Annotated in this window: 79 protein-coding genes, 1 tRNA gene and 1 pseudogene (1 of these 81 only partly in view); 50 read left to right on the top strand and 31 right to left on the bottom strand. The window is 68.2% G+C overall.

Annotation, left to right across the window (positions count from 1 at the left end):
- Positions 1-115: 115 nt before the first annotated feature.
- Positions 116-421 (bottom strand): urease subunit gamma, encoded by a 306-nt coding sequence (gene ureA, locus ABH937_RS19730; RefSeq protein ID WP_280691365.1) that lies wholly within the window; start codon positions 419-421, stop codon positions 116-118.
- Between the two features lie 190 nt (positions 422-611).
- On the opposite strand from ureA, the pseudogene ABH937_RS19725 reads away from it, so the two are divergent.
- A pseudogene (locus ABH937_RS19725) lies at positions 612-986 on the top strand (RNA-guided endonuclease InsQ/TnpB family protein); the annotation flags it as partial.
- A gap of 1,224 nt (positions 987-2,210) precedes the next feature.
- Here ABH937_RS19725 and ABH937_RS19720 read toward each other — a convergent pair.
- The 4 genes from ABH937_RS19720 to ABH937_RS19705 all read right to left on the bottom strand — a co-directional run bounded on the left by ABH937_RS19720 (position 2,211) and on the right by ABH937_RS19705 (position 10,968).
- The gene (locus tag ABH937_RS19720) at positions 2,211-3,518 is read right to left on the bottom strand and encodes a hypothetical protein (protein WP_370218964.1); all 1,308 of its coding nucleotides are present in this window, start codon (positions 3,516-3,518) and stop codon (positions 2,211-2,213) included.
- A gap of 726 nt (positions 3,519-4,244) precedes the next feature.
- Positions 4,245-6,797 (bottom strand): hypothetical protein, encoded by a 2,553-nt coding sequence (locus tag ABH937_RS19715; RefSeq protein ID WP_370218963.1) that lies wholly within the window; start codon positions 6,795-6,797, stop codon positions 4,245-4,247.
- An 807-nt stretch (positions 6,798-7,604) separates the two neighbouring features.
- Entirely contained in the window at positions 7,605-10,115 is a 2,511-nt protein-coding gene (locus ABH937_RS19710; RefSeq protein ID WP_370218962.1) for an FtsX-like permease family protein, read from the bottom strand.
- A 49-nt stretch (positions 10,116-10,164) separates the two neighbouring features.
- Positions 10,165-10,968: an ABC transporter ATP-binding protein gene (locus ABH937_RS19705; protein WP_370218961.1), complete on the bottom strand. Its 804-nt coding sequence runs from the start codon at positions 10,966-10,968 to the stop codon at positions 10,165-10,167.
- 368 nt (positions 10,969-11,336) lie between these two features.
- Between ABH937_RS19705 and ABH937_RS19700 the strand changes: the two genes are divergently transcribed.
- The gene (locus ABH937_RS19700) at positions 11,337-12,176 is read left to right on the top strand and encodes an N-acetylmuramoyl-L-alanine amidase (RefSeq protein ID WP_280691370.1); all 840 of its coding nucleotides are present in this window, start codon (positions 11,337-11,339) and stop codon (positions 12,174-12,176) included.
- Positions 12,177-12,996: 820 nt separating this feature from the next.
- Positions 12,997-13,416 carry an NfeD family protein gene (locus ABH937_RS19695; protein ID WP_280691371.1) on the top strand — a complete coding sequence of 140 codons (420 nt, stop codon included), beginning with the start codon at positions 12,997-12,999 and terminating at the stop codon, positions 13,414-13,416.
- A gap of 80 nt (positions 13,417-13,496) precedes the next feature.
- Here ABH937_RS19695 and ABH937_RS19690 read toward each other — a convergent pair whose 3' ends face one another.
- The gene (locus ABH937_RS19690) at positions 13,497-14,480 is read right to left on the bottom strand and encodes an aldo/keto reductase (RefSeq protein ID WP_280691372.1); all 984 of its coding nucleotides are present in this window, start codon (positions 14,478-14,480) and stop codon (positions 13,497-13,499) included.
- Between the two features lie 496 nt (positions 14,481-14,976).
- Between ABH937_RS19690 and ABH937_RS19685 the strand changes: the two genes are divergently transcribed.
- Positions 14,977-15,570 (top strand): hypothetical protein, encoded by a 594-nt coding sequence (locus tag ABH937_RS19685; RefSeq protein WP_280691373.1) that lies wholly within the window; start codon positions 14,977-14,979, stop codon positions 15,568-15,570.
- Between the two features lie 173 nt (positions 15,571-15,743).
- Positions 15,744-16,040 (top strand): hypothetical protein, encoded by a 297-nt coding sequence (locus tag ABH937_RS19680; RefSeq protein ID WP_370218960.1) that lies wholly within the window; start codon positions 15,744-15,746, stop codon positions 16,038-16,040.
- A gap of 546 nt (positions 16,041-16,586) precedes the next feature.
- On the opposite strand, the gene ABH937_RS19675 is transcribed toward ABH937_RS19680, so the two are convergent.
- Positions 16,587-17,273 carry a response regulator transcription factor gene (locus ABH937_RS19675; protein ID WP_280691374.1) on the bottom strand — a complete coding sequence of 229 codons (687 nt, stop codon included), beginning with the start codon at positions 17,271-17,273 and terminating at the stop codon, positions 16,587-16,589.
- 1,341 nt (positions 17,274-18,614) lie between these two features.
- Between ABH937_RS19675 and ABH937_RS19670 the strand changes: the two genes are divergently transcribed.
- The 5 genes from ABH937_RS19670 (at position 18,615) to ABH937_RS19650 (ending at position 26,306) form a co-directional block, all read left to right on the top strand.
- Positions 18,615-20,018 carry an amino acid permease gene (locus tag ABH937_RS19670; protein ID WP_370218972.1) on the top strand — a complete coding sequence of 468 codons (1,404 nt, stop codon included), beginning with the start codon at positions 18,615-18,617 and terminating at the stop codon, positions 20,016-20,018.
- A gap of 229 nt (positions 20,019-20,247) precedes the next feature.
- A complete protein-coding gene (locus ABH937_RS19665) occupies positions 20,248-20,940 on the top strand; it encodes a response regulator transcription factor (RefSeq protein ID WP_280691375.1) in 693 nt (230 codons plus the stop codon).
- Positions 20,941-21,380: 440 nt separating this feature from the next.
- Positions 21,381-22,442 (top strand): DUF3533 domain-containing protein, encoded by a 1,062-nt coding sequence (locus ABH937_RS19660; RefSeq protein ID WP_280691376.1) that lies wholly within the window; start codon positions 21,381-21,383, stop codon positions 22,440-22,442.
- A 277-nt stretch (positions 22,443-22,719) separates the two neighbouring features.
- Positions 22,720-24,024: a hypothetical protein gene (locus tag ABH937_RS19655; protein WP_280691377.1), complete on the top strand. Its 1,305-nt coding sequence runs from the start codon at positions 22,720-22,722 to the stop codon at positions 24,022-24,024.
- Between the two features lie 755 nt (positions 24,025-24,779).
- On the top strand, positions 24,780-26,306 hold the full coding sequence (locus ABH937_RS19650) for an AMP-binding protein (RefSeq protein WP_370218959.1): 1,527 nt from the start codon (positions 24,780-24,782) through the stop codon (positions 26,304-26,306).
- Between the two features lie 434 nt (positions 26,307-26,740).
- On the opposite strand, the gene ABH937_RS19645 is transcribed toward ABH937_RS19650, so the two are convergent.
- The gene (locus ABH937_RS19645; protein WP_280691379.1) at positions 26,741-27,052 is read right to left on the bottom strand and encodes a hypothetical protein; all 312 of its coding nucleotides are present in this window, start codon (positions 27,050-27,052) and stop codon (positions 26,741-26,743) included.
- A gap of 943 nt (positions 27,053-27,995) precedes the next feature.
- On the bottom strand, positions 27,996-28,520 hold the full coding sequence (locus tag ABH937_RS19640) for a hypothetical protein (protein WP_370218958.1): 525 nt from the start codon (positions 28,518-28,520) through the stop codon (positions 27,996-27,998).
- A gap of 384 nt (positions 28,521-28,904) precedes the next feature.
- Here ABH937_RS19640 and ABH937_RS19635 point away from each other — a divergent pair, with 384 nt between their 5' ends.
- On the top strand, positions 28,905-29,348 hold the full coding sequence (locus tag ABH937_RS19635; protein WP_280691381.1) for a hypothetical protein: 444 nt from the start codon (positions 28,905-28,907) through the stop codon (positions 29,346-29,348).
- Between the two features lie 82 nt (positions 29,349-29,430).
- On the opposite strand, the gene ABH937_RS19630 is transcribed toward ABH937_RS19635, so the two are convergent.
- Positions 29,431-30,234, bottom strand: coding sequence for a polysaccharide deacetylase family protein (locus ABH937_RS19630; protein WP_370218957.1), 804 nt, complete (start codon positions 30,232-30,234; stop codon positions 29,431-29,433).
- Positions 30,231-31,520 (bottom strand): glycosyltransferase, encoded by a 1,290-nt coding sequence (locus ABH937_RS19625; RefSeq protein WP_280691383.1) that lies wholly within the window; start codon positions 31,518-31,520, stop codon positions 30,231-30,233. The genes ABH937_RS19630 and ABH937_RS19625 overlap by 4 nt, the downstream gene beginning before the upstream one ends.
- 299 nt (positions 31,521-31,819) lie before the next feature.
- Between ABH937_RS19625 and ABH937_RS19620 the strand changes: the two genes are divergently transcribed.
- Positions 31,820-33,520 (top strand): MFS transporter, encoded by a 1,701-nt coding sequence (locus ABH937_RS19620; protein ID WP_280691384.1) that lies wholly within the window; start codon positions 31,820-31,822, stop codon positions 33,518-33,520.
- 122 nt (positions 33,521-33,642) lie between these two features.
- Here ABH937_RS19620 and ABH937_RS19615 read toward each other — a convergent pair whose 3' ends face one another.
- The gene (locus ABH937_RS19615; protein ID WP_280691385.1) at positions 33,643-35,472 is read right to left on the bottom strand and encodes an APC family permease; all 1,830 of its coding nucleotides are present in this window, start codon (positions 35,470-35,472) and stop codon (positions 33,643-33,645) included.
- A gap of 302 nt (positions 35,473-35,774) precedes the next feature.
- On the opposite strand from ABH937_RS19615, the gene ABH937_RS19610 reads away from it, so the two are divergent.
- From ABH937_RS19610 to ABH937_RS19565, 10 genes are all read left to right on the top strand, one after another.
- Positions 35,775-36,890, top strand: a complete 1,116-nt coding sequence (locus ABH937_RS19610; protein ID WP_280691386.1) for an AfsR/SARP family transcriptional regulator — start codon at positions 35,775-35,777, stop codon at positions 36,888-36,890.
- A gap of 3 nt (positions 36,891-36,893) precedes the next feature.
- Entirely contained in the window at positions 36,894-39,158 is a 2,265-nt protein-coding gene (locus ABH937_RS19605; RefSeq protein ID WP_370218956.1) for a TOMM precursor leader peptide-binding protein, read from the top strand.
- The gene (locus ABH937_RS19600) at positions 39,148-41,163 is read left to right on the top strand and encodes a TOMM precursor leader peptide-binding protein (RefSeq protein WP_370218955.1); all 2,016 of its coding nucleotides are present in this window, start codon (positions 39,148-39,150) and stop codon (positions 41,161-41,163) included. The genes ABH937_RS19605 and ABH937_RS19600 overlap by 11 nt, the downstream gene beginning before the upstream one ends.
- 75 nt (positions 41,164-41,238) lie before the next feature.
- On the top strand, positions 41,239-42,849 hold the full coding sequence (locus tag ABH937_RS19595) for a SagB family peptide dehydrogenase (RefSeq protein WP_370218954.1): 1,611 nt from the start codon (positions 41,239-41,241) through the stop codon (positions 42,847-42,849).
- A 21-nt stretch (positions 42,850-42,870) separates the two neighbouring features.
- Positions 42,871-45,690, top strand: a complete 2,820-nt coding sequence (locus ABH937_RS19590; protein WP_280691390.1) for a lantibiotic dehydratase — start codon at positions 42,871-42,873, stop codon at positions 45,688-45,690.
- 35 nt (positions 45,691-45,725) lie between these two features.
- Entirely contained in the window at positions 45,726-46,778 is a 1,053-nt protein-coding gene (locus ABH937_RS19585; RefSeq protein WP_280691480.1) for a lantibiotic dehydratase C-terminal domain-containing protein, read from the top strand.
- On the top strand, positions 46,778-48,079 hold the full coding sequence (locus ABH937_RS19580; RefSeq protein ID WP_370218953.1) for a metalloprotease: 1,302 nt from the start codon (positions 46,778-46,780) through the stop codon (positions 48,077-48,079). The genes ABH937_RS19585 and ABH937_RS19580 overlap by 1 nt, the downstream gene beginning before the upstream one ends.
- Before the next feature lie 44 nt (positions 48,080-48,123).
- Positions 48,124-48,999 carry an ABC transporter ATP-binding protein gene (locus ABH937_RS19575; protein WP_348533676.1) on the top strand — a complete coding sequence of 292 codons (876 nt, stop codon included), beginning with the start codon at positions 48,124-48,126 and terminating at the stop codon, positions 48,997-48,999.
- Positions 48,996-49,748 (top strand): ABC transporter permease, encoded by a 753-nt coding sequence (locus ABH937_RS19570; protein WP_280691393.1) that lies wholly within the window; start codon positions 48,996-48,998, stop codon positions 49,746-49,748. The genes ABH937_RS19575 and ABH937_RS19570 overlap by 4 nt, the downstream gene beginning before the upstream one ends.
- A 525-nt stretch (positions 49,749-50,273) precedes the next feature.
- Positions 50,274-52,244 (top strand): TOMM precursor leader peptide-binding protein, encoded by a 1,971-nt coding sequence (locus ABH937_RS19565; protein ID WP_370218952.1) that lies wholly within the window; start codon positions 50,274-50,276, stop codon positions 52,242-52,244.
- An 87-nt stretch (positions 52,245-52,331) separates the two neighbouring features.
- On the opposite strand, the gene ABH937_RS19560 is transcribed toward ABH937_RS19565, so the two are convergent.
- Complete coding sequence (locus tag ABH937_RS19560; protein ID WP_280691395.1) at positions 52,332-52,520, bottom strand: thiazolylpeptide-type bacteriocin; 189 nt, start codon at positions 52,518-52,520, stop codon at positions 52,332-52,334.
- 236 nt (positions 52,521-52,756) lie between these two features.
- On the opposite strand from ABH937_RS19560, the gene ABH937_RS19555 reads away from it, so the two are divergent.
- The 3 genes from ABH937_RS19555 (at position 52,757) to ABH937_RS19545 (ending at position 57,027) form a co-directional block, all read left to right on the top strand.
- Entirely contained in the window at positions 52,757-54,049 is a 1,293-nt protein-coding gene (locus ABH937_RS19555; RefSeq protein WP_280691396.1) for an amidohydrolase, read from the top strand.
- A 274-nt stretch (positions 54,050-54,323) separates the two neighbouring features.
- Positions 54,324-55,352: a hypothetical protein gene (locus ABH937_RS19550; RefSeq protein WP_280691397.1), complete on the top strand. Its 1,029-nt coding sequence runs from the start codon at positions 54,324-54,326 to the stop codon at positions 55,350-55,352.
- 715 nt (positions 55,353-56,067) lie between these two features.
- A complete protein-coding gene (locus ABH937_RS19545; protein ID WP_280691398.1) occupies positions 56,068-57,027 on the top strand; it encodes a family 16 glycosylhydrolase in 960 nt (319 codons plus the stop codon).
- 7 nt (positions 57,028-57,034) lie between these two features.
- Here ABH937_RS19545 and ABH937_RS19540 read toward each other — a convergent pair whose 3' ends face one another.
- Both ABH937_RS19540 and ABH937_RS19535 read right to left on the bottom strand, forming a co-directional pair.
- Positions 57,035-57,535: a hypothetical protein gene (locus ABH937_RS19540; RefSeq protein WP_280691399.1), complete on the bottom strand. Its 501-nt coding sequence runs from the start codon at positions 57,533-57,535 to the stop codon at positions 57,035-57,037.
- Between the two features lie 152 nt (positions 57,536-57,687).
- On the bottom strand, positions 57,688-58,749 hold the full coding sequence (locus ABH937_RS19535) for an AI-2E family transporter (protein WP_348533677.1): 1,062 nt from the start codon (positions 58,747-58,749) through the stop codon (positions 57,688-57,690).
- A 1,267-nt stretch (positions 58,750-60,016) separates the two neighbouring features.
- On the opposite strand from ABH937_RS19535, the gene ABH937_RS19530 reads away from it, so the two are divergent.
- Complete coding sequence (locus ABH937_RS19530; protein WP_370218951.1) at positions 60,017-61,423, top strand: glutamate decarboxylase; 1,407 nt, start codon at positions 60,017-60,019, stop codon at positions 61,421-61,423.
- Between the two features lie 106 nt (positions 61,424-61,529).
- Entirely contained in the window at positions 61,530-61,799 is a 270-nt protein-coding gene (locus ABH937_RS19525) for a hypothetical protein (protein WP_370218950.1), read from the top strand.
- Positions 61,800-61,849: 50 nt separating this feature from the next.
- On the opposite strand, the gene ABH937_RS19520 is transcribed toward ABH937_RS19525, so the two are convergent.
- Positions 61,850-62,668 (bottom strand): hypothetical protein, encoded by an 819-nt coding sequence (locus ABH937_RS19520; protein WP_280691402.1) that lies wholly within the window; start codon positions 62,666-62,668, stop codon positions 61,850-61,852.
- Between the two features lie 291 nt (positions 62,669-62,959).
- On the opposite strand from ABH937_RS19520, the gene ABH937_RS19515 reads away from it, so the two are divergent.
- A complete protein-coding gene (locus tag ABH937_RS19515) occupies positions 62,960-63,688 on the top strand; it encodes a GAF and ANTAR domain-containing protein (RefSeq protein ID WP_280691403.1) in 729 nt (242 codons plus the stop codon).
- 63 nt (positions 63,689-63,751) lie between these two features.
- Positions 63,752-64,489 (top strand): GAF and ANTAR domain-containing protein, encoded by a 738-nt coding sequence (locus ABH937_RS19510; protein ID WP_280691404.1) that lies wholly within the window; start codon positions 63,752-63,754, stop codon positions 64,487-64,489.
- A gap of 10 nt (positions 64,490-64,499) precedes the next feature.
- On the opposite strand, the gene ABH937_RS19505 is transcribed toward ABH937_RS19510, so the two are convergent.
- Both ABH937_RS19505 and ABH937_RS19500 read right to left on the bottom strand, forming a co-directional pair.
- Entirely contained in the window at positions 64,500-65,348 is an 849-nt protein-coding gene (locus ABH937_RS19505; protein ID WP_280691405.1) for an ABC transporter permease, read from the bottom strand.
- Positions 65,345-66,286: an ABC transporter ATP-binding protein gene (locus ABH937_RS19500; protein ID WP_370218949.1), complete on the bottom strand. Its 942-nt coding sequence runs from the start codon at positions 66,284-66,286 to the stop codon at positions 65,345-65,347. The genes ABH937_RS19505 and ABH937_RS19500 overlap by 4 nt, the downstream gene beginning before the upstream one ends.
- Before the next feature lie 610 nt (positions 66,287-66,896).
- On the opposite strand from ABH937_RS19500, the gene ABH937_RS19495 reads away from it, so the two are divergent.
- The 3 genes from ABH937_RS19495 to ABH937_RS19485 all read left to right on the top strand — a co-directional run bounded on the left by ABH937_RS19495 (position 66,897) and on the right by ABH937_RS19485 (position 70,415).
- A complete protein-coding gene (locus ABH937_RS19495) occupies positions 66,897-68,105 on the top strand; it encodes a DUF3048 domain-containing protein (protein WP_370218971.1) in 1,209 nt (402 codons plus the stop codon).
- A 260-nt stretch (positions 68,106-68,365) separates the two neighbouring features.
- Positions 68,366-68,905, top strand: a complete 540-nt coding sequence (locus ABH937_RS19490) for a DUF6542 domain-containing protein (protein WP_370218948.1) — start codon at positions 68,366-68,368, stop codon at positions 68,903-68,905.
- Positions 68,898-70,415: an LCP family protein gene (locus tag ABH937_RS19485; RefSeq protein ID WP_280691409.1), complete on the top strand. Its 1,518-nt coding sequence runs from the start codon at positions 68,898-68,900 to the stop codon at positions 70,413-70,415. Before ABH937_RS19490 ends, ABH937_RS19485 begins: the two co-directional genes overlap by 8 nt.
- A gap of 184 nt (positions 70,416-70,599) precedes the next feature.
- On the opposite strand, the gene ABH937_RS19480 is transcribed toward ABH937_RS19485, so the two are convergent.
- The 3 genes from ABH937_RS19480 to ABH937_RS19470 form a co-directional block, all read right to left on the bottom strand.
- On the bottom strand, positions 70,600-71,031 hold the full coding sequence (locus ABH937_RS19480) for a subtilase-type protease inhibitor (RefSeq protein ID WP_280691410.1): 432 nt from the start codon (positions 71,029-71,031) through the stop codon (positions 70,600-70,602).
- A 605-nt stretch (positions 71,032-71,636) separates the two neighbouring features.
- Positions 71,637-72,182, bottom strand: coding sequence for a hypothetical protein (locus tag ABH937_RS19475; RefSeq protein ID WP_280691411.1), 546 nt, complete (start codon positions 72,180-72,182; stop codon positions 71,637-71,639).
- Between the two features lie 389 nt (positions 72,183-72,571).
- On the bottom strand, positions 72,572-72,826 hold the full coding sequence (locus ABH937_RS19470) for a chaplin (RefSeq protein ID WP_370146509.1): 255 nt from the start codon (positions 72,824-72,826) through the stop codon (positions 72,572-72,574).
- A gap of 331 nt (positions 72,827-73,157) precedes the next feature.
- Between ABH937_RS19470 and ABH937_RS19465 the strand changes: the two genes are divergently transcribed.
- The gene (locus ABH937_RS19465; RefSeq protein WP_280691412.1) at positions 73,158-74,111 is read left to right on the top strand and encodes an aldo/keto reductase; all 954 of its coding nucleotides are present in this window, start codon (positions 73,158-73,160) and stop codon (positions 74,109-74,111) included.
- Positions 74,112-74,137: 26 nt separating this feature from the next.
- On the opposite strand, the gene ABH937_RS19460 is transcribed toward ABH937_RS19465, so the two are convergent.
- The 5 genes from ABH937_RS19460 to ABH937_RS19440 all read right to left on the bottom strand — a co-directional run bounded on the left by ABH937_RS19460 (position 74,138) and on the right by ABH937_RS19440 (position 83,820).
- Positions 74,138-75,124: an SPFH domain-containing protein gene (locus ABH937_RS19460; protein WP_280691413.1), complete on the bottom strand. Its 987-nt coding sequence runs from the start codon at positions 75,122-75,124 to the stop codon at positions 74,138-74,140.
- Positions 75,125-75,145: 21 nt separating this feature from the next.
- Complete coding sequence (locus tag ABH937_RS19455) at positions 75,146-76,708, bottom strand: hypothetical protein (protein WP_280691414.1); 1,563 nt, start codon at positions 76,706-76,708, stop codon at positions 75,146-75,148.
- 306 nt (positions 76,709-77,014) lie between these two features.
- Positions 77,015-77,881, bottom strand: coding sequence for a hypothetical protein (locus ABH937_RS19450; protein ID WP_280691415.1), 867 nt, complete (start codon positions 77,879-77,881; stop codon positions 77,015-77,017).
- 1,030 nt (positions 77,882-78,911) lie between these two features.
- Positions 78,912-81,377, bottom strand: a complete 2,466-nt coding sequence (locus tag ABH937_RS19445; protein ID WP_370218947.1) for a LuxR C-terminal-related transcriptional regulator — start codon at positions 81,375-81,377, stop codon at positions 78,912-78,914.
- A 2,179-nt stretch (positions 81,378-83,556) separates the two neighbouring features.
- On the bottom strand, positions 83,557-83,820 hold the full coding sequence (locus ABH937_RS19440) for a hypothetical protein (protein WP_280691417.1): 264 nt from the start codon (positions 83,818-83,820) through the stop codon (positions 83,557-83,559).
- Between the two features lie 778 nt (positions 83,821-84,598).
- On the opposite strand from ABH937_RS19440, the gene ABH937_RS19435 reads away from it, so the two are divergent.
- From ABH937_RS19435 to ABH937_RS19420, 4 genes are all read left to right on the top strand, one after another.
- Complete coding sequence (locus tag ABH937_RS19435) at positions 84,599-85,957, top strand: glycosyltransferase family 2 protein (RefSeq protein WP_280691418.1); 1,359 nt, start codon at positions 84,599-84,601, stop codon at positions 85,955-85,957.
- Positions 85,958-86,057: 100 nt separating this feature from the next.
- Positions 86,058-86,687 (top strand): exosortase/archaeosortase family protein, encoded by a 630-nt coding sequence (locus ABH937_RS19430; RefSeq protein ID WP_280691419.1) that lies wholly within the window; start codon positions 86,058-86,060, stop codon positions 86,685-86,687.
- A gap of 211 nt (positions 86,688-86,898) precedes the next feature.
- Positions 86,899-87,741 carry a phosphatase PAP2 family protein gene (locus tag ABH937_RS19425; protein ID WP_280691420.1) on the top strand — a complete coding sequence of 281 codons (843 nt, stop codon included), beginning with the start codon at positions 86,899-86,901 and terminating at the stop codon, positions 87,739-87,741.
- A 727-nt stretch (positions 87,742-88,468) separates the two neighbouring features.
- On the top strand, positions 88,469-88,885 hold the full coding sequence (locus tag ABH937_RS19420) for a hypothetical protein (RefSeq protein ID WP_280691421.1): 417 nt from the start codon (positions 88,469-88,471) through the stop codon (positions 88,883-88,885).
- A 220-nt stretch (positions 88,886-89,105) separates the two neighbouring features.
- On the opposite strand, the gene ABH937_RS19415 is transcribed toward ABH937_RS19420, so the two are convergent.
- Complete coding sequence (locus tag ABH937_RS19415) at positions 89,106-89,414, bottom strand: hypothetical protein (protein WP_370218945.1); 309 nt, start codon at positions 89,412-89,414, stop codon at positions 89,106-89,108.
- A gap of 19 nt (positions 89,415-89,433) precedes the next feature.
- Between ABH937_RS19415 and ABH937_RS19410 the strand changes: the two genes are divergently transcribed.
- The 6 genes from ABH937_RS19410 (at position 89,434) to ABH937_RS19385 (ending at position 98,507) form a co-directional block, all read left to right on the top strand.
- A complete protein-coding gene (locus ABH937_RS19410; protein WP_280691423.1) occupies positions 89,434-90,729 on the top strand; it encodes a hypothetical protein in 1,296 nt (431 codons plus the stop codon).
- A gap of 11 nt (positions 90,730-90,740) precedes the next feature.
- Positions 90,741-92,318: a hypothetical protein gene (locus ABH937_RS19405; protein WP_280691424.1), complete on the top strand. Its 1,578-nt coding sequence runs from the start codon at positions 90,741-90,743 to the stop codon at positions 92,316-92,318.
- 62 nt (positions 92,319-92,380) lie between these two features.
- Entirely contained in the window at positions 92,381-94,081 is a 1,701-nt protein-coding gene (locus tag ABH937_RS19400) for a hypothetical protein (RefSeq protein ID WP_370146505.1), read from the top strand.
- A gap of 122 nt (positions 94,082-94,203) precedes the next feature.
- The gene (locus ABH937_RS19395) at positions 94,204-95,940 is read left to right on the top strand and encodes a type IV secretory system conjugative DNA transfer family protein (RefSeq protein WP_370218944.1); all 1,737 of its coding nucleotides are present in this window, start codon (positions 94,204-94,206) and stop codon (positions 95,938-95,940) included.
- Positions 95,940-96,845, top strand: coding sequence for a hypothetical protein (locus ABH937_RS19390; protein WP_370218943.1), 906 nt, complete (start codon positions 95,940-95,942; stop codon positions 96,843-96,845). The genes ABH937_RS19395 and ABH937_RS19390 overlap by 1 nt, the downstream gene beginning before the upstream one ends.
- Before the next feature lie 69 nt (positions 96,846-96,914).
- Entirely contained in the window at positions 96,915-98,507 is a 1,593-nt protein-coding gene (locus ABH937_RS19385) for a hypothetical protein (RefSeq protein ID WP_370218942.1), read from the top strand.
- A gap of 230 nt (positions 98,508-98,737) precedes the next feature.
- Here ABH937_RS19385 and ABH937_RS19380 read toward each other — a convergent pair whose 3' ends face one another.
- Together ABH937_RS19380 and ABH937_RS19375 are read right to left on the bottom strand one after the other, a co-directional pair.
- Complete coding sequence (locus ABH937_RS19380) at positions 98,738-99,427, bottom strand: response regulator (protein ID WP_370218941.1); 690 nt, start codon at positions 99,425-99,427, stop codon at positions 98,738-98,740.
- A complete protein-coding gene (locus tag ABH937_RS19375; protein WP_280691483.1) occupies positions 99,424-100,485 on the bottom strand; it encodes a sensor histidine kinase in 1,062 nt (353 codons plus the stop codon). The genes ABH937_RS19380 and ABH937_RS19375 overlap by 4 nt, the downstream gene beginning before the upstream one ends.
- 1,397 nt (positions 100,486-101,882) lie before the next feature.
- Here ABH937_RS19375 and ABH937_RS19370 point away from each other — a divergent pair.
- The 4 genes from ABH937_RS19370 (at position 101,883) to ABH937_RS19355 (ending at position 110,366) form a co-directional block, all read left to right on the top strand.
- Positions 101,883-102,500, top strand: a complete 618-nt coding sequence (locus ABH937_RS19370) for a sigma-70 family RNA polymerase sigma factor (protein ID WP_370218940.1) — start codon at positions 101,883-101,885, stop codon at positions 102,498-102,500.
- A 208-nt stretch (positions 102,501-102,708) separates the two neighbouring features.
- Positions 102,709-105,027, top strand: a complete 2,319-nt coding sequence (locus ABH937_RS19365; protein ID WP_370218939.1) for a heavy metal translocating P-type ATPase — start codon at positions 102,709-102,711, stop codon at positions 105,025-105,027.
- Positions 105,028-105,174: 147 nt separating this feature from the next.
- The gene (locus ABH937_RS19360; RefSeq protein WP_280691432.1) at positions 105,175-106,485 is read left to right on the top strand and encodes an MFS transporter; all 1,311 of its coding nucleotides are present in this window, start codon (positions 105,175-105,177) and stop codon (positions 106,483-106,485) included.
- A 2,732-nt stretch (positions 106,486-109,217) separates the two neighbouring features.
- Positions 109,218-110,366, top strand: a complete 1,149-nt coding sequence (locus tag ABH937_RS19355) for a hypothetical protein (protein ID WP_280691433.1) — start codon at positions 109,218-109,220, stop codon at positions 110,364-110,366.
- Positions 110,367-110,697: 331 nt separating this feature from the next.
- Here ABH937_RS19355 and ABH937_RS19350 read toward each other — a convergent pair whose 3' ends face one another.
- Positions 110,698-110,976, bottom strand: a complete 279-nt coding sequence (locus ABH937_RS19350; RefSeq protein ID WP_280691434.1) for a hypothetical protein — start codon at positions 110,974-110,976, stop codon at positions 110,698-110,700.
- Between the two features lie 616 nt (positions 110,977-111,592).
- Positions 111,593-112,357 carry an RNA-guided endonuclease TnpB family protein gene (locus ABH937_RS19345; protein WP_370218938.1) on the bottom strand — a complete coding sequence of 255 codons (765 nt, stop codon included), beginning with the start codon at positions 112,355-112,357 and terminating at the stop codon, positions 111,593-111,595.
- Positions 112,358-112,580: 223 nt separating this feature from the next.
- Here ABH937_RS19345 and ABH937_RS19340 point away from each other — a divergent pair.
- The 3 genes from ABH937_RS19340 to ABH937_RS19330 all read left to right on the top strand — a co-directional run.
- A tRNA-Leu gene (locus ABH937_RS19340) sits at positions 112,581-112,663 on the top strand.
- A gap of 240 nt (positions 112,664-112,903) precedes the next feature.
- On the top strand, positions 112,904-113,680 hold the full coding sequence (locus ABH937_RS19335; protein ID WP_280691435.1) for a septum formation family protein: 777 nt from the start codon (positions 112,904-112,906) through the stop codon (positions 113,678-113,680).
- A 371-nt stretch (positions 113,681-114,051) separates the two neighbouring features.
- Positions 114,052-115,343, top strand: partial view of a hypothetical protein gene (locus tag ABH937_RS19330; protein ID WP_280691436.1) — the 5' portion only. The gene runs 280 nt beyond the window's last position; only the first 1,292 of its 1,572 coding nucleotides appear in the window; its start codon is at positions 114,052-114,054; the stop codon falls past the right edge of the window.

Raw genomic sequence — 115,343 nt, 5'->3', positions numbered from 1 at the left:
GGCGCCGTCCTCCACCAGCGGCTCCAGAGTGGCCCCCGCGCCGCTCTCGTGTCCCCCGGCATCACCACCGTCGCAGCCGGAGCATCGACGCTCGAAAGGCGAAGGGCGTCATCGCTCAGGCTCCCACCGGGTCATGGCACGAAACCAGCTTGGTGCCATCTACGAACGCCGCCTCGATCTGGAGCAACGGCAGCAGCTCGCGGACACCGTTCATCACGTCCTGGGTGCCGACAGCCTGCTTGCCGATCTCCATGCACTCGGCCACGCTACGTCCCTCGCGGGCGCCTGCCAGGATGCTCTCGCTGATCAGTGCGCAGGCCTCGATATAGTTGAGCTTCACACCGCACTCGCGGCGCTGGCGGGCCGAGTTGGCGACCATGAAGATGGTGAGCTTGTCGATATCGCGCGGAGACAGCTTCATCGGTTACCTCCAGGGAAACCCCGGACTTTGGGCCGGGGAGGGATTGGATTTCCCGCGTGGCGGGGTGGGGAAGGCCGAGTCGCCGTAAAGGCGGCCCGGCGTCTGGGTGGGTGATCGCCTGCGGTCGGTCACAAGGTGAGTGGCTATCGTGTGACCCGTGGCCACGCGACGGCTGGCTGACGCTGGCGAACCCGAGGGCAGCGCGCCGACCACAGTCACCGTGACGCAAGACGGTGCGGGCCGCTGGTTCGTCTCCATGCTGTGCGAGGACCGGCCCGCGCCAATGCCCGACACCGGTGCAGCCGTCGGTATCGACGCGGGCATCACGTCCCTGCTCGCCCTTTCCCTCCCGATCGAGAGGCTGAGCAACGAGCGCGGGAAGATCCACAACCCGAAGCACGAGCGCGGGGACCGGCAACGTCTGGCGAAGGCGCAGCGGGACCTGTCGCGCAAGACACAGGGCAGCAACAACCGGGCCAAGGCCCGGCTCAAGGTCGGCCGGGCACACGCCCGGATCGCGGATCGCCGCAGGGATTTCCTGCACAAGGTCACCACCGCTCGTGTGTGAGAACTGTGAGAATCGGGGTGTGCTGTCCCGGGCTGCGGCTTGACCCGCGTGAGGACGGACCGTGGTGTCCTGATCGACCAGCGCCACGCCTGGCGCTCGACGACGACTGCGCGGTTCCCGTGCCCACCGGACGACGCAGATGACGACCTGTGGGGAGCCGACTCACCGATTGTCGACGTCACGCGATCCCTGCCTTGGGACGAAAAGCGCACCGCCGCCCCGGACAGAGGCCGAGGAGTGGCTCCCAGCGGCCAAGCCTGTCCCGCACTGGTTGAGCATGAAGAGCGCGCATGACCGGGGAGGATGGCGCGGCTTGCGCCCTTCGGCCGCTGTGACCGCTCCGGCGGCAAAGCCGACAAGCCCGCAGAATTCCACTTGGTCCGCGTCGGCATACCAGCTCGCCCCCGCCTGAGCAACAGGAGTACGGCTTCCACGATCATGGGGGTCCGGACAGCCCACTGCTCCGCGCCGGCCACCGGCGGACTTTGCCATTGGGTTCGTCGCCACCGCTCCCCCTGGCACTGTCAACCGGTCGGGCCGCTGCAAGTACCCGGGCAGTGATCCGGCTTCGACGGTTGGCGGTTTGCTTCACGACTCTCCCCTGATTCTCCAGAGACAACAGAAAATTGTCGGACCATCACCGACTGCCCTTCAGCGATCGGCTCGCATTCAGCGCACAGGCGCGGCGCCTCATTTCGATCAGCAGAACTTCTCGGTGCTGATCGATGGGCAGATAGTAGGCATACGAGCCGATTGGCTGGAATCGACGAACGTCGCCCACATCCCCCTACCAAAGAACTAGCGTCTTCCGACGGGTTCACCCATGGGTCACCGGGATGCGGGTGCGCCGCAGGCTGTCGCCCGCCCAACCCGCCGACCCTGCCGCTCGCCCGCTTGCCTCAACAGGCGCAAGCCTCGCACGGTCCGCGACGTGGCACCCGTGCCCGTCCGCCCCAGCACTGGCCTCAGGTCGCTCTCCACCACTTCCGAGCCCGGGCAGAACGTCTGCCGCGTCTCTCGGCACACGAAGCAATCCACCACCAGACCCATCGCCTCCCCGGAGCCGTCCCGCCACCCGTGCGCCACCATGGCCTCCACGGCCGCATCGGATCTGTTTGCCACAGACGATCACGATCGTGGCGGCCGTAGCCATACCCGCAGTTGCCCCGCCCCAGCTGACCAACCCCGACACGTCACGGATCACGACCTACAGCAGCCGTTTCAGATTTTACCCCCGCGCTTTGGCTGACTATTATCGCCCACCGTACCGCGCCGAAGCAAATTAAAGATAGAAGAATTCCTAGTCCCGTTCACCGTATTCTCGGGCCGCTTTTCGATGCTCGCGAGCCGATCCGCTAGTTGTGGCAGGTTCGGTCTGATCGAAATTCTCGGAGCTTGTTGATTCACCACTGCGGCCAGTTCCTCATTCTTCCACTCCCTCAATGGCTCCGGGGCGGGAATTCCAGTATCCTCAAGCCTTCCGACAAACTCCCTGAGTGCCCACTGGACCTTATGTGCATCACCCTCGCTCGGAGATTTGTTCCTGTATGCATCAAATGCTGGCGCGAGATTTGAATAGGCCGCACTCGCCGTTGCCCTCAGATACCCCTGATATACGTCAACAAATCCTCTGTACTGGATAGTATTCCATTGCCGAAAATTCTCCGCTCCACTCTGGTATTTCTCCATTACATCCCAGGTTCTCCTGATTTCCTCTGCTCTCGGGTCCGACGCCTGGAGTAGATGGCTGAAGACCAAGAGGCTGCCGGCGGCAAAGGCCTCTTTGGGACTGGGAGGTGCGTCGTTGAATTTCGAAATCAGGAGGTCGGCTGTTACTCTTGCCATCTTTGCTTCATCGAGAGCCAGGTCGTTCCTGGTTTTCGGGTCAACCTGCGCAGCCAGATACACGTTTCTCTCCGTGCGTGGCAGGGGGTCTACGCCTAGACTCTTCTTGATCAGCCCGGTCTCGCCCTCGTACTGCTCTTTTCCGAGTTTCAGCTCGGCAGCCGTCGCCTCGCCGCGTGCTATCCGGCTAATCGCGGCATCAATCACCGTCAGGGGGAAGTCGTGGCCCTGCCATGCGGTTAACATTTTCTGGTACTGCTTCGGGGCGAGGCCTGGGTTCCCGGCCACCACGAATACCGCCTGGGCGGTCCCCTGCTGATAGTGGCGAAGCTCGTGCAGCATGAATTCGGCGCGCACATCCGAATCGGTCTTCGACATTCCATTCCGACCGGAAGGTGCAGCAGACACAGAAAGAGATGATGCCTCGAAGGCTGCGTGAAGAGTCCGATCGGCCCCGTGGCCAGGATCCTTCTGGACCTCGTCCTTCAAGGTGACCGGAGGGAATCCATCCTTCCCCAGGTGGGCGTTTATATAATCGACCAGCAGCCGAGTGTACACATGCGCATCCTCCTTGGGTATCACCAGGTTCCCTTTCGTGTCCTTTTGGGCAAGCAGCACGAACTGGTTGTCTGCAAATTTGCTGTAGGAGCGAAAAAATTCTTTGTCATTGAGATCCGCGAACATGCCACCTCCAAGTGGATTGCAGAATTTGGAATTTCCAGCCCTCCCGTCACCGCCGCTGAGGACGCAGAGTCATCGGCTGGAATTACATCCTGGCCACTGCTAGCGACGATCTCCTCGTGTAGATTCTCCCGCGCCCTACTGCTCCATGGGTAGGTACAAATACTGCTCGGTGCCCCGAGACGGTGGTGGTGCGTTCCTGTCCAGCGGGTGCTCGTGGTCACCTCACCGCAGCATCCGGCGCGGCTCGAACCGCGCGACCTTCTGGGCCCCCGGTGCCCAAGAGACCTGGAGTGCCCACCATCCGACAGGTCGTCGGCTAGCTCACTGAGCTCTTTCAGGGCAGCGGGACGGCGGCGTTCACGCGTTCACCCTGGGCACTGTAGTCGCGGGGAGCTGCCGCCGGATCGGAGCCGAACTCATCGCCGAGGCGGCCCGGCAAGCCAGCGAAGCCGGATGCGAATGGCTGCACGCCGGGGTCGGGAAGACGGACGCAAAGGACGCCTTCGTCATCCCGGACCAGGCCCGCATGCGCACGACCTCCAGGTGATGCGCTGCGGCGGCGACATCGCGGTGGACCTGCGAATCCTCACAGCAGCTGTAGATCGTGATCTTGGCTGTCCGTGGTCATGTGGTGGTGGTTGTGGTGATCCGAATCTGCGATGGAGCCACTCAAGGTACAGACCCTCGTTGCGGCTCGATTCTCCACTGTCGGGAAGCGCAACCCCGCTACCGCGATCTGCGGCGGATGGCGGCAGCGGCTACGGCCACCGCGGCCATGAACGCTGGAATCAGCACGACGAACGCGAGTGGCGCTGATTCGTCGAAGCCCGGTTTGTTGTCGATAGCGCCAACGATGGGGTCCGAGAAGAAGGGCGCGCCGCCCTTCGTGCTGCTTGGCGAGGCAGTCGGTGGCGAACTCTTCCTACTCCCAGACACCCTCGCGCTGGGACTTGGACCAGGTACACGCGACCGAGTCGGAGACGGCAAGGGAGGCGAGGAAGAGGGCGAGGGCGGGGTCGTCGAAAGCGACGTAGCAGGAGAGGGTGCCGACAACGACACCAGCGGCGGCGCGGCTGGCGTGATTGGGGATGTGGGCTGGGTTCCTGCCAGGGGGATACCGGTGGCGGTCGTCCCGCCCACCGGTCCGGGGGGTGGGACGGCCGCAAGTGCGGGGCTGGGGGGCAAGGTGAGCAGGGGTGGGGAGATGGGTGTGTTTGCCGGTCCTGTGCTGGTTGCCGTGGTGGCGGAGGTTGTTCCGCCGGTGGGGGCGGAGGTTGTTCCGCCGGTGGTGGCGGAGGTTGTTCCGCCGGTAGGGACGGCGGGGGGACTGGTGGTGGACGGGACGGAGCGGCAGGTGGGGCCGGGTGGGACCTGAAGGGTGACGGTGTTGGAGGTGGTGGGGGGGAATCCGGTGGTGCTCTGGGTGGACTGGTCTGCGATCGAGGTGATGGTGCAGTCGTTGGCGACGATGGTCTGGAAACACATCTGGACGGGGTCGCCTACGAATGTGACCGTCATGCTCGGAGTGTTGGTGGTGAAGTCGCTGGTGTTGTTCAGGGCGATGTCCGCTCTGACGGTGATGGGGGCCGTGGTGGTGACGGGTACGGCCGATAGATCGGTGCTCTGGGTGGCGGGGTTGATGGGGAGGGTCGCGATCGGGTTGTTGGCGGAGTCGGTGACTGTCACGAAGGAGCTGGCGTAGTCGACGTTGGCGGCGGTCAGGCCGGCCAGTTGCAGGGTTCCGTAGGCGCTGTAATGGCCCGTCGCGCCGTCGCAGTAGAACTGCCGCGGGTCCAGGGTCGTTGTCGCCTTTGTCTTGACGCAGGGGGATTGGCCGGTAATGGGATCCATGGACCACAGGTAGCCGGCGTCGCCGAGACCGAAGGCGCACTGCCCGTCGAAGGCGTAGCCGTAGGGCCGGGTGTCACCGCCGTGTACATTGGCCGGCCCCTGCAGGCTGCCGCCCGTGCCGAAGGAAGAGCAGGCCGCCTGGGCCACCCAGTCGTAGCAGATGTTGTTCGACGCGCCCCCCCACACCGGGAACAGCGACTCCAGGTGGTGGCCCGGCGGGGTAAGCACCGCGGGGGGCATGTAAACGGTGCTGGCGCCGAAGTTGTTGGCTGCCAGGAGCGTGCTGAGTCCCGGTGGTGCGGCCACCGGATTGCCAGCGAAGTCGAAGCAGACGGCGGTACCGGTCGGCGGGGTGCCGCTATCGCCCGCCACGGTCGAGCACACCGAGGTGGCGGTGCCCGCCGGGCTGTAAGCGGTGAAGAGACTGTACGCGGAGAAGACCGACCCGATCGGCCCGGTGGAGATGGTCTTCGGGGTGGTCCAGCCTGCGCATGCTCCGCCGGCCGCCGGATCGAAGCACCCGATGAGCGCGCCCGTGGACGTCGCGTTCACCTCGGTGACGTAGACCTTGCCGGCGATGGCATCCAGCGTCCCGGCCAAGCCGGTGGGTGTCGGCGAGGTCGATGCTGTCCTGTCCGCGGGCATGCCGATGCCAAACACCCCGCAGGCACCATTCGACGACGGGTCGAAGCACAGGATCTGGCCGTTGGAGGAGAACACGTACATCTTGCCGTTCGGGGTCTGGACCACACCCGAGACCGCGTTGCCGCCCGCATCGGCCACCGCGGTCTGCAACGGGGTGAACCCGCAGCTCTGCTGGGCCTGCAGGTCCAGACAGCCGACACCGATCTTCGTGAACCCCGAGGCGCTGGAGACACCCGGGTAGTACAGCTTCGAGCCGATCACCACGAATTTCGGGTCAAGGCTGCTGCCGACGTCTCCGGTCAGGGCGCCGACTGCGGAGGAGTTCATCGGCTGGGGCCAGTTACGGGCCGCACCGGTGGGCGAGGGGCAGGGGCCGTTCGTCAGGCGGTTCGTGCACGCCACGTTCGGCCCGGTCGCCACGAAGTGGTAGAGGTTCCAGATCTCTGGTGTGGACACGCCGTTGATCGTCGCCGTGTACACGATCGGGATGAATCCGTCGCCCCCTGTGAAGGTGTTGACAGGCGACGCCGGCGCGGTGAGCAGGGTGGAGGTCGCTGTCGCCGGCGAGAGGACCGCCGCGCTCCTCGCCTGGACGACATCCGTGGCCGTCCCCGGATCCGTGGAGGAGAAACTGTTCCCCCCGTCCGTCGACCACTGCCCCACGAAGCCCGGCGGCACCCGCAGCGAGCCCGGGACATACGTCTGGCTCACCCCGGCCCCCTGGATCGGATCGGCGATGACCGCCCCCGCCGGCGAAGGACTCGGATTCGCGTACGACGTCACCCATCGCACTGTGTCGCCGTGGCCCGCCACCGTCGTACTCCCGGTCGCGACATCCGTCCCCGTCTTGCTCACCGGTGTACCGGCCGCCATCACCCGTGCCGCCCACGGCAAGGGGGAAAGCGTCACGCTCACCGCCAACAGAAACACCACCCCAGCCCAGCACAGCCGCCCGGTGAGCCCTCCTGCACCACGCCCCTGGTGCCGGCGTACCGGCACCAGGGTGCAGGACTTGCGGACCGTTCCCTTTGGTGCTCGCGCCAGGAACGCCCGAGTGGTCATCCCCACCACGGACCGGCCGGCCTCCCAGCCCTGCTCCCCCGCTTCACGTCTCATCAAGCACCCGATTCCCGCAGACCCAAACGATCCTGACGCTCCGACAGGGCGACACGGCGACTATCGCCGAGGCGGGCCACCGTCATTCCCTTCGGCCGCTGCCCACCACCCCCGGACAATGCCTGGGGCGTCTGTGGCCGCGATCGAAGCAGACAGCCCCGGCCCGCAGTGGTGAGTCGAAGACCACCCTCTACGAGAGGGGCGCCATGGTTTTCCGACACGGCGTCAGGAATGGTTTCACCTTCGCGGGTGAACCCCGCTGTGGTCCGCGCCGGTTTCGGTTCTCAGGGCTTGTGCCACGATCGAAAGGGGCGGGCCGTCTTGGTCTCAGCGACCGGTGTCGGGGCCGAGGTTCGCGGTCGGGGCAATGTGCGCGAGCAGATAGCCGGCTGCGGCGCGCAGCGGTAGCCCCGGGTGCGGGCCTGTGACTCTGCGTCAGAGCCGCCCGGCTGAATACCTGAGGCTATTGACTCTTCACGGCAGCAGCGTGTGCAGTCGCGCGGCCCGGCGTGCGGGCCACAGTGCGGCGCTCAGGCACACCAGGGCGGTGGTGGCGAGTATCAGGGCGAGCGATCCCCACGGCAGGATCAGCGTCATCGGTGCGGCCCGGCAGATCGCCCACGCGAGGAAGATGCCCAGGCCCAGGCCCAGGCCGGCGCCGAGCAGGGTGGTGAGCGCGGATTCGAGCCGGATCATCTGGGCGGCGTTGGCCTTCTCCAGGCCGATCGCGCGAAGCAGCCCGATCTCGCGCGGGTGCTCGAAGACGGAGAGAGTCAGTGTGTTGACCAGTCCCAGGATCGCGATGATCGCGGTCAGGGCCAGCATCCCGTAGACGGTGTCGAGGAGCAGGGAGAGTTGTTCTTCGTTGTCCATGCGGAGTTGTTCATGGTCCTTGACCTGGATGATCGGGTTGTTGCCAAGCGCGTTGAGGAGAGCTTGCCGATTCTTCGTGTTCGCCCCGTCCTTCGTGCTGAGTAGAACCGCCTGGTCGGTGAGTTCGACGCCGTGTGCGGCCAGCGAGGCGTGGGAGAGGACAAGGTCGGAGAGCAGGCGGTTGGGCGCGACGACACCGCCCACCGTGAGCGTCGCCCGGGTGCCATCCGGGTAGATGGCAGGGATCTGTGATCCGGTGGTCCAGCCGTTCGCTGCTGCCGTGCTCTGCTTCACCAGGACCGTGTTCGGTGTCTGGAGGGTGCTTGCGGTTCCGCTGGTGGTGGTCAGGTCGAGCAGACCGGCGATGGTGGTGGGGTCGACCGCGGTGACGCTGCGGGTCTGGTCTGCGACGTGGAGGTCAGTGCTCTGTAGGGCGCTGACGGCGGTGACCGCTGGTGTGCGGGCCAGGGCTGGGGCCACGGACGGGTCCAGCGGCGTGGGTGTGGCCATGCCGATCTGGTAGTCGGCCCTGAGACCTTGCGTGGAGCGTCGGTCGATTTCGTGGGTCAGGGAGACGCCGACCACGGCCAGGGCGCAGACCAGGGCCAGCCCGATGGACAGGGCGGATGCGGTGGCGGCGGTCCGCCGGGGGTTGCGGGCGGCGTTGCGCCGCGCCAGGGTGCCGCTCGGCCCCCACAGGCGGGTCAGCGGCCGTGCGGCCAGCGCCGTCACGGGGCGGGTGAGGATCGGTGTCAGCACGATGACACCCATCATGGTGAACGGGGCTCCCACGGCGAGGACCCCCATGCCGCTTCTGTTTCCGGTCCACGCGCCGAAGAGCGTGGTCAGCACACCGAAGGTGGTGAGTGCGGCGCTGGCCGAACCACGTAGGACGCGGCTTTTGCGCGTCGCCTGGGCTTGCGCGCCGCGCATGGCGGCCACGGGCGCGATGGTGGCGGCGCGTCGGGCGGACAGCCACGCCGCGAGCATGCTGACCAGCACGCCAAGGACCAGTGAGGCCGCTACGCCGCCAGGGCTGACGACCAGAGGACCGGAGGGCAGGTGGCTGCCGGTGGCGTCAAGACCGGCACGGACGGCGGAGGCGATGGCGACGCCGAGCAGAGCACCGAGGATCGAGGCAACGGTACCGACCAAGAACGCCTCGGCCATGATCGAAGCGGTGACCTGGGCGCGGGTGGCACCGATCGCGCGGACCAGGGCCAGTTCCCGAGTACGCCGGACAGCCGACAAGTTGAAGGTGTTGGCGATGCCGAAGACGCCGACGAATAGCGCGATCCCAGCGAATGCGAGCAGCGCGTTCCTGACGGCCTCGGTGCTGGAGGCTGTTATGGCGCTCTGCTGGTTGGCGAGGCTCTGACCGCTCTGCGCCGTGGCGCTGCCGTCGGGTGGGAGCAGCGGCTGGACATCGGTGAGGAGCTGGGTGCGGGAGGCGCCGGCGGCAGGGCTGAGGGTGATCTGCGAGAAGTGGCCGGGTGACAGGTAGAGACTCTGCGCTGTCGGGGTGTCGAACAGGACGAGGGACCCGCCGGCGGAGACCTTGGGATCATCGGTGGTGAAGGTGCCGACCAGCTTCTCCTGCAGCACGGGGCCGTTGACCGATACGGGGACCATGTCGCCGACCCGGTAGTGGGCTTTGCCGGCGCTGGAGCGGTCCAGCGCGATCTCCTCAGCACTCTGGGGACCGCGACCGTCGGTCATGTGGTACCTCGCGTCGGTTCCGTTGCCGCCTGGGATGTAGTTGGCTCCGATGGAGGACCGTGGGGGAGTGATCGGCCTGCCGGCCTGGTCTGCCACGGCGGCGAACCCGAAGACACTACCGCTGGCGAAGGCGACGCCCGGAAGCGCCGCGACCTTTTGCAGCAGGCCGGCGTCGAGGCTTCCCTGGGCCTGGCGATACTGGCCCGGGGTGAGGGTGATCGCCACCGCGTTGTTGTCCACGCTGTTGCTGAGGCTGTTCTGGTAGGCGCCGGAGACGGTGCCGGCGAACGTCAAGGTGGCGGAGAGGAAGGCCACACCAAGAAGGACCGCGAGCGCTGTCATGAGCAGTCGGGCCTTGTGCGCCAGGGCGTTGCGCAGGACGGTACGGAGCACGAGCAGTCCAGTGAGAGTCGTGGGAAGACGGGATTTAGGGCGGCCGGGCTCAGGTCCGCGGCGTTGGCCGATGGGTGGACGTTCCAGGCGTGGTGGAGCGAAGGCCTTCCAGGACGGTGTCGGTGGTGGGGTGGCGGATGTCCTTGACGACTCGTCCGTCGGCGAGGAAGACCACCCGGTTCGCGTAGGAGGCGGCGACCGGGTCGTGGGTCACCATGGCGACCGTCTGGCCCAGTTCGCGCACCGAGTCGCACAGGAAGGAGAGGACCTCGCCGCTGGAACGCGAGTCGAGGTTGCCGGTGGGCTCGTCGGCGAAGATGATCTCGGGTCGGGAAGCCATCGCGCGGGCGCAGGCCACGCGTTGCTGCTGGCCACCGGAGAGCTGTGCGGGGCGGTGCGCCAGGCGCCCGGCCAGGCCCGTGGCCCGTACGACCTCCTCCAGCCACTGCCGGTCGGGCTTGCGGCCGGCGATATCCATGGGAAGGGTGATGTTCTCAAGGGCCGTCAGGACCGGGAGCAGGTTGAATGCCTGGAAGACGAACCCGACCCGGTCCCGGCGCAGCTTCGTGAGGGCCTTGTCCTTGAGGTCGGTCAGGTCCGTGTCGCCGATCCAGGTGGTTCCCGCGGAGAGGGTGTCCAGGCCGGCCATGCAGTGCAGCAGGGTGGATTTGCCGCATCCCGAAGGCCCCATGACGGCGGTGAACTCGCCACGAGCGAAGTCAATGGAGATCTCGTCCAGCGCGACCACCCGGGTCTCCCCCGCGCCGTAGACCTTGCTCAGTCCCACTGCGCGCGCCGCCGACGCCTTGGAGGAAGCTGTCTCGTTGGCAGGGGCTGGTTCCGTCATGGTCATGGGCGGCCTATCAATTCTTGGAGCGTCGGGCGGCGTGCGGTGGTAATTTCCGTGTCGAGCTCAACTGCCAGGTCGGGCAGCACTACACGAGGCACAACGATCACCAGCATCGAAGCTAGGCGGGTCGAGGAGCCGGGCGCGTCAATCGACCGTCCACGCTCGGCCCCGACCAAAGTAGGCGCGATACCGCGGCCGGGTCGTCCGAAGGGGGCGACATCGGCGGGCAGCAGCAGGGCGGTGCGCGATCAGCGGCGAAGAACGGGGCAGCTGGGACACCCCCACCGGTGGGTCAATGCTCCGCCCCGTGCCGACCAAGGCCAAGACTGAATACGCGACAGTCATCCGAATCAGCCACCCAAGGACCGCGGATGCGCACACGCCACGCCCTTCTCGGCAGCGCTGCTCTGGGGCTCGCGCTGACTCTGGCTGCTCCGGCATCCACCCGGGACAGCCTGGTTCCCCTGCCATCGACGGAGAACGGCCCTGGTCCCGGCGGGCTCCAGGAGCAACGTGCACCATCGGCCCCGCTGGGCGGGCCGCTGACGGGCCGCACCGTCGTACTCGACCCGGGCCACAATGCCGGCAACCTCGAACACCTCGACGAGATCGACCAGCAGGTGGATATCGGCAACGGCCGCAAGGAGTGCGACACCACCGGCACCATGACCGCCACCGGCTACCCCGAGGCGGCGTTCTCCCTCGATGTCGCGCACCGGGCCCGGGAGATCCTCCAGAACCGCGGCGCGAACGTCGTGCTCACCCACGACGGCGAGAGGCCCTGGGGCCCCTGCATCACCGAACGCGCTGCGATCGGCAACGCCGCCCACGCCGACGCCGCCCTCTCGATCCACGCCGACGGCGCGCCCGCCACCAACAGCGGCTTCTACGTGATCCTGCCCGGCGAGGTAGTGGCCGGCCCCGCCGACACCACATCCATCCTCGCCCCCTCACGGCGACTCGGTGAGCAACTGCGCGACCACTTCCACGCGGCGACCGCAGAACCGTACGCCGACTACTACGCCGAGCAGGGTCTGGTCACGGCATCGGACCTCGGCGGACTCAACCTCTCCACCGTGCCCAAGGTGTTCATCGAGTGCGCCAACATGCCCAACCCCGAGGATGCGCGGAAACTGACGGACCCCCAATGGCGCCAGTTGGCCGCCCAAGGCATCGCCGACGCATTCACCTCTTACCTTGAACCCGACTGATGATTCATGCATCAACTGTTGGCCCCCTCGCTTCGCGGGGCCATGCACCACAAGCAGCCCTACTAAGATGCCAGGGCGGGTTCGTAGAACGACACGGCACTGTGCCCGGTCCGCGGAGCGTTGTGCGGAAGCGTTTCAGCAGCCGCCAGGACCAGGGTGCGCACTTGTGCACGCTGGTTCCGCTTCCGCGCCACCCACACCGGACCCGGGCGCTGAGCAACGCTCAGCAGTGGCCCACTGCCCCGACAGGCGGAGTTCATCTGCAGGGGCGAGCCGTCCGGTGACAAGCAGGTCGCCATCATGGCTGACCACCAGGTAGCCGGCTCGCTCCAGGATCATCGACACCGCGGAGGTCACCGTCTTCCCCAGCCCCTGGGGATCCCTGTCCGTGCGACGACCCGGCGCGGCTGTCAAGGAGAGCGGTGCCACCGCTCCCGCCTGCCGACTCACCGGCCTCCACCCCACCGCCACACCCTCACGACCAAGGCGCACCCGCAAACCTGGCGCTCCAGGCGCGGGGATGACCAATCCCGTCTTCTCCAACAGGGCACACACGCCCTCAAACAACTCCCGCTGATCCATCCCCGGACTTTACGACGCCGCGGCGTCCGCTTCGCGGTGCCCGCGCCCGTGTCGGAAAGTCAGCTCGGCACTGGATCAAGCGGGTACCCGGCACGAGCCCGGCCCCACAAACCGGCGGCGCGGCGCAGGTCCGCTCCCCCGGCGCTACGGCAGAACACGACGCGTCCGGCGCCCCAGAGCATTCGTCTGCGGAAACCGCAGCGGCCCCTTTCGTCCCCTCTCCCCGTAGCATGGATCCATGGACAGCGCGTTGTGGTGGTTATTCGCCACGCTGCTGGGAGTGCCGCTGGTGATCACGTCACTCCCGGAGTTCGGGTTGCTGGCGATCGGCGCGGCCAGCGCCATGGTAGCTGCCGGTCTCGGTGCCGGAGCGACTTGGCAGATCCTGACGTTCGTGGGGGTCTCGATCGTCATGCTGGTCGGTGTCCGTCCCCTCGCCTACCGGATGCTGCGGAAGAGTCCCCAGGTGCGGATGGGCATCGAAGCGCTTCAGGGCGCCACCGCGGTCGTGCAAGAACGGGTGGACCACGACGGCGGGAGGATCAAGCTGAACGGCGAGATCTGGTCGGCGCGCGCTCTGTTCCCCAACCAGGTGTACGAGCCCGGTCAGCAGGTGGATGTTGTCGAGATCAAAGGCGCGACCGCCCTGGTCATCTGACAGCCGGCCGCGGTTTCTCACCAGAGGGACCTCCACGGGCCTCTTTAGGTTCGGGCTCTGCAGCCTTGCAGGCCAGTGGTTCAGCCGTTGAGGTTGCGCATGAGCTCGGGAGAGTAGCGCTCTCCCGAGACGATGCCGCGGGGTGCCACCGCCTCGATGGCCGCGAGGTCGTCAGCAGTGACGGTCGCCTTGAGGGCGGCGATGTTCTCCTCGAGGTAGCGCCGCCGCTTGGTGCCGGGGATCGCCACACCCCCCTGGTGGAACACCCAGGCGAGGGCGAGTTGTGACGCTGTGATGCCCTTGTCGTCGGCGAGTCGGCGCACCTCGGCGACAACAGCAAGGTTGCGCTCGAAGTTCTCGCCCTGGAAGCGGGGGTCTGTGCGACGGAAGTCGTCCGCGGCGAAGTGCTCGGGGCTGGTGATGGCACCCGAGAGAAACCCTCGGCCCAGCGGCGAGTAGGCCACTAGCCCGATGCCCAGCGCCCTCAGGGCATCCATGACGCCGTCCTGCTCAACACTCCGCTCGAACAGCGAGTACTCGCTCTGGACGGCAGTGAGCGGATGGACGGCGTGTGCGCGACGGATGGTGGCAGGCGCTACCTCGCACAGACCGAGATGGCGCACCTTGCCTTCGCTGACCAGTTCCGCCATCGCACCGATGCTCTCCTCGACCGGCACCTGCGGATCCACGCGGTGCAGGTAGTACAGGTCGATGTGATCGGTCCCCAGGTGGCGCAGGGAGCGCTCGGCGGAGCGGCGGATGTAGTCGGGTCGCCCGTTGTGTCCCACGAGCACACCATCGTCGGTGAATTCGATCCCGGTCTTGGTGGCGAGGACAGCCTGGTCCCGACGTCCGGCGAGAGCCTTGCCGAGCAGGCGCTCGTTGAGAAAGGGGCCGTAGCTCTCCGCGGTGTCCAACAGGGTGACGCCCAGTTCGAGGGCGCGATCGATCGTGGCCAGCGCCTCGGCCTCGTCGGTAGCGCCGTAGAAGGCGCTCATGCCCATACAGCCAAGGCCTTGAACGGCCACGGTCAGGCCTTGGCTGCCGAGTGCGCGGTGTTCCATGTCTTCTCCCATAAAGAACTGACCGGATACGTGGAGGTCGCGGGGCCGCTTGGAAACAACTCGAGCGACTGCCCGGGGGACGCCACAGAACGCAGGGCTCAGCCGGCGGCCGCGCCGCCTCGCACAGCTCCCATGACTTCCGTCCGCCCTGCGCGTGCGGTACTTCACCCGCGCCCCTGGGTACAGTGAGAGCTAACCGCCCTACACGATACCGACTCTATCGGGAATACCGCCCCCAAGGACCTGGGCTTTCGGTGAGGCATAGGTGCATCTTTAGTAGGGTTTTATGATCAACCTTTGTTGATTCCCGCCGGCCAGCGTGGGCTTTTAACCTGTGGCCACTTGCCGTTCGGGTCGCTTTCGGGCTCCGGGGGTTCTGGACCCGTTGCCGGCGCCAGGCCTCGAAGAAGGCGCGGACCCAGTCCCGCGCCAGGCGACCTTTGCGGCAGTGCGGGGACTCTCGTCACCGCCTTTGGAAGACAACACAGGGAGAGCAATGAAGAAGCCCGTGGTCCGTCTGATCGTCGCCGTGGCGGCGACGGCGGCCTGCACGTTCGGTGGTGTAGGGAGCGCGATGGCCGCGACCCCGGCGACGCAACCCGGCGCAGTAAGCCTCAGCGCCGCAACGCAGGACTCCACGTTGTCCTATCTCGACGTAGCCACCATTGCGGTACAGCGCGTCCAGTCCAGCTACCCGCTCGCCAAGCTGCTGGAGAGCAGCGGTTTCTCGGCGAGCGGTCCCACCGATGACGTGAACAAGATCACCAGCTGGAAGTTCGTCTTCCAGCTGCCCGGTAACAAGACCGCGATAATCGAGTCCACCGGGTGGGGCACGTTCGCTCCCCCGGTCGTCATCAACCGGCCCTGGACCGAGGATTACGTCATCGACTGGACACCTCAGAGTTACCTGGACATCACCGCTGCCGACGCGATCCTGAAGAAGGCCGGATATGTCAGCGCGTACAGCAGCGTGACGATGCGGGCGCCGCTGGGCCCGAAGCACACCGAGCCCTACTACATCTTCAACTTCCCCGACGGCAGCCACACCGCCGTGGGTCTCGTGGACGGAAACGTCACGGCCTTCCAGTGACCAGGTGACCGGGTGCTCCGTGCGAACGTGCGGAGCACCCGCGCGAGATCGTCCGATGCCCTGTACGAGGCTTGAGGAAACCATTGCGGTGGCTGACACGTGCATCCGGTACACCTACCGGATGCACGTGTCAGCCACCGCACCTGCGGGCCTGGCGGCCGAGTGGTGCGTGCGTGACGCGGTCCATCCCGTCATCTTCGCTGGTGGCCGCCGCGACGTCGCTGGGGACGATGCCGGCGGTCGAGGCGGGCGCTGACGGGGACACGGCCGCGGTGCTAGCCGGTGGCTCGGAGCTCGACGGCGAGGAACTGCTCGTGCTGCTGCTGGAGCAGGAGGCCACCAGCAGCACGATTGCGAGCGTCGCCGGGGAGCCCGGACCGTCCGGACAGTACCGACGGTCCGGGCTCCCCGGATCCGGCCCCGCTGTGCGACAACCGGTCGGGCAACAACTCGTTCATGCCGAACCGTGATCACGGCGAAGGCGGGCTCGGAGCTTGAGGGAGGGGTCTATTTGGCGGCGAGTGCCTGCCGGCTTGATTTGGCTGCGATGCCTTAGATTTAGATGGCGTGGTTATAGATGACCTAACGGCTGCTCCGCAGGACGATTTTTGCATAGGCACTGACTTCAAGTCATAGCGATGCCCCTTGTTCACCTCCTGAAAAACCCTGTCATCGCGCGAACCGCGTAGCCCACCTGAACCTTGGCACCAGAAGTGTCTCCGGCAGTGTGGGCATCGTGGGCCTCAGCCAGACTGCTGCCACCAGCTCTAAGTACTGCTCCGAGCATTCGGGCAATACCTACGGCGTTATCCCGCCCGCTGGACGAGGAATACTGCGGATCGGTTCCGAGGTGGCCGGAATTTGCAGTCATATTCTTGAACTGAGGGTCCCCCAGGCCACTGGTGCGATAACCCGCATGTAGCGCCTCGTAGGCCTCTTTGATGTTGCCCTGATTGTGTAGAAAAGGTGGCGCGGGCTGAAGCCGGAATCCCCCGACTCCAGCCCGCGGGGCGCAGTCAATTCGAGTCCAGTCGATAGCCGACCCCGTGGACGGTGTGAACGAGCCGCGGTTCGCCGTCGGCCTCCAACTTGCGACGCAGGTACCTGATGTATACGGCGAGGACACTGGAGTGCGCGGCTAAGTCCGGGCCCCATACGTGGTCCATGATCAGCTCGCGTGTCAGCACCTGCCCGGGATGCAGAACGAGCAGTTCCAACAGCGTGAACTCAGTGCGTGAGAACTTCAGTGCCCGCCCGGCCCGGGTGCCGGTGCGACTGTCCGGGTCGAGTGTGAGATCACCGAAGGTGTAGACATGCGCGGGGTCGGCGGCTGCCGTGCGGCGCAGCAGGGCGCGCAGGCGGGCGGTCAGCTCCGCCAGCGCGAACGGCTCGACCAGGCAGTCGTCGGCGCCCGCGTCCAGCCCCGCCACCCGGTCGCTGACCGAGTCGCCGCTGGTGAGAAGCAGGATCGGCAGCCGGCTGCCGAGTGCTCGCAGCCTGCGGCAGACCGTCAGGCCGTCCAAGGTCGCGACGCTCGTCCCCAGGACCAGCGCGCGCGGTTGCCAGGTTACCGACTCCCGCAGTCCCGTCAGGCCGTTTGGCGCGCCTCGCACGACGTATCCCTCAACGGCGAGGGCGTGCATCAGAGACGCTCGTATCGCCGGGTCGCCGTCCACCACCAGGACTCTCGGTGCGGCGCTCATGGGAATTCCTTTCGGTCAATGGTGCAAGGTTCTATGCCCGTCTTGCTCGCTCCCGACGCGCGACGGGAAGGCCGCCGATGGCACGTGTGTGGCGCCCTGCGGGGCCCAAATATCCACGTCAGGCCGGTGACGGCGCACCAGAGGATACGGCGGGCTTCTCAGCGGGCGGTACCGGCTGCAGCCGCCTGGCCCACTACGTCACGGAGTCCGCTCGACTCGGGCATCGTGCCGCCACCTGGCCCTGGCACCACGAACTGACCACGGCGTTCGACCACCTGTTGACGCTGCCCCGACCGGCCACCTGACAGACGAAGCCGCCCTTGACCACCACAACCCGAGGACCCAGGAGCACCCGGCCATCGCGCGGGGCCCTCGGCATGCCCAACGACCGACGGCAGCCCCGCGACCTCCGACACAGGGATCACCCCAGAGCAGCCGACGCGAACCGAAACAGCGAGGCTAACGAACAGCGGGCGACCAGCGCACCCAACACCGTTCGGGACACGCGCAGTCATCCGGATGACCACCACGGTCACTCCTAATCACTGTTCAGGAACGGTGTGGCGGGCAGGATCCACCGCATCCGGCGCCCGGGCAAGGTGGTGGCCTCGACAAGCCAGGCCGTGACGGTCCCCGTCAGGGCCCGATAGCCCTGCCGAGGCGGTCACGATTATCGCGCTCATCCATATCGGCGTCGTGAATTGACTGCCCGTCAGCAGATGCCACACCTGGTGCCGTCCCACGCCGGCGGCCTGGTCGCTGAGGAGAGGACTGGACAGGAGGGCGAGGGCCGCCACCAGTGCGGGCCGCGGCCACGAGGAGGGGAGCGGTTGCCTTCCTACTCGCTCCGCCCGCCAGTTGGACGTCGCCGCAGAGCGGATCTCGACCTTCGCCCCGGTGGCCTTGGTGAAGGCTGCCGCGAGCGCCTGCGTGGCGGCGGGGCGCTGACCGTTGTCGAGCACCAGGGACCCGTTGCCCGCCAAGGTGGGCCTACGGGCCTGCGATGCAGGCACTGGCGAGCGCGAAGGCTCCGCTCCCGTGAGGGCTGCGGGACGAGGTGTCCGGGAGCACCGAAGGGCATCTGCCGAGACGGGGTTCTTTCACGTCGGCGAGGTCGAAAGGCCTTCGATCCCCCGGCCTGCCGTTCGGTATCTCGTATCACGTGCGACATGGTCGGGAACCAAAGCGCAGGGCGCGGCGACAACTTATGAGGACGTGGGCGGTGACGGCGCCGGCAGGGTGAGGCCGGGTGCTCGCCTGGAACCGCCCACGTCGCCGTCTGGGAACCGCTCCCGTGTGTGTCATCTTGCGCAGCTCTCCCCAACAGTCTGGATCCGTATGATGCTCGACAGTTCCGCGTCCCCGCAGTTGGAGAAGCCCGCCGAAGGCCCTTCCCCCTCGCTCTCGCACGGTCTGAAGCAGCGTCATCTGTCGATGATCGCCTTGGGCGGCGTCATCGGCGCCGGGCTCTTCGTGGGTTCCGGTGCGGGTATCGCCGCTGCGGGCCCCGCGATCGTGCTGGCCTTTGCCGCCGCAGGAACGATCGTCATGCTGGTGATGCGGATGCTGGGCGAGATGTCCGCCGCTCGCCCGGTCTCGGGCTCGTTCTCGGTGCACGCCGAGAACGAGGTCGGGGTGTGGGCCGGAATCACCTCGGGGTGGACGTACTGGGTGATGCTCTGCTGCGCTGTCGCCGCGGAGGCCACCGCCGCCGGCAGGATCATGCACAGCTGGATTCCGGACGTCCCTGCATACGGCTGGGTGGCGGCCTTCATGGCGCTCTTCTGCGCCATGAACCTCTCGGCGGTAAAGAACTTCGGCGAGTTCGAGTTCTGGTTCGCCACGATCAAAATATCCGCGATCGTGGCTTTCCTGGCGGTGGCCGTCCTGGGGGTGTGCGGCGTGCTGGGCCACGGCGGCGCACCTGGTACGAGCAACCTCACCGGCCACGGCGGCTTCTTCCCCACGGGCGGCGGGGGCCTGGTCGCCGGGTTGCTCAGCTCCGTGTTCGCATACGGCGGCCTGGAGACCGTCACCATCGCCGCCGCCGAGTCCGACCAGCCGAGCCGCAACGTCGCCAGCGCGGTGCGCACGGCGATGTACCGGATCTCGGTCTTCTACATCTGCTCGATGGCGCTGATCGTGACCCTGGTGCCGTGGAACGACCCCCGACTCCTCTCCGGGGGTCCGTACGTCGCGGTCCTGCAGCGCCTGGGCATCCCGGGCGCGGCCGACATCATGGAGACCGTCGTCCTGATCGCGCTGCTGTCCGCGATCAACGCCAACATCTACGGTGCCTCGCGGATGGCCTACTCCCTGGTCGAACGCGGCCAGGGGCCGGGCTGGCTCAACCGAATCCACAACGGCGTGCCGTGGCGCGCGGTCCTCGCGTCCTGCGGGTTCGGGTTCTTCGCCGTCGTCGCCGGGGTCATCTGGCCGACCACGGTGTTCACCTGGCTGATGGACACCACGGGCATCGCTGTGCTGGTGGTGTGGGTGTTCATCTGCGTCTCCCAGCTGCGGATGCGAGCTCGGCTGGAGCGCGAGGCCCCGCAGCTGCTGACCGTGCGGATGTGGTGCTACCCCTACCTCACCTGGACCGCGCTGAGTGCGATCGCCGCGGTGTTCGTCCTGCTGGCCACCTCCAAGGGCGGAACGGAGCAGTTGGTCCCCTCTGCGGTGCTGCTGGCGCTCTTGGCTGGGGCCGGCCTGTGGAAGCAGCGGCGTGGAGCCTCCGGTGGATGATCCGCTGGCTCTGCTTCGTGGCATGAGGGTCGCTTAGACAACCCGTGGACATGCTGCATCTCTGCGCGTAAGAGCGCGGGGCTTTCCTAGTCCCTTTCTGCGGAGCGATCCGCGAGAACGACGGCATTGCGCCGGCAGCGCCCTGACGGGTGCTCTGGTTCATGGGGTTCGCCGCTGTCCGGCCCTTCCTTCGGGCAGCGGGCGAACTGAGTACGAAAGGTGGCTCGGTATGAACGACGTACCCCGGGTCCTGGTGGTCGAGAAGGAGCAGCAGACCGCCCGGTCATTGGTGACTTACCTGAACGCCAGCGGCTACCAGGCCGATGCGGCCCTTGACGAGGTCACCGCGCTGGAGCTGTCCTCCGGCTGCCAGCCGGATGTGGTGGTTCTGGTTCCCGCTCTGCCCACAGCAGACGGCGCCCAAGCTCTCCGCAGTCTGCGCAGCTGGACCCAGGCTCCGGTGATCGTCCTGTCGGAAGAGCACGGTACGGAGGAGAAGATCAAGGCCTTGGACGCGGGCGCGGACGACTACGTCACCAAGCCCTTCGACATGGGCGAGCTGCTTGCGCGGCTGCGTGCGCTCAGACGTCGGGCCAAGACGCTGAGCAACTGCCTGGAAGAAGCCATCGTCAACACCGCGTCCTTCACCATCGACCTGCATGCCAGGCAGGTCCGTCGCGACGGGATGCCCGTCCAACTTACGCGCACCGAGTGGCAGATCCTTGAGGTCCTGGTCCGCAGCGGTGGGTCTCTGGTCAGCAAGAAGCGTCTGCTCCAGGAGGTCTGGGGGCCGTCCTACAGCACGGAGACCAACTACCTGCGGGTCTACATGTCCCAGCTGCGTCGCAAGCTGGAGGCCGACCCGGCCCACCCTCGGCACTTGATCACCAAGTATGGCAAAGGGTACTGCTTCGAGCATTGACGTCCTCGCTGGCCCGGTGCCTGGAGCCCGGCCGGCCGAGATTCCCGGCCCGGATGTTGGCCCTCAGCGTGGCGTAGTCGTCCACGACCTTCTTGACCGCCCGAACCGCGGACTGAGCGGAGAGGCCGAACTCCGCCTTGACCGTGCCGTGCGCCATCGTCTGCAACTCGTTGCGGGAGAACACCTGGCTCTAGAACGCCGCGACCGACACCACGTCAGCGGCCCGGTTGCCCGCACGCAGGGTAGCCCCCGGAGCCGATGCCTGCTCAGGCGACGGCAGGAGCTTGACCTGCATGATGATCTTCACGACCAGCAAACTAACAGGAGGCACTGACAGTGCGCGCTGGCCAGCTACGAAACGAACCCCGGCACTCCGCGCCCACGACTCGAGGACCAATTCCTCCCAGTGCTGAAGCCCTGGGCCTCCTTGGAGATGCCAGGTGAACGCTGCCCCAACGGCCGTCCTGACAGACGCACCAGCCCAGTACGCCGGGAGCCTGGCCACCGAGCTCAAGGACGCGGTCACCCCCCGTGCCGTTGCCCTGGTTCTGGGAGCCTGGGTCGTCGCGGTGGCGTTCATGGTCTCGTACGTGGGGGCTTTTCATGCTCCCGTCCCGCACCGCATTCCGGTTGCCGTGGTGGCGCCCGCCCAGTTGGTCGACGAGCTCAATTCCCTGACGGGTGAGCCGCTCAAAGCCGACGCCGCCCCGAACGCCGAGACCGCGCGTGAGCGGATCATGAATCGGGATGCGGACGCGGCACTCATCCTTCACGATGGGGCGGCCCCGGACGTCCTCCTGGTGGCCTCCGCCGCGGGATCGGCCGTCTCCCAGAGCATTGTCCAGCTCACCCAGCAAATCGAGAGGACGCAAGGCCGACAAGTCTCCGTCACCGACGTCCAGGCACCCAACCCCAAGGACGGACGCGGCATGTCCTCGTTCTACCTCGTCGTGGGGCTGGTCATCGGCGGCTACCTGTCCACCACCGCTCTGGCCATGTCCGGCGGCTACCGACCGGCCAACCTGCGGCGCACGCTCATCCGGCTCGCTGCCCTGGCCATCCAGTCGATCACCCTGGGACTGGCCGGGGCCGTCATCGTGGGCCCCATCTACGGGGCGCTCACCGGGCACTTCGCCGCTCTGTGGGCCATCGGCGCACTCATCGCTTTCACCGCTGCCGCCGTGAGCACGGCATTGCAGAGCCTGTTCGGCCAACTCGGTGTCGGCTTCACACTGCTGTTCTTCGTCGTTCTCGGCAACCCCAGTGCCGGCGGTGTCTATACCGCACCGCTCCTGCCGCCCTTCTGGAGCGCGATCGGCCAGTCCCTCCCTCCGGGAGCGGCCACGACCCTCGTCCGCAACACCGCCTACTTCCACGGTAACGGCACCACCTTGGCCTGGTGGGTCCTTGCCACCTGGGCCGCGAGCGCAGTACTGCTCGCCGGTGGCGCCTGTCTGCGCCGCGCTGCGCAGGAGCAACGGCGGGTGCCGCGGTGGGCGTGAAACGGTCCGGGCGGACCACTTCACGCTCGCGACAGGTCCGCCTGTGCGGACCGCCCGGCAGCCTCGCGGCCTCACCGACCCAATACCACCGAAGCATCGCGTCGGAAAAGGACGCAACCCGCACCGCCGGGTGCTCACCGCACAGCGGACCCGGGAAGTGAAGCAACGCTCGTGGCGGCTCCGCTACGCAGGAACAGTGGTACTACGACCGATTCCCCCGAACACACAGAAAGGACAATATACCCACACGGCGGATACGGCGACCTGGGGATGGCGCATGCGACCCAACATCGAGACGAACGAATTCATCGACGACTTTGCCGAGTTCACAGCGGATAAGTTCATTCAGAAGGCGGTCGGCAATCCTCCCGTCATTCCACCAGAAAGAACCATAGAATTCATCAAGGGCTGCCACGACTTCATCGGCGACCGTCTGAGCGAAAACGGCTGCCTCCCGGCAAAACTCACCTTCAGGCCAACAGCAGGAGCGCGGGCCGATGCCGCATTCCATCAGAACACATGGACCACAAACTTCAATATTGACCGCACGGACCCCAAAGAGATGAACTGGCAGCAAGCAGCACTGGCAGCCGCCGTAGAGCTTCATGAGTCCACCCATACCTGGAACCTGTTCCAGGAGCTACAGGGCCACCTGTCCCAAAACCCCCAGGCGGACAATACCGCTGTCCAGCACGCGTTCGCTGTCACGACAAACAGAGATGAATTCGTCTACGCCGAAGCCATAGACCAAGCCCGAATCTCGCTTCCTACGGCATCCAGAGATGACCTGAGGAGCGGAATAGAGCTGTACCAAGCCGACTTTGCCAAGCTGAGGAAGAAGTTCCCCGCACCGGTCCCCCGGTCCTCGCCAGCAGAAGTCTCCGAAGCCATCGGGCTGCACGCCACGGCCGGACCGAGTGAGCACTATAAAACCCGCGACCCGATCTTTACTGACTTCAAGGAGAGCGCAGGGGCGCTTATCGCATTTGTGGAGGCCCCGGACGCCCGCGTCCCCCGAAAAAACCTGCGCCCCTACCGGGATGAATTCCCCGATCATCTGAGGGCGATCGGGAACGAAAAGTTGAGTGCTGATTTCGAGGAAATGTGCGAGGAGGTGGGGAATCCGAAGCTCTATAGAAGCCTGGTGAAAGAGCACCTCCCCGAACTCTTCCATGCAGAGCACACTACCTATGCGGAGGCATACGAGCAGTACTACAAGTCCCCTACTGAAATCCGTGCCTACACTGCAGAGAACAAGCTGTTGACGAAACTTGGAATCCCGCCGGTCCGCGTCCCTGAAAAGCCCAAGCTTCTGACCTTCGACAAGCTTTCGCGGGCGCTCATGGAGCAGCCATCCACACAAATGGAGGCGCCGCCGCGGCCCACGCTCATGCGTCGGCAGACTCATATGTCGTCAACCACGTCGACCGCCCGGGTGCGCGAGCTGTCGGGTTCGTTGCCGCCCGCACAAACCGTCCAGCCCACCGCGTCCAGCTCCGGATCGACTGTGTCCAGCACCGTACCGCCCCGCGTACCGCCACCCCCGCCGCCCCGCACAACTCCCCCCGGCCCCAGGTGGTAGGCAGACAGGCAAAAGGTCCTGCCCCCGACTGCCTGTCGCAGAAAGGAATTATGAGGCGACAGTCCAACGGATGCCGTCGCCTCATGACATGATCGGCTCCACGCGTCCTTTCTCCAATGCCCCAGGGCGTGCGCTCGGCTCGGTGGCCCGACCAGCTCGGTCAGGCCACCGGGTCAGCATCCCCGTGGCAGGTTGGTGGCAGGTGGTGCCCTGAGCTCCCAGGTCGGGCCACCCTCGCTGCTCGAGCTCCCTCGCCTCGTTCTGGTGCTCCCCCGCCGGGCCAACACCGACCCCACGGCGCTGTCGCGCTGCTGGGCTGCGGGAAGCCCTCCCGTCCGCGAGGGGCGGCCATCGTCTGCCTTCCGACCGATGTGACGCATCACCACATGCGTTCGCTGGAAGCCACAAGCCCAGGCATTGGGAGCCGGTAGACAGCCCAACCCGCTCCCGAAGTCCTGTCTCGAAGGGTGCTCTCTGCCACCCGCGCAGGCCATGAACCGGTGCCCGAACAACATGCCGGCCGAGTCTTCCTACCGCCACACCCCGATGCCGCCTCGAGACGGCACAGGATGCGCCAGGGCCTCGGGGCGCGCGGACAGCTCCCTCGGCATGCTCCGCCGAGCGCCGGCGCATCCCCTGGCGCCCGACGATCGGCAGCCCCAGATGCCCGGCAGCGCAGCGCCGCCGGCGCTCCCAAGGATCCACCCGCCCGCATACCGTGCGGCCGTAACCGCCCCAGGGGAAAGGAATACGCAATGCCCATAGCAGCAAAAGGGTTCCGCACGGAGGTGCAGGAGATCCTTGATGTCCTGGGCGCCGCTCCTGAGCGGGAGACGCTGGTGCACCAGGGGCGGCGTATCACTGCCGGCGAGTTGCGCGACCTCGTCTACCGCCTGGCCTGGGCTCTGCGAGTCGAAGGACTGAGGCGCGGTGACACTGTGACGTTGCTCAGCGGAAACCTGCCGCAGACCCTGGCCGTGCGCTATGCCGCGAGCCTCCTCGGCTGCAGGGTCAGCCACTTGTACAACAACCTGCCTTCCGCGGCGCAGGCCGAGGCAGTCCGCGACGGGAAGACCCGTGTGCTGATCGTCGACCCCCGGTGCACCGAGCAGGCCAAGAGCATCGCCGAGCGGGTCCGGCTGGAGACTGTTCTCACACTGGGCCCTGCCCCGATCGGTGCGGATCTCCTGGAGATGGCCGCTGACTACCCGGCTGTGTCCGTTCCCAGCCAGGCACAACCGCAGGACGTAAGGACCATCAGCTACTCCGGCGGCAGGCGCGTGCAGGGCGTGTGCCATACCTACGAGCAGATACGGCAGTTCGGCCCATGGATGCCGACGGAGTCACAGGGTGCGCCCCGTCTGCTGGTGTGCACCACTCTCGCGCACACCGCAGGCCCCCTGGCCGACAGCATTTTACGTGTGGGCGGATGCGTTGTGCTGATGGAAGGCTTCGATGCCGTGGCCGTTCTCGATGTGATCGAACGTGAAGTGATCACCGATCTGTTCCTGCCGCCCTCCCTGCTCTATCAGCTGATGGGCCATCCGCAGGCCAAGCGTGCCGACACCTCGCACCTGCGTCGCCTCCTCTACGGGGGCTGCCCGGCTTCACCGGCGCGGATCGCCGACGCGCTGCGACAGTTCGGGCCGGTGCTGGTCCAGCTCTACGGGCAACGGGAGGCAGGGATCATCAGCGTCCTGGACACCGACAGCCATGACCTGCATCGATCCGAGCGGCTGCGGTCCGCCGGGCAGGCGCTACCCGGCGTAGAGGTCACGATTCGCGACGCGTCCGGCCGCGATTTGCCCGCGGGAGAACGGGGCGAGATCTGCGTGCGCTCCACGGGGCTCATGCAGGGATACTGGCAACAGCCCGAACTGACCGCCGAGGTGCTGCGGGACGGCTGGTTGCGCACCGGCGACTTAGGCTGTCTGGACAGCGAGGGCTACCTGACCGTCGTCGGCCGGTCGGACGTGATCGCCACAGGTGCCGGCCCGGTCCTCCGCTGCGATGTGGAGAACCTGCTCACCTGCCATCCCCGTATCCAGGACAGCGCCGTCTTCGGGGTCCGGGACGCCCACGGCAGCGAGCTCGTTCACGCCGCTGTCGTGCCCCTGGCTGACAGCGGAATTGACGAGAACGAGCTGCGGGCCATGGTGCGCGAGCGATTGGGCGTGTCGCACGAGCCCACCCGTATCGAGTTCCGCGACATCCTGCCGCTGACCGACGCCGGCACGGCGGACAGGGAACTGCTGCGCCTGCAGAGTGAGGAACTCGGGTGAGGCCTCGCAGTTGCCTGTTCCCGGTGGGACCCAGCCGACCAGGAAGTCCGCGCTCGCCCTGACCCGCCTCCTGGCGGCGCAGCTGCGATGCTGGCGGCTCCCTCTTCCGGCAACGGGCCCGAGCGGCAGGCCGAGCGTGCACAACTGCCACCCACCCCGTACCACTCCCTTCAGGCATAAATAATGTTAAGAGATAAGCCCATGACTTGACTGCAGCATTTTGCGAGCTTTATCTTTCTATTGCTTCTCAGCTCTCCCCCGACTGGGAAGCTGGGAGTCATCACGATACGCCACCCCCGGAATCGTGATGACTCCCTTTCCCGCTTCCCGGAGGCCGATACCGAGCATCTCCATCTCGGCTGCATCCGTGAGTGGGATTTCAGTACTTAAAGCTCACCAGAGGCGATCAGTGAGCTTTTCAGGGCGGCCACCGATCAGGTGATGGGGCCGATGAGGACACCCGGCTTGTCGGCACTGCAACGGGCTCGGCGGAAGATCTGCCATTGCTTGATGGTGGCCACGCTGCGTTCGTCCGGGGAGCGGAGTCGGGTGTGGGCCCGGTTCAACGAACTTTGCCCAGCGGTGGTTTCCTGGCTGGGCTTGCGCCTCATCGGTACCGCGAACGTGCCGCCCGCGCCGGTGTAGGCCAGAACGGCGATGCGGAGCCTGGCGCAGGTCTTCACGATGCGGTGCATGCGGGCTGCGGTCAGGTCGTGGGTGCGCCGGGCAGGGCTCGCGAGACCCATGCGAGCTTGCCTTCGGTGCTGGTGATGACCTGGAGGTTCACGCCGTGGCGGCGGTGCTTGCCCGAGTAGTCAGCGCGGCCGTCGCCGACCCCGGGGCTTGGGTCAGGCCAGGGGCACAGCGGGCGAGGAGACAGAGTTGAGACGTCAGATACCTCACTCAACTGCCTGGGATCCTGTCCGTATCTTCCTCGCCCCCGACCGCCCAGCCGTCACTCGATCGGTGGCCACCCTGAAACGGCTCAGTGAAGACGTAGTGCGCCCGCTTGTCTCCCACGGTCGTAGGGGGCGAGTTGGGCGGCGAAGCAGGTGATCTCGAGCCGGGCCAACGTGTCCTGCGGCGCCGACCTCGCCCGCTGGCCGATCGCGGCCACGAGCGAGCACCGGCCACCACCACCGAGCAGGCCACCAGCAGCACACCCACGAGCGGGTGACGCCTGCCACGCCGGCCGCTCGGATCAGCCAGGGCCTCAAGGCGCCGCGGCAGTCGCGTGACCACGCGCTACTGGGATGTGGGCGACTTGACCAGACAGACGGTGGCAGACCGGCGGCACATCGCGGTTCCGGCTCGACAGGGCGACTTGGACGGTCACCCACTCCAACCGGAGCCTCGATGTCTGTGTAACGGCCCAACCCGACCGACCCTCACACCGCCAGGACCTGCGACTCTGCATGATCACCAGGACTTTGAATCAGCCCTGACCAGTACCCGGACGCCGAACTGTACCCCCGACGCCGCGGATTGCGGCCTCGGTCTCCCGGTGCCGTGGGCAAACGTTGCGCCGCCGCCTCTGCCAGGCCCCACTCCGGACCGCTACTTCTTACGTACTCGCGTTAGCGTTTACCCCGCCCCCGATGATACGAGCAAGGATGACAATGGCGATGGCCACCTCAATGATAGGGAAGCGCAGAGTCAAATTTCACCTCGCCAGCCGGTAAGGACATCTCACCAAAGCCAAAAGCAAGAGAAGAGACCCTCGCTGATATCGCCATCAGGGCCACCTTCGCCCACGCCAAACTGACGAAACCGACGCGGAATGCTATCAGTTCCGCCAGACGTGACAAGACTTTCGACCCTCATGCGAAAGTCTTCGACTTCACCAAAGCAAGCATCGCAAAACAAGGCAAAAATCCCAACGAGTACGTCTTCAATGACGACCGGAAAAATGGAATCGAAAACGCAGTCAAAACTTATGCAAGACGCCGAGAAGGCGAAGCCGGGAGCGGAAATGGAGCGACTCCTCGGCAGGCTCGATGGAGAACTGAAAGCCATGGAATTCGGCCCTAAAGACAAAGGCATTGTCAAATCGGCCGAGGCGCTCGCGGGGTTCAAGAAGGGGGTTGCATCGGTACCATCAGGAGATAAGCCCCACCATAAACGGATGGCGTGGCTGGCTGGATGCCTGGGAAAGCTGATGGGACGCACGAGTGCCCCGAAACCGTCCGACCCCACCACCCGGAATACGCCCACCGAAATCAAGCACCTCGCCAATCCAGGGCTTACCAAGAATTCTCCAAGGCTTTGGCAGCTGTTCTGGCCTGCAAGCGGCCGTCCCCCGCAATGCGCTCCTGACCTCGGGCGGCCCCGGCTCGAGAGAACAAGCAGCGGGCCAGATGTCACGCCGTCGGGGAAAGCCGTAAAGTGCGCCGAGCCGATAAAGGAACACCAATCCCACCGCCGCTCAAACAATGACAGGCCGAGCGGTTCAACGTCATGTGACTGGCCACGGGGCCTATTCCAAGGCAATCCGTAGCGCTGTTGCGGACCGGAGCTTTGCGGAGGCTGCGGCCTGCCTGCGCCAGGCTTGTCGGCGTTTTCGCTACTGGCATCCGTAGGGTTCCCGAGGAGAGTGAGATGTCCCGGCTCACCGGAAAGGACAAAGCCCGCAACGTGGCCGCCGTTCGCGCGGCGATAGAGCAGCTGCTGCAGGGCGACCTGCCCCTGGACGGCAAGTACGACCTCACGACGCTCGCCTCCATGGCAGGGGTTGCCCGCACCGGCTTCTATTCCAGGCGGGCCCGTGACGGCTCCGTGCATCCTGGCGCCTACCAGCATCTGGCCGAGGAGTTCGAGCACCGCCTGAAGGAGCTCCAGGAGGCGGGGGAGATCGTCGATCCGCGTCTGGCGCAGGTCGCGCACCTCGAACAGCAGATCGCACGTCTCGCGGATGAGAACGCCAGGCTGCGACAGGAAGTCGCCGGCCACGACGAGCTGATCAAGCAGCTGCGCACGGACATCTCAGGCGGCAGCGGGAGCCCCCACAAGGGCAGGGCCCCGGGTGGCGGACCACCCGGCTGACCCGCCCGCAGCGGGCGCAGCCCTGCCCCGTCCTCCCGGTTCGCCTTGCGTCGCCCCGTGGACCGGCGTGCCTCGGCCGCAGTCAATCGGCTGGGTCTGCGACCGATCTGGTGCTCGTCCCCAGGCCGCGGAAACCTGCTGCTGGGCTGCTCGGCCAACTCGCTGCTGACCGGCAGTTGTGGTCGCGCAACGGTCCGATGCGAAGGCCTCGGGTGCGGCAGTTGTCGATGATGTAGGGCAGTGCTCCGAGCGCGGAGAGCCAGGCGCCGGGGTCCGAGGTGCAGTCCGAGTCGTGAAGCAGCACGGTCCCTCCGCCGTCCAGTGACCTGATCACACTCCGGTGCACCGAGCCCGGCGTTGCCCTGGCGCTCCAGTCACGGCCCCAGCTGGACCAGAGAACCGGTACGAGACCAAGCTCCGTCGCCGTGGCGACCGCACTGATCGTCAAGACGCCGTACGGCGGGCGGTACCAGCGCGGCTGCGAGCCGGTCAGGTCAGCGATCACGTCGCGGGCGCGGGCGATGTCGTCGCGCACGGCCCCGGGTGTCCGAGTGACCAACAGACGATGCCGGTAGCCATGCACCGCGACCTCATGGCCGGCGGCGACCATTTCCTTCGCGAGAGCGGGCTGCTGTACGACCATCTGACCGAGCATGAAGAAGGTGGCCCGGATCCCCGCTCTGTCCAGTACCCGCAGGAACCGGGGTGTCGACGCCGGGTCGGGGCCGTCGTCGAAGGTGAGGGCGACATGGGTGGGATCTCCCCGGCCGTTGACCTCAGGCAGCGTCAGCTTTGCCTGCAGTAGCCGGATCGAGGCAAACAGCGCCGAAGTGCCGGGTGGCCCGCCCGGCTGTGTCCGGTCGGGCGGAGGAAGCGCCCGTCTCACTGGACCGTCTCCGTGCCAAGGCGCGGCCGGGGCCGTCTCAGGGGCGGTGGCGCGGCTGACGGGGGCATCGCGTGCCAGGGCTGCGGCGTACAGGCCAGCGTTTCGATGATCTGCTCGGGCGGGATGTCGGCCGCGGGTATGGCGCAGCTCGCGCTGCCGGTTTGTAGGACTGTCCTGAGTGTGGGTTCGAGCTGATCGGCTGTCCGAATCCAGGCGGCTATTGCCGCCTGCTCGAGTGCGGCGGCGTTGGTGGTCCCGTGGCCGGGCAGGCACCGGTAGCTGACGACGGGAACGCCGGTCGTCAGCGCCTCCAGTGAGGTGAGTCCGCCGGCGTTCTGGACCACCACATCGCTGGCGCGGATGAGTGCGGGCATGTTGTCCACCCATCCCATGGCCACGCCCAGGCCGGCCGAGGCCAGGCGTCGCCGCAGTGCCTGGTTGCGGCCGCACACAGTGACCGGTACCGCCAGGGCGGATGCGGCGATCTCCCGTGCGGTGGCTTCTGCCTGGCCTGCTCCCCAGGAGCCGGCCACTACCAGCGCCACCGGTCGGTCGAGGGGCAGGCCGAAGCTCGCCCGTTCGGCGGATCGTTCGGCAGCGGATCTGGCGGGCCGAAACGCCGGATCGACCGCGGCCCCGCATACCAGGGCCGTGGCGGCCCCATGCGCGCGTGCCTGTGCGGCGGGAATCGCGTGCAGGGCCATGTGCAGGTCGACTCCGGGCTCCACCCAGATCGGATGGACGGACATGTCCGTCAGGAACGTGGCCACCGGTGCCGCCAGCCTGCCCAGCCGCCGCAGCCTGCCCAGGGTCTGACTGGCCAGCGGGAACGTCGACACCACGGCGGCCGGGTCGGGCCCGATGGCCTGCAGGACCCGTGTCCCTGCTGTGCGCCCAAACAGGGCGCGCTCCAGCGCAATTGACCACGGGTGGCGCTCCAGATGCCCCAGGCCCCAACCCCACGCCCAGGGCGCGAAGCGCAGATCCTGGGCGTAGCCCTCCTTCAGCAGGTGCCCCCAGCCGCGCGGGAGCAGGTCGAGGAAGTCGTGGCATTCGACGGCGAATCCCCTGGCGCCCAGGCGCCGAGCCAGTTCGCGGGCTGCTCCGTCGTGCCCGGCCCCGATGCTCGCGGAGATCAGGACGATCCGCCTCGGTGCCGCGCGGGGAACGCTGGTCTGCTGTGCGGCGAGGTCCTGGCGGCGATGGGGCCGCGGCGGGGAGGGCTGCGGAGGGGTGGGTTGCGACTGTCGGTGTCGGGCGGGCCTGGAATCGTCGCAGTCGGACATGGCGGATCCTTCCCCTGCCTTCGGCCACGGCCTGGTCGGGGCCTCGTGTCCAGCCGGCATCCCGCGCCGGCACATGAGCCCCAAGGCTCACAGGCGCGAGTGCCGGAGCGAATCGGTGTAACTACGCAGATGTCTGCGTAACCGGCGCGTGATCCTGTGATCGTCCGGCAGGTGAGGGGCCGTCACGCCCCGTCATGACAGCGCCTGTTCCCCCTCTCCAACGGCAGGAGCGCCCCTGCGCCGGTGTGTCCAGGGCCGCTGCGCCGGCCCGGGCTGCTGTCGCACGGAAGGAGCGGTGCATGGCCCGTACAGCAAGGCGGGGCGGCATCCGCTCGCAGCCCATGGCCGCCTTTGTGCGCGCGTGCCGGGAGCATGGACTCACCCACCCCGCGGTCGTCGCCTCGGCGCTGTTGGCGGCGGTCCTGAGCGTGCTATGGGTGCTGCTTCTGACCATCGACCTCGGGGATGCCGCGGCGCAGTCCATGTGGGCGGGCTTCGGCCGCCACTATCCGGGGCACGCCTACGACTTCTCCTGGTACGGCGGGTGCACCCCTGCCTCCTACAGCGTGTTGTCGCCCTACATCATGGGATACCTGGGCATCCGCCCCACCGGTGTTCTGGCCTTCTTGGCCTCCGCCGTCCTTGGCGCCTGGTGGCTGACACGCATGCCGCTGCGGCATCCGCTCATCCTCGCGCTGGTGCTCACGTTCTCCCTGTGGGAGGAAATCCTGTCGGGACGTATCACCTTCGCTCTGGGGACGTGCTTCGCGCTGGCCGCGCTGGCTCTGCTCCTGCCCGCCTCGCGGTTCATGACGCGCACCGGCGCCGCTGTCTTCGTCCTGTCCGCGGTGTCGGCCCTGTGCAGCCCGCTGGCCGGCGCCTTCCTTGGCATTCCCGCGGCTGCCCTGCTCATCACCGGCCGCCGCCGGGAGGCGTGCTGCCTGGCCGCCGGGCCGGGCCTGGTGATCGCCGCCGTCGGCGTGTTGTTTCCCTTGCACGGCTTCCAGCCTTACTTTCCTGGCGACGTGGCGTTGACCCTCGAGATCGTGGTGGCCACAGGCTTCGCCGTACCCGCCCGCTGGCGTGTGTTGCGCCTGAGCGTGATCGTGCTGGCAGGCGCCGTCGTGGCGGCCATCCTGGTTGCGACACCGGTGGGCTCCAACATCGGCCGCCTGCCGAGAATCGGCGCTGCCACCGTACTGGCCGCCGCCGCGCTCGGCACGGTTCCTGACCGGGAAGGCGCGCGAGCGCGCGAGGGGGGCCGTCGGCTGCTCGCGGGGGCGGCCTTCCTGATGGCCGCCGGGGTCTGGCTGGTGGCCGAGCCGACCATCGATGTCACAGGCGGGCCCTCCCGGGCCGTGCGCGACGTCACGCCGCTGGTCGCGGAACTGCGATCGCTGGGGGCCCAGCGCGAGCGTGTGGAAGTCGTCCCGCTGCGCAACCACTGGGAGGCCTGGGGGGTCGGCCGCTTCATGAGCCTGGCACGCGGCTGGAACCGGCAGCTCGACGTGGGCTACGGCGCCCTCTTCTACAGCGGGCAGCCCTTCGCCTATGCCAGCAGGCAGCCCTTCACCTCGGCGGGCTACCACTCCTGGCTGCTGCAGAACGCGGTCGCCTACGTCGCAGTGGCCGCCGCCCCGCCCGACTACGCGGGCGTGGACGAGTACCTGGTCCTCGCCCAACCCCAGCCCTGGCTCACGCCGGTCTGGCAGTCCGGCGCATGGCGCCTGTTTCGCGTCGCAGACGCCCAACCCTTGGCCCAACCGCCGGCGACGGTCCAGGACCTGGACCCCGCCTCCATGACCCTGGACGCCCCTGGGCCCGCAACGATCCTCCTGCGCGTCCACTGGTCACCCTGGCTCAAGGTCCACAGCCCCGCGGGCACCGCCGGGGCCTGCCTGGCCCCCGCCGGCGAGTGGACCACCCTGCGCACACACCACGCAGGGCGCTACCGCGTCACGGGCGAGTACACGCTCCCACGCGGCAGCCCGTGCGCGTAGGACAGTGCTGCCCCGAGCCCCGGGGAACAGCAGTGCACCAAGCCGCGCCCAGTCGCCGCCCCCGGCGCACCGGCCGGTGCGCCGGCCGGCGGCAGGCTTCACCCGTCTCGCGGGAACCGCACTCAGCGCGGGATCTCGATGCGAAAGCGCAGGCGGCAGATCACCGCGTCGGTGTAGCGGCGGATCGCCAGGTCGAGGATCGCGCCGCGCTGGTTCTGCAGCAGCCGCTGCCAGGGCCTGGGCAGGTACATCTCGGGGATCAGGACCACCAGCCGGTCGTGCCCCTCCTCAGCGGCCAGCACGCGCAGGTGGTCGACGATGGGCCGGGTCAGCGACCGCGACGGGCTGGTGAGCACGGTCAGCGGGACGTGCGGGTTCCAGGCGCTCCACGCCTCCTGGATCTCGTCCTCGCCGGGCGTGTCCTGGTCCTCCGGGTTGGCGACGGTGACCGCCCGCACCTCGTCGCCCAGCGAGAGGGCGGCGCCGATCGCCTCCTGGGTGAGCCGGTTGACCGCGCCGACCGGGACGACGACCAGCGAGCGCCTCTGCTGGGGTGGTGCGGGCACCTCACCGATGTGCAGACCTTGGCCGATCCGCTGATAGGTGCGGTGGATCGCCTCGAACAGGGCGACCAACACGGCGACAGCGAGGAACACCAGCCAGCCGCCCTCGCCGAACTTCGCGATCAGCTCGATCACGGTCGCCACCGTCGTCAGCGCCGCTCCGAATCCGTTCAGCAGGGCGCGCGCCCGCCAGCTGGGCCCGCGTTCGATCCGCCAGTGCCGGACCATGCCGATCTGGGAGATGGAGAAGCCGATGAAGACGCCGATCGCGAAGACCGGCACCAAGGCCTGAGTGTCGCCCTGGGCGCCGATCAGCAGCACCAGCGCGGCGCCGGCCAGTACCAGGACGCCGTGCCGGTAGACCTGCCGGTCCGCGCGCAGTGCGAAGACGTGCGGCACGTGGTGGTCTCGGGCCAGCAGCGAGGTCAGCACGGGCATGCCGCCGAACGAGGTGTTCGCCGCCAGGGCCAGCAGTGCCATGGTGGTGAACTGCACGATGTAGAAGCCGGCGTTGTGGCCGAGCGCGGCTTCGGTGAGCTGGGCCAGCACGGTCTTGGTGTTGTTCGGGGCGACGTGGAAGCGGCCGATCAGGACCGACAGTCCGATCAGCATCGTGCCGAGCAGGGCGCCCAGCGCGATCTCGGTGCGCTGGGCGCGGCGCACCCGGGGCTTGCGGAAGGTCGGCACGGCGTTGGCGATGGCCTCCACACCGGTGAGCGCTGAGCAGCCGGAGGCGAAGGCCTTGAGGAGGAGCAGGAGCCCCACGCTCTCGGTGGCGGTCGCCGCGTGGGTCGGCTCGGTGACCGGGTGGGCTCGCAGCAGGCCGACCACGATCACGGTGAGGACCGCGATCACGAAGAGCACGGTCGGCAGGATCAGTACCTTGGCGGACTCGGCGACGCCGTACAGGTTGACGCCGGTGATCAGCGCGAGAACCAGCACGCAGAGCCAGACCCGCTCTGGGTACAGCGAGGGGAAGGCGGAGGTGAGCGCGGCGATCCCGGCGGAGACCGAGACCGCGACGTTCAGCACGTAGTCGATGATCAGCGAGGCCGCGGCGACCAGGCTCACCCGCCGGCCCAGGTGCCGAGCGGCCACCGCGTAGGCGCCGCCGCCGCTGGGGAAGGCCGCGATGACCTGCCGGTAGGAGAAGGTGAGCGCCGCCAGCAACAGCACGATGGCGAGTGTCACTGGCAAGGTGAAGCCCAGCCCGTGGCTGCCTGCCGCGGCCAGCACCACCACGATCGCCTCCGGCCCGTAGGCGACCGAGGCGAGCGCGTCCAGCGAGAGCGCGGCCAGGCCCTGAGGAACCGTCAGGCGGTCCAGTTCCTGGGCCGCGGGCTCTTGGCTTGGGCTCGCGCCGGTCGGCTCCGGGCTCGTGGGCTCCATGTTCCGCCTCGCATCGTCGCTGTCGTGAACGACCGGTTCTGCACCGGCGTGCCCTCCTGGGGGAGACAGCCGACTGCCCAGGGGATGACACCGTTCACGCGAACACGCCCCCCAACGGAGCCCGAACGCGCCGAAGCTGCGGGTGGTGGATCGCAAGTCGCCGTCTACGACAAAGGTCGCTGACGATGACCGTCTTTCGTAGGTATACGGACGTATCCCGTGCCTCTTAGCGTGACTGTGTCCATCGGGCCGAGGTGTCCAGGCCGAATCTTGCAGCTCGTCTTCAGTACGAGGAGGTAACTGTGAGCGAGTCCGAGGAGAATCACAGCGCACCCGCCATGGCGGTCCGGCCGTCCCACGACGCAGGCACGGCACGGTTCACGGTACTGGGCCTGCTGTCCATCACGGACGCCGAGGGCGTGGCGGTGCTCCAGCCCTCGAAACCAGCCGTCCTGCTGGCCGCGCTCCTGGTCCGCCCCAACGCTGTGGTGTCCCTCGAGCGCCTGCAGCAGGTCATCTGGGGCCAAGAGCACCCGGCGAGCGCGAAGGCCGCGCTGCAGAGCTGTGTCGTACGCCTGCGCAGGCTCTTCGGCACCTACGGGATCTCCGGCACGGTCATCGAGGCGGTACCGGGCGGCTACCGGCTGCTCACCGATGCGCAAGGCCTGGATCTGCTGCGGTTTCGCGAGATACGGGACCGGGCGGCGGCCGCGGACGACGTGGACACCGAGTTGGAGCTGCTGCACTCGGCCCTGGATCTGTGGCAGTTCCCGCTGCTGGTCAACGTCGGCTCCGCGGTACTGCACCGGGACGAGGTGCCCCAGCTCGAGGATGAGTGGCTGCAGACCGCGGAACGCGTCTTCGACATCGAACTCTCCCTGGGCCATTACCGCGAGGCGGTGGTCGAGCTGCGGCCGGTCGCGCGCGCGTACCCAATGCACGAGCGGTTCTGGGAGCAGCTCATCGAGGCGCTGTGGGGAGCTGGAAGGCGTGCGGAGGCGCTGTGCGAGTACCGCCGGGTGAAGAAGCACCTGCTGGAGGAGCTCGGTGTCGATCCTGGGCTGGGTCTGCAGCGGCTGGAGATGGCCATCCTGCGTGGCGAGTCCAACACGGCCGACCGGTCACCGGTGTTCTCGCCCGAGACATATGACGATCCGCCCGATGGGCGGTACGAAGCTGAGGCGGGCCAGCTGCCGCCCGGTGACCGTGTCAGCGGGGAACTGGTCCTGGCCGCCCTGGTACGCGCCGGGCTCCTGCAGGAGGAGCAACGGGGTTCGTACCGCATGCACGCACTGCTGCGCGTTTTCACCTGCGCGGCAGGTGAGCGCCAGCAAGCGGCGTGCGGCCAGAGCCCTATGGAGCGGCCGGTGCGTTCGCTCCGGCACACAGCCGCCGCGCGGCAGAAAACAAGGGTGTGAGACATGGCAGTGTACGAGGAGATCGCCGACACCCGTCCGCGGATCCGAGGGGACGTGCTGTTCACCAGCGCGCCGGCCGGGGTGCTCTTCCACAACGCGCACGGCGGTTTCACCCTGGCCACCAAGGACGCCTACCGGTTCGCCTCACTGATCGTCCCTCACCTGAACGGGGACCGCAGTGTGGCCGAGCTCTGCCTGGGACTCACCGAGCGGCAGCAGAGCATGGTGGTGGAACTCATCGCGGCGCTGTACAAGCGCGGTTTCGCCCGCGACGCCGGTCCCCCCGCGGTGGGCGTCTCAGCCCTGCCCGCGCAGGTCGCCACGCGATTCGCCGCCCAACTGGAGTACATCGACCACTACGTGGGAGACGCCGAGGAACGCTTTCAGCGGTTCCGGCAGACCCGGGTGGCGGTGCTCGGTGACGATCCGCTCGCGTTGTGGTGCGTTCTGAGCTTGATACGCAACGGCTGCTGCGCCATCGGGGTCCTGCCGAGTCTGGACTGGCGCGGTGACAGCCTGGCCGAGGTCGCTGCAGAGGAGCGGGCACTGGCCGACAGCGGCTGCCCGGTGTCGGTGCGCTGGCTGACCGGTGCCGCCCAGAGCGGCAGCGGGCTCACCTGGGCGGATCTCGAGGGATTCGACCTGGTCGTGGCCACCCGCGATCAGCAGGTGCTCCAACTGCTGGAGGCGGGCATACCGCCAGGGCAGCACGTGCTGCCCGCCTGGCGCCTGGGTGAGCGCCAGGTGATCGGGCCGGTCATGACCGCGGACTCGACCGGATGCTGGGTGTGTGCCGCGCTTCGTCTGGGCGCCAACACGGACCCGGGCGCCTTGGCGGACCTATGGAGCGGTATGACAGCGTTCGCGCCGGCACACCCAGGCGGGCAGCCGCTGAGCAGCCCGCTGGCCGCGATGCTGGGAAACCTGCTCGGCTTCGAGGTCTTCCGTCTCACCACCGGAGCGCTGCCGGCCGAGACAGCAGGGCGCCTGGTCATCCAGGACCTGAACTCGCTGGACACCGTCTGCGAACCGCTGCTCCCCCATCCGTGTTGCCTGCGCTGTGCCCGCCTGGACGAGGAACCGGTGGGCCCGGCGAGCGACCTGCTCCCGCAGGGCAGCGACCCCGCCTCCTCCATCGCACCCGCCCACCAGCCGCCACTGGGCGGCTCCGGGATCGAGGAAGAGGAGGCCGCGCAGGCGGCGCTCTTGACCTTAGAGACACGCTCGGTCCTGCTCCAGCCGCACACCGGGGTCTTCGCGGGCTTCGCCGACGACGGCTGGACCCAGACACCCCTCAAGATCGCCACGGTGAAGCTGGGAGTCGCCCATGGGATCCGGCGGGAGATCTCCGCATTCGATGTGCACCACGTCGCCGGTGCGCGACTGCGCGCGCTGTACCGGGCCGCCGAGGTCTATGCCGAGCACGTCGTACCGCTGAGCGACGTGCGCGTCGCGGCTTCGCTGACGTGGTCCCAGGGCGAGATGCGGATCGGCCCCGCGCAGCTGAGCACCTGGAGCGGCACCGAGGCCTCCCCGGCCCAGGTCCGCACCTGGTGTGCCGCCACCTGCCTTCGCACGGGCGGCACGGCCCTGATCCCCGCCGGCGCAGCGCGCCCCTTCGGCCCGTACAACCATCAGCGGACCTTCGAAGCCACCAGCACAGGCATGTCGGCTGGAGCATCGATGCAGGAGGCAACCGTGCGGGGGCTGCAGTCGGCGCTGGCCTTCGACGCGCTGCGCCAGAACCTGCGAGGCCAGGGCGATGCGGCGCTGTTCGCCCTGGACATCTTCGGGGACGATCCCGAACTCACCTTCCTCGCCCGCTCGGCCGAGAACCTCGGCCTGGGCCTGGAGCTCCTGGAGTTGGGCGACACCCTCCAGCAGCCGCTCCCGGTGGTCCTGGCCCGCACCACCGACCCGGAGACAGGCCTGGGCCACTGGGCGCTCGCCGGCGCACTGCACCGGCGCCAGGCCGCGCTGGAGGCCGTGCGCGACCTGCTGGGCCAGGTCCAACTGGGCCGCGAGCAGGGCCGACGCGTCGATACGGGCGACCCTGTCCTTGGGGCGCTGGAGGCGAGCACCCTGGCGGCGGCCCGGGCCGCAACCGTGGGCACAGGAAGGCCGTTGGGTCCGCGCACAGTCCTGGAGCGGCTGCACGCCCAGGGGCGCGATGTCCTGGTGGTGCCGGTGGCTGCCGCCGACCTGCGGGCAGGGCGGATCCACGCAGTGCGGGTGCTGCTGGCGAACGGAGACCCGGATGTCCAGTGACGTCTTGGCCTCTGCCCCGGGCCGCCACCACAGACCGGGGCCACGTGTGGCTCTCGGGTACGCCGGCCCCTGGGCGAAGGCCTGCCACAGCCTGGCGGCACAGTTGACGCAGAGCCTGGAGCGCCACCGGCCAGCCCAAGGCGCCGTCCCCGACGTGCGGGTGTCGGTGCTGGGCGTACACGACGAACTCACCACCACCGCAGCAGACCCGCGTGCGCCGGCTACTGCGCTACATCTGTACGGGCACCACGCGATCGTCGGCCCGGGCGACCCCGGCACCTGCCCCGGGGCCCCGTGCGCGCACTGCCTGGCCCGGCGCTGGCAGGCAGTGCGCCCGCGCGGACTGCGGGAGGCCTTGGAGCTGGGCTCGGGCACCGCGGCGGCGGGCAGCCCGCCATGGGCCATGCCGTTCGTCACCGACGCCCTCGCCGCGCTGCTCGCCGCCCGTCGCCAGGCCAAGGACAGCCATGGCGGCGCCGGTTCGCTGCGCTCTGCCACCGTCCACCTGCTCGACCTGGAGACGCTGCGGGTCAGCGGCTTTCCTCTGCTGGCGGACGCGCAGTGCCCGCAGTGCGGACGCCGCGAGGACGACAACGCCGAGCAGGCGCGGATCGTCCTGGAGAACCGGCCCAAGCCGGCGCCGGGGACGTTTCGGCTGCGCGCCGTCGAAGACTACGACCTGCCCCTGCAGGCGCTGGTGAACCCGGTCGCCGGGATGCTGGGTCCCGGGGTGGTGCCCGACCTCACCTCCACCTCCACGTCTTCCACCACCGGCTGCTTCACGATGCGCTCGGGCACGTACCTGCGCGAGTGCTTCTGGGGCGGGCACACCAGCAGCTACCGCAGCAGTGCCCGGGTGGGCCTGCTGGAAGGCCTGGAGCGTTTCGCCGGGATGCGGCCACGCGCACGGCGCACCCGCCTGGTGGCCGCCTTCGCGGACCTCGATCGGGCGGTGGACCCGCGCGTCTGCGGACTGTACAGCGAGGATTTCCACCGCGCCGACCCGACGGTGCGCCCCTTCTGCCCAAGGCGGCCGATCCCCTGGGTGTGGGGCCACTCGCTGCGCGACCAGGAGCCGATCCTGGTGCCCGAGGTCCTGGCCTATTACCACGCACCCGGCGGGGTGGGGAACAGGTTCGTCCAGGAGAGCTCCAACGGCTGTGCGTCGGGCAGTTGCCTGGAGGAGGCCATCTACTTCGCGCTGATGGAGGTCATCGAACGTGATGCATTCCTGATCGCCTGGTACGGCCAGCTCGCCCTGCCCGAACTCGACCCGCACCAGGGCACCGGCCGTGAGACCCGCAGCATGGTCGAGAGGCTTGAGATGTACGGCTACCGGGCCCGCTTCTTCGACCTGCGGATCACCTTCCCCATCCCGGTGGTGGCCGCCGTCGCCGAGCGTACGGACGGCGCCCTGGGCCGGCTGTGCTTCGGCGCGGGGGCGAGCCTGGATGCCGAAACGGCTCTGCGGGCCGGCCTGTGCGAGATCGCCACCGACGCGGTGCACCTGCGCCGGCGCACCGCGCGCCAGTTGGAGCGGCTGCGGGCGATGGCAACCGACTTCGAGCGGATCAAAGTCCTGCACGACCATCCCATGGTGTACGGGCTGCCCGAGATGGCCCGCCATGCCGACTTCCTGCTGCGCGCCGCGGACGGCGGTCCGCGCCGGCCGCTGAGCACGCTCGCCGCAGGCGGCCGTGGCCACGGGCCGTGGGCTTCGGCGGCCTGCGGCGACCTGCGCGAGGACCTCGACCGCTGCGTGCAGGCGGTGACCGGCGCCGGATTCGATGTCGTCGTGGTCGACCAGAGCACACCCGAGCAGCGTGCCCTCGGCCTACGCACGGCGAAGGTGATCGTCCCGGGTCTACTCCCCCTGGACTTCGGCTGGCGCCGCCAGCGCGCCCTGGCCATGCCCCGGCTGCGCGCCGCGCCCCGGCTCGCAGGTCTGCGTGAGCACGACCTGAGGGACGACGAACTCAACCAGGCCCCGCACCCCTTCCCTTGACCACCGCTCACCCGCTCACTGCCTGCCCATCCGCGCGGCGCCCCGGCACAACCCGATCAAGAAGGTAGGGACACCATGAGCTACGCCCACCTCTATGCGACCGCGGTGATGCGCCGTGGCCGGGTCCCGATGGAACCGGCGGACTTCGTCCCCAACTGGCAGGACCGGCCCAGGAAAGGCAAGTTCTTCCCCCACGCGGAGCACTTCCCGCTGCCGACCGGCCACACGCAGGCGGCAGCCACCACGCAACGCGGTCTGACCGGGCCCCGCGGTGACGGCACCTTCGACCTCGCGCTGCTGGGCGCCATGCTCCAGGACTCCTACGGCCTGACCGGGCGCCGACTGGCGGTGCAGGCCAACTCCGACCTGCCCGCTCTGCCGCACTACACGCAGGCCAACTGGTCACGCGGCACCGCCTCCGGCGGCGGCCTCTACCCGATCGGCATCCACTGGATCAGCGGCCCCGCCGCCCCCCTCACCCCAGGCGTCTACCATTACGCGACGGGCCATCACACGATGCAGCGGCTGCTGACCGGAGACGTCAGCGCCCAGGTCCGGGCAGCGGTGGGCGACGACGCCCTGCTGGGTGACACCGACCAGTTCCTGGTCCTCGGCGTCAATTTCTGGCAGAACGCGTTCAAGTACAACAGCTTCTCCTACCACGTCGTCACCATGGACATCGGCGCGCTCCTGCAGACCTGGCGGATCTGGGCCCGCGCCCACGGCCTGCACATCAGTGCCGCCCTGTGGTTCGACGAGGAGCGACTGGGCCGACTGCTCGGCTTCCAGCCCGAGCAGGAGGGGGTCTTCGCCGTCGTCCCGCTGCCCTGGCAACCCGCGGCCACCGGCGCACCCACCCCGCCTGCGGGCCCCGCCGACACCGCAGCGCCGGCGCGAGTACGCATAGCGGACGAGGAACGCTCCCAACGCGTGCTCACCTTCAAAACGGTCCAGCGTGTCCACGCGGCGACCGCACGTCACAGCGCGCGGCGGCCGGCGCCCGCCGCGCTGGCCGCGGCCCTGACCTCCAGCGCACCGGCACGCACGGTCGCCAAGAAGGTGCTCCTGCCCCGGCCGCAGCCACTGGCCACCGGTATAGGTCAGGCCCTGCGGGCCCGGCGCAGCAGCTTCGGCCGGTTCTCGGCCCAGCCCCCGCTGCGCGCCGAGCAGCTGTCGACCGTCCTTGCGGCAGCCGCCTCGGCCGCACACCTGGACAGCGATGTCGAACTCCCCGACGGGCCAGCGCTGACCCGGCTGTACGTCTTCGCCAACCACGTCGACGACGTGCCCGCCGGGACCTACGCCTACGACCACGAGGCCGGCTCGCTGGAGCTGATCAGCACCGAGGCGCCGGGGGCGTTCCTGCAGGAGGCCTACTTCCTGTCCAACTACAACCTGGAGCAAGCCGGCGCGGTGATCATGGTCGCCGCCCCCACGCACGCCGTCCTGGACGCCGTCGGCGACCGGGGCCTGCGGCTGGTCAACGCCGCAGTCGGGGCGGCCTCCCAGGCGTTCTACACCGCCTCGGCCGCGGCCGGCCTGGGCTGCGGCGTGGCACTCGGCTTCGACTGCGTCGCCTACGCCGAAAAGCTCGGGCTTGCGGAAACCGGCGAGGTGCCGCTGCTGATCATGATGGTCGGTCACGAACGGCCCCACCCCGCCGACTTCCAGTACCAGATCGTCTGAAGCCCCGGGGGAACCGTGAACATGAAGAAATCCGCCAACAGCCCCGGGCAGCGCACGGGCAGCGCACAAGCGCCGGCCCTCGACCTGGCCCCCCGGTTCGTCCTCAGGGCAGCAGGCCTGCCCCTCGAGGCCATCCACGCCCTGCGCAGTACCGACCTGCGCCGCTGGGCCGATGAACTCCTGGACGAGCAGGAGCGGTTGGCCGACCTGGGAGCCCTGCTCAGTGAGCCGCTGGCGGCGCTGGTCAAGAGCGCCGCGCCCGCGAGCGCACGACACCGGGCGCTCGCCCTACGCAGGGACGTCTTCAACAACCGGCTGCCCCACGACCCCCAGCCGGTCCTGAAACTTGCCGCGACGCTCGACAACGCCACCGCAACCCTGCTCACACAATGGCTGCACGCCCACAGCAGGCTCGCCCACCTGCACCAGGCGGGCACCGCTACCTTCGACAGCGAACTGCGCAGGACCCGCAGCGCACTGCGCCACCTGGCCGAGCGCCCAGAACTGCGCCACGGTCTGCTGCTGGCCTCCGCAACCCTGGACAGCAGACTCGACGCCGCCTGCGCACCCGGCGCACCGGACAAGCGCACCCGCAAGCTGGAACGCGCACTGCTGTCCTACGTGTACCGCACGGCCAGCAAGACCAGCCCGTTCAGCACCCTGACCACGGTGGCGGCCGGCACGTTCGGCGCAACACCGCACGACGGACAACCAGTCGAGGCGCACCCGAAGGTGACGCACAGCCGGGGTGCCAGCGCAGACCTCGTACTCGGTCAGGGCCAGCGCAGCCACCCACGCCTGAATGTCGTCGTGCTGGCACGGCTGGCCGAACTGATCACCACCGACCCCCAGCGCCGCCAGGACCTGCCGGTCACCCTGGCCGGCGGCTGGGTGCTGGAGGAGAACCGTGTGCGTTACGTGCGGCGTTCGGTGTCCGCCGGCGACGACAGCGCCGCGGTGAGCTTCGACGCCGTCCAGGACCGGATCTTCTTCCTACGGCTCAGCAATGCGCTGGAGCACCTCCTGGAACTGGTCGACACCACTGCGCCGATCCGCTACCGGGAGCTGACGGCCCTGCTGTGCCGGGCAACGAACGCCACGCCCGCAGAGGCCGAGCACTACCTGAGCGTGCTGCTAGGCCTTGACATCCTGCAACTGGACCACCTGGCCACCGATGTGCACAGCCCCGACCCGCTGCGCTCCTTCCAGGACGCCTTGCGCCGTCTGGGGGCCGCGTGGGCCGAGCAGATCGCTGACCGACTCCAAGCGCCGGCCGCATGCCTGGCCGCCTATCCCGGGGCCGACGTGCCGACCCGGCGCGCCCTGCTGGCCCATCTGCGCCAAGAACTACTGTCCCTCCAAAGCGAATTGGGCGCACAGGCGCCCTCGCTTCCCCAGACCCTGCTGTACGAAGACGTCACCACGAAGCCAGTACAGGCCGACCCGCGGGTGTGGCTGGAGTGCGCCGTCGAACCACTGCGCCAGCTGGCCGCCGTCCTGCCGATCTTCGACGTGGCACTGGCTCAGCGCCTGACCCTGAAAGGCTTCTTCCTCATTCGCTACGGCCGCGGCGGACGCTGCCAGGACCTGCTGCGTCTGGTCCACGACTTCCACGAGGACATCTTCCGCCAGTACGTGGAGTTCACCGCGAAGGCACCGACCCACGGCGAGGACCGCAGCTGGCTCCCGGAGGAGAACTGGCTGGGTCTGGCGGAGGTCACCGCGCTGGACCGCGCCCGGGCCCGGTTCACCCGGCGGATGCACCGGCTGTGGCAGGCCCTGCCGCACGGCGCCGAGGAGCTGGAGCTGGACGCCGCGGCCCTGCGTTCAGTGGCCAGCGAACTGGCGCCACTGGGCGGCCGGTTCGAGCCAAGCAGCCACTTCCTGCAACTGGCCGACGGAGCAAGCGGCCCCCTGGCGGTACTCAACAACTCCTACGGCGGCCTCTGCTTCCCCTTCACCCGCTTCACCCACTGCTTCGAGGCCGCCGACGGCCCCGGCCTCGGCGAGGACCTGCGCGACAGCCTGCGCGACGCGCAACCGCCCGGAGCGGTCTTCGCCGAGGTCACAGCGGGCGCAGCCACCACCAACCTCAACCTGCACTCCCGGCTGACGGACTACGAGATCGTCTGCCCGGGCGAGAGCAGCACCGCTGCCCACTCCGCCCGCATCCCTCTCGAGGACCTGTGCGTGGAGCACGACATCAAGACGGACCGCCTGACCCTGCGCTCACGGCGGCTGGGCCGCGAGGTGATCCCCCTCTACCTGGGCTACCTGGTCCCGATGCTGCTGCCCGAGGTCCCCCGCACCCTGCTGCTGTTCTCCCCCACCTCCCGGATCACCCCCGACCCGTGGCGCGGCATCCCGGCCGCCCCCGCCCTCCAGGGCGTCACCCGGCGCCCGCGGGTACGCCATGGCGCCCTGGTCCTCAGCCGGCGCAGCTGGTGCGCCGACGCCACCTCACTGCCCGTGCCCCGCCCCGGGGACAGCCAGGGCGAGCACTATCTGCGATGGCAGCGCTGGCGGCGCCGCCACGCCCTGCCCGACCAGGTCTTCGCCCGCATCCACCCACACTCCCCCAGCGACGAGGCAAACACCTGGACCGGCCCGGCCAAACCCCACTACGTGGACTTCGACAGCCCGTTGTCCCTGCTCGCCCTGGACCACATGCTCACCCACCCCACCGGCCAGGTCGTCTTCGAGGAGATGCTGCCGGGCGAGCAGGCGCTGCACGTGCGCTCCGTACGCGGGCACCACGTCGCCGAGCTGGCAATCGAACTCATCCCCCGCGCGAGCGAGCACGCACGCACCCCAGCCCAAGCTAGGAGCACAAGGCCGTGACCGACACCAGCACCTGCTCCCAGGCGGCCCATGCCCTGCCCGACCCCGCCGAGGCCGACCCCGAGGCCTGGCTGGCCTTCCACATCTTCTACGCCGCCAGTCCCCGTCCCCTGCTGACGCAGTGCGTGCGGCCGCTGACCGAGGCACTGACCGACGAAGGCCTGCTGGCCGGCTACTTCTTCATCAACTACTGGCTCGAAGGCCCGCACCTGCGGCTGCGGCTGCGGCCCGCACGCCCCCAGGCGGCCCCGCAGGTGCGCCTGCGCGCCGAGGAGGCGATCAGCGCCTTCCTCGCCCGGCGCCCCGCCCTCTACGAGGTGAAAGGCGGCTTCCTCGCCGAGCTCTACGACACGCTGTTCGCATTCGAGTACCCCGGTGAACGGCCCGCCCACCTGCTGGACGCGCACGGGCGGATGCGACTGCGGAAGAACAACTCCTTCAGCCTTGAGCCGTACGAGCCGGAGTTCGGCAAATACGGGGGGCCCAGCGGCGTCGCCCTGGCACAGTGGCACTTCCAGCACTCCAGCAACCTGGTCATCGAGGTCGCCCAGGCCATGAACCTGCACCTTCGCACGGTGGTGCTGGGTCTGGCCGGGCAGCTGATGATGACCACGGCAAGCTGCTTCCTGCCCGAGCGCGAGGACCTGCTGGCCTTCCTCGATCGCTACCACGCCTTCTGGAACGGGGCGTTCGAGGGAACCAACTACACGGCTCGCGACGGCTACGACCGCGCCTACCAGGCCACCGACGCCTCGCTGCCCAAGCGCTTCCAGATGATCCGCGAAGCCGTCGCCGCCGACGCCCTGGAGCGGCTGCCGGGCCTGCTGGGCCTCTGGGCACGGCACTGCCTGGAACTGCGCGCGCGGGTTCTGGAGCTCACCGATCGCGGCGAACTACTCTTTCGCTCGCAGGACGGCAAGCGCGACCTGCGGGTCACCGATCCTTCCCAGGCACTGCCCATGCTGCTCTCCCCATACGCGCACATGACCAACAACCGGCTCGGGGTGACCGTAGGGGACGAGGCCTACCTGTCCTACGTGCTGGCCCGCGCCCTGCGCGAGCCAGCACGTAGGGAAGACAGGCCGTGATGGCCACCGCCCTGTCGGGCCTGCGCCCGAGACTGCTTCCCGGCCTTCGGATCAGCCGCCCGCTGCTGCGCGGCACCGCCCCGGTCCACCTGCTCAAGGCTCCCGGCAGCGACAAGCTGCTCGAGATCGGCGTGAAGGAACACTTCGTCATCGCCCGTCTGGACGGCACGCGATCGCTCCAGGAGATCGGGGAGCAGTACGCGCAGCACTACGGGGTACGGCTAGGGCAGACACACTGGCGGCAGTTGCTCCACCTGCTGCACGCCCGGGGCCTGCTCGAACGAGCCAGCCCCCCGGACGCCGGCGCCGGGCGATGCGCCAGTGCACCGCCCGGCGCCGCACCGAGCCTGCTCAGCGGCCGGATCCGACTGGTCGCCGACGCGCCTGCCCTGCTGGAGCGACTGCACCGTGCCACCGGCTTCGCACGCCGCCCCTGGTTCCTGGTGCTCCTGTCAGCGCTGGTGGCAGCGCTGCTCGGCGCCATCGGCGCCGAGCTGGGCCCGCTGCGTGAGCAGAGCGCCCAGCTCCTGCACGAGCCGGTGGCGCTGCTGGCGGTCGGCTCACTGCTGTGGGTGAGCCTGGCCCTGCACGAGCTGGCGCACGGACTGGCCGCCCAGGCCTACGGCGGTCACACCACCGAGATCGGCCTGCGCTGGCGGCTGCCGATCACCTACCTCTACTGCCAGGTGGAGGGCCTCCAGTTCTTCGCACGACGCCGCCAGCAGATCGCCACAGCGGCTGCGGGAGCGTTCATGAATCTCGTCCTACTCCTACCCTGCTACCCCGTGTGGGCGCTGCTGCCCGACCACGCCCAGGCCCGCCCCTTCCTGGCCGCCCTGCTGCTGCTCGGCAGCGCAACCGCCCTGGCCAACCTGGTGCCGCTGCCACCGCTGGACGGCTACAAGATCCTCGGCCACGCGGCCGGCTGCCTCCAACTGGCCACCGACAGCCGCCGTTTCGCCGCCCTGGCGGCCAAAGCGGTGCGCCGGCGCGACAACAGCGCCCTGCACGCCTACCCCGTGCGGCTTCGCCTGCTCTACGGCGGCTACGCACTGGGCTGCGCGGCGCTGGCGGCAGCGGCACTGGCGGCGTGCGGCCTGCTGGCCACCCACCTCCTGCCGGGCCGCTACGCCTTTGCCGCTCTCTGGTCGCCCACGGTGGCGGCCGCGGCCGCACTGGTCCTGCGGGCGGCCGGCCGACGCCTCAGGACCCACCGGCGTCCCTCGACGCCCAGAGCCGAGGAGCCGCCGGCCCCGGCCCACCACAAGCGTGAACACAGCGAAGTGAGGAGAGCGAGTTGAAACCAGTAGCAACCACCACGGATCCCGCCGTGGAGTTCAGGAACGTGAGCAAGCGATACGGGGCGGTGCAGGCACTGGACCAGGTGTCCTTGACTGTCGGCCGGGGCGAGTTCTTCGCGGTCCTGGGTCCCAACGGCGCCGGCAAGACCACCCTGGTCGAGATCGCGGAAGGGCTGCGCCAGCCGGACAGCGGCACCGTCACCGTCCTGGGCCAGCGCTCATGGCCCCGCAACACCGCCCTGCTGCGCCGCCTGGGCGTCCAGAGCCAGGCGTCGTCCTTCTTCACCCGCCTGACCGCCGGCGAGCACCTGGAGACCGTCGCCGCTCTCTACGGCCTGGACCGCGCCGCGGCCCAGCTCGCCCTGGAGCTGGTCGGTCTGTCGCACAAGGCCCGTAGCCGGGTCGACACGCTGTCAGGAGGGCAGCGGCAACGACTCGCCGTGGCCGGAGCGCTCGTCCACGGACCCAGCCTGGTGTTCCTCGACGAACCGACTGCCGCCCTCGACCCCCAGGCCCGGCACGAGCTCTGGGGCCTGCTGCTCACGCTGCGCCGCAAAGGTCTGACGATCATCTGCACCACCCACCACATGGACGAGGCCGAGCTGTTGTGCGATCGGGTGGCCATCCTCGAACACGGCAGGCTGATCGCCATGGACAGCCCCGCCAACCTGATCCGGTCCATGGGTGCACCGACGCAGCTGTTTGTCCCCGCCCGCCTGCTGTCACTCGAGCAGGCCCGCGCTCTGGAAGGCATTGACAAGGCCGACTTCCAGGACGGCGAAGTGATGATCGAGACCAGGCAGATCAGCAAGGTGTTCCTCGCCCTCGCCGCCACGCTCGACCTGGCCCTCGTGCGCACCCGCAACCCGACCCTCGAGGACGCCTACCTGCACCTGACCGCAACGGAGCGCCAACCATGAGTCCCTACACCGCCATGGCCCGGGCCGCCGCCGTGGCCTACTTTCGTGACCGGACCTCGGTCTTCTTCACCTTCGCCTTCCCGCTGCTGTTCCTCGTCGTCTTCGGGCTCCTCTTTCGCGGCCAGTCCGTCAACGGCGCGATGGCCTACATCAACTACACCGCCCCGGGCGTGCTCGCCTGGGGCATCGGCAACGCGACCGTGTTCGGCGTCGCCTTCACCCTGATGCACTGGCGCCGTGACGACCTGCTGCGGCTCATCCGGCGCACCCCCACCCCGCTCATGGCCGTCCTCACCTCCCGCTACGCGGTGGCCCTGCTCACCGGCCTCCTGCAGGCCGCGCTGTTCACCACCGTCGCCCTGCTGCCCGTGTTCGGCCTGCACATCGCCTCCTCCTGGCCCTTGGCGCTGCCGGTCCTGCTCTTCGGGATCACCTCCTTCGCCGCGCTGGGCCTGTTGGTGGGCTGCCTGGCGGACACACCGGAGGCGGTGGCCGCCACCGCTAACTGCGTGATGATCCCGATGGCCTTCCTCTCCGGAGCCTTCTACCCCATCGACCTGATGCCGGGCTGGCTGCGGACCGTTTCCCAGGTGCTGCCGCTGCGCTACTTCGACGAGGGGCTGACCGACGCCTTCGGCGGGCGCCACGGCTCCGCCGGCCCGCTCCTGGCCTGCGCCGCGCTGAGCGTCTTCGCAGTCCTGTTCGCCTTGACGGCCGCCCGGTTCTTCCGCTGGAGCAACCGGCCTTGACTTCCTCCCCTCGTGGACGAGGGGGATTCCCCTCAGCCTCGCGGCCGAGCCGCTGCGCGTGAGCGCGGCGCTGGGACAACTTCCTGCTTCACCGACGACCGCCCGCCCGGAGTGCTCCGTCGAGGTCTGTTGAGTCGGCACGGAGCGCGGTGCCGGTGTTGCCACCGGTCCGTCTCTCCGTGCCACTCGCCGAACCCGGCGTGCGGCTCTCACCGCACCGGGCTCTCCACGGCTCTGCCGTTCAAACGTGGTTAAGGAGGCTCCAAGGATGGGACATTGTGTTCCCTCGGTAGCGGTAACGGGTGGCCGTCACCGCCTGGAGGTCAAACAGTTCGATCCCGTCCACCGACGGTCTGAGCCACCGGCCGTTGTGGTCGGTGAAGCGTCGACGGACGTCCTTCCACTTCCAGCGGTGCAGCACGATCCACCAGCTGATCACCCAGGGCCAGCAGTCCGCCTTACCCCCATCGCGGGAGTTCATTTCCTCCCCCGGCTGAAGCCAGGGGCATCCACGAAAGGACTCACGTGACCACTACCGCCCCACCCGCCCAGCTAGCGGACTCACTACCCCTGGAAGCGGCCCGGCAATGCCTGGAGCGCCACCTGGCCCGACAAGCCGCCACCGCCGGCACCCGCCCGCCCCGTGTCGCCACCCTGGGGACCACCAACCTGCTCAGCGGCGCCCAGAGCCTCGGCAACCGGCCGCAGACCCGGGCCACCATCCACCTAACCGCGCAAGCCGTCCTGATCGGCCCCTGGGGCGCAGGCCCGCAGGCCGCGGCGGCCTGCGGACTGTGCCTGGCCATGCGCTGGCAGCGGTTGCGCAGCCGCACCGAACGCGAGGCGCTGGAGACCGGTGGCGCCCCCACTGCGGTGAACATCAACTGGCCGCCGCTCAGCGACCACCTCATGGACAGCGTCTGGTCCCTGTACCAGCTCACCGCCGGCGCCGACACCACCCGCCCCACCCAGCACCCCAGCAGCGCGCACGGCACTGGCGACATCCACCTGCCGCGCGTATCGCGCATCGACCTGGAGACCCTCCAGATCGACACGGTGCCGTTACTGGCCGAACCGCTGTGCCCGCACTGCGCCCCGCCCGGCGTGCCCTCACCCCAACCGCCCCTGGTACTGGCCGCCCGCGCCAAACCCGCCCTCGACCGCTACCGGCTGCGCCCGCCCGAATCCTACGAGCTGCCGGTGGCGGCGCTGGCCAACCCCGTCTGTGGTGTGCTCGGCACCGGCACCTGGGCCGACATCACCTCACCGACCACCGCCCCGGTGGCCGGCAGCGTCTTCGTGCGCGGCAGCGCCGGCCTCAACGACGTGACCTGGAGCGGCCAGGCCAACTCCTTCGGCACGAGCCGGGCCCTGGCCTTCCTGGAAGGCTTGGAGCGCTATGCCGGTGTGCACCGCCGCCACCCCACAGGCCTGCTGGTGGACTCCTACGAGAACCTGGCCCCCGGCGCACTGGATCCCCGCGACTGCGGTCTCTATCCGGCCCAGACTTACCGGGACGACCCGATGCTGAGCCCCTTCGACCCCCGAACGCCAATCCCCTGGGTGCAAGGCCACTCGCTGCGCGATGACCGGCCAATCCTGGTCCCGGCCCGCCTGTGCCACTACGGCGCCGGCACCGCGGCCGACAACTTCATCTTCGCCTGCTCCAACGGCTGCGCCACCGGCAGCTGCCTGGAGGAGGCGATCCTCTTCGGCCTGCTCGAACTGATCGAACGTGACGCGTTCCTGCTCGGCTGGTACGGCAACGCCCAGCTCATCGAGATCGATCTCGCGTCATGCGCGAGTCCCGCGGTGCGGTCCATGACCGCACGCGCCGCCCTACAGGGCTACGACGTCCACGCGTTCGACAATCGGGTGGATCTCCGCGTCCCTGTCGTCACCGCACTGGCGGTACGACGCGACAACGGGCCGGGCACCCTGGCCTTCGCGGCAGGCGCCGGTTTCGACCCCGAAGCCGCCGTCGAGTCGGCGCTGTGCGAGATCCTTACCTACCTGCCCCACCTGCCCCGTCAGGTCAACGAGCGCCCTGACGAACTGGCCGCCATGGCCGAGGACTACACCCTGGTACGCCGCCTGCCCGACCACGCGGCTCTGTTCGGCCTGCCCCAGATGGCTCGGCACGCCGAAAGCTATCTGAACCCGGTCGCTGTGCGCCCGCTCAGCGCTCTCTACAACGGCTGGCAGCAGGCGCGGCCGCGCTCGCACAACCTGCTCGACGACCTGCTGTTCTGCCGCGACGAACTGGTCCAGGCCGGATTCGATGTCATTGCCATCGACCAGAGCACGCCCGAGCAGCGGCAGTTGGGACTGCGCACCGTCTGCACCCTGGTCCCCGGGCTCCTGCCGATCGACTTCGGCTGGTCACGCCAGCGGGCCCTGCACATGCCGCGGCTTCACACTGCGCTTCGGCGCGGCGGGCTGCTCCCGCGAGGTCGAGGTCAGGAACTGCGCTGGGTCCCGCATCCCTTCCCCTGATGGCCGCAACCGCCGAGAGCCCGCGGTTTGGGGCCGGCTGCCTTGCCGTCCGATGACGAGCAGCAAGGCAGCCGGCCCCCAACCAGATCAGGCGCAGCAACTGGTGGTGCTGGTGGTGCTGGAGCACGTGCTGGTGCTGGAGCAGCTGGTGGACGAACCCAGCATGACCTCACTGGCGTCCGAGTAGTCGCTGATCTCGAAGGTCTCCGACTCCAGGTCCAGGATCTCCTGGGCCAGGGAGGCGAGGGGGTGCGCGGGGCTGTCGGGCACGGCCATGGCGTCTCTCCTTTTGCGCTGGGCCAACGAGCAGCCACGGCGGCCGCCCGTCAGGCGGAGCACGGCGCTCGGGAGGCGCCGTGCTCCGCCTGCCCGACCAGTTCTACGGCGCAGCGCTGGCCGTTTACCCTGCTACCCACCTGCGTCTCACCGACACCGCAGGTCGGATGCCCTGCACCCACCGGCCGGCGGCTTGCGCCGCACCTGCCCGCCGTCCTCAGAATCAGGAGTCCCCGATGTCCCCGTCCTTATCCCCGGTATTCGGCGGCCCCCCGCAGGACAGCATCCTGCGCCAGGCCGCCGAGTTCTACCTGGACCTGCACCGCAACCCCGAACTCTCCGGTGCCGAGGAGCGCACCGCGGCCCGGCTGGCCCGCTGGCTGACCGCTGCGGGCTACCGCGTGGAGACAGGAATCGGCGGCCACGGCGTGGCCGGTGTGCTGTCCAACGGCCCCGGTCCGGTGGTGATGCTGCGCGCGGAACTGGACGCGCTTCCCGTCCGGGAGCAGACCGGCCTGCCCTACGCCAGTACCAAGACTGCCACCGCACCTGGCGGTGCCACGGTGGCGGTGATGCACGCCTGCGGGCACGACATCCACCTGGCCTGCGCGGCCGGCGCCGCCAGCGCCCTGGCCCAGAACACCGCGCAGTGGCGAGGAACCGTCCTGGTGGTGGGCCAGCCGGCCGAGGAGACCCTACGGGGAGCGCGGGCCATGCTGGAGGACGGGCTTTACCACCGGTTCGAACCGCCCGCGATCGTCCTCGCCCAGCACACCGCACCGTTGCCCGCCGGAATGGTCGCCCACGCCGAGGGCCCGGTGACTGCCGCGAGCACGACCTTGGAGATCGTGATCCACGGCCGTGGCGGGCACGCCGCAACCCCCCACCTGGCCGTGGACCCGATAGGAGCCGCAGCCGCCACAGCCCTGCGCGTGCAGACGATCGTGTCCCAGGAGACCAGCCCATGGGAGCACGTGACCGTCACGGTCGGATCGCTGGAGGCGGGAAGCGCGGGCCCGGGCAATCTCATCCCCGAGCACGCCACCGTGCGGGTCACTGTGCGCGGCTTCTCCCAGCATGTGCTGGACCGGGCCGTCGCGGCGGTGGAGCGCATCGCCCGCGCGGAATCGCAGGCCTCGGGATGTCCCCGGGAGCCTTCGATCAGGACCCTCTCCCTCTCCGGCGTGAACACTCCCGAGCGGGACATCACCACAGCGGTACGCCGCGCCCACCAGATCGCCTTTGGTACCGAGCGGGTCGCCCTCTGGCCACCCTCCCTGGCCACCGAGGACTTCCCGCTCTTCGGCGAAGCCGGAGCAGACATCCACGGAGTGCCCGGCATCCGGACCGCGTACTGGATGCTCGGCATGGTCGGCCCAGCACAGTGGGCCGCCGCCCCCGGCCGCAGCACGGCTGAGAAACTAGCCGCTCTGCCCCCCAACCACTCCCCCGCCTTCCGCCCCCACATGCGTCTGACCCTTCAGACCGGCATTTCCGCCCTGATTACGGCAGCAACCACCCGACTGTAAACCGGCAACGGCGCCGGCACGTTCCCCAGTGCCGTTATCCGTTACCCCATCCCACTCAATACCATCTGCGCCCGCAGGCACCCCCCACAACACGGCCCCAACTCAGTGCGTCTACATACCTGCCCGTCACCGATCTGGCTGCACAGACCCACAAGTGCCATCTCAGTACACGTCTCGGCATTGTTCCCGAAGCAGGCTTCTCACTTCGGGCGGAGGCTTCTTTCAGGAGCGTTCTCTTCCGAGGCGCCGATCATACCGACCCCTGGAGCCTCAAATGCCCAAGCCGGATCAGCTTATCACAGAAAACAGGGAACTCTTGAAGCAGTACCCGGCGCCAGATGGAGAAATCCTCAGACAAAGCATGGAAAATCTGAAAGGCGACCAGTACGAGCGAACGCAAATTTTAAAGCTTCAACTAGCAAATACATCCCTCCGAACCGCCGTCGAGCAGGGCGTGCCAGTGAACAGTAACCTGCTCTCCAAAGTCGTACAGGCCGCAGATCAACTTTTCAGCAGGCCAATAGAAGGCAAGGCCGACTACCGCGATCTGACCCAGGGGGGCAACAGGATTCCGATCGCGAAAGAATCTTTCTACGGCTTCAGTGAAGTGGAGGCGACCGCAGACTACGTGACAACGAAATTCAACTCTCTGCATGTCGACTTGAAGGCCAGAGTCCCAGGAAGCAAGAGCAGCCGAATAAAGGAATACGACGAAAAATACGAAAAGCTCACAGCCGCAGCAGAGAAGAATCCGAAAAAGACGGCCGAGCGCGGCGGAATCACCCGCCTGCGCACCAAGCTGGCAATCAGGACTGCAGGGGACGATGGAAGCCTTTCTTATGCCTTCTTGACGGCATTGCAAAAGGATCCTTTTCCGGAGATCAAAAAGACTTTAGCCGACCGCTCCGCAGCGTCTCACCGGGTGGAGGAAAGTAAGATCACAGCGGATCTGACAAACTTTAGACGGGAAGACACTACTGCCAGCATCGCCGCCGATAAGGGACCCACGGCGCAGGATGTCGGAGCATGGAGAAATGACAGGAGGGGAAGAGTGGACACGTTCAGCCAACTATCTGAACTGGGGACAGTGGCACAGAAGAAGGATATGCTTGACTATCGAGCCAACCGAAGTCGAGGCGGCATAACGGCTGAAAACGAATTGCGCCTAGCCGAACTGGCCAAACTGGCTGGACAAGCCGCATCGCCGGGCCTCGGTCAGTCGCCGAGGCGAAACGGTATCCCGTCGTATGAACAGCACAACACTCCCCCGCACTCCTCCCATGCGGGACCTTCCCAGAACTGACGCCGAGTATTCCAGTACAGCTCCGGTGGAGCTGGGCGGAAGTCTGCCCGATGACGTAGCGGAGTTTGCCGAGACCGATGATGTCTCGGACTTCCTTGCGGGAGAGGTGGTGCTTGGCCGTTCATTCGGCGACGCGCCGCTCGGCTCCCGCCCATACTCTTTCTGGCGCCGCCCGGGGGCGAAACCACCCGTCGGTGCGAGAGAGCCGGTCAGGGAAAGGTGCTGTCTTTCCCTGACCGGCTGGCCTGCCAGGGTATGCGAGTCCTGGCAGGAATGCGTGCCGCTCTTCTAGGCGCCGCGGAAACTGGTACCCATCGCCGAGCCACGAACACGCTCATGTGATGAGATAGCGGACGCGATTCGTCATGACGACGGACGGTGCTGAGACGACCCGAACGGCGGGGGCTGCTCGTGGCTCGGGCGCACGCGTGCATGTCCGTGGGTTGCTGGACGGCAGTGGGGTCGGCCGCAGCGAGATACGAGGTTCTCACGACGCTGCCTCCCGGACGCCGGTGTGCACTGAACGGGATGAGTTTGCTACTCCCCTGGGGCCACTATGATCTACCCTAATCGCGCAGTTGCGGCAGTCACTGCAGGGATCCTCGGCGTTCCAGCCCTGATCGGTTGGCCGGTGGGCGGCACTCCCACGGTGGGTGAGCTCAGGCTCAGCCCTGTCTCGATGACCGCGGGTGTCGCCGGTACGGCCTCACTGACAGTGAGATCCTCGTCCTGCTTCACCGCGCAGGCTCTTGGGGTCGGCGTCCGCGACGCCTTCGGAGACAATCTCGACTTCCCTGGCGAGGCCCACCAGGTCCAGATCTGCCCAACCGGTCTAACGATCACGACCGGGGCGCGCGCGTTCGCGGCCGGCACGTACACCGAGTTCGGCTTCTACCAGGACCAGTCCGGCCAGTGGCACAACCTGACATCCCTGACGCTGCAGGTCGCCGCCGCGCAGCCACCAGCACCGTCCACCCCGGCCTCGCCCGTGCCGGGGCAGAGCCTGATCTGGTCCGACGAGTTCAACGGCCCCATCGCCTGGGGCACACGGTGGGTGGGCGACAAGACCAGCGCGTACCAGTACGGCAACCACAACCCGAATGACGACAAGCTCGACTGGCTCAGCGACAGCAACGTCAGCGTCTCCAACGGGGCGGCGACCTTCACTGCCCAGCCCAGCGCACACATCCTCGAGAACGGACTGCAGGCCTGGACCACCGGGTTCCTGACGACAGAGGGTTCCCAAGAAGGCTTCCAGGTGAAGACGGGTGACTATGTGGAGACCCGGGTCCAGATGCCTAATGCCCTCGGCGCCTGGCCCGCCCTGTGGACCTGGAAGAACGGCAACAACGAGGTCGACTCCTTCGAATACCACCCCGACAATCCGAGCCTGCTGGAGATGACCAACCACGTCCTGCCCGCCCAGCGCTACCTCTCCGACCCGGCGGATGTGGCGCCGGGCCAGTGGGTGACCATCGGCACCCACTACGGCGCCACCTCAGTTGACTGGTACGTCAACGGTGCGAAGGTCTTCTCGGACGGCCAGGGCGTGGGGGCGAACTGGTCGGCCTACCTCATCCTCAACCTGTCGATCAGCGCCGGGCATTACCACCCGGCGCCGCAGGGCAACAGCCCGATCACGTTCTCCGTCGACTACATCCGGGTCTTCGGCTGAGCAGCGCTCACGGCCGCACGTGGATCGTCACGGTGGCCATGTTGTTCTTCGGATTCGAGTCATCGGGGCTCGTGACTGTGACCCAGCCCACCAGGTCTACCGAGACCCTGAGGCTCTTAGCGATCCGCACGGGCACCAGCGCAGTGGCAGTGTGCAGGCCGAGCCCGGCCGGGTACTGGCAACGCACCATGTGCCCGGCGAAGCCGACCACGCAGGAGGTCGGGAAGAACGGCCCCTCAGCGGTGACGCCCGCCGGCAGGGTGACGGTCACGGTGAACGGCGACGTGGTCCTGTCAGGCCCGGTGTTGGCGACCGTCCCGTGCACCGTGGTGGTGCCGCCAGGCTTGGCGGTCACCACATCAGGGAGCGCTTCGAGATCGGAGTGCGAGCGTGTGGCGGCCCAAGCAGGGCTCGCGACCAACGTCACCGCGGCACAGGCCACCAGCAGGGACTTCCGGATCATTGACCTCGACGCCATCTCTTTTTCCTCTCGGTTCGAGGGAGCCACCTTTTGGGCGGTCCCGGCACCAGCGAAGAGCGCCGGAAGCCACGGTCCTGGCGGGAGAGCGGGTTGAGCAGCTCGAATGGGTGAACGCTCGGCCGGCGCAACCACCGGTGCGCTGCCGCGGGAGCATGCGCGTTCCGGCAGCACGGCGCGGCTCACGACACCGCGTCCGTGCCCGAGGCGGCGGGCTGCTTCGTCCCCGAAGCGCGCAGGTCGCAGATCACCGACCACGCCACCGCCACCATCGGCACAGCCACGACGGCGCCGATCACTCCTGCGACGATCTCGCCGGCAGTGACCGAGAGGGCCACCGCCACGGGATGGACTCGAACCGCCCAGCCCATGACGAAGGGATGCAGGATGTGGCCCTCAACCTGCCCGATGACCACGATGAGCACCAAGATGACCAGAGCAGTGAGAGGACCGCGGGCCGCCAGTGCCACCACCGATGCGATGCCCATCGCGATGGGCGAGCCGACCAGGGGCACCAGCGTGGCGAAGAACTCCAGTAGCGTCAGCGGCAGGGCCAGCGGCACGCGCAGCACGACCAGGGCGATGCCGACCAGGACTGCGTTGCTGGCGGCGACGATCACGATCCCGCGGGTGTAGCCGGCGAACGTACGCCAAGCCGCGTGACCGGCGCGGTCCCATCGTGAGCGGGCGCTGCGGGGCAGTTGCCGCCGCAGCCAGTGCCACATGCTGTCCCCCGAGTGGATGAAGAAGATCGAGCAGAACAGCGCCAGCGCAGCTACCGCGACCACCACCACCAGGTGGCCTGCCCCGTTCAGGGCCGTGCTGATGAGTGCGGAGCGGTGCGTGGACAGGAAGGACCCGATCCTGCCCTGCAGGTTCGTGAGCTTGGCCGACCTGAGGTGGAGCGGAGTTCCCTCCAGCCAATGCTCGACATGGATCAGGCCGTCGTGGAACTGGCTCTTCAGCGTGGCCGATTCGCCCATCACCGCCTCGCCTACCAGGCTCAGGAGGCCCACCAGAAGCAGCAGCGCGCCCAGGACGGTGATCGACACCGCCACCCCGCGAGGCAACACCCGCGCCACGAGTTCAGCCGCGGGGCGCAAGACGGAGGTCACGACGAGGGCCAGAAACAGGGCGATCGCGATGAGCTGCAGGCGTTCCAGGATCACAAGTGCGACATAGCCGCACAGACTGATGACCAGCAGGCGCCACGCGTACCCCGCCGCCAGCGCCAACCCAGGCACGACTGGTAGCGCGTCAGGGTGCCGGCCTGGGCCGAGCACGATTCGTCGGCTCGATGCAGCGAAGTGAGCCCCGCGTACTCGTGGGGGTCGCCGTGGCGCGCGACCACGGCCATCGGGCCGCAGGCCATCATCCACCGGTGAACCTCCAGTACCTAGCACCACGCTGTCCGCCCGGTTGTGGCCGCGGGTTCGCCACCGTTCTCCTCTCGTTTCTGCGCTCACAACACGCGGTGCCGATGGATTCGCGCGGACCACGAATCAGAACTACGGCTGGTGGCTCCGGGGCACCCACGCACGCGAGGGCGCCCCGCTCGCAGCCCCCCGAACCCCTTCCGAACCGCGACCCAGCGCCCACAAGGGCACGGCCCGGAAGGCGTCCGACGACCCTCCAAATGCGTCCAACGCCGGAGGGCTAGCCAGCGGCGAGACCGGCTGACCTTGAGGAGGGCGGTGGCTGCACGACGTGACGCTCCAGATCCCCCAGTTGGCTGCTCCCGGTCGCGCCCGACCGCATCAGGGAACGAGCTCACGGGCCAACCTACGCAGCGCTTTCGGTAGTTGGGCCGTTGCTTCGGCCAGATATTCGGCATGTGCTGGTACACGGGCACGGGCCGTCCGCTGGATGTCCCACAGCTGGGCGAACGGCCCGCAAACGAGGGGAGGAGCGAGCTATCGCGGGCGAAAGAGCAGAAGCCTGGATCTGAACATGCGGAAAGCGAAGATATCAAGGCCCGTGAGCCGAATCCTGCCCACGGTGAGATCGACCTCGAGGGCTCACAGCACGTGGCCCATGACCGTGAAGGTCCATTCCTGCCCGTGGTGCCAGCCCAGGAAGGTCCGGTTCGCCAGACGACGCCGGGGCAGGAGTGTTGAGCATAGGGCCCGGTGACGCGGGCTCCTTCCTTGCGTCTCCTGCCGGGGGGTGTGTGCTCTCGGCGGCCGAAAGGTGCCGAGGTCAGCCCGCTGGTGTCAGCCCGCCGGCCAACTGGGAGGTTCTGCCGCGCTCCAGGTGTGCGCAGCAGTGTCAGCGTTGCGGTCGGTCCGTGGCTGTCCACCGACTCGCCCAGTTCGATGCGGCCTGTGGCGGCGTGGCCTGCTAGGCCTCGTTCGAACAGGCTGGCCGATACCGCATCACGACCAGCGTCCTCCCCCTTCTTCTCAGACATCGAAGGTGTGGCGTCCCAGGCCCATCTGCCCCGGGACTGCCGGAGGTGCATGGTGCGCCGCCCTCTCGTACGGCACGGTCCGCTCAGAAGGCAGGTCACAAATGTCAGTACTCCACCGCAAGGTCGATGACGAAGACGTCGAGCAGGAGCTGTGTGTACGGCCCCTGTACGCGCAGACCCTGGACTCCACCGTGGTTCCGCGGTATCAGCTCGGCCAGCATCCGATGCCGCCCGACACCGCCTTGGCGGTGATCCGTGACGAACTGCTCCTGGACGGCAACGCTCGCCAGAACCTGGCCACGTTCTGCACCAGTTGGATGGAACCACAGGCCCGTGAGCTGATGGCCGATTGCATCGATCGCAACATGATCGACAAGGATGAGTATCCGCAGACCACTGAACTCGAGCACCGCTGTGTGAACATCCTCGCCCATCTGTGGCATGCGCGACCGGAGGCCACCGGCTGCTCCACGGCTGGTTCCAGTGAGGCAGCCATGCTGGCCGGCCTGGCCCTCAAGTGGCGCTGGCGCCAGCGAATGGGGGCGCACGGCGGTGCGCCGGGCGTTGAGCGGCCCAATCTCGTCACCGGCGGCAATGTCCATGTCTGCTGGCCGAAGTTCTGCCGTTACTGGGACGTCAAGCACCGTGTGATCCCGATGAGCCGCAACCGCACCACTCTGGACCCTGATCTGGTCGCGGAGGCTTGCGATTCCAACACCATCGGTGTCGTCGCCGTCATGGGCTCCACCGAGGACGGCCGCTACGACCCCATCGCGGAGATCGCCGCAAGACTCGACATGCTGCAGGCGGAGACCGGGCTCAACATTCCCATTCACGTGGACGGGGCGTCCGGGGGATTCGTCGCCCCCTTCCTGCAGCCCGACACCCTATGGGACTTCCGCCTTCCGCGGGTGGGGTCGATCAACACATCGGGGCACAAGTACGGCCTGGTGTATCCCAACATCGGATGGATGATCTGGCGCGACAGCCTGCACCTCCCCGATGACCTGGTCTTCCGGGTCAACTACCTGGGCGGGGAGCTCGAGACCTTCACCCTCAACTTCTCCCGTTCCGGGGCGCCTATCGCCGCGCAGTACTACAACCTGCTGCGTCTGGGGCACAACGGCTACCGCATGATCCAGCAGAACTGCCAGGACGTCGCGCGGTACCTCGCCCGTGAGATCGACGCCATGGGCGCCTTCGAACTGCTCTCCGACGGGAGCGACCTTCCCGTCGTCGCTTTCACCCTGCGCGAAGACATCACGAACTTCAGCGTCTACGACCTCACCGACAGGCTGCGCGCCAACGGCTGGCAGATCCCCGCGTATCCGCTCCACCTCGGCCGGGAGGAGCTGCCCATCTGCCGCATCGTGGTGCGCCATGGCTTCACGACCGACCTTGCCGAGATGCTCGTCGAACATCTGCGTCTTCACACCTCGACGCTGCTCAAGCACCCGCATCCCTCACCGCCCACAACCACGGAGCAGTCGCCGGCCTTCCACCACTGACCGTCGAGCCAGTGGTGGAAGGCCGCATTCTCCAAGAGCCGCCCGGCCCGAGGGCGCCACATGGACTGGAGGACCTTTGCCTGGATTCGGCACACGCATCAGACCCGTGAAAAACACCACTCGGCCACATCGCTCCGACCGGTACCATGAAATCGTCATCCTCGTCATCCAGACGTTGGCTGCATCGCTGGCGGACGCGAGCGACTGGTCGTCCTGGGCGCGGCGCCACCGCCGGCTGCGAAGCAGCCGTGGGCAAGCAGTTCCCGCCAAGCTGTCCCTGGCCGCCAGCCTGCGCAGCATGCGCCGCATGCGCGGCACGGAGCCCGAGGACGAAACCGAGCCGGGCGGCAGCACAGTGGAGGATCCCCCGGGTTGACGGCGGCCGGACCAGTGCGGCGTGGAACGGTGCGCGTATCTCAGCAGAGGTCAGCAGTGCCGCGTGGCTGGCTGCGCCGACCGGACCGAGCGCTCGCGCAGGACAGCACGGACGGTGTCTCCGTAAGCGCGTAACCGCGCGGGCAGTTGCCACGCCAGCTCCTCCAACTCGACTTCGTCGTCGGCCTCCTGCTGACAGGCGATCGCGGTCGGGCCCGACAGGTGATCCTGGGCGCGCACGGCGCGCAGGACATCACGACGCGCGGCATCCAGGAGGCCGTCGGCGCGGGAACAGCCCGTGCGAACCGCCGGAGGCGTGCGCCAAAACGGTCCTCCTGCCTCGTTTCCGGCCTCTCCCGTATCGCCTAGGACCTTTGCCAGGCAGGTGTACGCCTGCCTGGCAAAGCTGCCGCTCAGACGTCGTCGCAGGACAACGCAATGGTCGAGGTGCTCCAGGTGCTGTACGGCCCAGTCTTTGGAAGCCATCGTCGTGACCTGGCCAACGAGACCGGTCTCGAGTTGCCGGATGTGCTCGTCCAGGACGTGGAGCAGTGCGGCGGCGCCATCAAGAGCTGTCGTCTCGCACACCGAAGAACCCGACGGCGGCAAAATCAGCTCAGCCAGCTCACGAGGCTCGGTTATGCGTGCGTCGGCAGCACGGCTGAGCGCCTCCCGCGCCATGGGGAGCGTGGAGCCAAGATACTCGGCCAGGTAGCCAGTAGCACGCGCCACATGATGACGCTCGGTCAGCGCCTCCGCCAGACGACGACTTGTGGAGGCCTCGTCGGTACCGCAGGGCTGAGCGGGGTGCATGGTATTGTCCGGCAGCTCTTGGCCCTCAGGCATTCTCGATTGCGCGTTATCGGCCACGGCTGCCCCTTCCCTCGATCACATTCTATCCAACGAGCCGATTCCGAAAGCGGGCTGGCGATCTTCGGGCCGGTCCGAGGAAGGGCAGCAGCTGCCCACCAGGTAGCGGTGCGCCGGGAGCGCCCCGCACTGGTGGACCAGTGCACCGGCGGCAGGACGGCACGGATCCCCTGGGACCCGCAGGGGCGACGTACGTAGCGGCAACGGTAGGTGACCTGCCGTCAGCCGCGTTAGCATTCCCCGTGCGGCTCCAGGGCAGAGCATCCGCGAGCGGTAGGACGGGGCGATCGCATGCATGATCTGGCCCGAGTGGCGCAGCTCATGGCCCAGGCGGTGCAGGAGGCGGGCCATGACTCCAGCAGGCTGCCGCAGCTGCTGTGCCTGGCTTGCGTCGAGGCCCTGGAGGTCCACGGCGCGGCGATGACCTTGATGGGGGATCCGAAGTACCGAGCGGTCTCCTATGCGAGCGACAACACAGCTGCGGAACTGGAGGAGCTCCAGCACACCTTGGGCGAGGGCCCGGCCCTGGACGCGTTCGCCACGGGCCAGCCTGTGCCAGTCGGTGATCTGACCGGGCCGGAGGGGGAGCGGTGGCCTGTTCTGTCGTCGACGGCGCACGGGCTGGGCCCCGTCCGCGGAGTCTTCTCCTTCCCCTTGCGGATCGGTGAGCTGCCTTTGGGCATGCTGACGGTCTACCGGTCCCGTCCTGGGCACCTTGAGCCGGCGGCGATGACTCGGGTGGGTGTGGCGTTAGACGCGATCCGGCTGGCGCTGATCGCCTCGTTTCATGGTGAGGTCGGTGCCGAGGGCGCTGCGGATCGCCTACCGTCGTGGCTCGAGCAACTCGACGTGGACGGCATCGAGGTGGATCAGGCGATCGGCATGGTCATGGTGCAACTGCGCGCCCCGGCCGATGTCGCGCTGTCCAGGCTCCGTGGTCACGCTTTCGCCCAGGGTCGGCCGATGACGGCGGTCGCCCGTGACGTGATCGCCAGACGGCTACGCTTCAGCGAGGACTGATGGCGCGCGAGAGCTAAGGTATGAACGGCGCGGTGTTGCGGGCATCGGACAAGGAGAAGTGCCATGAGCCGCGGCCAGGCAGAGCTGAACGAGGCGTACGCGAGCCTTACCGAATCGCTGATCGGGGACTACGACCTGGCCGATCTGCTGCACCGGATCACCGAGTACTGCATCATCCTCGGCGTGGCAGACGGTGCCGGCCTGGTGATCGCCGACTCGCGAGGCTCGCTGCGCGACCTCGCCTATTCGGACGAGGGCGTGCGGCAGCTCGGAAGTGCACAACTCAGCTGGAATGAAGGGCCTTGCGTGGAGTGTGTGCGCGAGGGCCGGGCGGTGGGCGAGACTGATCTCACCGGCGCCGGCACGCGCTGGCCCCGATTCGCGCCGCATGCCCGGCTGGCCGGCTACACATCCGTGCGGGCACTGCCACTTCGCGTGCGGCAGGCGACGGTCGGCGTCCTGAGCCTGTTCAGCAGCGCTCCCCTCTCCCCTACCCCTGACGCCCTGAGCGCAGCTCAGATCTTTGCCGACCTGGCGATCCTGGCGGTGCTTCAGGACCAGGCACCGGGACGTCGCACCGTCGCAGAGCGCATCACCCGGGCCCTGCAGAGCAGGTCGGCGATCGAACGGGCGAAAGGGATGCTGGCCGAGGCCGGCGGCCTGGATATGGATGAGGCCTTCTCTGGGATCCGACGGCACGCCCACGAAACCGGCCGGGGGCTCACCGAAGTCGCCCAGGCCCTGCTGCTGGGCTCCGTGGACGTCCATGTGCTGGCCTCACAAGCCCACGGCCACGGGTGAGCGCTCCTGGTCAGGCATCGCTTCGCACCAGCCGGTAGGCGGCCGCGGCCAGCACCAGCGCGGTCCAACCGACGATCACGGCGAGGCCGATCCCAGGTGACAGGGTGTGCGGTTGGCGGTCCACAGCGAACATCGACGCTCCGGCGTTGCTGGGCAGAAACGGTCCGATGTCGTTGTGCCAGGACGTCGGCAGCAGCAGCGCCAGTCCCGGCACCAGCATCATCACGCCGACCAGCATGGCGATACCGCCGGCGATCGAGCGCAGCAGTGCCCCCAGCGCGGTGCCGATGACACCGACCAGGGCGAGGTAGAGCCCTGCTCCCAGCAGGCTGCGCACGACGCCGGCGCTGGAGAGCGAAAGCGCTGCGGGGGTGGAGGAGACGATGGCGCTGGCGAACACGAACGTGATGAAGACGGCACCTGTGCCCACGGTGAAGGCGACCAGGCCGTAGACCGCGACTTTGGACCACAGCACTGGCAGGCGGCGGGGGACCGCGGTCAGTGTCGAGCGGATCATGCCGGTGGAGTATTCGCCCCCGGTGACCAGGACGCCAAGGACGCCGACGGCCAGCAGGCCGGGGGCGGTCCCAAACGCGGAGAGGCTGACCGCGGTGGCGTCCGCGAACTCCAGGTCCACTCCGCGCCCCGAATCGATCATGGTTTTGTATCGGAACGATGCGATCAGGCCAAAGGCCACCACGAAGAGCGCCGCCAGGCCCAGAGTGATCCAGGTGGAGCGCAGGGACCAGAGCTTGGCCCACTCCGAGCGCAGGACCCGCCGTGCGGTCACGCGGTACACGGGGCGCGCGGGCCTGGCGAAGGTCGCGCGGGGGGCGGGGGTTTGGGCAGCGGGAGTCATGCTCCGGTCCTCTCGACTGCGCTCTCGCCCAGGGAGACGGAGCCGTGGTACTCGACGGTCTCCCGGGTGAGGTCCAGGAACACCGCCTCCAGGGGAAGCGCGGTGGTGGTGAGCTCGAACACGGCGATTCCCGCCGCGGCCGCCGCCAGCCCGATGGAGCGCGCTGACACGCCGGTCACCTGCAGGTCCTCGGGGCCGGGCCCGGCGGCAACCTGGACGTCGGGACCCAGGAGCTCGCGCAGCCGGGCGGGGTCGGCGCAGGCGACCTTCACAGTGTCGCCGCCGACTCGGTGGACCAGGTCGTGGACGGTGGTGTCCGCGAGCAGCTTTCCCCTGCCGATGATCACGAGGTGGTCGGCGACCTGGGCCATCTCGCTCATCAGGTGCGAGGAGATGAAGATGGTGCGGCCTTCGGCCGCCAGGGCGGTGAGCAGGTTGCGGATCCACAGGACACCTTCGGGATCCAGGCCGTTGACAGGCTCGTCGAGCATGAGTGTGGCCGGATCGCCGAGCAGCGCCGCGGCGATGCCCAGGCGCTGGCCCATGCCAAGGGAGAAGGCACCGGCGCGTTTCCTCGCCACCGCCTGGAGCCCGGTCAGCTCGATGACCTCCTCCACCCGCCGGCGCGGGATGCCGTGGGTGTAGGCCTGGGCCATCAGGTGGTTGTAGGCGGAGCGTCCGGGATGGACCGATGTGGCTTCCAGCAGCGTGCCGACCTCCTGCAAGGGCGCGGTGTGCTGGGCGTAGCGGCGGCCGTTGACGGTGACGGTACCGCTGGTGGGGGTGTCCAGGCCCACGATCAGACGCATGGTCGTGGACTTGCCGGCACCGTTGGGGCCAAGAAATCCGGTGACCGTGCCCGGGCGGATCGTGAAGTCCAAGTGGTCGACCGCTGTCTTGTCCCCGTAGAGCTTGGTCAGTTGACGCGCTTCGATCATCGGCTCGTCCTTGTCTGAGGCGGCTCTTGCCTGTGAGCTCTCTTGGCCGCGGTTGTGGCGTTGGCCCAACTGCTGTGGCGGTGTTCCCTGTCGGTGCACCGTTGGCAGGAGGGCGGCGCGGCGGCCAGAAGCCCCGCCCGGCCGCCGCCAAGATGAGCCCGGCCCTGAGCCATCCACCTGCGATGTCACCACCCAAGGACTCGCCAGTGTGCATCGCCCCCTGCCAAGGGCCAAGGGTGGCCGACACCGAAGGCCACCGCCTCACCTCGCACCCATGCTCGCTCTGGCCACGCGAGCGCCGCGTCCGTAGAAGTACGGGCAACCATGCGACCTGCACTCCCCACCCACACTGACCCACGACCTCACACTCAGGGCCCCGCGGGGCGCTTCAGCGAGAGCATCCACCGAATGGGGGAATGTCCCTGCCGCTCCTGCGGCGCTTCACGGGGCGAGCAGAGGTGTCTGCTTCCGGCCCCAGGTACTGGGCGTGAACCTTCCCACCGCGGCCGTCGAGCTTGGGGCTTGATGCCTGGGGCTCCGCAGGATCCAACTGTCTCTGGGACACTGCCAGCAGGAAGACCCGAGCAGATGCGGAGGAATTCTCGTGTCCATGCGACCAGTTGAACGATTACGCGCGCGGTGGAGGGCTTCCTCGCCGACCGCCAAGGTGGCCGCTGTCGCCATCCCCTCATGCGCCCTCGCCGGACTCCTTGCCGCAACAGCGGCCAACGCCGGGCTCTTCGCCCCCTTAGCCTCGGCCAGGCCCAGCCCCGCCTCCATACAAGTGCCGGCGCCTGCAACGACCAGGCGGCCACCAGCCACATCTCGTCCGCCCGCCACCCCCACTCCCCCAACTCCGACTACGGCGCCCACATCCCCCACGCCGGTGCCTTCCCCACCCAGGCCGACAGCGCATACGACTCCGTCGTCCGTCGCCTCCCCAGCACGGGGGCCCCAGGGTCCCATCTCGCCGCTGACCGGCCTTCCCGGCGCCGCGGGTCGCATCCTCGCCGTCAAGATCGACAACATCGTCACCGCGCGGCCCCAGACCGGGGTGAACTCCGCAGACGTGGTCTACGCGATCGAGGTCGAGGGGGGCCTGTCCCGATTCCTGGCGATCTACGACTCGAACCACCTGCCCCAAAGCGACGCTATCGGCCCCGTACGCAGCGCCCGGGAGAGCGACCTGCCGATCCTCCAGCAGTACGGGAAGGTCGACTTCGTGTACTCGGGTGCGCTGAGCAAGTTCCTGCCGGTGCTGGCCGACGCCAACGTGTTCAACTGCTCCCCGGACCAGGACGGCTCCTTCTTCCGAGGAACGTCCAACGCACCGCCCTCCAACCTATACACCACGCCCTCGGACATCCTGCGTGATTTTCCCGGCTCGGCCCCCGCGCAGGACGTGGGCTTCCGGTTCGGCGACGCACCCGACGGCGGCGACCCGACGGATTCCTACACGGCAACGATGCCCTCCGCCTCCTTCACCTTCACGTGGTCCGCCGAGCAGGGCAAGTACCTGGTGGCGATGGACGGCACGCCCGCCGACACCACGGACGAGGGGCCGATCGGAGCTGCGACGATCGTGATCCAGAAGGTAGCGGAGACGACATCTCCCAGAGGATTCATGGACTCCCCCGGAGTCCCCTCGCCGTACGCGCCGACCATCGGCAGCGGCGATGCGGTGTTCCTGCGCGATGGGAAGGCCTACCAAGGGTCCTGGTCGCGCACCGACGCCGGCAGCGGCACCACCTTCACCTACCAGGGCGGGGCCATGAGGTTCCACCCCGGCCAGGTGTGGATCGTCCTCGACCCGCAATAGATCTCCATCCCGGCCTCGCCTTCCCGAAGACGGCAGAGGAAAGCGGCAATTCCAGCTGCTCCCACGCCATTGCATTTTCCGCATCAGCGTCGCCGAGGGTCGACCGGTCATTGCAATCCCACGTATAATTGCTAAATTGCGTTCACCCGGGATCTGTTGACGTCCGCACCCATCTTCGTGGCTGTGGGGACAGCCCCGTCGAGCGGACCGCCGGACCCGAGATCTCCGGACCCTTTCCGGCCGACCTGTGAGGCAAGCGCATGGCAGAGCAGCAGTGGGCGTTCGCGCCCGACGAGGAGCTTGAAATGTGGCGGGACCGGACTGTTCCCCCCGCGCGTGCGGGAGTTGAGGGATCCGAGGGCCAGCAGGCACCGGGCGGCAGTGGCCGCGGGCCGCACCAGCGACACCCGCCGGCCGGATCCCGGCGCCACGCCGCCACAGTCGCCCTGTTATTACTCGGGCTGCCGCTGATCGGCGTGTGCGTCGACGAGGCGACCGGCCCGGGGCTGGGCATGGCCTTCACCTTCTCCACCGCCCTCGGTGCGGCCTGTGCGGCTGCCATGGCCAACCGCTCGGACTGGTGGTGGGTCCTGCCGGTGACGCCAACCGTCGTACTGGCCGCGTCGGCCCTCGGCACCGCGCTCAGCGATCCCGCCGGGTACCAGAACTCCAAGGCACTAGCCGTCAGTGCGCTGCGATGGAGCGTCACCGGATTTCCCGTGATGGTGATGGCGCTCACCTGCGCCGCGGCAGTCGTGGTCGTGCGGCTGGCGCACGGCAGAAGGAGGCGCCGTGGCTGAGCGTGGCGTGCGCCTGGGGGTGCTGGCCGCCGCCGGGCGCCTGCTCGCCTGCGGCAGCGGTCTGGCGGTGCTCGCCACCAGCGGCTTAGGCTGGTACGAATACCATTCGCTGGCCGCCGGGCTGAGCACCTCCAACGCCCTGGACCACGCCCGCAGCAGCACGGCGATGCCTCTGGACAGTTCGGTGAACGTGCTGCTGATCGGCCTGGACAGCCGCAAGGACATGGACGGCAATGATCTGCCGCCGCAGTTCGTCCAGGACGAGCTGCACGCCGGCGCCAGCAGTGAGGTAGGCGGGTACAACACCAACACCCTGATCGTGCTGCACATCCCGGCAGGCGGCGGCAAGGTCAGCGCGCTGTCCATTCCGCGCGACGACTACGTCCGGACCTACGGTGCCGACGGCAGGAAGCACAAGATCAAGGAGGCCTACGGCTACGCCAAGGCTGCCGCCGAGGACCGGCTCGCCGACACAGGCCTGGACCAGGGACAGCTGGAGCAACAGAGCCGGGAGGCGGGCCGGGAGGCGACGCTGGCCACTGTGCAGAACTTTCTCGGGATCCCGATCGACCACTTCGCCGAGGTCAACCTGCTCGGCTTCTACGACATCGCCAAGGCCCTTGGCCCCATCCAGGTCTGCCTGAACCATGCCACCAGTGACCCGGCCGTGCAGGGTCAGGGCTCCGGCTTCTTGGGCCACGCCGGCCTCAACACCCTCAACGCTTCCCAGGCGCTCGCCTTCGTCCGCCAGCGGCACAACCTCGCCGACGGCGACCTGGATCGAACCCACCGCCAGCAGGCGTTCCTCGCCTCGGTCGAGGACAAGCTCAAGCACGAGGGTGTCTTCAACGATCTGAACAGGATGCAGTCGCTGCTCGGCGTCATGAAGAAGGACGTGGTCATCGACAACCGGTGGGACGTCCTGGACTTCGCCCTGCGGGCGAGTGACCTGACCGGCGGTAACGTCGAGTTCAACACCTTGCCGATCACCGGCTTTGCCACCATCGGCAAGGAGGACGTCAACACCGTTGACACCGCTCAGGTCCAGGAGATCGTGCGCGGGCTCTTCGGCCGTGCCCCCGCTTCCGCGCCGGTGGTCGGCGCCTCCCCCACGGCTGCGCCGACCACCGCGCCCATCACCCGCACCACCTCGGACACAGTGGACGTCTACAACGCCTCCGCTGTTGCCGGGGCCGCCTCGCGGGAGTCCCAAGCCCTGGTGGCGGCGGGCTACCAAGGCGGGCGGGTCGGCACCGCTAGCCCGCGCTCGAGGACCACCGTGGCCTACGGTTCCGGCGCGCAGGAGGGCGCCAAGGACATCGCCGCCCGCTACGGGGCCGCCGCCGAGCCCTCCTCGCGGGTGGTGGCCGGGCACATCGTGGTCACTCTCGGGAGCAACTACAGCCCGCCCGCCGGTGTCGAGGACGACCCTGGCGCGCCTTCGTCGGCCTCGATGCCTGCCATGCAGGGCCCACCGGTCACGATGGGCGGAATCCCGTGTGTCAATTGAGCTCTGGCGACCGCGCGGGCGCCTGGGCCGGTGAGGCTCGGCGCCCCAGCTGACTGAGTCTGGCAGGACAGGGGGTGTGACCGTCCTGCGGGCACTGCCGGCACGGGTCGCGTGCTCGGCCGGCCCAGCCTGGCCCGCTCATCGCCGGGAGATCATCGCAAGGCACATGGGGGTGGAGCGGCGGTCAGAAGTCGAACAGTTCGCCGGTGGCACGGTGCAGCATGCAGCGGTTGGGGAAGGTGTGCAGGTAGGAGATCGGCTGCCCCTGCCAGATCCCCTGGGCCGTGACGGTCACCGGCTGGTAGGTATCGGCGCAGAAGGTCTGGAGGGTGGGCTGGGCGCTGATCGAACCGTCGGTGACGCGCAGACTGGCGCAGCTGGCCGCAGCTGCCGGGTGGTCACCTCCGGGGACCGGGGCGCAGCGCAGGTCGACCGCGCGATCGACCGGGGCCTGCGGGTTCCAGGCGCCCTCCGTCACGGTCATGACCAGGACCGAGGGCGCGGACTGGCCCGCTGAGGGGGCGGCGGCCTGCGCCTGGGGTCCGGCCAGTGCGACCGTGCAGGCCACGGCGGCCAGAGCGGTTGCGGCAGCCGGCAGTGAGACGAAGCGACCCATGGCTACTCCTTTGTCGTCGGGGGCAACCGAACGGTCGGACGGTGCCGGTGGAGACAATGGCACCTCCGCCCTCGGCGCGCAGCCCGGGCCTACAGCAACTGGGCATGGTTTGTGCATGCCAAACGGCTGGCTTTGAGGCTTCCTGGCTCGCGGCCTCTGTGCGGGTGGGGCCCCACGAGAACCGTGCGGCCCCACCCGGGAGCACAGCCCCCCTGTCCGCCGCCGCTCGCACACCACCGAGCCCGTTCGCGGCAACGCCACCGCATCGAACCGGACACCCGACTACGGCCGGAACCCACCGCCCAGGTCGCGTCGCGCCGCTATCCGCCGGAGCGAGGAGTCCCGGCCACCGCCCGCCAGGCCCCGCACATGCGAACTGCCGGACGGCTCAGGGCCTTAACCCTGGGCCGTCCGGCAGTACCGGTGCCGCTGTGCACTATTGACCGGCCGGTTCGCCATTCAGCTGGAGATGTGGTCGTTGCTCTCGACGTTCTGGGCCGTCCCCGAGGGGTCGTGCCAGGTGTCGTCAAGTACCGTCGAGCCGGAGCGTGGGGGCGGGCCGGGTGGAGCTGCGGGAATCATCCGCTCTGTACTGCGAGTGCGGGTCAGGGCGCCACGTAGGTGTAGAAGTGGTCGTTGCTGTCGTTGTTCTGGGCCATGCCCGAGGGGTCGTGCCAGGTGTAGTCGACTGCCACCGCTCCGATGGGGACGTAGGTCGGCACGGTGAGGGTGTAGTTGGCGTTGATGCGAAGTCCGCCGTTGACCGGAGCGTTTCCCGTCGAGGACACGGTGCAGGTGACTACGGTGGTGCCGACACAGGTTCCCGCCACCGCTCCGAAGTTCCCCAAGGCGTCGACCACCTGGAAGGGAGCGCTACCTCCGGGCAGTGCGAACGTGCCTCCCGTGACCGCGGTGGCGACGAAGGTCATGCCGGGGGTGTAGGTGCAGCCAGGCTGCGTGAGGCAGTTCAGCGTTGCGCCATGGGCGGGGTCTACGCCGGTGACGCCGTGAGCCGCCTGGAAGTTTCCCGTGTAGGAGAAACCCCAGTCCCCGTTGGAAGCCATGGCGTTCCCGGAGCCGGCGACGACCGCCGAGGCAGCCATGGCAGTCGTTGCCAGGCCCAGCAAGCCCCGCTTGATCAGCTTGGACATTTGCGCCTTCCTTTTCTTTTCATTGCACGTGTGCGCTCGGAAATTCTGATTCTCACCTGTCTGCGGCTGCCGTTGTGAAGCCAAGGCAGCTCCGGTCTGAATCACCGTTTTCAGGGCGAGATCATGCCTGCCGGAACTTCCTGAGCGGAGCCGACGGTTCGCGAGCGCAAGGACCTGTCACAGAGGCGTCCCCGGGTGTCTTGCACTGACCGGTTGCGGGCCCTCCATAGGAAGAAGAGCGCTCCGGTGCCGGCCGATGACGCTGCGGGGCAGGGCTTAGTTCGTCCAGGGGAACCCGGCCGGGGACGACAGGGGCAAGCAGGAGGCGGTCGACAGCCGAAAGCCCGTGATCGGCGCTTTGGGGAAGACGACCTGTGCCCACGGCTCCCTCAGGACGCGGCGGCGCCGTTGACACAGGTGTTACCGAGGGCCGGGTTGAGCAAGCCGATGATGTCGACCGAGTTGCCGCACGCGTTGATCGGAAGGTGGATGGGCACCTGGATCACGTTGCCGGAGAGGATGCCGGGCGAGTTCGACGCCAGCCCGTCGGCCTGCGCGTCGGCGGCCGCGAGGCCGGCGCCGGCAAACACGAACATGCCCGCCGCACCCGCCGACAGTGCCACGGTCCTGAGAATCGTCTTCATGACTGCTCCATTCGTATTCGGACCCCACTGTGTCTGTGGCATCCGGAGGGCGCCGCCCTCACGCTTTCTGACGGCCCTGCCCCCCGGGCCTGATGCCCGTTGGTCCGCATGTCGGCGCGTTGTCGTTCGATCGAAGTACCAGCGGCCGGCCTTGCCGCCCAAGGCGTGGCACCGGACGTCATGAGGGCCGCCGCAGGGCCTCTTCAACCGAGAGACGAGCACCCGCCAGCCTTCTCACCCCGATCGCATCGGTTTCGACACGACTTGCGCTTCAGGGTGGCCGACGGTCTCCGCGCAGTCCCCCTCTCTGATTGGAAAAAGGAGTGAAGACATGTCCGCGATGAAGACACGCCGGCTGGGCCTGGGCGGCCCTGAGGTCTCCGCCCTCGGGCTGGGTTGCATGGGGATGTCGAGCCAGGACGGGCGCCGCGATGAGCAGGAGTCGATCGCGACCATCCAGCGCGCCCTGGAGCTGGGCATCAACCTGCTGGACACCTCCGAGGGCTACGGGGCGGGCCACAACGAGAAACTGATCGGCAAGGCGGTGGCCGACCGGCGCGATCAAGCGGTGATCACGACCAAGTTCAGCTTTCGGCCTGGCGGTTCACCGGCGCTCGGCCTCGTGATGACACATCCGCGGCTCGCGTGCGAGGCGAGTCTGCGCCGGCTCAACGTGGAAGCCATCGACCTGTTCTACTACCACGAACCCCACGGCGCCTTCATCGAGGACATCGTCCACGCCATGGCCGAGCTGGTCACCCAGGGCAAGGTCCGCCACCTGGGCTTGTCGCAGGCCACTGCGGCAGGGCTGCGCACCGCCTGCGCCGTCCATCCGATCGCTGCTGTGCAGAGCGAGTTCTCCCTGTGGGAGCAGCGATCGGTGCTGGAGGTGATGTCAGCGGCCCGGGAACTGGGCGTAGGCATCGTGGCGCACTCACCGCTGGGGCGTGGCGTCCTCACTGGGGCGGTCACCAACTGGCAGGAGCTGGCCGCAGGCGGCAGCCGGGACGAGGATGGCCGGCTGCGCGCGGCGAACCTGGAACTCAACCTGCGGCTCGCCACCCGGGTGAGCAGCGCGGCCCAGAACGCGGGGTGCACGCCTGTTCAACTGGCCCTGGCCTGGCTGCTGGCCCAGGGCGAGGACATCGTGCCGATCCCGGGGACCACACGCGTCGACCACCTCGAAGAGGATGTCGACGCAGTCAATGTTCCTCTGACTCTGGATCAGTTGTGCGCTCTCGACTGGGCCATGGAGGAGGGCACGGTGTTGCCGAACTGCGCGTGAGGAAGACAGGCCACGGCCTCACGCTCTCACTCGGGCTCGGGCTCGGGCTCGGGCTCGGGCTCGATGGCGCGATGGTCACCACTTGGTGTGTCGGGCGGGCTGCCGCCCGACACCGGCAGCCGGGCGGCGGGCGGGGGGGCGTCGGCCATCGTGCCGAAGGCGGCGCCGATGCCCCTGAGCGCATCACCCACCTCATTGGGGATGATCCAGAGCTTGTTGGCGTCGCCCTGGGCCAGCTGCGGCAGCGTCTGCAGGTACTGGTAGGCGAGCAACTTCTGGTCCACCTCGCCGTCGTGGATCGCCTCGAAGACGGTGCGGATCGCCGCCGCCTCACCATCGGCCTTGAGCACCGCGGCCTGCGCCTCACCTTCGGCACTGAGCACCGCGGCCTGCTTCTCACCCTCGGCGCGCAGGATCGCCGCCTGCCGCTGGCCCTCGGCGGTGAGCACGGCCGCGCGCTTGTCCCGCTCGGCACGCATCTGCTTCTCCATCGAGTCCTGGATGGAGGTCGGCGGATCGATCGCCTTCAGCTCGACCCGGTTGACCCGGATCCCCCACTTGCCGGTGGCCTCGTCCAGCACCCCGCGCAGCCCCGCGTTGATCACCTCACGGGAAGTCAGGGTGAACTCCAGGTCCATCGAGCCGATGATGTTGCGCAACGTGGTGACCGTGAGCTGCTCGATGGCCTGGATGAAACTGGCCACCTCGTAGGTGGCCGCTCGGGCGTCGGTCACCTGGTAGTAGATGACGGTGTCGATGTTCACCACCAGGTTGTCCTGGGTGATCACCGGCTGCGGTGGGAACGGCACCACCTGCTCACGCAGGTCGATCCGGTTGCGGACGTTGTCCATGAACGGCGTGAGAAGGTGCAGGCCCGCGTTCAGCGTGCGGGTGTATCGGCCGAACCGCTCCACGATCACCGCACTCGCCTGCGGAACCACGCGGATTGCCCTGAACAGCACGCCGACCGCCACCACGAGCAAAACGATGAACGGGATGAGAAACGGTTCCACAGGCTTGCCCTTCTGTCGCGGTCAGTCGGCGTCGGGGGCTCCGGTGCCGGCCGAGGCCCGGGTGTCGTCCTGGGACTGCCCGCCCATCAGTTGGAGTTCCAGGGACTGCCTGTCGGGAATCGGGCGGCTCCACTGCTCGAGTTCACTTTCGAGGACGCCTCTGGCCTCTTCCCGCTCATGCACCTTCTGCTCGAGTTTGCCGTGCATGTCGGAGCCCGGCCGCTCCAGTTCGAGCGCGTTGAGCAGCAGACGGAGTTCGTTCTCGAGGTCGGCGAGCTGGCGTTGCAGGTTCGCGCGGATCTGCTCGGCCTCCTCCCGCAGAGCGTTCTCCTTCAGCCACATCTCCTTCTCCTGCCGATCCAGATCCCTGGCGGCGGCCTCCTGCTCGGCCAGGCGCACGGCCTCCTTCTTCTGCCCGATCTTCTGCGCCGCCTCGCCCCAGAATGTCTCCGCCAGGCGCTGCTGGCGTACGGACTCCTCCAGTTCCTCCCGCCGGGCACGCGCGGCCTCCTCCCGCTGGGCGCTTTCGGCCTCGGCGGCCATCTGCTCGGCCTTCCTGCTCTCCGCCTCCGCCTCGCTCACTCTTCTGTCGGGCGACCTGCGGCGCCCGATATCGTGCTGCCGGCGGTCCTCTTCGTCCAGGACGTCCAGCCCGGCCGCGGCCCTCTGGATCCTGAGCTGCTCTTCCTGGTTCCAGTTCTCCGCCGTATTCTGCGAGTCCTGCGGCGCGGACCTCCGGTCCGTGGAGAGCATCTGCGGCGCGCGCTCGATGTCCACCACGAGGGGCACGGGGGTGAACTGATTGGGATCCGGCAGGCCCAGGGGGTCCGGAGGTGCGGCGAACTGCGGCACCGCTTCGAGCAGATATCCGTCATAGCTGCGCTCAGACGAGGCGCCGGGCAGGGCGGCGTCCTGGTCCAGCTGCGCCTGCCGCTGAGAGATCTCCCGCTGCAACTGGGTGGCTCTGCGCTCCCACTCCTCGCTCAGGCCGCCCTCCTGGCTCTGGGCGTTCAAGAACCGCTGTAGCCGCTCCTCCTGCTCCAGGAGCTGCTGCTGCTCCCATTGTTCCTGCCGGAACAGCTCCTGCTTGTGCTGCTCCTGCCTGAACAACTCCGGCTGTTCGGCGTGGCGTTGCTCCCGCATCTGCCGGTAGGCCCAGGCCCCCATGCCCGAATACCCACCGCCGTAGCCATCGTCCGGGTAGCCGTAGCCCTCGCTCCCGTCATAGGTGTCGCCGTAGTAGCCGTACCCGCGCTCGCCGTCATACCCGCCGTGGCGCCGTCGTGTCCGCTCCTCGCTCAGGCGAAAGCGCTCCTCCTGATCGCGTTGCGCCTCCAGGCGAGCTGTCTCCTGGCGCGCTGCCTCCTCGTGGCGCCTGCGAGCTCCCTCCCTTTGAAGTTCCTCGTGCTCGCGTCTTCTCAACTCGTGCTGGTGGAGCTGTTCCCGCTCTCGCTGCTGCTCCAGCCGATGCTGCGTCACGCGGCGCTCCTCGAGCTCCCGGAGCTCCCGCCGCCTCTGCTGTTCATTCCATGACATGACGTGCTTTCCAGATCGTGACGCCAGGGCGCCGTCGAATACGCTCACCGGTGCAGGAAACCCACGCCGACGAGGTCCCCTGCGGCCGCGACGCAGCGCACAGCCTGTCGAACCTCCGGCACGCTTGCCCAGGGTGCTCCCGATTCCAAGGCGGGCCCGGCCCTGGGCAATTCGGCACCGTGACGAGCACGCACCGGCCAGCTTCGAAGGCGGGAGCGGCTGTGCGGGGCCCCTCCCCGGAGTAGTGGGAGGGGATGTGTCATGGCTCCGCGCGCGACCGCCCCTATGGTGGCTCCATCGTGGCCAAAAGTCTGGCAACCGCAGGGGGCACGGTAATCGGGGCATCCCCCGAAATCACCGACGATTCGCCGACCCGGTGCCTCGACGCGCTCTGCCGGCGAGAACCCGGTAGGCGTTTCCGCCGCAGAGCGCGGCCACCGCCAGGAGCAGGGCGGTGTCCAACTCCGATCGGTCGTCGCCGGGCTTGTTCGCAACGTCGTCGCGCACCAGCTGCGCAGCCGCATACTCCGGCTTCTGCTCGACGGCGCTCTGGGGACGCGCGAAGGGCGTCTTCGGCGGGCTGGACGGGAGGAGTGAAGTTCCCGGTGCGGCAGGCTTAGCCGCGAGGGGGGACGTTGCGGGAGGCGTAGGGGTGAGGGGGAACATCATGGGAGGCGGGGTGCCGAACGGCGCCATGGTCGGCGCCGTCCCAGCGGCCGTGCCCGAAGTGAAGGGCGAGTACGGCAGCAACACGGCCGAGGCGCCCTCGTAGCGGTATGCCAGGAAGCCGCCGTCGCTGAAATCCTGCAGTGAGGCGCCCGTGACGTAGCGTGCCGTGGTACCGGTGTGGGCCTCTTCGAAGAGGTTGAACGTGCGGCGCAGCGGATCGGCCCATCCTGCAAAGAGGACCACGTGCTCCTTGGACAGCAGGATGTCGCCCGGCTGCAGCCACGAGTTGGGGATCTTGTACGCGACGGTCGGCAGGGAGCCGGTCCAGTCGTTCGCCGCGGGATCGAGTCCCCAGGCCATGGACACGTAGCCGGAGCAGTCCTGGCGGTAGGTGCCGTTGGCGTCGGTCCACCACTTGGTCTGGCTGTAGGGGACCTGTTCGCGGACCCAGTCCTCCGCGCGGCGCATCACCACCGCCCGGTCGAAGGAGACCAGGGGCCGTGCCGGTCGCGCAAGGACGCTGCCGTTGGTGGCCTTGCTCCCGCCGGGCATGGGCTGAGGGTTCGCTGTGGTGGCCGAAGTGGACGGTGCTGTCGGCATAGTGGGGGGGACGGGGGGAGAGGGGGGCACAGCGGTCGGGGCTGCGGAGGGCACCGCCGCGGGCGGTACCGCGGGAGCTGTAGTAGGCGCTGCCGATGGCAGCGGGCTCTGCGCGGCCACCGAGGGGTTCGCCGAGGCGATGACCTGCTCCGCTGGAGCGTCGGGGCCAGCAATGGCCTCCGCTGAGGGAGCGGCACCGGGATCGAGTGAGGCGAGGGCGCCGGCCTCGAGCGAGGGAACGGCCGGCGCCGGGATCGGTGACAGCTGTTCGGCCGGCCCTGGCGATGGCGCGGTTGGCGCGGGCGCCGCCGAGGATGAGGCCGGCGCCGAAGGCTGTTCCAAAGGGGCTGCCGGCGCCGACGCATCGGCGGAGGGGGCCGGATCAGCGATGGACGACGGTGAGGCCGGCGCTGATGGCTGGGCGGGCTTCGAGGGCGGTGCGGCCACTTTCGCTGCCGTAGGCGCTGGTGCCGTTGCGGTCACTGGGGCGGCGGGCGACGGGCACGGGTGTGCCGCAAGGTCGTGATCGATCCGCGCGAGCAGCGCCGCCGTCATGGTCTCGTCGCTGGAGGGCGACTGCCTCAGCTGCTGCTGGAGGAGGCAGAGCTTGGCGAGGGCTCGCTGCTGCTCGGCTTCGGCAACAGCGGCCTGCGCGTCGGGGGACGGCGGATGGCCACTGCCAGGTGCGGCCGACGACTCGAGCACGCTGCTCGGCTCGCCGGAGGCGCTGCTTGCCTGCGCCGCCGGTGCGACCAGCACGAGGCCCAGGGTTGGAGCCAGTGCCACCAGCGTGGCAAGAGGTAAGAAACGCTTGGCCCGGTGGTGGTGTCTGTCCATCGTGTGTACTCCTGATCGGTTGGTCTACCGTCGTCAGCGCATGGCTCTCCTAGGAGGAGGAGCCTGTGGCCGGTGAATGACGTGAGCCGGCCAGGTCATTGCGCGAGGTGAGGGAAGGACGGTGCCACCGTGATGCGGGACGGTGTCATCGGGTGCCCCCTGGGGGGAGCTGGTGTGCCACGCCGGGCTGCACGGGCCTGCCTGTGCGGATCTCGAAGGGGTCCTCGCCTCTCGCCACTTGTTGCTCCCTGCCCTTGTGGTAGCGGGTGACCCAGGTGGCGATCTGGGCGCGTGAGGTGAAGCCCAGTTTGGCGAGGATGTGCTCCACATGGGTCTCGGCGGTCCGTTGGGCGATCACCAGCCGGGAGGCGATCTCCTTGTTCGTCAGGCCCGCGGCCACCAGCGTGGCGACCTGCTGCTCCCGGGGGGTCAGCTTCTCGGTGTCCGGCAGCTGCTGAGGCCGCGGCTCGAGCTGTTCCAGTGCCAGGCCCACGCCCCATTCCAGGCTGCGCACCTGACCCATGTCGGAGGCGGCGCTGTACTTCTCGTGCGCCAGGGCGGCCTGGAGCGCTGCGATGGCCCGTCCACGGTGGGCGGTCACATGGAGCAGTCCGGCGACGTTGACGCCCCCCGACAGCCAGGCGTACTGGGCCACGGCCAGCAACTGCGCAGCGCGTTCATCGGGATGGCGCCGCGTCTCGACCCAGCAGAAGACCTCCAGGCACATGGCCAGCCCCCATAGGTCCTGGAAACTCCACGTGAGGCGGATCGCTTCCTGCAGCAGCTGGCGCGCCTCATCGAGCGCACCGGCGTGATAGCGGACCAGCGCCATGATGTAGAGGGAATGGGAGTGGAACCAGTAGGCGCTTGGCGGCTGCTCGAAGAGGAAGCGGCTGTGCTCAGTTGACTGGGGGCGCCCGGCGAGGGCCTCGCATTCAGCCAGCCGCATGCTTGCGAGGGCGAGTTCCTCCCTCTGCCCCAGGAGCCGGTGTGTGGTCAGGGACTCCCGCAGAAGGTTGGCCGCTCGCTGGTACTCACCGTCGAAGATGTGCGCGAGCCCCAACGTGGACTGCAATCGGGCGTCTTCGGCCGGGTCCCTGAGCTCGGAGGCCAGGAAGGCGTAGGTGTCCAGGTGCCGGTGGGCACCGCGCCAGTCACCTTGCAGGAGGGACAGGACGGCGCCGGCGCGGTGGCCTCGGGCCTGAACGGCTTTGGTGGCGCCCGGCTGGGCCAGTGCCCGCTCCAGGAAAGCTCGACCCTGCGTCAACGAGGGCGTGTACAACCGCTGCTCCCAGAACGCGGCAGCCAGTCGGGTGGTCGCGCTGGGATCGGTGTTGTTGTCCAGGCAGTACTCCAGGGTGTCGATGATGTTGCGGTGTTCCACCTCCAGGCGCACCCGCCAGTCGGCCTGGTCGGGGCCCAGCCAGCCCAGTTCCATGTCCTTGGCCAGTGCCAGGCACCAGGTGCGGCGCTTGGCAGCCATGAGCTCGACCTCGTTCGCTTCGATCAGTCTCTCCTGGCCGTACAGACGCACGGTGTTCAGCAGCCGGTAGCGCGAGATGCCCTGCGTCTCGTCGCGCGCCACGACGGACTTCTCCACCAGAGCGGCGATCAAGTCGAAGACCTCGGCGTGGGAGATCGGGTCACCCGAGCAGACATCCTCCGCCGTCTCGAGCTCGAACCCCTCGGTGAACACCGACAGCCGCGCCCACATCAGTTGCTCCGCCGGTAGGCACAGATCGTGGCTCCACTGAACCGCCGCGCGCAAGGACCGGTGGCGGGGGCACAGGTGGGCTCCCTTGGCCACGAGCAGCTCGAAGCGTTGGTCGAGGCGCTGGACGATCTGACGCACCGTCAGAACGGGCAGGCGGGCCGCGGCGAGTTCCAGGGCAAGTGGCAGGCCGTCCAGGCTCCGGCACAGTTCGACGATGGTGTCCAGGTCGCAGGAGTCGATGTCGAAGTCCGGCTGGTACGCCGTGGCGCGCTCAACGAAGAAGGCGAGGGCGTCGAACTGGACGAGCATCTCCCGTGACAGGGGGCCTGGTGGGGGCAGGGCCATCGGCGGGACGGGGACCATGTTCTCCCCCGCGATGCCCAGCGGCTGCCTGCTGGTGACGATCAATCGCAGGTACGGGACGGCTGACAGCAGGTCCAGGGCCAGGCTCGCACACGCCTCGACCACGTGATCGCAGGTGTCGAGAATCAGCAAGCACTGCTGCCCGTGCACGCGCGCGGCCACGGCGGAGAGCGGATCCGGCTCCCGGGCCCCCTCGTCCTCGCCCAGCAGGGCGGCGTAGACGGCGTCAGCGACGTCCTCGGCAGCCGTCTCGTCCAGCTCCACCAGGAAGACCCCCGCGGGGAAGGCCCTGCGCAGTTCGGAGCCCACCTTCAGGGCCACCCTCGTCTTGCCCACGCCCGCCGGGCCGGTGAAGGTCACCAGGCGGCTGTCCGAGAGCATCCGGCGGGCAGTGGTCAGCAATTGGCGCCGGCCGATGAAGGCGGTCATGGCCAGGCGGCTGCCCTGCTCGATGCCCTGCCCGCGTGCTCGCCCCTCGGGTTGCGAGCCACCCTCCAGGGTGTCCGCGGCGGGGGTGTCGGGATCCTTGGCCACCTCAGTGGTCTCCTTTGCTCGCAGCCGCGCAGCGGCTTGCTCGACGCAGCCGTCGTGGGCCGGGTGAGGTTCGGTCGGTCCGCGGTGTCGTCAGTGCGACGAGGGGGAGGGTGTCGTGCCGGCCCGCACGGGCGTTGCCGTGGCGGACTGGCTGCAGGCAGCGGGGGTGGGTACCGGGGAGATCGTGGGCGGCGGCGTGGCGGAGGGGCTGCCTGCCGCGGGGGCAGGGGAGGCGGCTGTGCCAGAACCAGGAGCGCGCACGGTGCACTCGGTGGTGGGTGCGGGCGCCGGGCGTACCGGTGTTGCGGACCGCTGGGTGCTCGTAGCCGGCGGGTTCGGAGTCGGGGTGGGCGGGACCTGTGGATCGCCGGTGCACTGGCCCAGGACCAGGGCGGAGCCCGGTGCCACGGTGGTGGGGGCGTTGGAGGGCCGGGACGCGGAGGCGGATGTCGGCGTCGCGCTCGAGGTGGAGGGGCTGGGAACGGGCCTGGTGCATGCGGCGGCTGGCGGGGAGCTGGGCGGCGCGCTGGGGGCGACGCCGGGAGGCGTGCCGGCGCTTGGTGCGGAGGTGGCGGGTGGCGTGGGCGCGGAGGCGGTGCTCGACGCCGGCCGTGACCCCACGGTCCGTGAAGGCGCGGGTATGGAGGAGGGGGCGGGAGCCGGTAGGGCGGCTATGGCGCCAGCGGGTGCGGTGGGCCCAGCCGGTGACGCCAGGGCAATGGAGGGGGCGGGTGCCGGTAGGGCGGCTATGGCCCCAGGGGGTGCGGTGGGCCCAGCCGGTGCCGCCTGGGCGAAGGGGGTGGAAGTGGTGGCGGGCAGAGCCGGAGTGCCGGACGGGCGGGGCGGGGCCGCTGATGGAGCCGGCGTCGTCACCGCTCTGGGCCCGGTGCTCGCGGAGCTGGGCGCGATGGGAAGAAGGGCCGGTGCGACGACGGGAGGCAGCGTCCTGACGGGATTGCCCAGGTAGGCCTGCTGCCAGGTCAGGACGGCCTGCAGGTATTGCTGCGAGGGGTTGTATCCGAGGATGGCCTGGCGAAGGCCCTCGGAGGTGGACAGGTCAACCCTGTCGGCGCACAGGTAACGACCCGCGGCCAGCGAAGCGTCGAAGACGTTCTGGGGGTCGCCGGTCCCGGTGCCGTTGGCGCTGGCACCCCACTGCTTCCATGTCGAGGGCAGGAACTGCATCGGCCCGATCGCATGCGAGAACACCTTGTCACCGTCCCAATGCCCGCCGTCAACGGCCGGAACCAGTGCGAAGCCTGAAGTGCCGTTCAGCGCTGGTCCGATGATGGGCGGAGTGGCGCGGCCGGAAGCGTCCACCTCGCCGCCGTCGGCGTGATCCGACTCGACGCGACCGATCGCGGCGAGCAGCTGCCACGACAAGTGACACGTCGGGTCGGCCAGTTGGACATTCACCGCGGCCTGTTGGTAAGCGGCGAACACCAGGGCCGGTATGCGGGTGTCCACGGTCGTCCCGAAGGCGGCCTGCACCGTCTGCACGGGCTGCACGGGCTGCACGAACAGGGGCTGCACGGCGAACGCGCTGGGCGGAACCGCGCCGATCCTCAGAGGCGAGCCGCCGGGTATGCCGGATATCCCGGGTATCGCGCTTCCCTCGGATATCCCGCTTCCCTCGGCCGGGGCCGGCTTGTGGGCCGGCGCCGCCTGCGCGGCCGTGCCGCCCAACGCTCCCGGAGTCGTTGCCGCCAGCCACGCGGTTGCGGCGACCAGTGCCCACGCCGCGGCCTGCAGCCGCACACTGCGCCGGCCCACCGGGCCGCGGATCCCCACGATCTTCATGCTGCCTCCCAACTTCTGAAGTCAGGCCTCGCATCGTCGTCGACCAGGCGCGGGCGCGAACCTTGGGGCAGGCAAGCCGCGCGATAGCCTCGCAAGCGCATCCGATCCGCCCTTCTGCCGTCCGAGCCCGGGTTCGCCGGGGTTTCCTGCCGGTCGGTGCGCTCGCGGCGCACGGTCCCCTGCATGGAAGAGGCCGCTTTCGGGCCGGTATGACGCTCTCCTCCCGTGCGAGCCGTGTTCCGGGCAGCCCGAGAAGACCCTCGGTCAACTCCGACAGGAACGTGGGGGTCTTGGCTGGGTTGTCAGACGCGAGGATGTCGCGTGTCGGGTCAGTCCTGAGCCCTCGGCCGTCCGCGCGGCGCGCTCTGGTGGGGCCCGCCTACATGCGCAGCCATCCCCCTTGCCTCTCGCTCTCGAGCTTCTGGCTTTCGTTCAGCATGTTCTGGCGAGCGATCTCCTCCGCTCGTCTCCGCTCATGGACTTGGGCGAGATGCTGGCGCTCCTTCTCCGCCCTTTCCTGCACGAGTCTCTGTTCCTCGTGGAGCCGGGCGATCTGCGCCTCATGCTCCCGCAGGCGGGCAGCCGAGGCCGCCGCCTCGGCGGAGAGATCCGGGGCCCATTCGTAGCGCTGTTGGTCGTCCATGGGGCGCACCCTTCTGTGCGTACAACGCGGTTGGCGGCCGCCGAGAGAACCCGACCTTCGCCGGCCGCGTTCCACGCGCTCTGCCGGGCAGCAAAAACCAGGCAGTCGCATTAGCACCCTAATCGACCCGTTTTTCCCAGAACACAGTTTGCGTGCCGGAATACGTACTTCCCCGGAGAGGCAATCGGCTACCGGCCCTCCGAAGCAATAGCCCTGCCACCGAAACGCGCGGCAGTGCAACCCGAGGCGCTCGACTTTGCGGCCCTCGACAACCCTGGAGCGCCTGCCATGCCCTTTTCTGCGGCCATCCGGGTGACGATCACGCACTTACAGGGGCGCCCGTCGTCTCGTCTCGTCATGCCACCGGGTCTATCGCCTTCTCGTCTAACGCATCGTCAGATTCGCAGTCCGTCCACCGGGGCGGCTGCTCTCCAACCACGTTCGTTAAGGAGGGCTCCCTTGTACGGAGCAAAAGGTGTCGGTGGCGCCGGAGCACTCGCGGCGACCGGTTTCCATTCCATGATGGCGCTGCTCGCCGTCGTCCTGCTGCTGAGCGGGATCATGACCGTGAGGTGGGTTCGGGCCCGGCGCGCGTAGACACGTCCCGCACCAGAGCAACCCCTGAAAGGCATACGCACATGCCCACCTCGAATCCGCCGGCTCCCCACGGCGGCGCGGAACGTCACCGACTGCCGGGCGCACGGCGCCCCCGGCGGGCCCGTCCACCTCGTCCGCTCGCCGTCAGGCCCGCCGGTCGGCTGCTCCTGGGGGTGATCCGTTGACAGGGCTGAGCCTGGTCCAGGACACATCGGTCTTCATGGTCGTACTGTTCCTCAGCTACCTGGCCTCCATCCTCCTGCCGTTCCTTCGGCGCTCACCCAGTGCGCCCGGGCGCAGCGGCGACTTCGCGTGGCACCTCTTCGTCCCGTGCCGGGACGAAGAGGCGGTGATCGACCGTACCCTGCGCAACGTCCGCGAGGCCTTCCCCTTCTGCCACATCTGGGTGATCGATGACGCCAGCGAGGATGGCACCGCGGATGTCGTGGCCCGGCACGGCCTGGCCGACGAGCGTGTCCACCTCGTGCGCCGCATCCTGCCCGACGCGCGCACCGGAAAGGGCGACGCTCTCAACGCCGCCTACGAACGCCTGGATCGCTTCCTTCCCCCCGGCACCGACCGCTCCAAGGTGATCGTCGGCGTGCTGGACGCCGACGGCCAACTCGCCCCCGACGCGCTGGACTACGTCGCAGCGCCCGAGGTGTTCGGCGACCCGGCGGTCGGCGGCGCCCAGATCAGCGTCTGGATGCGCAACCGCGACGAGCCCCATCCCCGCTGGGACCGGGGCCCCCTCTACAACAGCTTCTGCCGCCTGCTCGTGCGCATGCAGGACCTGGAGTTCCGCACCACGATCGCCGCCATGCAGATGCTGCGCTCGCGCACCGGTTCGGTCGGCCTTGGCGGCAACGGCCAGTTCACCCGACTGTCCGTCCTGGACACCATCGCGGCCACCCAGCAACGCCCCTGGCACGGAGCGCTCCTGGAGGACTACGAACTGGGCCTGCACATCCTGCTCGCCGGCTACCAGAACCGCTACGTCCACGACACGCACGTCTCTCAGGAAGGCCTGCCGCAGATGCGGCGCCTGCTCGTCCAGCGCACCCGCTGGTCGCAGGGGAACATGCAGTGCTGCCGCTACCTGCCGGCCATCGTCCGGTCCAAGCACTTCTCCAGCGCCGGGGTCCTCGAGGCGGGCTACTTCCTGCTGCTGCCGTTCATCCAGCTGGCCGGCGCCGTCGTGTGGCCCGTGGTGTTCGCCACCATCCTGCGCCAGTTCCTGGAGAGCCCGCAGAGCGCACTGCCCTGGCTGCTGCAGTCCTGGTGGCTGATCGGCATGCTCCTCCTGCTCGGCGTCCTGCCGTTCGCGATCTGGGGACCGATCTACCGGCGACAGTGCGCACCGGAGGCGACCTTCACCACCTCGCTGGGATGGGGGCTGGCGCACTGGCTCTACGTCTACTACATGTACGTGTCCGTGGTGTACGCCTTCATCCGCCTCCTGCTGGGCCGCAGCGGCTGGGCCAAGACCCGCCGCAACGCCGAGAGGGTCGTCAGCGGCCCCATCGCCAAGGAGGCTTGACCACACACCTCTTCTCACCACCCCGGGCTCCATGCCCGTTCGCCCTGCCACGAAAGGAGAGCGGCAACCGGCGACCACCCGCCGCCGCGACCGCGTTCCCATGACGTCCAGCCCCCTGCGCCACTCCCCCCTCACCGCAGTGCGTCGCGCCGCGGTCCGCCTCACCGGCGCCCGCGCGCAACGCGTCCCGCATGTGGTGATGGGAGCGCTCCTGGCTCTCGCCACCCTCCTGCTGCTCCTGCGCCAGGCGGACTTCCGCTCCATGGAGGCCCGCGTCTGCGCCGACCTCATGGGCTCCGTCATGTCGGGCGGGAGCCAGTCGTCGGCCGACACCGTCTACGTCGGCATCGGCACCCGCGCACCGCTCGGCCTGAAGATCACCGCCGAGTGCACCGTCCTCATCCTTCTCGTCCCCCTGATGGCCGCCGGCACCGTCCTGATGGCCTGCACGCGCATCAGCCTGGCACGCATCACAGCCGCCCTGGCCGCCGCCGGCGTCATCATCATCGCGGCCAACCAGCTGCGACTCGCCCTGATCCTGCTCTTCATCCGCGCCTGGGGCATGCAGACGGGATACGAGATCAGCCACAAGTTCGTCGGATCGCTGGTCGCCCTGGCGGGATTCGCCCTCGGCTTCCTGGTCCTGTTCAAGATCCTGGGCCGACGCCCCCGCCCGCAGATGAGCCGCCCAGGTATCTCCAGCGGAAGCCCGGCGGAGTCGCAGATCTGACGCACCGTCACGGCATGTGGCGACGGGTGCGCCGGCCCTTGCTCCCCTACCCCGAGGGGGGAGCAAGGCCCAGCGCACCCGTCGCCACACCGTGCGGACCCTGCACACCTGGCCACACGCTCCGGGGTTGCGGAAGCACCGACAGGCCAGGGCCCGACAATCCACTTCCAGGGCACCACCGGCGCCCCCTCTCAGGCCGGCGGTCATCTCCATGCACACCATGCACTTCACCTGGCAGTTGCTCGGGGCTTTGTCCCTGACGGTGCTCCTCGAGGCCTACGGGGCCCATCGCATGGGGTGGAAGCGGGCCGCAACAGGCCTACGCGAAACCGGGGTACTGTTCGCACTGGTCAGCCTGTGGCTTTTCGTCAGCAGCCTGGCACCGGAGCGGGCTGACGAGGCCATCCAACGCGCCCAATGGATCCACCACACCGAACTACGACTCGGGCTGCCGAACGAAGCATCATGGCAGCACTGGATCCTCCCCCACCCACTGCTCGTGCGGGCCGCCAACCTCTACTACGAGGTCATGCACATCGCCGTCTTCTGCGCTGTCCTCGCGTGGATCATCGTCCGGCATCGCAGCTTCTACCCGTGGGCCAGGACAAGCCTGGTCATGGTCACCGGAGCATGCCTGCTCATCGAACTCATCCCGGTGGCCCCGCCGCGGTTCCTCAGTGGTGACGGATTCGTCGACCTGGGAGCCAAGTACCACCAGTCCATCTACAGCACCGCACTGCTCAAACACCTGCTGGCGGCCGACAGCCTGTCCGCCATGCCCTCGGTGCATGTCGCCTGGGCGGGACTGGCTGCCCTCCTCAGCGTGTACATCAGTCGAAGCCCGTGGCGATGGCTGCTGCTGCTCCACCCCTTGACCACCTTCGTCGTCGTCGTGGTGACGGCCAATCACTTCTGGGCTGACGGCATCGTGGCCATGCTTCTCCTCACCCTCATGTACCCGGCCAGGACCGTCGCCGAGAGGCTGTCCGCGCGCGCTCTCACCAAGTCTGGGGCAGCCCGCAAGGACACCTCCGAACTGCCGCGCGCCGACTGAGATCCGCACGATCAGCAGCACGCCGTGCCGCGATGGCATCGCCCACGAACGACAGCACAGGGGAAGTCACCCGCAACAGCTCCGCAGGAGCCATGGCCGCCAGCGGCAGAGGTCCGGCGCACCGAAGCTCCCTTCTTTCAGGGCGACTTGGCAAGCCGCTGCATCCCCTGACCGAGCTTCGCCGTGTTCCCGCACGGCCACTGCCGACCGCTCCGGCCTGCCGGCCCGCATGATCACCACGCGCTGAACGCCCGCCGCACCGCCAGGGGTATGGCCGCTCAACATACGTAGACCGATCGTGACTTCCCCCGTCCCTGCCCGCTAAGCGGGCTGTGACGATTGCAGGGAAATCCCTAGCAAAGGGGAGTTGAAATGGTCCACGACTTGTTTCGCGCGGCCGCTCGTCACACGACGGTTCAGGAGTCGGCTCACCTCTCGCGGCTGTACCACCAGCACGAGCGCCGATGGCTGATCCTCCCCGGTGCAGACCAGCCCGAGCCCCCGGCCTCCGAGCCTAAGGACGAAGGGACAGCGTCCACCGCCTCCGAGTCGGAGGACGAAGGCACACCGTCCACGCCGCCCGCCTTGATTCTCGTTCCGGCCCCTCCACTGGCCCCGGGTCACACCCGAGTGAACAGATTGGCTCGCATTCTCCAACGGCGCAAGGACACGGACACCCCCGCTCCCGCTCCCGGCAGCGACACCTGAGACAGCAAGGCGGCCCCCCATGTTAGCGACACTGACAACCCTGGCCTACAGCCCGACCACGACCGCAGTGATCCACGGCTCCAGCAACCTGCTCGCCAAAGGCAGCAAAGGCAACCAGCCCGGCAGCTCAAACGACTGCAGCAACGGTTTCTCTGCGAGTTGCATAGCGCCTAACGTCAGCAACTTCGGGTCTTTTACCACTGCGGTGGCAGGCATCATCGGAATCCTGTACTTCCTCGTCCTCCTCGGCTGCATCGGCTATCTGGGCAAGGCCTTCCTGCAATACGCCTCAGCACGCCAGCAGGGCTACGCCGAGAAGGTCACCGAAGCCGCGAAGGACATCAAGCACGCACTGATCGCCCTGGTCGGCCTCGGCCTGATCCCGGTCATCATCGCAACCATCGCAACTCTGACCGGTAGTTCTGGTTGGTCGTAGTGATTGAGGACAGGTGAAACCTGGCAGCCGCACCCGTCGCGAGCAATGAAAAGGACGATTTCATGAGGCTGAAGGCTCTGCACCTCCGGCGCATCCGTCGGACGATCGCCCTTCTCCTGGCCCTGTCAACCGTCCTCGCCCTGGTGCTCGTCGCATCTCCGGGTGCCGCTGCGGGACGGACCGCGCAGACGGCGTCAAGCTCCACCAGCGCTATCGAACATCAACTCCAGGCCCTGCAGGCGGGTGTGCCCGCGGGGCCTAGCGCAGCCCCGTCGGCGTCCGCTTCACCAAGTGCCATACCCGTTCCACCAAGGGCAGCCGACCAGTCCGCCGCCCTCGCGCTATCCAGCCCCAGCGCGACGCCCAGCAGCAGCACGAAAGCCAGCAGCAGCCCCAGCAGCAACTCCATCAACGGCATCCTCAGCTGCCCCAGCAACAGCCCCAGCAACAGCCTCAGCAACCCCAGCCCCAGCAGCAGCCCCAGTAGCAGCGGTGGCGGCGGCAACTCCAACGGGGCCAGCATCAGCATTAGCCCTTGCGCCCTGCAGATGTCTCTGCAGGGCGCCCTGCAGGCGTTCTTCGGCCAGCTCATCAGCCCTACCTGCTTCACCCTGAATCTCGCTGGTTGTATCGCCAACGGAGCAGTGACGACCCTCTCCGGTCCGATCGCATCTTTTCTGACCTACCTCCAGAATGGAGCATCCCAGGCCACCGCCTTCAACCCCGCAGACCAGGGATTCATCGCGCAGTACGACTTCGGCCTGGGGATTTCGCTCTTCGTCCTTGTCATCATTCTGATGCGCGTGTTCTATCGGCACGCCCGCTACCCCGAACGTTCGCACCAGACGTTTGATAGCCTGTTCCACTACCTTCCGATCACTATCCTGATGTGGGGATCCGGCCCCGCCATAGGCGTCGTTCTGGAAAAGGGTGCCAACGCCCTGACCAATGACGTGATTCGTTTCGAGACTACAAATTACGGCTATCTCTATACCGATATCACCGGGATGATCGCAGGAGCTGAAGGCGTCAGCTCCTACGGCGACCCGCTCACTGGCGTCCCTTCTCTGGTCATAGCCCTCATCATCGTCCTCATCATTCTTCTCGTCGTCTGCATCGCCGTCATCCTGCAGCTCGCTGTCCTGTCCATCGCCCTGTGGATGACCGGCACGGTGATGGCTATCGCATTCGTCATGATGATCGATCCGGAGCTGCGTGCGCGGGCGATCAAGCTTCCCTACATCTGGATCGGGGCCGCCTTCGGAAAGCCCCTGCTGTTCTTCCTCCTGGGATCGATGGCGGCGTTCATTCATGCCAATTCCACTAGCGCCAGTCCTGGCACCGGCACCGGCACCAGCGCCAGCGCGGTCGCGAAGTTGGCCCAGCCGAGCGCGGCCACGTCCGGCGAGTTCACCAGCCTGGTGAAACTTCTGATGGTGACCATCGCGCTGCTGATCATCGCCCTGGCGCCGATGAGCTTGATGAAATACGCGCCCCTGCTGCCGGGTGGCGGCGAGGAGATCGGCGCCCACGCCGGCGCGGCCGTGGCCGGGGCGATCACCGGACAGGTCAGCTCCCTGGCCGGCAACGCCCAGGTCAGCTACGCCCAGGAGTTGTCCTCGGGCGCAGGGGGCGGGCACCACGAGGGCGGCGGCACTGGCGGGGGCACTGGCGGGGGCGGGGGCGGGGGGCCGAGTGCCGGAGCCAGTGCCGCGAAAACCGCTAGTAAGGCCGGCTCGGCGGCCTTCCTCCCCCTCGCCGCGTTGACCGCTGCCATGACGGTTGCGCAAGGGGCCAGCAATCTGGCGAACTCGGCCACCAGTGGTCTTCCCGGAAGCGAGTGAGGAGGTCGGCCATGCCCGAACGCACATCCATTCTCGGCGGTGACAGCGGCAGTCGTGGCATACTCGGCGGACTGGGCAAGCGCGATCGCATCGTCGCCGCCGGTGTCGCACTGATCACCTATCTCGCGGTCGGCGGGATACCGGGCCTCATCATCGCAGTCCTGGCCGGCGCCTCGGTGTTCCTAGTGACCCGTGAGCTGCCTTTCGGCCGCTCACTGGGACAGATCATCGGCTCCCGACTGCTGTGGATGATACGCACTCGCACCGGAAAGACCACATTCGTTCCCGTGATCGCCACCATTCCCGCCGAACCGGAACCCGAGCCTGAAACCGGCAAGGCACCCCGAACCGGCCGGGGCCGCGCGCGGAAGAAGAAGGCGGCGACCACTCCCGCTGCAGAGACGCAGACGGTGCGCGCCGTGCCGGAGGCGATCGGTCGGATCCGACTGCTGAGCTACCCGCACCCGGCGGGCGGGGAGTTGGCGGTCCTCGTGCACAGCAATCCGGGAGAACCGGACTACCTGTCGGCCGTGATGGAGATCGAGGGGCAGCCCTCGGGGATCACCAGGGAAGAAGACATCTGGGACACGGCGGAGGCATTCGGACGGATGCTGGCCACCTGCGCCGGCACGACCTCGCTCATCAAGGAGCTGCAGTTCCTCACCCGTATCGTCCCGGTCGATCCGGCCGCCCACGAGTGGTACATCGTGAACAACCACGCCCAAGGCGTGCCTCGGGAGTTGTTCGAGTCGTATGCCGGGTTGCTCGGTGAGGCCCAGCAATCCCTGGAGCAGCACCGCAACTACATCATCGCCCGGATCCCCTTCTCGGTCGGCTTCGTCGAGGCCGCCCGCGACCTCGGCGGGCAGCCGGGTGACGACATGGTGCGCTGCCAGATCGTGGACATGGAGATGGGCCGGCTGGCCTCGCTGAGCGCGGGTGCGCGTCAGAATCCGGTGCGCCTGCTCGGTCCGCGTCGGCTGGCCGCACTGCTGCGCAGTATGCAGGACCCCGACTACTACGTCGACGACCTGCGGGATGTGGACTTCGCCCACTGCTGGCAGGAGTCCCGGGCCGAGCGCCGCCAGGTGATCACCAACGGCAGGTGGGCGACCCGGGTGGCGTCCGTGCCGGCCGACGCCGTCACGTTGGAGCCGGTCCACATGCGGTGGCTGTCCCCGCTGCTGATCGGTGTGCAGCCAGCGGTGGTGCGCACCCTGTCGGTCAATCTGCGCCTGGAGCCGGCGAAGAGGGCACGGAGCGAAGCGCGCCGTGACGCCGGTGAGGACCGCGGCAAGCTCATCGCCAACCGGGAGGGCGGCAAGATCACCGACGGCGGGGACCTATCCCAGGCCACCGCTTCGATGCGTCGTCTGGATGACTTGCGTCCCGGTTCGGGACATGCCGGGGTGCGGTGGAACATGTGCTTGTCGGTCACCGCCTCGGAGAAGACCATGCGCCGCGCGAGCGACCTGATCACCGACAAAGCGGGCGAGTGCGGCCTGTCCTCGTTGCGGTGGTTCGACGGCGCCCACGACCTGGCTCAGGTGTTCACCTGGCCGCTCGCCCGGGGGATGCGCCAGCGATGACCCTTCCCCCCGACGAGCCCACGCAAGGCCCCCCCACCGATCCCCCGGCGCGGGAGGATGCCGTGGACCAGGTGCCGGACGAAGACGACTCGCGGCCCCTGCGACGGCCCCGCATGCTCGAGGCGATCACCCAGACGCTGTCGGCCGGCCTGCCGGTCAGCTTCAGGAAAGGGTGGCGTGCCAAGGGCACCGCCACAGGCCCACAGGACACCGGCAGGGACATCCCCGGCGGCAGTGGGGACTTCCCCGGCGAGGAGAGTGCGGCCCCGAGCACAGAACAGGAGACGGCTGGCGGCACCGGTGAACCTGAAGGCCCGTTCGCGGAGCCGACCGTGGGCGAGGGGCCCACGGCGCCGGCGCAGTTGCGGATGTCCGAACGTCGCAAGTTCTTGGACCAGCGCGGCTTCTACGAGCCACGCTGCCGTTCGATCAAGACCACGACGCGGCAGGCGGAGGCGCTCAACATCGCCATCGCCGGGCCACCCTCCAGCCCGCGGGGCCTGTTCGTCGGGCAGGACGTGATCTCCGGTCAGATGGTGGTCCACGACGTGTTCCAGGCCTACGAGGACAATGTCATCTCCAGCCCGAACTACGTGGTCCTCGGCGACGTGGGCAAGGGGAAGAGTTCGCTGCTGAAGACCTGGGCCGTGCTGCGTCCGCTGATCCTTGCGGGGCGGCGTGCCGTGGTCATCGACAAGAAGCTCCAGCGGTGGCCCGATGGCAGCCGTTCCGGGGAGAACACGATGCTCGCTCGTTTCTTGGGAAGCGAGCCGGTCATCTTTCGGATCGGTGGCGGCGGCTCGTGCATCAATCCCCTGGATCCGCGGATCGCCTCCTTGGTCGATGAGGAGGACGAGGAGGGCAACGTGCCCGCCGGGCAGGAGGAGCGCCCGGCCGGTCAGTCGATGCTGCTGCGCACCATCATGCACCGGGCGCTGGATCGGCCGCTGAGTCCGCGCGAGGGCAAGGCGCTGCGCGAAGCGCATCGGGCTGCTCTGACCAGCGGGTTGAACGGGGGGTACGAGCCGACACTCAAGGACGTGTACCTGGCGCTGCTGCACCCCTCGCAGCAGGCCGCCGACCACGCGGTGACGTCGGTGGCGGAACTGCGGGAGTGGGGGCGAGACTCGGCTTATGAGATGGAGCGGCTGATCTCGGATGACCTCAGCGGGCTGATCGACGGGCCCACGAGCAGCGATGTGCGGCTGGACTCGCGTCTGACGGTGTTCGACCTGTCGCTGCTGCCCGAGGAGGGGCCGTCCCTGTCGATCGTGATGACCATCATCAATACGTGGCTGTCCAATCTGCTGGCCAATGAACAGGGGCGCTGGCAGACGCACTTCGTGGTGGAGGAGGGCTGGCACCTGGTCACCGGGCCGACCGCGAAGGTCTTCCAGCGCAACTGGAAGCTAGCCCGCGGGCTGGGCCTGTCGAATGGCGTGGCGATCCACCACCCTTCGGACATCGACCCGCTGTCGCCCGCCATCGCGCTGCTGAAGGAGGCGGAGACCGTCTTCATCTACGGGCAGGCACGCCAGGACGACGCCCTGGAGTGCGTGCGCCTGTTCGGCCTGCCGCACACCGCGTTGGACACTATCCGGCAACTACCCCAGGGTGTCTGCCTGTTGAAGATCGGCTCCCGGCCTCCGCTGCTGGTGAGGCACCTGCGTTCGTCCATCGAGTCGGAGCTGACCAACACCGACTCGGGGATGTTCCAGCGGCTGGCGCCCGGCGAACCGCCTCCCGAGGAGGACAGTGCCTGACCACGCCGACGCTCCTGCACTCCGCGTCCTGCCCCAACCGGGCCGCTCTCCTTCCCTAAGAGGCTCCAATGGCACCAGCCGCAACTCCCCCCAAGGGCGGTCCTCCGCGCAATCCCGAGACGATGATGCTGAGGACCTACGGGCCCCTGCTCGCCCTCGCAGCCCTTCCGTTCCTGGCTTTCCATCTGGCAGTCCTGATCGCTGGACAGTTGAGCGGCCATGCCCCGAACATCAGCATCGGCGACACGATCGGGGCCATCCTCAGCCATCCCACCGATCCGATGGCCGGTTATCCGGCGTCGGCCGGCCCCCTGCCGAACCTCGTCCTGACGGGATTCCTGGCCTTTATCATCTTCCTCGTGCTGGGCGCGCTGGCGACTGTGGGCTACGTGCTCTGGACGCGCCGGCGTGGCAAGGACGGTGAGGCGCGAGAAGGCACCGCGACCAAGGCCGAACTCGTCGGGGTCCTGGGCGAGGCGGCGGTCCACAAGCGCGCCGCCCGCGACCGCCCCTCACTGGCCGGGGTCAAGGACCTCGACTTCCGCACCGCGGCGGTCTACCTCGGCCGCGACACCCAGAGCAACCAGAAGCTGTGGGCCAGCCACGAAGACTCCTTCTTCGTCGTCGGACCTCCCCGATCCGGCAAGACCGTCTCCCTGTGCGGTCCCCTCATGCTGGACGCCCCCGGGGCGCTGGTGGCCTCCAGTACGAAGGCCGACCTGCTGATGGTGGGCGCCATCCCACGCCGGGAGGTCGGCCCGGTCCTGGTCTTCGATCCCGAGGACATCTCCGGCTGGCCGCACCTCCTGCGCTGGTCGGCTGTCAGCGGCTGCGAGGACCCCGCCACGGCGATCCGGCGCGCGGACGCCATGGTCGCGGCCAAGCCCATGGGCAGCGGAGGCAACACCAGCTTCTTCACCGAGTCCGCCGGCACGGTCCTTCGCTGCCTCCTGCACGCCGCGGCGCTGGGCGGCAAGAACATGCGCGACGTGGTCCGCTGGGCCAACGACTTCACCGACCTGGAACCGCTGGACATCTTGCGCGGCTCCCCGCGGGCCGTGGGGGCCTGGTCGGAGGATCTGCGCACCTACACCCAGGGCGCCAACGAGACCATCGCCAGCCTCAAGATGACCATCTCCCTGGTCCTCAAGTCGCTGTCCAACCCGAGCGTGCTCGAGAAGTGCTCACCCGCCCAGGGCGAGGCGTTCAACGTCGAGGAGTTCATCACCAGAGGCGGCACCATCTTCGTCCTCAACTCCGGTGGTGAGGGCGGTTCCACCGCTCCGCTGTGCACGGCGCTGGTGGACGACATCGTGCAGATCGGCAAGCGCATGAGCCAGTCCACCGACTCCGGCCGGCTCGACCCGCCGCTGCGCATCGTCCTGGACGAGGCCGCCACCGGTTGTCCGCTGCCGGGCCTGCCCACCTACATGGCGGACACCGGCGGGCGTGGCATCACGGTATGCGCCTGTGTGCAGACCTTCGCCCAGGCCCGGGCGCGCTGGGGCAAGGAGGAGGCCGGCCAGATCTTCGGCGCCTCCACAACCAAGATCGTCCTGGGCGGCGTCCCGGAGGCCGACGACCTCGAACAGCTCTCCCGGCTGTGCGGGGAGCGTGATCTGCCCACCACCTCCAGTTCCACCGGCCCGAAAGGCGAGGTCTCCTACTCCTACTCCCAGCGTCGCGAACGGGTCTACACCCCCACCGAGATCCGGCAAATGCCCCCGGGGCAAGGGCTGCTGATGTACCGGAACATGCCGCCGATCATGGCCCGCCTGGAGCCGTGGATGAACCGTTCCGACGCCGAAGAGATCAAAGCGGGCATGAAAGAGGCCCGGAAGATGACCGGGAGGTCCTGATGGCCACCGACGCACACCCCGATGCATACCCGACTCCGCAGTCTCCCGAGGACGGGCCCCCGGAGGTCGATGCGGAAGCCCCTTCGCTCCAGGAATCCGGTGAGGAGGACGACCTTCACGACACGGTGCCGCAGTCCGATCTACCGGCCGATCAGGAGCGCATCGACTTCCTGATGGAACTGGCCTCAGGCGACGATGACCAAGAATCTGATGACGAGGACGACGCCACCGACCTCGAAGACATCAGCCCCGGCGAGGACGAGGATGACGGGGACGAGGACGAGGACGAGGACGAGGACGAGGAGGACGACGCGTCCACGGCGTTCTTGGTAGGCAAGGTCGTCTCGCTGGAGAGCGTTATCGACCAGCAGGCGGAGGAGTTGGAGGCCGTGACCTCGGCCCTCAACACCGTGATCGGCCATATCGAGACGCTCTACCAGGGCCAGCAGCAGGGACAGCCCGCGCAGGACGACGACAAGGCGCAACCCTGCCGCTGGTCCTGGCGGTACGCCAGCGAAGAAAGCGCCACTGACCTGTGGCGCGAGCTGAGGGACTTCGTCGACTGGCTCAACAGCCGTTACTCGCTCGACTCGGAACGCCAGATCCCGCCGTGCTGGTACCGCCACTCCATCGCTGTGGAGGAGCTCACCGCTCTGATGGTCTCGTGGACCAACGCCTACTTCGGGCCCGACACCCCGCGCGACGACCTGCTCGCCTGGCACTCCTACTGGCTCTGGCCCTGCCTGGACCGCCTGCCAGAGCGTGCTGGCTGGCAGCGCTGCAAGTCCAGCGGACACGTCGCCCGGTCCGCTGTCATCAATCCGACCGACAGTGGTTTCGAGGACTTCACTGGGCAGGCCGAGGCCTCGGATGAGATCGCCGAGCCCGCTCAGGAGGCCTTGTAGACCTTGAGCCGTAACAGGGCCGCCGCAGACCTGGTGGTGGCGTTCGGCCCGGAGAGGACGTGAGCACAGATGACTGTTCCCCCCAACCCGTCGGCCGAGACGGATCGCAATCAACTTCTACTGCAGGGGATGGAACGAATAGCGCGGGCCACCGAGGAGTACTCGATCGCCCGCGGCAACTCGGCCAGGTCCATCCACCTCAGTTTTGCCGGAGCCAGGGTTGTCATCGGCGGTATCGCCGGCGCCACGTCCCTGCTGGTGCCGCCGGCGGCGGTTGCTGTCGCTCCTGTCGCCGGCGCCGTCAACTTCGGCCTGGGGGTGGCGTCAAAAAAAATCGTTGACACGGAATTTGATCAGGCGGCCGACAACTTCACCAAGAACACGAATCTGATTGTCCGGGATATCGATCAGCTCCGCTTCTCGGCCGTCCTGGCAGAGAATGCGACTAAAATACAGCTTCTGGCGGTCAAATACGGCCAGGATCCCACTGCCGACCCCGAACACGCAACGGCGGTCGGGGAGCCTGTCAATTTTATCGCCAGAAGAATCCTGGAAGACCCGGAAAAACATGGGATCGATTTCGACATCACACTGTCAACCGTGGTGGGGTACTGGCGCGAGGGTACGAAGAAAATCCCGGAGATCTCCGAAAAAGAACAGCTGAAAGCCATTGGATTCGCCACCGCAGGAACCGCCGCATCAAATATTCCGTACGGTGGAAACGTCGCCGGAAGCCTCGTTAGCGCCGCCGAGGGAATGTATACGATCAGAGGCAGGGAAAACTCTCTTTCCGAGTCTCTCCAGGCTGTTGAAAACGGCATAAGATCGGCTACGAAATTTGTTCAAGAGACACTGCCGGCCGTCTATGCCCGAAACACTGAGGCGGCGGAAATTGTCAGCCAGTACGAGCGCATGAACCACCGGGAACCAACCAACCTCATGTTGTCCCGGAGTTACAGCCGCTTTGCGTCCAAGCCTTCGCCCGCGACAGATTCAGAAATCGATGCCAAGCTCGATGCTAATGTCGACACACCTCCGCCCGTGCCCCCCAGGAGCGGCGACCTGACGCGGTCCCTGACCAGGCAGACAAAGAGCGCCGTCGATCAAACTACGAGCAAGATCCGTGCACTGGGGCAGACCGCTGCAACCAAGGCATCTGAAGCCGTCAGCGATGAAGGCACCATTGGTACTGTCGCAGCCACAGCCACCTCTGTCGGCGGAAGCCTTGCCAGCTCGGTGGCCAGCAACATCCCGATCGCCAATCTGGCCCTCGCAGCGTTCACCGTGGCGCAGGTGGGGCCGAATATTGTCGCCGCCGTGCACGACGCACGGGCAGAGCACACGAAGAACGCAGAATTCAAGTACGACACCGAGAAGAACGTCGGGCTCACCACTCAGGGGTTCGACGACATCCAGAAACATATCGCGAAGCCGGCGCTTCAAGACATCTCCGGGCTACGAGGAAGCCTCGAGGAGGGACTACGGAAGCTGGCGGAGGAGAAAGCAGGTTACACGCCCCCGGAAGCGGAACCTCCCGGGTCACGGTCGCCGACCCCTCCGGCCTTCCCCCGCACCGGCAGCGGGCAGGACAATCCTCCAGGGCATCGGCAGGACCCGCCGCCTCCGCCTCCTCGGTCATCTCCGCCTACTCCGAAGCCGTGACGGTGAGGGTCGCCGGGGTGTGCCCGCGGACGCGAGGAAACCCGCCTCCCCGCCACGGACCGTGCACACGATGCACGCAGCCGGACAGGGACAACGAGAACGCGGGCGACCAGTCGCGTATCCAACACCGTCCGGGACGCGCGCACTGATCAGACCTGGGTCCAAGGCTCACCCCTGATCACTTAATTGGAACGGTGCGAAGGCGGGTGCGTGGCTGGGTTGTCGTGTGTTCAGCTGGACCGGCCTTGGCGGCTGGGCGGCGTGGCGGGTGCGTGGCGCAGCCCGGCGTCGCGGACCAGCAGGGCGGCTTGGACGCGGTTGCCCACGTCGAGCGAGGTGAGGATGCGGCTGACGTGGGCCTTGACGGTGCTTTCGCGCATGCCCAGGCCGTCGGCGATCTCGGCGTTGGTGGCGCCATCGGCCAGCAGCGACAGGACATCGGTCTCGCGGGGAGTGAGGGTGGCGATGCGGGCCTGGGCGATCTGGGCTTGCGGCCGGGCGGTGTGGTGGTAGCGGTCGATCAGGTGGCGTGCGGCTGTGGGGTGGAGCATGGCGCTGCCGGACATGACGAGGTGGACGGCACGCAGGATCTCGGCGGGGTCGGTGTCCTTGAGGAGGAAGCCGTCTGCGCCGGCGGCGAGCGCGTCGTAGACGTAGACCTCCACGTCGAAGGTCGTCAGGGTGATCACGTGCGGCGGACGGGGCAGGGCCCGCAGCTTCTTGATGGCGGATATCCCGTCGAGGCGGGGCATGCGTACGTCCATGAGCACGACGTCCGGGGTGTGGGCGGCGGCGAGTTCCTGGGCCTGCAGGCCGTCGCCTGCCTGGGCGACGACGGTGATGTCGAGGTCGCTGGCGAGGAGGTCGGCCAGGCCGAGGCGGACCAGTGCGTCGTCGTCGACGATCATTGCGCGGATCATGCGGGCACGTCCTTGCCGCGCTGCTGGGAACAGGGGATGTGGGCGTGCAGGAACCACCTGCCGTCGGCGGGTCCGGCGGCGAACCGTCCGCCGAGCGCGGTGACCCGCTCGGCCAGGCCGTTCAGGCCGTGACCGCCGCCGGGGGCGGTGGTGGGCTGGCAGGAGTCTTGCGGCAGCTTGTTGTTGATCTCCACCGTCGTGGGCTTGTATGTCACATCCACCTGCACCGGTTCATGGGGGGCGTGCTTGCGGGCGTTGGTCAGCCCTTCCTGGACGAGCCTGAGCACTGCCAGGTGGTGGGCCGCGGGTACGGCCTGGGAGTCGCCTTCGATCTGCGTGTTGATGATCTGTCCTGCCGCGCGTGCTTCGTCGACGAGTGTGGAGATCCCCCTGAGGGCGGGCGGTGCGACGGTGTTGGGCGCCTGGTTGGGGCAGCGCAGGGCACTGAGGACTTCGCGCAGGTCGTTGAGGGCCGCGGTGGAGGCTGACCGCAGGATGGTCAGCCGTTCGGCCACCGGCTCGGGCAGGTCCGCGCGTGCGGCCAGGACACCGGTGTGGAGGGCGATCAGGCTCAGATGGTGGGCCAGGACATCGTGCATCTCGGCCGCGATCCGGGCCCGTTCCGTCAACTTCTCCTGCCGCGCGCGCAGTTCGCGCTCGGTACGTAAGTGTTCGATCTGGGCGGCCAGGGCGGCGATCAGGCGCCGCCGTCCTCCTGCCCACAGTCCCAGCGCAAAGGAGAGGGCGACCAGGAGGGCCGGACCGTAGGGCCGCGCGGTCCACAGGCTCTGGTCCGGGTCGAGGTAGGCGTTTCCGATCATTGCCACGGCTGCGCATAACGCGCCGAGGTTGCTGCGGTTCCGGGCCGCGAGGTGGAAGAGCATGATCAACAGAGGCAGCACGACTCCCACCACCGCGGCGAGCACGGCAAGGGCGACGACCCGGCGGGGCATCGAGCGGCGCAGTGGCAGTGCCAGGCTGGCCGCGATGGCCAGCCACAGTGCGAGGTGGGCCGGAATGTCGGCGCCGACGTGCTGGGCGTTGCTCACCGACAGCATCCCGATGACAGCCACGAGCGGTACATCGGCCCAGAGGGGCCACTGTGTCGGAAGAGTCGGCGTTGGGGTGTTCACCCATCCATACTAAGTGGCCGAGTAGCGCACTCCCCCATCCACCAGCCATGTCATTATTCGACTTTCGTCGGTGAGTCGTGTCGCATTCCGGAGGCCGCCTGGCGATCACCTGGCCTGTAAGGTCAGTTGAATGATTTCGATGGTCGAGATGACACTGGAAGGCTTCTCAGGCCACCCCAACGGTCGTCCTCATTATTTTCTCAGAAACAGCTCTGCCGCGCTCCCTTGGGGATGGGGAGCGGAATATGCCTCTCGTCGGCAGTGGCCCGCTGGCGGGGCGCAGCGGCCGAGGTGGTCCGGGTGTACTGGCAGGGCGGGCAGGCGGCTTTGCGATGGCATGAGTCGGCGGCACATGGTGGGGGCAGGCGCTGCCCGCCGCTGCGGCTGGGCCGGGTTGGGATTCGCTGCTCGGAGCGGCAGCGGTTGGGGAGGCGGTTCGTGTGTTCCGGCCTGGTGGGCCGGCGTCCCCTTTCGCGTGGCGATCGATGCCGGCCGTGGGGGTGCGGGCATCGGATGCGTCCGGGAAGGACAGCCGGAAATACCGATGGAGCTCTCGGCGGCGGCCGGGGCGCCCTGCCCCGGCATGCCCACTGCTCTCCAGGGCCTGCGGGGTGAGGGGATGTTGGCACGGGCCGGTTTCCAGCCGGCCGGGGCGCCCGGGACGGGGCAGGTGCGAATTCCTGAGCGGGGGATCGTGCGGAGCGGTGTCCGTTTTGGTGTCTCTATCGGCCTGACCACGTTGCAAGCCACGCGGGACGCGCGGGGTTTGATTCCGGGTGGGAACGCCGTGAATCGACAGGAGATCGCGGCCGGAAATCGCGGCGGCGTCCAGGTCTCGTGGGGGAGGCCGGAAAATATCCAGACCGGTGCGCGGGAGCTGACCGAGATCTCCCGTGGCTGCGTGAGCGATTTCTCCAGCGGCTGTGGTCCGGGCTGCCGGGGCGGTCTCGTGCTCGGAGCGCACCAGGGGCTACCCGGCTCAGCACCACCGCCGGTGTCTATGCGCCCGCAGCCCTGCGGTGGCCGGCCGCTGGGCCATCGCCTCTCGGCCAACGACCCAGCGCCGAGCGGCGCACCGCGCCATGGGCTGGACCACCAGGCTCGCACCAGGGGACTCCTGCGGGCGATCGCCCACGACGCAGGGGGGCCAGGACAAACGCCGGCCGCCTTGGGGATGCGCGAGTTCCCGTGCCGTCAGCAGGCGGAGCCCAGTTGCCCAGTTCGACCGGTGGCGCTGGCGGAGGTTCGGTGTGGATGACAAGCAGTTGACCGCGCTGGCTCTGGCCGCAGGCGAAGGATGTCCCCAAGACGTGGAGGCGTTCGTGCGAGCCACTCAACGTGATGTGTGGCAGTTCATCGCCTATCTCACCGACGCCGAATCCGCTGACGATCTGGCCCAGGACACCTTCCTGCGAGCCTTGAGAGGCCTGCCCGGCTTCGCCGGACGCTCCTCGGCGCGCACCTGGCTGCTGTCGATAGCCCGGCGCACGGTCGTGGACCGCTACCGCCGCAGTGCGACCCGCCCGCAGTTGGTGTTCGGGGATGCTGCTGCGGAGGTGCAACTGCACGAACCGTCAAGGTTCGAGGACCACGTGGTGCTGGTCGATCTGCTGACCTTCGTGCCCCAGCAGCGACGTGAGGCCTTCGTCCTCACCCAGGTGATCGGCCTCAGCTATGCCGAGGCCGCCGCCGTGTCCGGGTGCGCGCTGGGAACGGTGCGATCGAGGGTCGCCCGGGCCCGCGCCCAACTCCTTACGCTGCTGCACTCGGAGGAGGACGCGGTCGGCGCCCAGGTGCAGGAGCGCGTCGCGCGCCTCGGGCAGGCGCCAGGCAGGGATGCTGTGCACCGGCGCTCCCGGCCCGCGCTGACCGAGCCCTTCAGCCTGCCCGCTGCTGTCTGCTCGCCGGGCGCGCGGACCCCCTTTCCGGAGATCGCGTGATGTCGGCAACCGAGCATGACGCTTGCCTCTGGGGCCCGGCACGGCCGGGGCCCCTTCTGCTCGCCTTCCTGCTGCTCGGCGCCTGCTATGGGGTGTGCCGGACCGTAGGCCCACCCATACCTGATCTGGTCGGCTTGAGGCAGACGCCGCTCACCGGTGACATGCCGGGTATGGGGTTGCGGGAGCTGGCGTCTGCACAGGCGGCGCGATGAGCCTTCGCGCTGGACCAGGCACGGCTGGCAGTCCCCGGCAGCTGGTGACAACCGACCTGCAGGTGGGTGGCATGACCTGCGCGGCCTGCGTGTCGCGGTTGGAGAAGAAGCTGGGCCGCCTTACAGGTGTCAGCGCCGGGGCCAACCTGGTCACCGGCCGCGTGCGGGTGTTGCACCCGGCGACCGTCTCCGTGGCCGACCTGGTCACCGCGGTGCAGGACGCGGGGTACACCGCCCAGGCACTCATTGAGCCGGCTCCGACGACCGAGGCGCCGCACGACCCTGAGGAGAAGCTGCGCCTGCTCCTGGTCGTTGTGACGGCCGTACCGGTGATCGCCGTCTCGATGGTGCCAGCGCTGCAGCTGCGCGGCTGGCAGTGGGCCTGCTTCCCGCTGGCCGCTTTCGTGGTGACGATCGGATCCTCCACCTTCCACACACGGGCCTGGCGCGGGCTTCGCCATGCCACCGCGACGCAGGACACCCTGGTGAGCCTGGGCGTCCTGGCCTCCTTCGGCTGGTCGGCATACGCGCTCTTGTTCGGCGCGGCCGGCACCCTGGGGATGCGGATGCCGTTCTCGCTCTCCGCCGACCCGGGTGCGGGCGCCCACCTGCACTTGGAGGCGGCAGTGGGGGCGCCGCTGTTCGTGCTGTGCGGTAGGTTCCTGGAACGGCGGGCCAGGGCCAGCAGCAGCTCCGCACTGCGGGCCCTGGCCGAACTGGGCGCGAAAGACGTCTGGTTGAGCGAGGACGGCCTCGAGCGGCTGATCCCCATCGGACACTTGCTGCCAGGCCAGCAGTTCGTGGTGCGACCGGGCGAGAGGATCGCCACCGACGGCGTGGTGGTGCAGGGAAGCTCGACACTCGATGCGAGCATGCTGACCGGTGAAAGCAGACCGGTGCCAGCCCGCATCGGCGACCGGGTGTGCGGCGGGACACTCAACCTCGAGGGCGTACTCCTGGTGCGCGCCGAAGCCATCGGCGCCGACACCCAACTCGCCCGCATCACTGCCCTGGTGGCCCAGGCCCAGGCTGGCAAGGCCCGCGCGCAGCACCTGGCCGACACGGTCGCCGGCGTGTTCGTTCCGCTCGTGCTGGGCATCTCGCTCTGCGTACTCGGATTCTGGCTGGGCACCGGGGCCGGGGCCCAGCAGGCGCTGACAGCCGCGATCGCGGTGCTGGTGGTCGCCTGCCCCTGCGCGATCGGACTTGCCACGCCCACCGCGCTGCTCGCCGCCATCGGGCGCGGAGCGGAACTCGGCATCCTCGTACGGGGGCCACAGGTGCTGGCGAGCCTGCGCCGCGTCGACACCGTGGTCCTGGACAAGACCGGAACCCTGACGACCGGCCAGATGCGCCTCGCCTCCCAGGCGGTGGTCTGCGGGGTCGAGCTCGGTGAGGTGCTACGACTGGCCGGCGCCGTCGAGCGTCCCTCCGAGCACCCCCTCGGCCAGGCCCTGGCCACAGCAACGGGGCTGCCGCTGCCCCCGGTCTCGGGGTTCCGGATGGTACCCGGTCTCGGTGTCCAGGGCATGGTGGAGGGCACGTGGGTGCGGGTGATCCGCCCCGACGCCACCGACCTACCCCAGGCTCTGCGTGAGGCGCGCACACGCGCCGAGGAGGCCGGCCACACGCCCGTGGCGGTGGAGCTGGACGGGGAGCCGGCCGCCCTCCTCGCGGTTGGCGACGCGCTGCGCCCCAGCAGCTACCGTGCTGTGCACCTGCTGCGCGGCATGGGCCTGGAGACCATCCTGGCGACCGGGGACCGGCTGGGTGCCGTCAGGTCCGTCGCCGAGAGGCTGGGCATCAGCGAGATCCACGCGGGCACCTCCCCCGAGGGCAAGGCCGAGCTGGTGAAGGAGCTGCAGGCGGGCGGGCGCACGGTCGCCGTGGTGGGAGACGGGGTGAACGACGCGATCGCGCTGGCCGCAGCGGATCTCGGCATCGCCCTAGGCTTCGGCACCAACGCCGTGATCGGTGCGGCCGGGGTGATTCTGGCGCGCGGCGACATCGAGTTGCTGGTGGCCGCGGTACGTCTGGCCCGGCGCACCGCGGCCACCATCCGCACCAACCTCGTGTGGGCCTTCGGCTACAACGCAGCCCTCATCCCACTGGCCGCGGCAGGACTGCTCAACCCCATGATCGCCGCGCTCGCCATGTCGGCCAGCTCACTACTGGTCATAGGCAACAGCCTGCGCCTGCGCACCTGGCAACCCACTCGGCACAGCCAGGCCGTAGTGCACACCCGGCGCCCGGGTCGAGCCATCACACCTGCCTGGCGCCCCTGTTCCAGGCCGGCAGCTCCCCCTGATCGCTAGCCGGCTGCTTTCCGACGAAGGCCGCCACCTGGCGGCTTCCCGCACCAGAGATTCAAAACTATGCCCCACCCTGACCTGGCTTCCTCCCACCTCGCACCGCGACAAGACAGAGCAGGGCCAAAGACCTCCGGCCCCCAGGGGAACCCCGTGGCCGACCAGGACCATCGGCTCCTGGTCGCCGCCGCCGGGATACTGTCGTTCGCGGCGATGCTCAACACAGGTATCGCCACCGCCGCGCTGGCCGAGACAACCGGTACCGCGAGCACCCGGTGGGCCCTGCTCGGCTATCAATTTCCGCTCATCGCACTGCTGCTGACTCGACGGTGGGGGCTGGACCAGGGCCGGACACGCTGCGCGCCGCGGTGCGCGGCCGGTGGTTTCGCACTGTGCGGAGCGGCCTCAGCTGCTGCTCCCTCCCTGCCCTGGCTGATTGCCGCGCAGTTGGTCCAGAGCATGTTCGGGGCGATGCTGTTCGCGTGGGCCCCGGTACTGGCGGCTCGCTCGGCCAGGCCCCACAGGCGCGGGCACGCGATGAACGTGCCTGCCGTCCTCGGAGCGCTCGGGGCGCTCCTGGGACCCGCTGCAGGAACCGAGGTGGCCCGGCACCTCGGCCGACCGGCGCTCCTCCTGCTCACCGTGCCACTCTGCCTGGTTGCCTTGCCGATCACCGACCGCGACACATCGCCTCGGCGCGTGCCACGCCTACCCAAGAAGACCTGGCTCACCCAAACCGCCCTGGCCGGTTCCGCGGGGACGGCGCTGCTCCTGGCGCTGGCTTCCTCGCCCGCCTCTCCGCTCTGGCTACTGCCCGCAGCCGGCCTCGTGCTCGTCGTCATGGGGCCGGGGCACAACAGCAGGCGCTCCATCACTTCGGCGCCGCACGCAGCAGGATCAGCCGGCCCCTATACCGCCACCTTCACCCTGGCGGTAGCCTGCGCCATCACGCTCAGCCTGGCCACCCTGTACCTGGGACGCGGCGGGCACGGCTCCGGCGCCCACCTGACCACGCTGTGGTTCGCCCTCGCCCTGGCCATCGCCGGGCCACTCGGCAACCACCTGGCCGACCGGTTCGGCCCCCACCGGTTGGCTGTCGTCGGAGCAGGCGCAACCACGCTCGGCCTGCTACTGCTCGTTCCACTGGACGCCAACTGGTCCCTGGCGGAGATCGATTGGCGGATAGCGCTGGCCGGACTCGGCACAGGCCTTTGCCTCGGACCGCCCCAGAGCCTAGCGATGACCACTGCGCCGCCCCAGCGGTGGGCAGCGGCCAACTCCCCGATCCAGCTCGCCCGCGGACTAGGACTCACCCTGGGCCCAGCCCTGGCCGCCACCATTTGGGGTACACCGGACAGCGACACCGCCCAGATGCGCGTCGGACTGCTCCTGGCGGCCGCCGCGGCGTGCGTGGCCACTGCCCAACTCAGCCTCTGCCCTCGCGATACCGCCGAGCTTGCTTGAGCCATGCCAAGCGCCTGCCCGCAATCGACGTCGACGACATCCCTCAAGGCATGCGGCAGGACTGGCATCCAGCGCCGAAGCCCTGCGATCGGTGCTTCTACGGAAAAACCTGCGCCTTCTCGGCCCACCGACACAAGCAAAGGGGGGACAATATTCCCATGGCTATTCAGGCTGCCCGGCGATCAGCTGGCGCCGCCTCAGGCCAGCCGTCAGAAAAAGGCGGCTGACTGCCAGAAGAGTACAGAGCCGCCAAGGGGGCAGTAGATGACGAGCCCAGCCCGGCCCGCAGAAATACCGGCATACCTCGGCAACGACGAGTTCCTTCGAGGCTTTTACACCCATGTCTCCAGCGAGGCCAGGAGCCGCCAGGACCCGTCCACAGGGCTGATTCCCCCCCAGGGGGCGGCCGACGTGCAGCGCCTCGCTCTCGAGTACACGAACAACCACCTAGCCGCCAGCGGGTACACACCGGCTGCTATTGTCCAGGCGCCAGGCCACCTGCCGAATGGAGAAGTCGCCAACTTCGACTATTCAACCTGGGTGATCAGGTGCACGGCGATTTCGGAGCCGCAGACGATGGAGCAGGTGCTGAGGGCGACTGCCGTCGTCCTGCACGAAGAATCCCACCTCCAGCATTACACCTGTGAAGCTATAGCGGGGAAGCAAAAGCGCCCGAACGCCTCGGAGCGAGAACTCCGAAGCCTGCTCACCCTGGTCGACGGCTTCCCGTTCTCCCTTTCGGGCCTCCGTGGCGCACGATCCCTGCACGGGACACCCGACCAAATGGCGGAGGCAGCTCGGCTGGGGGATGAAATATTCAGCTCCGAGATCGGAGCGGTGAAGTCTGCCCAGAACAGCGATGCGCCGCTCCTCGCAGATGCCAACCTCACAGGGAAGCTAGAGGCCTCAAGTCGTTTCCACAAGGCGAACCGGGACTACCTCGAAGCCAAGCACATGCGGCATCGAACAGTCGAAACGATCGAAATTTTCGATAGCGACCAGAGCGCCGGAGGAAGGCGCCTAATGGGGGATCTGGCAGTAATGCCGGGATGGGTCGATACCGGACTACAGCGTCTTCGAAATCCGAAAATGAGGGGAGGCTCCCGAGACCGAAGCCGTGCCTTAGCCGCTGCCGAACAAAGTGGACCGGCTGTATTCACGACTAACACCTCAAAATGCTTATTCGACCTTCAGGAAGTGATCAATAAAAGGCTGATGGATACCTATCAGAGGTATTCTGACGGTCCCGTAATGGAGCGCGAGGCCCACAAGGTAGAGCGGCACTTCATGGCTAATTATCTCATGACTTCCGACCCACCCGTGGCTGTGCTGCCCATCACTGCCCGAGGCCGCGTGATCATAGCGGCTCCCACTCCGACCAGAAGTGTGGTTCCAGCGGCAAGCGCAAGGCAAGCCGCGCCGCAGCAAGCCCCCCTACCCGCAGCACCCCTACCCCCGGCGGCACCGGCCCCTCCCGCACCCGCAGCACCCGTACCTTCCACACCAGCACCGCAAGCCGCAGGAGAGAAACGCAAGGCCGAAGGGAACACGGAAGAAACGGAATCGACTGCTGCGAAACGCGCCAAGACGGTGACCGCTGCCATGCAGAGAGCACAAGAATCTGTCTCCACAAGTATAGATAACTCCCAGCGCACCGTTCAAAACGGTATCACCAGGGCCATCAGCAGCTTCGAAGGAGCCCTCCAAAGAATCCAAGCACCAGCCCAATCTGCGACTCCGTCGCCGGCGAAGGACACAACAAATGACTCACCGGAGGAAAAGCTACGACGAGAGCAGCAGCATCGGATTGCGATGCCTGGAAGGCCCCCATCCCCACCTCGGGCACCCTGACCGCGCGAGGTAGTCAGCGGCACACTCAGCGCCCCGGGCCGTCGCCAACCTGCCTGTCACAGCAGCCGTAGATCGTGGTCTCCGCAGTCGACAATCAGGCGGCGACTGCGGTGATCTCGTTCAAGCGGCCGTGACAGGCAACCGAGCGGTTATGTGACGGCGTGTCCAGCGTGACCAGTACAGGATGTGCACAGGTCGCGGCATGGCGCGGGCAGGGCGACGGTCCTGAGCAGAACGAGCAGTTCGGGCGGGGTGACTGCGGTGAGGACCACGACCAGGAGAGCGGCGGCGATCAGGCTCCAGCGCATCCAGGAGTTCCAGCAGGTCACCCGCCCATGATCGAGTCCGGTCAGCGACTTCGCGGCGTGGAAGTCCTTCTCTATGCGCCACCTCGTACGGACCACGGCCACGAGGTGGCCAGAGCGACCGGTGTGGCGAATGGCCCGCCACACCTCTTGCGCCCGCCATGGCCTCCACGGCCGCCGCGTTCGGGTCTTGTCACAGACGGTCATGATCGTGGCGGCCGTACCCATGCCAGCAACCGGCCCCGCCCCTTCAGGGATGATCAGCGATGACCGCTGTAGATCGTGATCTACAGCGGTCATCGCTGATCGAAAGGGCGCCCCGCCCGGAAACACCAAGGGCCTCCCGCGCCGCCCATGATGCATCCCGCAACGGCCGAACCGCACGGTTCCGCCAGCCGCTGTCCTCTGGTTCAAGTAGGCCCCTGAGTGGTTTTCCCGATGCTCCGGCTCTGGACACACGAAAAGATGGAGGAAGTGCAGTCGGCAACAAGCCTTGCGGCCATTTCCGGCAAAGCGGGTGGTCGAGCACAGATCCTCACTCGGAGAGGATAAAACCTTTTCTCCCAGGGAGCCCAGATGTCTGACCCAACAGTACCGCCGGTCCCCCAGAAGATCGACAAGAACCTTCTGCTCTCAACAGGCGAAGCATACTCCGCAGTCATGCATTCAAAGCACATCACGTCCCCAGAAACCTATGGCCACTTCAATGCAACGCTACGGAAAATTCACGCGGCGGCAGATTCCATCAGGGGAGCGGTACGATCCGGCATCAGCACAAGCGACCTGCACTGGAAGATGGAAAGGATATTGAAATTCGACGCGGCTTTCTTCAACAGCTCCTTCGAGCCTGAGCCCACCGACGAAACAGTCAGGAACCGGGCGGACACCGTGGCGAAAGGCCTGCACGTCGAACGCGGCCTGGCTGAAATAGCAGCCGACGCGGAAAAGGTCGCCGATGGCATGCGGCCAATTATGGTCAAGGTTGCAGGAAAAGCCGAGCGTCGCAGCGAGAAGCTGGCGACCGGCGGACTCATGGATAAGCTTTCCAGTCTCTCCATGAGAAATCTGGGAGCTTTCGAAAAGAACTTAAGGATGGCTGGTAACGACCCGATCGAGAAGATCGCCGCCCTGGGGTTCGCCGTCCGCGACAGCAAGAGCTTGAGGAAGTCCTTCGCCGGCATCTTCAAGAACGATCCCGAAGGAGGGAAGGCTGTCGAGGAACTTGACAGGGGAGTTGCAGAGGCAACAGCAGTGGCAAGGGCGGAGCAGCAGAAGGACCGGAAGGTGAACCTACGGGAGGACCAGCCTGCACCGGAGAAGCAACGCTCGTCCCTCGGGGCGAGCGGCCAGGCAGTCCCGCCAGTCGGCGCAGGCAGCCCCCGAGAAGAACACCCGGGCGTCACGTCGACCACAAGCTCGCACGAGCAGGAGGCTCCCGTCCCCCATGCCGAACCGCCCGCCGGGCCCGGAAAGTCCGAACCGCGAAACAAGGAGCTCCGTTTCACCGAAGCATTCGATCCCCCGCAGAAGATGACACTGCCCAGGGAGAAGGGGAATCTGGGGAAGCTGAAGACCCCGTTGGTGCGGCACCCCAGCTTCCTCAACAGCAGCACGGCCAATCTCGGGAAGCTGCCGACGAAGCCCGGGCCCGGGCAACAGCGGTCCACCTCGGTCACCCATAAACCGCGGCGACCGGAGCACGGATCAGGTGGCTCTACCTTCTGAGCTGGGTTAATCGAGCCAGTCGTATGGTTGGGTCGCCCGGGGGTGCTGGGTGTGGCTATCAGGCGGCTGCCGACTCATGGCTGACATGGCTACTGGCGCGCACAGCGCCAGTAGTTCGGCTCGTACTTCGCCAGATAGGTTGGCGGAGCTCCGCTGTCGACAATCCGCCAATATGTCGAGCAGCAGAACCGGCCCTCTGAGCTGAGGTCCACAGTGCGGAGGGCGCACCGGGCAGGGCCAAAGCAACACTCAGAATCGCTTTACCACCAAGCTGAGACCGGCGCACCGCGATCAGTCGCGGATCCAGTCCTGCATAGCCGACGCTCGCGGATCAGCGGGCCATGACGGGCACGACCCCCAGTGCCGCGATGACGGCCACGATCACCGATTGCGCAGCCGTCCAGAGCCGACCACCGCGCCGGGGTAGCAGGCAGGCAGTCGTGGCCGCCAACAGGGTGAGCATGATGCACGCCGGCTCCAGAGCGGGGAGACGGGCCGAGACCGCTGCCGGAAGGTGCGGCAGCCCCAGTATCTGCCGCACGAACCGCGCTGCGTCCTGGAAGGCGAACTGCAGAGCCCACATGGCTACGTTGAGCAGGATGCTCCACAACGCCCAACGGACGGCTGTGGAGGCGGTGGCTTCCCCGTCTGATCCGTAAGACCAACCGGAGACCCCAGCTGACCGGTGGGCGGGCGGGCGGGCGGCTCGGGCGGCCTGTTCGGGTATGTACGGCAGCAGACTGTTCATACCTTGAGAGACAGGGGCCATCCCACGTGGTGATGCCGATGACGGGTATGCGCCATCGCGGGGCCGGAATCAAACGGCGTCGCGACCTCGGCGTGCCTCTGCTTCGCCGCAGGGCGTGAGCGCCGGGTAGGCCGAGGGGCGCCATTCGTGCGGGCCCGGCTGTTGGCAACTTCCACAGCCGCCGCCCCGCAGCCGCCCGCTCACCCATTCGTGTCTGCGGGCAGTTGAGCAGGTGCGGCGGCAGCGCCATGGGCAACGTCGCCGCACGCTCGGCCGCCACTCTCGCCAGGGGCGCCGCCGCAAGGGCCATGAGGGCGGACCGGTGCGCTGTGACCGCTTCGGGCGGTCTTCGGCCGGGCCTAAGGTGCCATGCCACCGTTCGCGCCGCTTCCGCCTCGGGCATCGCAGGCCGGTTGCCTGGGGCCGGCGGATCCAACACGCCATCACCTGGCAGAAGCCGCTTGACATCCTCCCCGTGCTAGAGCGCGGGGATTTCGGCCGCGCCGTCGGCACGGGGCTTGCGCCCTGTATCGCCGGCGTTCCGGTGGGTTCCCCGTTCAACGGGCCGTGCCCGGCGTGGGATTGCCACGCCGGGTCTGACCGGCCCTCCGGGGGCATTCAGCCTGTCCGCTTGCCCGGCGGCCAGGATGTTTCGAGCAGCGTTGAGGTCACGGTCATGTAGCACCCCACACGCACCACACACCCATGTGCGGACCGCCAGGGGCTTGGGGCCCTCATGGTGCCCGCAGTCCGAGCAGAGCTGGGAGGAGGGGAAAGAGCGGTGCACGATCCCGACACACCGCCCATAGTGGAGTGCCTTCTCCTCCAGCATGCGGCGGAAGGTAAACCATCCGGCGTCGTGCACGGACTTGGCCAGGCGGCCACGCCCCAGGCCGCGCACGTTCAGGTCTTCCAGGTAGATCGCTTGATTCTCGCGAATGATCCTGGTCGTCCTCTTATGCAACCAGTCCTTGCGGGTGTCGGCCACCTTGGCATGCGCCTTGGCGACCTTGACACGGGCCTTGGCCCGGTTCTTCGACCCCTTGGCCTTGCGGGACAACTCCCGCTGCGCGGCCTTCAACCGCTTCTCCGCCTTGCGCAGGATCCGGGGGTTGTCGATCACCGTGCCGTCCGACAGCACGGCGTAGGTGGTCAAGCCCAGGTCGATCCGGACCTCGGCATCGGGTGAGCCGTCTCCTGGGGCGGTCGTGCGGGGCGCAGCGGGGTGGCCCGGTGGGGGCATGGTCTGGTCGGTGGGCGGCCGCGACGGTGAGGCAAGGTCACGTCCGTGACGGGGGCAACTCTGGCTGGGCCGTTCAGGGCACGGGCCGTCATATCCCGCTGCCAAGGCACTTACTGCTAGCGGAATCATTCCTGCGGTGCGAGCGCAAGCCCGCCGGACGGGTGCGTCGCCGCGTGGGCCGTGGTCCGTGGAAACGGGGTCTGCGGGGCAGTTGGTCACTCTCGCCCGGGTGGTGGAACGGCAGACACCGGGAGCTTAAACCTCCCTGGCCTACGGGCCGTGCGGGTTCGAATCCCGCTCCGGGCACCTCGTGCGTGCGGCGGTAAACGGCGGCTCGGTGAGCCCCCTGTCTTTGGGAGGTGTTCGGTCACGGTCACGGCGAAGGAGGGCAAAACCATGCGGGTGTGGCGTCGAATGGCAGGTCTGGCCGCAGGCTGCGGGCTTGTGCTGCTCATGGGCTCACGCCCGTTGCCGAGTGCTCTGTTGGGCGTGTCGGAGCCTCGGGCGCCGTTGGTGACATCGTGGCAGGTGGGTAGCTGTCACCAGTTGGAGCAGCCGGAGCTGCTGGGTCCATCGGTGGGGTCGGACACGTCTCTGCCTGTGCCGTGCGAGCAGGCTCACCAGAGCGAGACCTTCGCCACCGCTTCGCTGACCGGTGCGATCGCGCGGGAGGCCGAGCGGCCCGATCCCGTACAGTTGCGGCCCTTGTCCGCGCAGTTGTGCTCGCGTGACGCCCTGAACCGGTACCTGGGGTCGGGTCCCTACGATGGAGTCACCGCGATCGACGTCGTGGTGTTCTTCCCCACGGTGGCCGAGTGGCGCGCGGGTATGCGCACTGCGCGGTGCGACGCGCTTCCTCAGCCGGTCGACGGCGCGGCTGTGCCGAGCATCTCGGAGCCGGTACACAACGTGCTCGACGTGGCCGACGGCGCGCGTTTTCGCCGGTGCCGGGTCGGTGACGTGGAAACGACGTGCGATCGCAATCATTCGCGCGAGTTCATTCCTCCGTGGCTGGGTTTCAGCCGTGCCCAACTCGCCCAAGGGCCGCAACGCGTCCAGGCCGCGGGCACGGCGGTGTGCACCGCTCAGGCCGAGCGATACATGGGCTCCGCCCTGTCCGAGCACCCGGACCTCATCCTGGAGGTCGACACGCCCCACGGCGTTGCGGACAGCGAGAGCACCATCGGTTCGTGCTGGGTCGGGCCGGCGAAGCAGACCACGCTGGTGACCGGCAGTGTGCACGGCTTTGCCGAGGAGAAGCCTGCCGCCCCGACCGACGATCCGACTGCCCCCGAGCAGCCCGTTGACGGGCAGGCGGGCTGATGGCCAGTGGCTCGGTAAAGGGCCCACAGGTGCCTATCGGTGCCTCCCGGGTCGCGATCGTTGCCTGGGCCGGGTGGCGACGCGGTGATGGCAACCCATCGCCGGACGGGGCGGGCGGGACGGCAAGACGATGGGCGACGCACGCGGTATCGACCGAGAGGAACCGGTGACGATCAATGTCTGAAGAGCGCGTGCAACCGGCGACTGCGCCAGAGCCGCAGTCCGGCGCGACTACCACGCGGTGGGTGCCTCGCCTGCCCCGGATGGGGATCCCGCTCCCCCGGACGGGGATCCCCCTGCCCCGGGTGCCGGCGATGCGGTGGCAGGTGGCTCGTGCGGCGGCGGCGACAGCTGGGTTCTGGGGCGTGGCCATGGTGGCGCGACTGTTCATCGGCGGAGCGGTTGGCCGCGGCGACGACGGTAGTGGCCATGGGCTGATGTGCTCCCTGAACCTGGCGCCCCGCCGGGCCCTGCCCGACCCGTCGGCCTACTTCGCCCCGCGTTTCGGTGCTTTCCGTTGGGCGGGCGAGGCATGTGCCGGGGTAGGTGGTGACCGCCCGTATCCCAGTTCGCAGCATCTCCTGCTGGTGGTGGCCAAGCAGTTCACCGCGTTGCTCGGTCGGCCAGGCGAACTGGATCTGCGGGTGCTGGCGCTGCTGTGCTGCTGTGCTTTCGCGGTGCTGATCGGCCTGCTCGTCTGTGTACTGCCGTTCCATGTGAGGATGCGCGTGGCGGTGGCGTCCATGGTGGCGTTGGCGACCATGGACTCCGCGATCGCCCCCTTCTTCGACTCCCCCAGCGCGCAGCCGGCCGTCATCGTGGGGATGCTGGGCCTGTTGTGCGCCCTGCTGCGACTGGCCCGGCGCGAGTACGCGACGGTCGGCGGCCTGCTCACGGTGAGTGCGGTGGCCCTGTGGACACTGGCGGCCACGCGGCAGTCCCCGGCGCTGCTGGTGGGTGTGGTGGTGGTGATGCTGTGGCGTGGGGTGCGCCTGTCGCACCCACGGCTTGTGCGTCAGGACCATGACGAGGCCGGTTGCGATGGTCGCCATGCTGTGTCGGTACTGCGTGGTGTGGCTTCCCGCGTGCCGGCTCTGGTGCTGTGTGCCGCCTTGGCGGCCGCGGTGGTGGGGTTCGAGCGCCAGCAGTCGCACGCCGATCTGGGGACGAGCGCATACCGGCAGGTCTTTATGGAGATCCTTCCCTCCGCTCCCAGCCCGCCAAGCGCGCTGAAGAGCCTGGGGGGGGACCCCTCGCTGGCCGGCTACGCAGGCGTCCCGCTCGCCTATGTCGCGGGGGCACCGGGCTACGCCGCACTGAGCCACCACGTCGACCTGCCGCGGATCGCGCAGTACTACGCGCTGCATCCCAAGCAACTGGTCAAGCTTGCCGACCGCTCGCTGGCGAGGCTGACCCAGCCCGACCCCGATGCAGTGGGCAATTATCCCCTTGGGCACGGTAACCCGCACGAACAGGAGGACCGGCTCCCGTTCGTCGCGCTGGCGCTGTCGCTGACCACGCCGGTTCGCTGGCTCGTCTACGCCCCGTTGTGGTTGGGATCGGCTTTCCTGGGTCTGCGCATCATGCGCTCCAGGCGCCTGGACGCCGGCGGGCGCGGCCTGGGGGCAGCGCTCTTCGCCACCGCCGCAGCCGCGGTCGGCCA

Source organism: Kitasatospora sp. GAS1066B (assembly GCF_041262605.1).
Taxonomy (GTDB): Bacteria; Actinomycetota; Actinomycetes; order Streptomycetales; family Streptomycetaceae; genus Kitasatospora.
Note: the sequence above shows the minus strand (reverse complement) of the source record. Positions and strands in the feature narration are given on the sequence as shown.

Coding starts and splice junctions, on each gene's coding strand:
- ureA (WP_280691365.1), bottom strand. CDS start 421: ATGAAGCTGTCTCCGCGCGATATCGACAAGCTCACCATCTTCATGGTC.
- ABH937_RS19720 (WP_370218964.1), bottom strand. CDS start 3,518: ATGTTCGCGGATCTCAATGACAAAGAATTTTTTCGCTCCTACAGCAAA.
- ABH937_RS19705 (WP_370218961.1), bottom strand. CDS start 10,968: ATGACCATGACGGAACCAGCCCCTGCCAACGAGACAGCTTCCTCCAAG.
- ABH937_RS19700 (WP_280691370.1), top strand. CDS start 11,337: ATGCGCACACGCCACGCCCTTCTCGGCAGCGCTGCTCTGGGGCTCGCG.
- ABH937_RS19695 (WP_280691371.1), top strand. CDS start 12,997: ATGGACAGCGCGTTGTGGTGGTTATTCGCCACGCTGCTGGGAGTGCCG.
- ABH937_RS19690 (WP_280691372.1), bottom strand. CDS start 14,480: ATGGAACACCGCGCACTCGGCAGCCAAGGCCTGACCGTGGCCGTTCAA.
- ABH937_RS19685 (WP_280691373.1), top strand. CDS start 14,977: ATGAAGAAGCCCGTGGTCCGTCTGATCGTCGCCGTGGCGGCGACGGCG.
- ABH937_RS19675 (WP_280691374.1), bottom strand. CDS start 17,273: ATGAGCGCCGCACCGAGAGTCCTGGTGGTGGACGGCGACCCGGCGATA.
- ABH937_RS19670 (WP_370218972.1), top strand. CDS start 18,615: ATGCTCGACAGTTCCGCGTCCCCGCAGTTGGAGAAGCCCGCCGAAGGC.
- ABH937_RS19665 (WP_280691375.1), top strand. CDS start 20,248: ATGAACGACGTACCCCGGGTCCTGGTGGTCGAGAAGGAGCAGCAGACC.
- ABH937_RS19655 (WP_280691377.1), top strand. CDS start 22,720: ATGCGACCCAACATCGAGACGAACGAATTCATCGACGACTTTGCCGAG.
- ABH937_RS19650 (WP_370218959.1), top strand. CDS start 24,780: ATGCCCATAGCAGCAAAAGGGTTCCGCACGGAGGTGCAGGAGATCCTT.
- ABH937_RS19645 (WP_280691379.1), bottom strand. CDS start 27,052: ATGGGTCTCGCGAGCCCTGCCCGGCGCACCCACGACCTGACCGCAGCC.
- ABH937_RS19635 (WP_280691381.1), top strand. CDS start 28,905: ATGTCCCGGCTCACCGGAAAGGACAAAGCCCGCAACGTGGCCGCCGTT.
- ABH937_RS19625 (WP_280691383.1), bottom strand. CDS start 31,520: ATGTCCGACTGCGACGATTCCAGGCCCGCCCGACACCGACAGTCGCAA.
- ABH937_RS19620 (WP_280691384.1), top strand. CDS start 31,820: ATGGCCCGTACAGCAAGGCGGGGCGGCATCCGCTCGCAGCCCATGGCC.
- ABH937_RS19615 (WP_280691385.1), bottom strand. CDS start 35,472: ATGGAGCCCACGAGCCCGGAGCCGACCGGCGCGAGCCCAAGCCAAGAG.
- ABH937_RS19605 (WP_370218956.1), top strand. CDS start 36,894: ATGGCAGTGTACGAGGAGATCGCCGACACCCGTCCGCGGATCCGAGGG.
- ABH937_RS19600 (WP_370218955.1), top strand. CDS start 39,148: ATGTCCAGTGACGTCTTGGCCTCTGCCCCGGGCCGCCACCACAGACCG.
- ABH937_RS19595 (WP_370218954.1), top strand. CDS start 41,239: ATGAGCTACGCCCACCTCTATGCGACCGCGGTGATGCGCCGTGGCCGG.
- ABH937_RS19590 (WP_280691390.1), top strand. CDS start 42,871: ATGAAGAAATCCGCCAACAGCCCCGGGCAGCGCACGGGCAGCGCACAA.
- ABH937_RS19580 (WP_370218953.1), top strand. CDS start 46,778: ATGGCCACCGCCCTGTCGGGCCTGCGCCCGAGACTGCTTCCCGGCCTT.
- ABH937_RS19570 (WP_280691393.1), top strand. CDS start 48,996: ATGAGTCCCTACACCGCCATGGCCCGGGCCGCCGCCGTGGCCTACTTT.
- ABH937_RS19560 (WP_280691395.1), bottom strand. CDS start 52,520: ATGGCCGTGCCCGACAGCCCCGCGCACCCCCTCGCCTCCCTGGCCCAG.
- ABH937_RS19555 (WP_280691396.1), top strand. CDS start 52,757: ATGTCCCCGTCCTTATCCCCGGTATTCGGCGGCCCCCCGCAGGACAGC.
- ABH937_RS19550 (WP_280691397.1), top strand. CDS start 54,324: ATGCCCAAGCCGGATCAGCTTATCACAGAAAACAGGGAACTCTTGAAG.
- ABH937_RS19530 (WP_370218951.1), top strand. CDS start 60,017: ATGTCAGTACTCCACCGCAAGGTCGATGACGAAGACGTCGAGCAGGAG.
- ABH937_RS19515 (WP_280691403.1), top strand. CDS start 62,960: ATGCATGATCTGGCCCGAGTGGCGCAGCTCATGGCCCAGGCGGTGCAG.
- ABH937_RS19510 (WP_280691404.1), top strand. CDS start 63,752: ATGAGCCGCGGCCAGGCAGAGCTGAACGAGGCGTACGCGAGCCTTACC.
- ABH937_RS19505 (WP_280691405.1), bottom strand. CDS start 65,348: ATGACTCCCGCTGCCCAAACCCCCGCCCCCCGCGCGACCTTCGCCAGG.
- ABH937_RS19500 (WP_370218949.1), bottom strand. CDS start 66,286: ATGATCGAAGCGCGTCAACTGACCAAGCTCTACGGGGACAAGACAGCG.
- ABH937_RS19495 (WP_370218971.1), top strand. CDS start 66,897: ATGCGACCAGTTGAACGATTACGCGCGCGGTGGAGGGCTTCCTCGCCG.
- ABH937_RS19490 (WP_370218948.1), top strand. CDS start 68,366: ATGGCAGAGCAGCAGTGGGCGTTCGCGCCCGACGAGGAGCTTGAAATG.
- ABH937_RS19480 (WP_280691410.1), bottom strand. CDS start 71,031: ATGGGTCGCTTCGTCTCACTGCCGGCTGCCGCAACCGCTCTGGCCGCC.
- ABH937_RS19475 (WP_280691411.1), bottom strand. CDS start 72,182: ATGTCCAAGCTGATCAAGCGGGGCTTGCTGGGCCTGGCAACGACTGCC.
- ABH937_RS19470 (WP_370146509.1), bottom strand. CDS start 72,826: ATGAAGACGATTCTCAGGACCGTGGCACTGTCGGCGGGTGCGGCGGGC.
- ABH937_RS19465 (WP_280691412.1), top strand. CDS start 73,158: ATGTCCGCGATGAAGACACGCCGGCTGGGCCTGGGCGGCCCTGAGGTC.
- ABH937_RS19450 (WP_280691415.1), bottom strand. CDS start 77,881: ATGCCCGGCGGGAGCAAGGCCACCAACGGCAGCGTCCTTGCGCGACCG.
- ABH937_RS19440 (WP_280691417.1), bottom strand. CDS start 83,820: ATGGACGACCAACAGCGCTACGAATGGGCCCCGGATCTCTCCGCCGAG.
- ABH937_RS19430 (WP_280691419.1), top strand. CDS start 86,058: ATGACGTCCAGCCCCCTGCGCCACTCCCCCCTCACCGCAGTGCGTCGC.
- ABH937_RS19425 (WP_280691420.1), top strand. CDS start 86,899: ATGCACACCATGCACTTCACCTGGCAGTTGCTCGGGGCTTTGTCCCTG.
- ABH937_RS19420 (WP_280691421.1), top strand. CDS start 88,469: ATGTTAGCGACACTGACAACCCTGGCCTACAGCCCGACCACGACCGCA.
- ABH937_RS19415 (WP_370218945.1), bottom strand. CDS start 89,414: ATGCTGATGCTGGCCCCGTTGGAGTTGCCGCCGCCACCGCTGCTACTG.
- ABH937_RS19410 (WP_280691423.1), top strand. CDS start 89,434: ATGTCTCTGCAGGGCGCCCTGCAGGCGTTCTTCGGCCAGCTCATCAGC.
- ABH937_RS19405 (WP_280691424.1), top strand. CDS start 90,741: ATGCCCGAACGCACATCCATTCTCGGCGGTGACAGCGGCAGTCGTGGC.
- ABH937_RS19395 (WP_370218944.1), top strand. CDS start 94,204: ATGATGCTGAGGACCTACGGGCCCCTGCTCGCCCTCGCAGCCCTTCCG.
- ABH937_RS19390 (WP_370218943.1), top strand. CDS start 95,940: ATGGCCACCGACGCACACCCCGATGCATACCCGACTCCGCAGTCTCCC.
- ABH937_RS19385 (WP_370218942.1), top strand. CDS start 96,915: ATGACTGTTCCCCCCAACCCGTCGGCCGAGACGGATCGCAATCAACTT.
- ABH937_RS19380 (WP_370218941.1), bottom strand. CDS start 99,427: ATGATCCGCGCAATGATCGTCGACGACGACGCACTGGTCCGCCTCGGC.
- ABH937_RS19375 (WP_280691483.1), bottom strand. CDS start 100,485: ATGCTGTCGGTGAGCAACGCCCAGCACGTCGGCGCCGACATTCCGGCC.
- ABH937_RS19365 (WP_370218939.1), top strand. CDS start 102,709: ATGAGCCTTCGCGCTGGACCAGGCACGGCTGGCAGTCCCCGGCAGCTG.
- ABH937_RS19355 (WP_280691433.1), top strand. CDS start 109,218: ATGTCTGACCCAACAGTACCGCCGGTCCCCCAGAAGATCGACAAGAAC.
- ABH937_RS19345 (WP_370218938.1), bottom strand. CDS start 112,357: ATGCCCCCACCGGGCCACCCCGCTGCGCCCCGCACGACCGCCCCAGGA.